Source organism: Rossellomorea sp. y25, from assembly GCF_038049935.1.
In the GTDB taxonomy this organism is placed as follows: domain Bacteria; phylum Bacillota; class Bacilli; order Bacillales; family Bacillaceae_B; genus Rossellomorea.
In genome coordinates this window covers 2,063,451-2,178,793 of the sequence record NZ_CP145886.1, presented here as the reverse complement: position 1 = coordinate 2,178,793, position 115,343 = coordinate 2,063,451, and the positions used below count along the sequence as shown (strand labels likewise).

At 39.8% G+C, this 115,343-nt stretch carries 107 protein-coding genes, 1 tRNA gene, 1 riboswitch and 2 other annotated features (2 of these 111 cut by a window edge); of the genes, 16 read left to right on the top strand and 92 right to left on the bottom strand.

Going from position 1 to position 115,343, the window contains the following annotated elements; translation table 11 throughout:
* Positions 1-598, top strand: the 3' portion of a protein-coding gene (locus AAEM60_RS10825; protein ID WP_341357904.1) for an aromatic amino acid hydroxylase. 1,130 nt of this gene lie to the left of the window's left edge; 598 of the gene's 1,728 nt are visible here — the last part of the coding sequence; the start codon falls outside the window, past its left edge; the stop codon is at positions 596-598.
* Complete coding sequence (locus AAEM60_RS10820) at positions 595-888, top strand: 4a-hydroxytetrahydrobiopterin dehydratase (RefSeq protein WP_299741183.1); 294 nt, start codon at positions 595-597, stop codon at positions 886-888. The genes AAEM60_RS10825 and AAEM60_RS10820 overlap by 4 nt, the downstream gene beginning before the upstream one ends.
* Positions 889-933: 45 nt before the next feature.
* Here the strand turns inward: AAEM60_RS10820 and AAEM60_RS10815 are convergent, their stop codons facing one another.
* The 6 genes from AAEM60_RS10815 to AAEM60_RS10790 all read right to left on the bottom strand — a co-directional run bounded on the left by AAEM60_RS10815 (position 934) and on the right by AAEM60_RS10790 (position 6,449).
* Positions 934-1,353: a GNAT family N-acetyltransferase gene (locus AAEM60_RS10815; protein WP_299741181.1), complete on the bottom strand. Its 420-nt coding sequence runs from the start codon at positions 1,351-1,353 to the stop codon at positions 934-936.
* A gap of 63 nt (positions 1,354-1,416) precedes the next feature.
* Entirely contained in the window at positions 1,417-2,145 is a 729-nt protein-coding gene (gene pyrH, locus AAEM60_RS10810) for a UMP kinase (RefSeq protein WP_341357903.1), read from the bottom strand.
* Between the two features lie 194 nt (positions 2,146-2,339).
* Positions 2,340-3,563, bottom strand: a complete 1,224-nt coding sequence (thrS, locus tag AAEM60_RS10805) for a threonine--tRNA ligase (protein WP_299741177.1) — start codon at positions 3,561-3,563, stop codon at positions 2,340-2,342.
* A 50-nt stretch (positions 3,564-3,613) separates the two neighbouring features.
* Positions 3,614-3,837 (bottom strand) — a binding site (T-box leader).
* 328 nt (positions 3,838-4,165) lie between these two features.
* The gene (locus AAEM60_RS10800) at positions 4,166-4,987 is read right to left on the bottom strand and encodes an undecaprenyl-diphosphate phosphatase (protein ID WP_341357902.1); all 822 of its coding nucleotides are present in this window, start codon (positions 4,985-4,987) and stop codon (positions 4,166-4,168) included.
* Between the two features lie 45 nt (positions 4,988-5,032).
* On the bottom strand, positions 5,033-5,344 hold the full coding sequence (locus tag AAEM60_RS10795; RefSeq protein WP_299741175.1) for a hypothetical protein: 312 nt from the start codon (positions 5,342-5,344) through the stop codon (positions 5,033-5,035).
* A gap of 202 nt (positions 5,345-5,546) precedes the next feature.
* Positions 5,547-6,449, bottom strand: coding sequence for a YitT family protein (locus AAEM60_RS10790; protein WP_187443370.1), 903 nt, complete (start codon positions 6,447-6,449; stop codon positions 5,547-5,549).
* A 408-nt stretch (positions 6,450-6,857) separates the two neighbouring features.
* Between AAEM60_RS10790 and AAEM60_RS10785 the strand changes: the two genes are divergently transcribed.
* The gene (locus AAEM60_RS10785) at positions 6,858-8,111 is read left to right on the top strand and encodes an ATP-binding protein (protein WP_341357901.1); all 1,254 of its coding nucleotides are present in this window, start codon (positions 6,858-6,860) and stop codon (positions 8,109-8,111) included.
* A 131-nt stretch (positions 8,112-8,242) separates the two neighbouring features.
* Positions 8,243-8,620, top strand: coding sequence for a hypothetical protein (locus AAEM60_RS10780; protein ID WP_341357900.1), 378 nt, complete (start codon positions 8,243-8,245; stop codon positions 8,618-8,620).
* A 95-nt stretch (positions 8,621-8,715) separates the two neighbouring features.
* On the opposite strand, the gene AAEM60_RS10775 is transcribed toward AAEM60_RS10780, so the two are convergent.
* The 8 genes from AAEM60_RS10775 to AAEM60_RS10740 all read right to left on the bottom strand — a co-directional run bounded on the left by AAEM60_RS10775 (position 8,716) and on the right by AAEM60_RS10740 (position 16,113).
* The gene (locus AAEM60_RS10775) at positions 8,716-10,569 is read right to left on the bottom strand and encodes an LTA synthase family protein (RefSeq protein ID WP_341357899.1); all 1,854 of its coding nucleotides are present in this window, start codon (positions 10,567-10,569) and stop codon (positions 8,716-8,718) included.
* Positions 10,566-12,176, bottom strand: coding sequence for an aminotransferase class V-fold PLP-dependent enzyme (locus AAEM60_RS10770; protein WP_341357898.1), 1,611 nt, complete (start codon positions 12,174-12,176; stop codon positions 10,566-10,568). Before AAEM60_RS10770 ends, AAEM60_RS10775 begins: the two co-directional genes overlap by 4 nt.
* A gap of 34 nt (positions 12,177-12,210) precedes the next feature.
* Entirely contained in the window at positions 12,211-12,765 is a 555-nt protein-coding gene (locus tag AAEM60_RS10765; RefSeq protein ID WP_341357897.1) for a glycerol-3-phosphate acyltransferase, read from the bottom strand.
* Positions 12,766-12,828: 63 nt separating this feature from the next.
* Positions 12,829-13,557, bottom strand: coding sequence for a TIGR02206 family membrane protein (locus AAEM60_RS10760; RefSeq protein WP_341357989.1), 729 nt, complete (start codon positions 13,555-13,557; stop codon positions 12,829-12,831).
* A gap of 310 nt (positions 13,558-13,867) precedes the next feature.
* Positions 13,868-14,665, bottom strand: coding sequence for an alpha/beta hydrolase (locus AAEM60_RS10755; protein ID WP_299741164.1), 798 nt, complete (start codon positions 14,663-14,665; stop codon positions 13,868-13,870).
* A 315-nt stretch (positions 14,666-14,980) separates the two neighbouring features.
* Positions 14,981-15,313 (bottom strand): hypothetical protein, encoded by a 333-nt coding sequence (locus AAEM60_RS10750; protein ID WP_341357896.1) that lies wholly within the window; start codon positions 15,311-15,313, stop codon positions 14,981-14,983.
* A gap of 264 nt (positions 15,314-15,577) precedes the next feature.
* Positions 15,578-15,871 (bottom strand): TIGR04104 family putative zinc finger protein, encoded by a 294-nt coding sequence (locus AAEM60_RS10745; RefSeq protein ID WP_299741160.1) that lies wholly within the window; start codon positions 15,869-15,871, stop codon positions 15,578-15,580.
* A 65-nt stretch (positions 15,872-15,936) separates the two neighbouring features.
* Positions 15,937-16,113, bottom strand: a complete 177-nt coding sequence (locus AAEM60_RS10740; protein WP_299741158.1) for a hypothetical protein — start codon at positions 16,111-16,113, stop codon at positions 15,937-15,939.
* Positions 16,114-16,289: 176 nt separating this feature from the next.
* Here AAEM60_RS10740 and AAEM60_RS10735 point away from each other — a divergent pair, with 176 nt between their 5' ends.
* Complete coding sequence (locus AAEM60_RS10735; RefSeq protein WP_299741156.1) at positions 16,290-17,066, top strand: MBL fold metallo-hydrolase; 777 nt, start codon at positions 16,290-16,292, stop codon at positions 17,064-17,066.
* 46 nt (positions 17,067-17,112) lie between these two features.
* On the opposite strand, the gene AAEM60_RS10730 is transcribed toward AAEM60_RS10735, so the two are convergent.
* The 3 genes from AAEM60_RS10730 to AAEM60_RS10720 all read right to left on the bottom strand — a co-directional run bounded on the left by AAEM60_RS10730 (position 17,113) and on the right by AAEM60_RS10720 (position 19,742).
* Positions 17,113-17,718: a YitT family protein gene (locus AAEM60_RS10730; RefSeq protein ID WP_341357895.1), complete on the bottom strand. Its 606-nt coding sequence runs from the start codon at positions 17,716-17,718 to the stop codon at positions 17,113-17,115.
* Positions 17,719-17,919: 201 nt separating this feature from the next.
* Positions 17,920-18,627: a DNA alkylation repair protein gene (locus AAEM60_RS10725; RefSeq protein ID WP_299741152.1), complete on the bottom strand. Its 708-nt coding sequence runs from the start codon at positions 18,625-18,627 to the stop codon at positions 17,920-17,922.
* 56 nt (positions 18,628-18,683) lie between these two features.
* Positions 18,684-19,742, bottom strand: a complete 1,059-nt coding sequence (locus tag AAEM60_RS10720; RefSeq protein ID WP_341357894.1) for a trifunctional transcriptional activator/DNA repair protein Ada/methylated-DNA--[protein]-cysteine S-methyltransferase — start codon at positions 19,740-19,742, stop codon at positions 18,684-18,686.
* Positions 19,743-19,988: 246 nt separating this feature from the next.
* On the opposite strand from AAEM60_RS10720, the gene AAEM60_RS10715 reads away from it, so the two are divergent.
* Complete coding sequence (locus AAEM60_RS10715; RefSeq protein ID WP_341357893.1) at positions 19,989-20,903, top strand: hypothetical protein; 915 nt, start codon at positions 19,989-19,991, stop codon at positions 20,901-20,903.
* 45 nt (positions 20,904-20,948) lie between these two features.
* On the opposite strand, the gene AAEM60_RS10710 is transcribed toward AAEM60_RS10715, so the two are convergent.
* The 3 genes from AAEM60_RS10710 to AAEM60_RS10700 all read right to left on the bottom strand — a co-directional run bounded on the left by AAEM60_RS10710 (position 20,949) and on the right by AAEM60_RS10700 (position 23,631).
* On the bottom strand, positions 20,949-21,554 hold the full coding sequence (locus tag AAEM60_RS10710; RefSeq protein WP_341357892.1) for an alpha/beta hydrolase: 606 nt from the start codon (positions 21,552-21,554) through the stop codon (positions 20,949-20,951).
* A 14-nt stretch (positions 21,555-21,568) separates the two neighbouring features.
* A complete protein-coding gene (locus AAEM60_RS10705; RefSeq protein ID WP_299741145.1) occupies positions 21,569-22,549 on the bottom strand; it encodes a ring-cleaving dioxygenase in 981 nt (326 codons plus the stop codon).
* 236 nt (positions 22,550-22,785) lie between these two features.
* Entirely contained in the window at positions 22,786-23,631 is an 846-nt protein-coding gene (locus AAEM60_RS10700; protein WP_341357891.1) for an STAS domain-containing protein, read from the bottom strand.
* Positions 23,632-24,145: 514 nt separating this feature from the next.
* Between AAEM60_RS10700 and AAEM60_RS10695 the strand changes: the two genes are divergently transcribed.
* Complete coding sequence (locus tag AAEM60_RS10695; RefSeq protein ID WP_299741141.1) at positions 24,146-24,343, top strand: hypothetical protein; 198 nt, start codon at positions 24,146-24,148, stop codon at positions 24,341-24,343.
* A gap of 216 nt (positions 24,344-24,559) precedes the next feature.
* Here the strand turns inward: AAEM60_RS10695 and metH are convergent, their stop codons facing one another.
* From metH to AAEM60_RS10580, 23 genes are all read right to left on the bottom strand, one after another.
* Positions 24,560-28,006, bottom strand: coding sequence for a methionine synthase (gene metH / locus AAEM60_RS10690; protein WP_341357890.1), 3,447 nt, complete (start codon positions 28,004-28,006; stop codon positions 24,560-24,562).
* Positions 27,987-29,837: a bifunctional homocysteine S-methyltransferase/methylenetetrahydrofolate reductase gene (locus AAEM60_RS10685; protein WP_341357889.1), complete on the bottom strand. Its 1,851-nt coding sequence runs from the start codon at positions 29,835-29,837 to the stop codon at positions 27,987-27,989. The genes metH and AAEM60_RS10685 overlap by 20 nt, the downstream gene beginning before the upstream one ends.
* 15 nt (positions 29,838-29,852) lie before the next feature.
* Complete coding sequence (gene metC / locus AAEM60_RS10680) at positions 29,853-31,037, bottom strand: cystathionine beta-lyase (RefSeq protein WP_299741135.1); 1,185 nt, start codon at positions 31,035-31,037, stop codon at positions 29,853-29,855.
* Positions 31,030-32,151: a methionine biosynthesis PLP-dependent protein gene (locus AAEM60_RS10675; protein ID WP_299741133.1), complete on the bottom strand. Its 1,122-nt coding sequence runs from the start codon at positions 32,149-32,151 to the stop codon at positions 31,030-31,032. Before AAEM60_RS10675 ends, metC begins: the two co-directional genes overlap by 8 nt.
* A 95-nt stretch (positions 32,152-32,246) precedes the next feature.
* Positions 32,247-32,356: riboswitch (SAM riboswitch) on the bottom strand.
* Positions 32,357-32,576: 220 nt separating this feature from the next.
* Positions 32,577-33,575: a tryptophan--tRNA ligase gene (locus tag AAEM60_RS10670; RefSeq protein WP_299741131.1), complete on the bottom strand. Its 999-nt coding sequence runs from the start codon at positions 33,573-33,575 to the stop codon at positions 32,577-32,579.
* Between the two features lie 58 nt (positions 33,576-33,633).
* Positions 33,634-33,876 (bottom strand) — a binding site (T-box leader).
* 65 nt (positions 33,877-33,941) lie between these two features.
* Positions 33,942-34,568 carry a metal-dependent hydrolase gene (locus tag AAEM60_RS10665; protein WP_299741130.1) on the bottom strand — a complete coding sequence of 209 codons (627 nt, stop codon included), beginning with the start codon at positions 34,566-34,568 and terminating at the stop codon, positions 33,942-33,944.
* 96 nt (positions 34,569-34,664) lie between these two features.
* Positions 34,665-35,291, bottom strand: coding sequence for an NUDIX domain-containing protein (locus tag AAEM60_RS10660; protein ID WP_299741129.1), 627 nt, complete (start codon positions 35,289-35,291; stop codon positions 34,665-34,667).
* A 13-nt stretch (positions 35,292-35,304) separates the two neighbouring features.
* Positions 35,305-35,961, bottom strand: coding sequence for an HAD hydrolase-like protein (locus AAEM60_RS10655; protein ID WP_299741127.1), 657 nt, complete (start codon positions 35,959-35,961; stop codon positions 35,305-35,307).
* Positions 35,962-36,217: 256 nt separating this feature from the next.
* Entirely contained in the window at positions 36,218-36,397 is a 180-nt protein-coding gene (locus tag AAEM60_RS10650) for a hypothetical protein (protein ID WP_299741125.1), read from the bottom strand.
* An 88-nt stretch (positions 36,398-36,485) separates the two neighbouring features.
* Positions 36,486-37,700, bottom strand: coding sequence for a cardiolipin synthase (cls, locus tag AAEM60_RS10645; RefSeq protein ID WP_341357888.1), 1,215 nt, complete (start codon positions 37,698-37,700; stop codon positions 36,486-36,488).
* A gap of 150 nt (positions 37,701-37,850) precedes the next feature.
* Positions 37,851-38,408, bottom strand: coding sequence for a VanZ family protein (locus tag AAEM60_RS10640; RefSeq protein WP_299741121.1), 558 nt, complete (start codon positions 38,406-38,408; stop codon positions 37,851-37,853).
* Between the two features lie 78 nt (positions 38,409-38,486).
* Entirely contained in the window at positions 38,487-38,960 is a 474-nt protein-coding gene (locus AAEM60_RS10635) for an 8-oxo-dGTP diphosphatase (RefSeq protein WP_299741119.1), read from the bottom strand.
* A gap of 7 nt (positions 38,961-38,967) precedes the next feature.
* Positions 38,968-40,854, bottom strand: coding sequence for a selenocysteine-specific translation elongation factor (gene selB, locus AAEM60_RS10630; RefSeq protein ID WP_341357887.1), 1,887 nt, complete (start codon positions 40,852-40,854; stop codon positions 38,968-38,970).
* 401 nt (positions 40,855-41,255) lie between these two features.
* On the bottom strand, positions 41,256-41,852 hold the full coding sequence (locus AAEM60_RS10625; RefSeq protein ID WP_341357886.1) for an SCO family protein: 597 nt from the start codon (positions 41,850-41,852) through the stop codon (positions 41,256-41,258).
* A gap of 82 nt (positions 41,853-41,934) precedes the next feature.
* Positions 41,935-42,756, bottom strand: coding sequence for a type II pantothenate kinase (gene coaW, locus AAEM60_RS10620; protein ID WP_299741113.1), 822 nt, complete (start codon positions 42,754-42,756; stop codon positions 41,935-41,937).
* The gene (locus AAEM60_RS10615; protein ID WP_299741111.1) at positions 42,753-43,049 is read right to left on the bottom strand and encodes a hypothetical protein; all 297 of its coding nucleotides are present in this window, start codon (positions 43,047-43,049) and stop codon (positions 42,753-42,755) included. The genes coaW and AAEM60_RS10615 overlap by 4 nt, the downstream gene beginning before the upstream one ends.
* Positions 43,050-43,162: 113 nt before the next feature.
* Positions 43,163-44,323 carry a Ger(x)C family spore germination protein gene (locus tag AAEM60_RS10610; protein WP_299741109.1) on the bottom strand — a complete coding sequence of 387 codons (1,161 nt, stop codon included), beginning with the start codon at positions 44,321-44,323 and terminating at the stop codon, positions 43,163-43,165.
* 6 nt (positions 44,324-44,329) lie between these two features.
* Positions 44,330-45,778: a spore germination protein gene (locus AAEM60_RS10605; protein ID WP_341357885.1), complete on the bottom strand. Its 1,449-nt coding sequence runs from the start codon at positions 45,776-45,778 to the stop codon at positions 44,330-44,332.
* Positions 45,779-45,790: 12 nt separating this feature from the next.
* Positions 45,791-46,870 carry an endospore germination permease gene (locus AAEM60_RS10600; RefSeq protein WP_299741105.1) on the bottom strand — a complete coding sequence of 360 codons (1,080 nt, stop codon included), beginning with the start codon at positions 46,868-46,870 and terminating at the stop codon, positions 45,791-45,793.
* 183 nt (positions 46,871-47,053) lie between these two features.
* Positions 47,054-50,188 (bottom strand): SMC family ATPase, encoded by a 3,135-nt coding sequence (locus AAEM60_RS10595; protein ID WP_341357884.1) that lies wholly within the window; start codon positions 50,186-50,188, stop codon positions 47,054-47,056.
* Positions 50,185-51,330 carry an exonuclease SbcCD subunit D gene (locus AAEM60_RS10590; protein WP_299741297.1) on the bottom strand — a complete coding sequence of 382 codons (1,146 nt, stop codon included), beginning with the start codon at positions 51,328-51,330 and terminating at the stop codon, positions 50,185-50,187. Before AAEM60_RS10590 ends, AAEM60_RS10595 begins: the two co-directional genes overlap by 4 nt.
* Before the next feature lie 183 nt (positions 51,331-51,513).
* On the bottom strand, positions 51,514-51,651 hold the full coding sequence (locus AAEM60_RS10585; RefSeq protein WP_299741101.1) for a YvrJ family protein: 138 nt from the start codon (positions 51,649-51,651) through the stop codon (positions 51,514-51,516).
* A gap of 107 nt (positions 51,652-51,758) precedes the next feature.
* The gene (locus tag AAEM60_RS10580) at positions 51,759-52,286 is read right to left on the bottom strand and encodes a hypothetical protein (protein ID WP_341357883.1); all 528 of its coding nucleotides are present in this window, start codon (positions 52,284-52,286) and stop codon (positions 51,759-51,761) included.
* Between the two features lie 302 nt (positions 52,287-52,588).
* Here AAEM60_RS10580 and AAEM60_RS10575 point away from each other — a divergent pair.
* Positions 52,589-52,685: transfer RNA gene (locus tag AAEM60_RS10575), tRNA-Sec, on the top strand.
* 65 nt (positions 52,686-52,750) lie between these two features.
* On the opposite strand, the gene AAEM60_RS10570 is transcribed toward AAEM60_RS10575, so the two are convergent.
* The gene (locus AAEM60_RS10570; protein ID WP_299741097.1) at positions 52,751-54,076 is read right to left on the bottom strand and encodes an ATP-binding protein; all 1,326 of its coding nucleotides are present in this window, start codon (positions 54,074-54,076) and stop codon (positions 52,751-52,753) included.
* A 201-nt stretch (positions 54,077-54,277) separates the two neighbouring features.
* Here AAEM60_RS10570 and AAEM60_RS10565 point away from each other — a divergent pair, with 201 nt between their 5' ends.
* Positions 54,278-54,703 (top strand): DUF2621 domain-containing protein, encoded by a 426-nt coding sequence (locus AAEM60_RS10565; protein ID WP_299741095.1) that lies wholly within the window; start codon positions 54,278-54,280, stop codon positions 54,701-54,703.
* Between the two features lie 158 nt (positions 54,704-54,861).
* Here AAEM60_RS10565 and AAEM60_RS10560 read toward each other — a convergent pair whose 3' ends face one another.
* The 4 genes from AAEM60_RS10560 to AAEM60_RS10545 all read right to left on the bottom strand — a co-directional run bounded on the left by AAEM60_RS10560 (position 54,862) and on the right by AAEM60_RS10545 (position 57,314).
* Positions 54,862-55,341, bottom strand: coding sequence for a site-2 protease family protein (locus tag AAEM60_RS10560; protein WP_299741093.1), 480 nt, complete (start codon positions 55,339-55,341; stop codon positions 54,862-54,864).
* A 172-nt stretch (positions 55,342-55,513) separates the two neighbouring features.
* Complete coding sequence (locus tag AAEM60_RS10555; protein ID WP_299741091.1) at positions 55,514-55,993, bottom strand: cytochrome c biogenesis protein CcdC; 480 nt, start codon at positions 55,991-55,993, stop codon at positions 55,514-55,516.
* Between the two features lie 122 nt (positions 55,994-56,115).
* Positions 56,116-56,475 (bottom strand): response regulator, encoded by a 360-nt coding sequence (locus AAEM60_RS10550; RefSeq protein WP_299741089.1) that lies wholly within the window; start codon positions 56,473-56,475, stop codon positions 56,116-56,118.
* A gap of 131 nt (positions 56,476-56,606) precedes the next feature.
* Positions 56,607-57,314, bottom strand: a complete 708-nt coding sequence (locus AAEM60_RS10545; RefSeq protein ID WP_341357882.1) for a cytochrome c biogenesis protein CcdA — start codon at positions 57,312-57,314, stop codon at positions 56,607-56,609.
* A gap of 266 nt (positions 57,315-57,580) precedes the next feature.
* Between AAEM60_RS10545 and AAEM60_RS10540 the strand changes: the two genes are divergently transcribed.
* A complete protein-coding gene (locus AAEM60_RS10540; RefSeq protein WP_082051130.1) occupies positions 57,581-57,757 on the top strand; it encodes an aspartyl-phosphate phosphatase Spo0E family protein in 177 nt (58 codons plus the stop codon).
* A gap of 91 nt (positions 57,758-57,848) precedes the next feature.
* Here the strand turns inward: AAEM60_RS10540 and AAEM60_RS10535 are convergent, their stop codons facing one another.
* The 9 genes from AAEM60_RS10535 to AAEM60_RS10495 form a co-directional block, all read right to left on the bottom strand.
* Positions 57,849-59,654 carry an ABC transporter transmembrane domain-containing protein gene (locus AAEM60_RS10535; protein ID WP_299741084.1) on the bottom strand — a complete coding sequence of 602 codons (1,806 nt, stop codon included), beginning with the start codon at positions 59,652-59,654 and terminating at the stop codon, positions 57,849-57,851.
* Positions 59,655-59,657: 3 nt separating this feature from the next.
* Entirely contained in the window at positions 59,658-61,406 is a 1,749-nt protein-coding gene (locus tag AAEM60_RS10530; RefSeq protein ID WP_299741082.1) for an ABC transporter transmembrane domain-containing protein, read from the bottom strand.
* 141 nt (positions 61,407-61,547) lie between these two features.
* On the bottom strand, positions 61,548-62,669 hold the full coding sequence (locus AAEM60_RS10525) for a CamS family sex pheromone protein (protein ID WP_299741080.1): 1,122 nt from the start codon (positions 62,667-62,669) through the stop codon (positions 61,548-61,550).
* A 191-nt stretch (positions 62,670-62,860) separates the two neighbouring features.
* A complete protein-coding gene (locus tag AAEM60_RS10520; protein WP_044337285.1) occupies positions 62,861-63,082 on the bottom strand; it encodes a YneF family protein in 222 nt (73 codons plus the stop codon).
* Between the two features lie 84 nt (positions 63,083-63,166).
* Positions 63,167-63,604 carry a sporulation inhibitor of replication protein SirA gene (gene sirA, locus AAEM60_RS10515; RefSeq protein ID WP_299741078.1) on the bottom strand — a complete coding sequence of 146 codons (438 nt, stop codon included), beginning with the start codon at positions 63,602-63,604 and terminating at the stop codon, positions 63,167-63,169.
* Between the two features lie 271 nt (positions 63,605-63,875).
* Positions 63,876-65,882: a transketolase gene (gene tkt, locus AAEM60_RS10510; RefSeq protein ID WP_299741076.1), complete on the bottom strand. Its 2,007-nt coding sequence runs from the start codon at positions 65,880-65,882 to the stop codon at positions 63,876-63,878.
* Between the two features lie 302 nt (positions 65,883-66,184).
* Entirely contained in the window at positions 66,185-66,418 is a 234-nt protein-coding gene (locus AAEM60_RS10505) for a DUF896 domain-containing protein (protein ID WP_341357881.1), read from the bottom strand.
* A gap of 105 nt (positions 66,419-66,523) precedes the next feature.
* Positions 66,524-67,174, bottom strand: a complete 651-nt coding sequence (locus AAEM60_RS10500) for a recombinase family protein (RefSeq protein WP_299741072.1) — start codon at positions 67,172-67,174, stop codon at positions 66,524-66,526.
* An 11-nt stretch (positions 67,175-67,185) separates the two neighbouring features.
* Positions 67,186-67,512 (bottom strand): LysM peptidoglycan-binding domain-containing protein, encoded by a 327-nt coding sequence (locus AAEM60_RS10495; RefSeq protein WP_299741070.1) that lies wholly within the window; start codon positions 67,510-67,512, stop codon positions 67,186-67,188.
* Between the two features lie 156 nt (positions 67,513-67,668).
* Between AAEM60_RS10495 and lexA the strand changes: the two genes are divergently transcribed.
* Positions 67,669-68,289 (top strand): transcriptional repressor LexA, encoded by a 621-nt coding sequence (lexA, locus tag AAEM60_RS10490; protein WP_044337292.1) that lies wholly within the window; start codon positions 67,669-67,671, stop codon positions 68,287-68,289.
* A 116-nt stretch (positions 68,290-68,405) separates the two neighbouring features.
* Here lexA and glnA read toward each other — a convergent pair whose 3' ends face one another.
* From glnA to hflX, 4 genes are all read right to left on the bottom strand, one after another.
* A complete protein-coding gene (glnA, locus tag AAEM60_RS10485; RefSeq protein ID WP_148969244.1) occupies positions 68,406-69,740 on the bottom strand; it encodes a type I glutamate--ammonia ligase in 1,335 nt (444 codons plus the stop codon).
* 37 nt (positions 69,741-69,777) lie between these two features.
* Entirely contained in the window at positions 69,778-70,194 is a 417-nt protein-coding gene (locus AAEM60_RS10480) for a MerR family transcriptional regulator (protein WP_299741061.1), read from the bottom strand.
* A 138-nt stretch (positions 70,195-70,332) separates the two neighbouring features.
* Positions 70,333-71,610, bottom strand: coding sequence for a methionine gamma-lyase family protein (locus AAEM60_RS10475; protein WP_299741059.1), 1,278 nt, complete (start codon positions 71,608-71,610; stop codon positions 70,333-70,335).
* Between the two features lie 18 nt (positions 71,611-71,628).
* On the bottom strand, positions 71,629-72,882 hold the full coding sequence (gene hflX / locus AAEM60_RS10470; RefSeq protein ID WP_299741058.1) for a GTPase HflX: 1,254 nt from the start codon (positions 72,880-72,882) through the stop codon (positions 71,629-71,631).
* A 200-nt stretch (positions 72,883-73,082) separates the two neighbouring features.
* Here hflX and AAEM60_RS10465 point away from each other — a divergent pair, with 200 nt between their 5' ends.
* Entirely contained in the window at positions 73,083-73,691 is a 609-nt protein-coding gene (locus AAEM60_RS10465) for a trimeric intracellular cation channel family protein (protein ID WP_299741056.1), read from the top strand.
* Between the two features lie 72 nt (positions 73,692-73,763).
* On the opposite strand, the gene spoVK is transcribed toward AAEM60_RS10465, so the two are convergent.
* The 4 genes from spoVK to AAEM60_RS10445 all read right to left on the bottom strand — a co-directional run bounded on the left by spoVK (position 73,764) and on the right by AAEM60_RS10445 (position 78,913).
* Complete coding sequence (gene spoVK / locus AAEM60_RS10460; RefSeq protein ID WP_299741054.1) at positions 73,764-74,717, bottom strand: stage V sporulation protein K; 954 nt, start codon at positions 74,715-74,717, stop codon at positions 73,764-73,766.
* A 386-nt stretch (positions 74,718-75,103) separates the two neighbouring features.
* Positions 75,104-75,340 (bottom strand): RNA chaperone Hfq, encoded by a 237-nt coding sequence (gene hfq / locus AAEM60_RS10455; protein ID WP_299741051.1) that lies wholly within the window; start codon positions 75,338-75,340, stop codon positions 75,104-75,106.
* A gap of 27 nt (positions 75,341-75,367) precedes the next feature.
* Positions 75,368-76,327 (bottom strand): tRNA (adenosine(37)-N6)-dimethylallyltransferase MiaA, encoded by a 960-nt coding sequence (gene miaA, locus AAEM60_RS10450; RefSeq protein WP_299741049.1) that lies wholly within the window; start codon positions 76,325-76,327, stop codon positions 75,368-75,370.
* 213 nt (positions 76,328-76,540) lie between these two features.
* Complete coding sequence (locus tag AAEM60_RS10445; RefSeq protein WP_341357988.1) at positions 76,541-78,913, bottom strand: penicillin acylase family protein; 2,373 nt, start codon at positions 78,911-78,913, stop codon at positions 76,541-76,543.
* Between the two features lie 255 nt (positions 78,914-79,168).
* On the opposite strand from AAEM60_RS10445, the gene AAEM60_RS10440 reads away from it, so the two are divergent.
* Positions 79,169-79,615 carry a DUF4385 domain-containing protein gene (locus AAEM60_RS10440; protein ID WP_299741047.1) on the top strand — a complete coding sequence of 149 codons (447 nt, stop codon included), beginning with the start codon at positions 79,169-79,171 and terminating at the stop codon, positions 79,613-79,615.
* A 52-nt stretch (positions 79,616-79,667) separates the two neighbouring features.
* Here AAEM60_RS10440 and mutL read toward each other — a convergent pair whose 3' ends face one another.
* The 4 genes from mutL to AAEM60_RS10420 all read right to left on the bottom strand — a co-directional run bounded on the left by mutL (position 79,668) and on the right by AAEM60_RS10420 (position 85,938).
* Complete coding sequence (gene mutL, locus AAEM60_RS10435; RefSeq protein WP_341357880.1) at positions 79,668-81,557, bottom strand: DNA mismatch repair endonuclease MutL; 1,890 nt, start codon at positions 81,555-81,557, stop codon at positions 79,668-79,670.
* Between the two features lie 13 nt (positions 81,558-81,570).
* The gene (mutS, locus tag AAEM60_RS10430; RefSeq protein WP_341357879.1) at positions 81,571-84,192 is read right to left on the bottom strand and encodes a DNA mismatch repair protein MutS; all 2,622 of its coding nucleotides are present in this window, start codon (positions 84,190-84,192) and stop codon (positions 81,571-81,573) included.
* 189 nt (positions 84,193-84,381) lie between these two features.
* Entirely contained in the window at positions 84,382-85,002 is a 621-nt protein-coding gene (locus AAEM60_RS10425) for a VTT domain-containing protein (RefSeq protein ID WP_341357878.1), read from the bottom strand.
* A gap of 117 nt (positions 85,003-85,119) precedes the next feature.
* Positions 85,120-85,938: a hypothetical protein gene (locus tag AAEM60_RS10420; RefSeq protein ID WP_299741039.1), complete on the bottom strand. Its 819-nt coding sequence runs from the start codon at positions 85,936-85,938 to the stop codon at positions 85,120-85,122.
* Between the two features lie 130 nt (positions 85,939-86,068).
* On the opposite strand from AAEM60_RS10420, the gene AAEM60_RS10415 reads away from it, so the two are divergent.
* The gene (locus AAEM60_RS10415) at positions 86,069-86,995 is read left to right on the top strand and encodes a VanW family protein (protein ID WP_299741037.1); all 927 of its coding nucleotides are present in this window, start codon (positions 86,069-86,071) and stop codon (positions 86,993-86,995) included.
* Between the two features lie 49 nt (positions 86,996-87,044).
* On the opposite strand, the gene AAEM60_RS10410 is transcribed toward AAEM60_RS10415, so the two are convergent.
* The 14 genes from AAEM60_RS10410 to AAEM60_RS10345 form a co-directional block, all read right to left on the bottom strand.
* Complete coding sequence (locus tag AAEM60_RS10410) at positions 87,045-87,413, bottom strand: VOC family protein (protein ID WP_299741035.1); 369 nt, start codon at positions 87,411-87,413, stop codon at positions 87,045-87,047.
* 107 nt (positions 87,414-87,520) lie between these two features.
* Positions 87,521-88,876, bottom strand: coding sequence for an aspartate aminotransferase family protein (locus AAEM60_RS10405; protein ID WP_299741033.1), 1,356 nt, complete (start codon positions 88,874-88,876; stop codon positions 87,521-87,523).
* A gap of 21 nt (positions 88,877-88,897) precedes the next feature.
* Positions 88,898-90,364, bottom strand: coding sequence for a CoA-acylating methylmalonate-semialdehyde dehydrogenase (locus tag AAEM60_RS10400; protein ID WP_299741030.1), 1,467 nt, complete (start codon positions 90,362-90,364; stop codon positions 88,898-88,900).
* Positions 90,365-90,512: 148 nt separating this feature from the next.
* Complete coding sequence (locus AAEM60_RS10395) at positions 90,513-92,114, bottom strand: PucR family transcriptional regulator ligand-binding domain-containing protein (protein WP_341357877.1); 1,602 nt, start codon at positions 92,112-92,114, stop codon at positions 90,513-90,515.
* Between the two features lie 72 nt (positions 92,115-92,186).
* Positions 92,187-92,372: a hypothetical protein gene (locus AAEM60_RS10390; RefSeq protein WP_299741026.1), complete on the bottom strand. Its 186-nt coding sequence runs from the start codon at positions 92,370-92,372 to the stop codon at positions 92,187-92,189.
* Positions 92,373-92,393: 21 nt separating this feature from the next.
* Positions 92,394-92,597, bottom strand: coding sequence for a hypothetical protein (locus tag AAEM60_RS10385; RefSeq protein WP_113968125.1), 204 nt, complete (start codon positions 92,595-92,597; stop codon positions 92,394-92,396).
* Between the two features lie 63 nt (positions 92,598-92,660).
* Positions 92,661-94,133 carry an NCS1 family transporter gene (locus AAEM60_RS10380; protein ID WP_299741024.1) on the bottom strand — a complete coding sequence of 491 codons (1,473 nt, stop codon included), beginning with the start codon at positions 94,131-94,133 and terminating at the stop codon, positions 92,661-92,663.
* Between the two features lie 131 nt (positions 94,134-94,264).
* On the bottom strand, positions 94,265-95,692 hold the full coding sequence (gene hydA, locus AAEM60_RS10375; protein ID WP_299741022.1) for a dihydropyrimidinase: 1,428 nt from the start codon (positions 95,690-95,692) through the stop codon (positions 94,265-94,267).
* Between the two features lie 16 nt (positions 95,693-95,708).
* Positions 95,709-96,995: an NAD-dependent dihydropyrimidine dehydrogenase subunit PreA gene (preA, locus tag AAEM60_RS10370; RefSeq protein ID WP_299741020.1), complete on the bottom strand. Its 1,287-nt coding sequence runs from the start codon at positions 96,993-96,995 to the stop codon at positions 95,709-95,711.
* A gap of 23 nt (positions 96,996-97,018) precedes the next feature.
* Positions 97,019-98,374 carry an NAD(P)-dependent oxidoreductase gene (locus AAEM60_RS10365; RefSeq protein WP_299741018.1) on the bottom strand — a complete coding sequence of 452 codons (1,356 nt, stop codon included), beginning with the start codon at positions 98,372-98,374 and terminating at the stop codon, positions 97,019-97,021.
* 92 nt (positions 98,375-98,466) lie between these two features.
* On the bottom strand, positions 98,467-99,357 hold the full coding sequence (locus tag AAEM60_RS10360) for a nitrilase-related carbon-nitrogen hydrolase (RefSeq protein ID WP_299741016.1): 891 nt from the start codon (positions 99,355-99,357) through the stop codon (positions 98,467-98,469).
* Positions 99,358-99,808: 451 nt separating this feature from the next.
* On the bottom strand, positions 99,809-101,257 hold the full coding sequence (locus AAEM60_RS10355) for a carbon starvation protein A (RefSeq protein WP_299741015.1): 1,449 nt from the start codon (positions 101,255-101,257) through the stop codon (positions 99,809-99,811).
* A gap of 297 nt (positions 101,258-101,554) precedes the next feature.
* Entirely contained in the window at positions 101,555-102,076 is a 522-nt protein-coding gene (locus tag AAEM60_RS10350) for an ankyrin repeat domain-containing protein (protein ID WP_299741013.1), read from the bottom strand.
* Between the two features lie 100 nt (positions 102,077-102,176).
* Positions 102,177-104,345: a DNA topoisomerase III gene (locus AAEM60_RS10345; protein ID WP_341357876.1), complete on the bottom strand. Its 2,169-nt coding sequence runs from the start codon at positions 104,343-104,345 to the stop codon at positions 102,177-102,179.
* 143 nt (positions 104,346-104,488) lie between these two features.
* Between AAEM60_RS10345 and AAEM60_RS10340 the strand changes: the two genes are divergently transcribed.
* A complete protein-coding gene (locus tag AAEM60_RS10340) occupies positions 104,489-105,478 on the top strand; it encodes a YeiH family protein (RefSeq protein ID WP_341357875.1) in 990 nt (329 codons plus the stop codon).
* A 150-nt stretch (positions 105,479-105,628) separates the two neighbouring features.
* Here the strand turns inward: AAEM60_RS10340 and AAEM60_RS10335 are convergent, their stop codons facing one another.
* From AAEM60_RS10335 to miaB, 3 genes are all read right to left on the bottom strand, one after another.
* The gene (locus tag AAEM60_RS10335) at positions 105,629-106,165 is read right to left on the bottom strand and encodes an outer spore coat protein CotE (RefSeq protein ID WP_113968133.1); all 537 of its coding nucleotides are present in this window, start codon (positions 106,163-106,165) and stop codon (positions 105,629-105,631) included.
* Positions 106,166-106,452: 287 nt separating this feature from the next.
* Positions 106,453-106,884 (bottom strand): RicAFT regulatory complex protein RicA family protein, encoded by a 432-nt coding sequence (locus AAEM60_RS10330; protein ID WP_044337324.1) that lies wholly within the window; start codon positions 106,882-106,884, stop codon positions 106,453-106,455.
* Position 106,885: 1 nt separating this feature from the next.
* Positions 106,886-108,451, bottom strand: a complete 1,566-nt coding sequence (gene miaB, locus AAEM60_RS10325; protein WP_299741006.1) for a tRNA (N6-isopentenyl adenosine(37)-C2)-methylthiotransferase MiaB — start codon at positions 108,449-108,451, stop codon at positions 106,886-106,888.
* 264 nt (positions 108,452-108,715) lie between these two features.
* Here miaB and AAEM60_RS10320 point away from each other — a divergent pair, with 264 nt between their 5' ends.
* Positions 108,716-109,828, top strand: coding sequence for a hypothetical protein (locus tag AAEM60_RS10320; RefSeq protein WP_341357874.1), 1,113 nt, complete (start codon positions 108,716-108,718; stop codon positions 109,826-109,828).
* A 75-nt stretch (positions 109,829-109,903) separates the two neighbouring features.
* On the opposite strand, the gene AAEM60_RS10315 is transcribed toward AAEM60_RS10320, so the two are convergent.
* From AAEM60_RS10315 to rny, 6 genes are all read right to left on the bottom strand, one after another.
* Positions 109,904-110,770, bottom strand: coding sequence for a 2-oxoacid:ferredoxin oxidoreductase subunit beta (locus AAEM60_RS10315; protein WP_299741003.1), 867 nt, complete (start codon positions 110,768-110,770; stop codon positions 109,904-109,906).
* Between the two features lie 3 nt (positions 110,771-110,773).
* On the bottom strand, positions 110,774-112,516 hold the full coding sequence (locus tag AAEM60_RS10310) for a 2-oxoacid:acceptor oxidoreductase subunit alpha (RefSeq protein WP_299741001.1): 1,743 nt from the start codon (positions 112,514-112,516) through the stop codon (positions 110,774-110,776).
* Between the two features lie 233 nt (positions 112,517-112,749).
* Positions 112,750-113,676 (bottom strand): dipeptidase, encoded by a 927-nt coding sequence (locus AAEM60_RS10305; protein WP_299741295.1) that lies wholly within the window; start codon positions 113,674-113,676, stop codon positions 112,750-112,752.
* Between the two features lie 98 nt (positions 113,677-113,774).
* The gene (spoVS, locus tag AAEM60_RS10300; protein ID WP_034760060.1) at positions 113,775-114,035 is read right to left on the bottom strand and encodes a stage V sporulation protein SpoVS; all 261 of its coding nucleotides are present in this window, start codon (positions 114,033-114,035) and stop codon (positions 113,775-113,777) included.
* Positions 114,036-114,172: 137 nt separating this feature from the next.
* The gene (locus AAEM60_RS10295) at positions 114,173-114,976 is read right to left on the bottom strand and encodes a TIGR00282 family metallophosphoesterase (RefSeq protein WP_299740994.1); all 804 of its coding nucleotides are present in this window, start codon (positions 114,974-114,976) and stop codon (positions 114,173-114,175) included.
* A 166-nt stretch (positions 114,977-115,142) separates the two neighbouring features.
* Positions 115,143-115,343, bottom strand: partial view of a ribonuclease Y gene (gene rny, locus AAEM60_RS10290; protein WP_341357873.1) — the 3' end only. Its footprint extends 1,359 nt past the window's final position; 201 of the gene's 1,560 nt are visible here — the last part of the coding sequence; the start codon falls outside the window, past its right edge; the stop codon is at positions 115,143-115,145.

The following is a 115,343-nucleotide window of genomic DNA, read 5'->3' as shown; positions in this document are numbered from 1 at the left end:
GAATCAGACCGAAGCGGTTTTAAGGAAGCTTGGCATTGAGATGAATAAAATAATGCAAATCACATTTGATGGTGGAATTGAAGTCTCTGGACATGTGACGAATCTCGTCTTTCACCATCATCATCTTGTTCTCATATCAATTGATGAATGTATGGTGACTTTGGGTGAACACGTTTTATTCCATCCTTCATGGGGAACATACGATTTGGCAGTAGGCAGTGAAATTGTTTCAGCACGGCCACATGCGGCAGATTATGATGCTTTCTTCGGAGAAGACCCTCTTATCAAAGAAGAGGATGGCAGATGTCATGATCTTACACCATTGGACAGTCTCTTCAGAGAGGTCAGAGAACTGAGAGAGGTAGCCTTTTCCAGAGATCTTATTCATAGTATAGTAGGAAGGCTGAAAGAGGATTTCCCTGAAGAGTGGCTGCTTAGACTTGAAGTTATCGAACTACTGCAGATTCACGAGCCGGGGTCTCAGTTAAAGGAAGAGCTTCTGAAAGACTTATATGCTTTAAGTAAGCAGGATCGGTTTGCACGTCTCATTCAAAATGGCCTAGATGTCATGTATGGAAGGAAAGGAGTTATGGTATGAAGAAGTTAAGTGAAGCTGCCATTTCTCATAAACTTGAAACTCTTGAGAAATGGCGCATTAAAGAAGAGAAATGGATTGAACGGCGCTATCGGTTCAAAGATTACCTTGAAGGAATACGGTTCGTCAACAAACTGGCAGAGGCAGCCGAGCAAGTGAATCACCATCCTTTTATAACGATTCAATACAAATTGGTTATTGTAGAGTTGACTTCCTGGAGTGAAAATGGTCTGACAGATTTGGACTTCGATGTGGCCACTCAGTTTGAAAAGCTCTATAAGGAAATGGTGTAAACAAAGAGACAGTCACACGTGGCTGTCTCTTTTCTTCAATGCCCCCTAATCCAAATACTCACCCGTCAAACTTGAATTCAAATATCTAGCCATACCCGTTTTCAGTTTCTTCATTCCATGTTTTCTATAAAACTCTTCATTACCGGTTGTTGAGATTAATTGAACGCAAGAAACATCTTTTAACTGCTCTAATAGGTCACTCATTATGAGACTTCCGATTCCGATTTTTTGATACTCTAGATGAACGACCACATCATATATTGCGGCATTGAATACGCCATCCGTAAGGGCTCTTCCAACTCCAATGATCCTACCATCACTTATAGCGAAAGATACTATATCACTTCTTTGAAAAACCTTGGTAATTACTTCATTTGAGTGCTTCAACCATCCTGCTGACTGGTACACTTCACATATCTCATCCAGCTTATTCGAATCAAATTTGTGATAAATATTGATCTCCATTATTTTTCACCTTACCTATCCCAATCCGATCATTTTCATAAAATCATAGTTATCTTCATCTTCTCAAAGTCTTGTCTCTTCATGATTAATAAGTGTTCCCCGCTTCTGACCTGAGCATATTTTCTCCATGATTCCTGCCTGGTCGAAATTAAAAATGTGTACAGGGAGTTTATAGTCCCTTGCTAAAAGCAGAGCTGATTGATCCATGATTTTAATATTATTCGTTACAACGTCATCATAATTTAAATTATGGTACATCTTCGCCTTTTTATCCCGTTTTGGGTCACTTGTGAAAACACCATCTACTCCCTGCTTTGCTACCAGGATGGCCTCACTATTCGTTTCGATTGCTCGCTGAACGCTGGGGTAATCCGTCGTTACGAAAGGTTGACCGTTTCCTCCACCGAATATGACAATGTATCCTTTGTCAAGATGGTGAACGGCACGAAGGCGAATATAAGGTTCGGCAACCGTTGATACTGGGATAGAGGTCATCACTCGAACTTCTTTGTCGGTCTTACTTTTCAGCACACCTCTAAGCATTAAACTGTTGATGATCGTTCCAAGAGTACCAATGCTATCAGCTTCTACCCGCTCAATCCCCCAAGTATCTGCCAGACTTCCTCGAAATATATTGCCCCCGCCCACAACTATGGAAACTTCAATCCCCATATTGACGATCGACATGATTTCGCCTGCAATGTGATCAAGCTCTTCAGTGCCAAAATTATTTCCTTCCTTATCCGCCAACGCTCCACCACTTAATTTAATTAACACACGCTTGTATCTCATCACTATTCCTCCCCTGGACATAAAAAAAGAACTAAAAAGGGAATGAATACCCTTTTAGTTCTTTTTATAGGAGAAGAAATGCTGAAATATGATTGATGATTGATTAACATTCCTTCTCCCCCTCTCGCACTATTCAGAATTTTCCTTCTCTCATTGTATAGAAAATACAGGAAATGTTCAAGTGGATTTTTGAATTAGTTGGCCTTACTACCCAAGCCATTTACCTCTTCTTGTAATTTCACCATAACCTCATTTAACTCCAACACACCTACGTTTCCTTCCTTTCTCTTACGTAACGAAATAGTATCACTTTCGACCTCCTTATCCCCTATTATCATCATATATGGAACTTTTTGCATCTCTGCTTCTCTGATTTTCATACCGACTTTTTCTACACGATCATCGATTTCTACCCTAAACCCTTCTCTTTCTAATTGAGACTTCACACTTTGAGCATATTGGAGATGTGCGTCGGAGATCGGAAGGATTTTGACCTGGTGGGGAGCTAACCAAAGGGGAAAATCTCCTCCGAAATGTTCAATGATGATTGCCATAAAGCGTTCGATTGAACCGTAAATGGCTCGGTGAATCATAATCGGTCTGACTGCTCCATTGTCTTCGCCAATATATTCACACTCGAATTTTTCAGGCATTTGGAAATCAAGTTGGACCGTACCACATTGCCAGCTTCGCCCAAGAACGTCCAGTATATGAAAGTCTATTTTAGGCCCGTAGAAAGCACCGTCTCCTTTATTGATCTGATAATTGACTCCTCTCTCTTTCAATACAGCTTCCAGATCTCCTTCGGCTTGATCCCATAATTCGACGGAGCCCATAAAATCTTCCGGCCGAGTCGAAAGCTCGACCTTATAGTCAAACCCGAATTTACTATAGAAAAGATCGATAAGATCCAATACTTTATGAAGCTCCGACCGAATTTGATCTTCCCTAACAAATAGATGAGCATCATCCTGAGTGAAGGAACGGACTCTCAATAATCCGCTTAATGAACCCGATAGCTCATGTCGATGAACTAATCCCAGCTCAGCGTAACGAAGGGGTAATTCACGATAACTTCTTCTCTTGCTTTTATAGATCAAGACTGCCCCTGGGCAACTCATTGGCTTGATTGCATATTTCTGATCATCTACCTCTGAGAAATACATATTCTCATGGTAATGATCCCAGTGCCCCGACTTTTCCCATAGCTCCTGCTTCATCATAATGGGAGTCCTAATCTCCTGGTATGCTGCTTTCCGATGTTCCCTCTTCCAAAAGTCTTCTAACTCATTACGTAGTAGCATCCCTTTCGGTAAATAAAAGGGCATCCCTGGTGCTTCCTCCATCGATACAAACAGCTCCAGCTCCTGACCTAATTTCCTGTGATTTCGCTTTTCCACTTCAGATTGAATTGACATTTTGTCTCCTCCTAATCATTTTTTCATATAAAAAACCGCATTCATCCCTGTCAAGGGACGAATGCGGTCGTGGTACCACCCTAATTCCGAAGTGCTGAACAAAAGCCCTCCGCTCAAAGTTGATAACGGTTTTCCCGATTATGGATACTGACATTTCACCATAATAGCTCCAAGGTGGTAAATCATTTCCTTTTCTTCAGGGCTCTCAGCCATGTGACCCTGTTCTCTGGTAAGAAAAGCAGTAAATGATTCGTGTCCTCTTCATCACTTTTTATTCAATTAATAAAAAAACCGCACCCATCCCTAACCAAGGGACGAGTGCGGTCGTGGTTCCACCCTAATTCCGAAGTGTAAAATAGTACTCTTCGCTTAAGTAAGATAACGGTTTTCCCGATTATGGATACTGACATTTCACCATAATAGCTCCGAGGTGGTAAGTCATTCCTTTCTCTTCAGGGCTCTCAGCCGGTGACCCTGCTCTCTGATCAAGAAAAAACAGAATGAATCATGTCCTCATCTTTGCTTTCGTATAGTATATTCAATTTAGAATAAAATTGTTATTGAAATTATATGGTAGTATTTTCTAACTGTCAAGAGTGATTTTAGTAAAAAACAAGAAATATTATCGCGACCAGAACCAGTCGATAAATGGCAAAAGGAATTAACCTGATCTTATTGATTACTTTAAGAAAAAAGTGTATTGACAGATAAGCGAATAGAAATGCACTTAGAAATCCAACCAATAAAAACGGTAGAAATTCAGGGGTGAAGTACATCCAGTTCTTCATTAGAGAAAGGGAACTTGCTCCCAACATGATCGGAACCGCCATAATAAATGTGAAATCTGATGCTGCCCGGTAGCTTAACCCAAGTAAAACCCCTCCGGAAATGGTCGAACCCGACCGAGAAAAACCTGGCCATAATGATAAGCATTGAATAAGCCCAATCATCAGCGCTTTTTTATGGGTTATCTGATCGACATTCTCCACTGTGACAATCTTGGGACGAAACAAATCCGCTGCAATCATGAGGAAAGCACCGATTGTTAAACCAGCCAGAACTGTATTAAGCGAAAAAAGATGCTCATCGATATAATCCTCAAATAACAAGCCCAGGATCACTGCAGGAATTAATCCAGCCAGAATATGGGTTAATTTTAAATTGGATGATTTATTTGCGGTACGGTGTTTAAATCCGAGCAAATCTTTAAATCTTTCTCTAAATACAATGACAACTGCTAAAATTGATCCTAATTGAATCACAACTTTAAACGTATTTGCCGGATATTTACCCAATATCTCTTTTGATTTGATCCATAAATCGTCTACTACAATCATATGACCAGTAGAAGATACAGGGGCAAACTCCGTTAACCCCTCAACCAAACCTAAGATGAATGCTTTTATTAACATGATGACGTCCATTTATCAATTCTCCTCTATCTTTTATTCATTCTGTTTATAGGACAGTCACGAAAGATAGTTGGAGTGATATTTCACGATGACCTCAAAGCCGGTTGAATCCCCACGGTAATGGGAATAGAGTCGGTCATTGGAATGAATGGGAGAAGTTAGAGGTAGAATTCTTTTAAAAGGAATTCTACTTTTATCTTCTATTTTCTTCGTCACTAGAGGAGGAGTTAATGAGAAAGAATCATCGTCAAGAAAGGCCATCTGCGCTTGATCCTGAATGACTTCTTCTCCACTATGAGCCTGTATGGCGTCTATCTGCTGAAAAATTCCACAACAGCAAAATAGCACAAGCAACATGATTTTCTTCACACTTTTCCCCTCCCCTCCCGTGATAATCTAGCTTATCATACTATAACCGACAGGGGACGACAATAAGGAAATGTACGCTATTGATCAGAGCACTTCCAATGAATCATCAGCCAAAATGTTCACGAAAGGAGTCTAAAATCAATTTTCTGAGTCAAATCAACAAAAAGCACAGTAAAGGGCTTCCCTATACTGTGCTTCTGACCTAATGAATATCTTTCTTTTTGAACCTCCCCCCCCTTACCTCTGCTATATCAGCAATAGCTAGAAAAGCGGATGGATCATGTTCAGCGACGATGTCTTTAAGTTTGGCTTCCTCCAGACGTGTGATGACGCAGAATATCACTTTTTTGTCATCTCCTGAGAAGGCTCCTTCCCCCTTCAAATAGGTCACTCCTCTCCCCAGTCTGTGTAAGAGAGCATCACCGATTTCCTTATAATTTTCACTTATGATCCAAACCGATTTGGATTCGTCCAACCCTTTAATGGTAATATCAATCATTTTAAAAGCTACGTAATAGGCCAGAAGTGAATACATGGCTCTATCCCAGCTAAATACAAATCCGGCGGAAGCCAAAATGAATAGATTGACAAACATAATAATTTCACCTACAGAGAAGGGCAGCTTTTTACTTGATAAGATAGCAAGAATTTCCGTACCATCCAGGGATCCACCGTAACGAATGACCATACCCACTCCTATTCCAAGAACGATTCCTCCGAATAAAGAAGCCAGTAGAATGTCTTGTGTGAAGGCAGCTACCGGATGAAGAAAAGTAGTTGAAATCGACAGTATAATAATGCCGTAAAGTGTAGAGAATGCGAAGGTTTTTCCGATTTGTTTATAACCGATGAAGAAAAAGGGGATGTTGAGAATAAAGATGAAAAGACCAAGTTTAACGCCTGTAATATGGGAGAGCATAATGGAGACGCCAACGATTCCTCCATCAATGACCTGATTCGGGACTAGAAATATTTCAAGACCAACTGCCATAATCATCGCCCCGATGGTAATGAGGACAGCTCTTTTCACTACCTCTTTAAGGGGAATCTTTTTATGCTTTACTTTCACTTGCTGCAATTGATTTATTACCTGTCCTTCAATCATCTTCATTCCTCCTCCAAAGATAAACATCACGCGACAACTACTGAACTCATCTCACTGGAATCAAAATGATCTATGTAACAAACAGAAAACCAATACCCTTAAGTTCCCTAAAACAAGCTTGTATAACTTATATATTCTATTATCCCCTCCAAAATACCTGCTTATAGTAAGGGACGGACCTCTAAATGAGCACAGTCCAACTTCCATTGGCTTAACGAATACTTTGTTTTAATCCTTCTAATCAAGTTATCCAGCCATTCTCTATTTAACATTTCAAGGTCCGTCCCTCTGCCATTAAATTTGACTCGAAGGGGAAAATGAAGTATTTTTAATACTTGTATATTCATATTTTGGATAAGCTGGAACTGTTTTCTGTTTCCAGGTAAATTAGGTTTTGGAGGCTTTTCTTTGATTACATTAATCAAAACTTTGTTGGTCAATATTACAATATTGTTTTCATTTACGTATAATGCTAACGTATTATTTCCATTTAAAGAGAAACAAGTTCCACATTTTAAACATAAAATCACTTATGGTCTTATCGCATCCTTTGGGGCTTTACTGTGTATGCTCTATCCGATTGAAACCCTTGGAGAAACTCACTTTGACTTACGCATGATCGCCATTTTAATTGCGACAATCTATGCCGGTTTATTATCAGGATCGATCGTTTTAGGATGCGTGATCATCTTCCGCTATTTAATAGGCGGTCCATATGTCATGGTTGGAATAGCGGTCTCAGTTCTGGCATTTGTAATAGGCATTCTCTTTCGTAGGCTGTTATTAGATACACAATATAAATTATTGGGGAGTACAATCATCTTCCTGGTTCATTCATTGTTTTACATCACGATTATAAACAACTATATTCCTATTCTTCATTTGCCGTTTTATTTTATTTATTTCTCTGTTTTCTATTTTACTTTTCTAGCTCTGGTGTTCATTATTGAACATTTGATTCGAACGAACAAACAGATCGAAGAAATGGTGTATCTCGATAAATTGAATATGGTGGGCCAGATGGCAGCTTCTATCGCCCATGAGATTCGAAATCCCCTTGCAACCGTCAGAGGGTTCATCCAGCATCTAAGCGAGGACACTGAGGATGAACAGTTTAAAAGGTACTCTCCTCTTATTCTAAATGAATTAGATCGTACGAATAAAATCATCACAGATTATCTTAGCGTAGCAAGACCTGGTGAATTTCAGCTGTCTACAATCAACCTGGAAAGAGTGATTCAGGACTGTGTCGACTTACTAAGACCATTTGCCTCCTATTCGAATACATCGATACTATTCCATCAAAATGGCACCCATTATATTAAGGGTGATGAGCATCATATGAAGCAAGCGATTATGAACGTCATAAAGAACGGTATTGAATCCATTGATGAAAATGGGGAAATCATCATCTTTTTAAAAGAAGACTCTTCCAGGGACAATGTGGTAATCAATATTTCAGACACGGGAAAAGGAATGACTGGGGATGAGTTGAAAAAGATCGGGTTACCTTTTTACACCACGAAAACAAAGGGCACCGGCCTTGGAAGCATGGTGACGAATAAAATCATTCGTGAAATGGGTGGAATGATTGAGTACGAAAGTGAGTTGAATAATGGCACCGTCGTGAAGATCCGTCTACCTCTCACAACTAAACAATAATTCTCACCAAAAGCTTAGGGTATTTTAACCTAAGCTTTTTTATTAAAAAATCTCATCTCTCTTAATCTATGATACACTTAATTCATCAAGATTTTCCAGTTCTTTCACAACCTGATGGGAGGCTAAATACAATGAGCAAAAGATGGACATTCCTATTTCTAATAGGTCTAATCGTAACACTTTGCAGTATAACCATTCTCAATAAGCCGACAGAAAAAGATTTTACCCTTTGGCTGCAAGAAGAATACACTATTGATTGCAATAAAGACTGCTCTATCATTGAATTGGAAAGTGGTAATGGCAACATCACAGAGAGGATTAAGCTTGCAAATGGAAACGGAGCCTTTTCTCCTGGACTATTTACATTACATATAAATAGACACTACATAAGCCTGAATGACCCGAACCGCATATTTAGTCTAGAAGTCATCGGATTTAATGGAAGATTCTACAAAATGAATTCCGAAAATCGGATTGAGAAATACGGTCTGTTAGAAAATCGGGAATGAATAAAGAACGCAATACGGTTTACATAATTATATTATTGATAAGTGTATACCCATTACAAACCCCGACTCTACAATAGAGCCGGGGTTTCTGCTTGCTATTCCAAAAACCTCAACAAATCTCCATAAATGATATCATCCGACATCCCCAACTCTTTTCTTACCGTTTCTTTGAACGGCTCGCATAATGATTCAGTAGCGGATGTTTCACTATTCTTGTCATAGCAAACATTGTCTTTAAAGACGTACTTTTCTGTAACAAAATCTCCATCCCTGAAAATGACTGGATGATCTTCCTTTCTAGTGAACAGGTTATGACCAAATGAAAGATTATCTTTCATCTTAATCCCCAATAAGTGAAGAATGGTTGGACGAATATCGATTTCTCCCCCTATGGTCTCAATCGTTTTCCCTTTTTCTCCCGGGACATGGATAATGAGGGGTACCTGCTGAAGCTTCACATGATTCACCGGGGTATCTTCCTGCCCCAAAAGCTCGAACACTCCATTTTCATATTTTTCTGAGATGCCATAATGGTCTCCATAAAGTACAAATACAGTGTTCTCATACATTCCGTTTGCTTTAAGCTTGTTAAATAATGTCTTTATCGCTTCATCCTCGTAACGTACCGTGGTGACATAACGGTTAACAACATCCTCCCCTGTGGAAGCCTCTGGAATAAGTTTATCTTCTTCTTCTAATAAAAAGGGAAAGTGATTCGTCAGCATTATGAGACGCGTATAAAATGGTTGCGGCAATTTTTCAAGATATGAAATAGATTGTTGGAAGAACGGAATATCCTTTATTCCATAATTGACTGAGTTATCTTCAGATACATTGAAGTCTCTTTTCGAAAAGTAGCGATCATATCCTAACGATTCGTACATCACATCACGATTCCAAAACGAACGATCATTCCCATGAAAAACAGCGGCATAATAATCTTCTTTCTGTTTCAAAATATGGGGCATGCTTTTATAACGGTTATCAGGTTTACGAACAAAAGCTGATCCACTAGCTAAGGGATATAATCCTGTATCAATCATAAACTCAGAGTCTGACGTCTTTCCTTGTGCAGTCTGGTCATAAATTTGATTGAAATAAAAACTATCCTTAATTAAAGAATTCAAGAACGGTGTGATTTCTTCTCCGTTGACTTTTTGATTGATGACAAAATTCTGTGTAGATTCCATACTGATTAATACGACATTTTTTCCTTCTGCAACTCCAAATAAGTCTGACTCATTACGCTTCTTGGATTGTGTATATTTAAGGGATGCTTTTGTATCTGATTTACTGGCAAGCATCTTAGTGAATGGAACCGTAGATTCGACCCCAATATCATATAAATGATAATTATAAGGTCCCACTGATTTGACCATTTGCTCTCTGTCGTAGGATTCAGCAAATAAATACGGTGATTTCACTAGCCCTAATCCAACTGTAACGAGTAGTAACAGGAGGCTTAATCCGATATATGAAAGCTTCCACCTTTTTGACACATTAACGGGATGAGTCCACTTTTTCTTTAATAACCATCCGAGCAGAAGGAAATCTGTAATTAAGAGAAGGTCCCAAGGACTCATCAGTTCAAATGTACTTGGCCCGATGCCCCCTACATTTTTAAACTGAAATAGAATCGGAACGGTTACAAAATCGGAGTAAAACCTAAAATACAATAGATCACCGTATAGTAGACCAGTTGCAATCCCCATGGCAAGGACGACAACAGAGGGTTTTATCTTTTTTGAGAAATAAAAACTGAACCCGACTAATATCATTAACGAACCAATGGAATTGAATAAGATAAGTAATAAGTCCAAGAAGGATTCTATATGCAAATTAAATCCAATAAGGGAAACTAAAGCGGTCTTTAACCATAGGGTTACAAGGGCAAACCCTACTAGTTTATATGTTTTAAAACGGGAGAAAAAAAGGGTTATCCGACTCATTTAACAGCCCTTGAATCGACATTGCTTTGATATTCTTTGTTGAGTATGTTCATTGCTTTCAAAACCTTTCGTTCGTTTTGTGTTCCCATGAGTGCCACCTGCACCCAGTTCCTCTTAACCAAATAGTCACTTTCGTAGCTTAATAAAATACCTCTATCTTTACAAACATCTCCAAACTGTCTACTACACTGTTCCCTCTCTAGTGCAATTGTAATCACTCCTGGGGAATAGTTTTTATCACCTAGTATATGAAATCCTCCTAGTGTTAACACACACCGTACTTTATGAGCTAATTTTTCATGCATTTCATACTCAATAAAATGCAGTGCCTCCTTTAGTGCCCTTACTAGGTTAGATGAGTGGGTAAATGGGATGCTTCCATTCACCTCGTACATTCCCATATCCAAGTACCTTGGAATTGATGTGCTGGATTGTATATCGTCCCTATGAAATACAATAGCGAGGCCGGGATAAGAGCCTAACCCCTTCCCACTGACTGTTGTGGCAAAGTACACTTCCTTGAAGTTCACTGGAATGGTCCCAACAGAACTACAGGCATCGACGCATAGCTCTACTCCATACGTTTTACACAAAGAAAGTAGCCCGTCCAAGTCATACAAATAGCCTGTCGACGTTTCACAATGAACCGTCCAAAGCCATTTTATGTTCTGATTTTTCTGGAGTAGGCTTTCCACTTCGACCAATGAAATGGGTTCATTCCAATCCTTTTCAAACGTTTGAAAATGTAAATCAAACCGGTATGCGTGATCAATCAACCGGTACCCAAATTCTCCGTTTGCCAGGATAAGGCCGCTGCCTGACAAACATTTCAGCTGAGCTGCAACCATGTCATTAGATAGGGTACCCGTTCCCACTGCAACTTCTGCATAGTTTGCGTTTGTTATCTCGCATAATGATCTTTTTACTTCTTCCATTTCATGAATAAACATCGTGCTTCTATGAGAAACGGGTTCTCTTTTGAAAGCTTCTTCTACCTTTCCATGAAGTGGAACCGGCCCTGGAAGGAAAGAAAGCGGAACTGATTTTTCTGTTTTGCGAATCATTAATCGCTGAAAGGCTTTCGTCGAATTTTCGAAGCTATGACGGGTTAAATACATTGGCTGGAATTTTGCCCCTTCCTCCCCTACTAGATCGGCAAAGGGCTGGAAACCTATTCGTTTATACAATTTCAGCTGACGAACCGTCCCTGAAATGAGAGCCATCGTATATCCTTTCTCCAAACAATAAGATACTAAACGCTCACATAATTGATAAAAAACCCTCGTACTTCTATACGCTTCCTTTACAGATAATAAGCGAATTTCACAAGGGACAGCATCAGTCGGCAAATATTCATTAAGATTTCTCAGTTTTAAATCCAATGAGAAGGGACGCTTGGCACGAACTGCAATCATGCCCACCACTTCACCTTGATCTTTAGCAATCACATATGTATTTTCATCGTGAAACTTATCAATCAGTTTGCGTTCTTGATTTCCTTCGTGCTGAGGTATTTCTTCTACAAAGGTCTCATAATTCAATGTATAAATTTGTTGAAACTCATATGATTCACTTGCTATTTTATACTGAAGAGAAAGGTTGTCCATTCTCGTACCTCCTATGTATCGACAGATTGCTGCTTCATCGTTTATGAGCCCATAGTACAAAAACAAATAGTGACAATAATCCGATTGAAATGGTGAATGAACCCTCAAGCACATACGCCGTAATCGGAATGCTTGCCATTGAAAGAAAACCGGCCATGGGGTATCTTCTCAAAATTAGATATAAGATTCCCATAGTGATGGCGAAAATCCCAATGGTAAGGGGACTAAGAAATAAGGCAGATGCTAAATAAGCAACTACTCCCTTTCCCCCGTGAAATCCAAGCTGGATTGGAAACAAATGTCCGATCATGGCAAATATCGAACTGAGAACTAAGTAACTCTCGCCTTCTGCCAGTTGTGCCGTGATCATGATTGCAAGAATCACTTTCCCGGCATCAATCAGGAGCGTCAGAAGAAATCCTTTTTTCCCTATTGCTCTACCTGCGTTCGTCGCACCGACATTTCCGCTTCCCAGTTTACGGATATCTTCACCGGTAAACATTTTCACTATATAATAAGCACCTGTTATACTTCCCAGTCCATAAGAAACCAAAATGATAATACTTATGATCATACTATTACTCATCATACCTACACCTGTCTTTTCTTATATGTTAATAGACGGATTGATACCCGAGAAAGTTTCATATATTTACAATTCCCCTACACTCTTCCTTTTTCTTAAGAGATAGAACGGTAAATAAAGGAGGATGAATAATATAAGGGCGACACCTTCAAGAGCAAGGAGGTACCAGGGATACTCGCCTAAATAATCTATGGGACTTGCATTATACGGTTTATGAGAAAGAAACATATAATTTGCTCCAACCAGTCTGTTCAACAAAAACACGAAAACAGCGATCAGATTTAAAGCGATGAATGCCCTAACCATAGATCGGAACGTTATTGTGAAGCCTTCTATCCATACCATGTACAAACAGGATATAACGATCGTCAGATGTGCTAAGAAAAATTGAAAATAACGAAAATGAGGAAAACCAAAAAACAACTCAGGTGTCACGATGGCAATAAAAGCACCCGTCATACTGGCAAAAAAACTGATTTCAAAGATTCTATAGCTTTTCGTTATGAGCATGATCGTGCACAGATACAATGAGATGGAACATAATTGAAACGGCAAATTAATGGCTACATCCCAATGATCATTGATAAAGTACCAAATCTGAAATAATGCTTCACTCAAAACCATAAGCACCACCAGAAGCCATTTAAACACACTCTTACCCCTGCCGTTTAGTTGATTTCTGAACACATACAAACCGATCATACATCCAAACGAGACAATCATTGCTACCACATGGGATACCGAAAACAACTCAAAAGGATACTCCTCATATCTAAAATTCATCATCTCTTTCACCAAACCCCTCAACTCCCCTTCGAACACCCATCTATACTATATTCTCTTAATCCTTCCTCAATTCCTTTAAGGGACGGACCTCCCCAAAGATATCTAGCAATCATCGCCCTTAACACAATCGAAATATTCCATCCCTCCCCATTCCCTTGCTCTAAGTATTTAACCCCATGACAAAAAAATCCCCGTTAAGAATCAATCAGATTACTTAACAGAGATTTCTCCACTCTATAACTATATAAATCAAGTTTGCAACTAACATACATCTATAAAAAAACTCCCATCTCAATAAGGAAATGGGAAATTTTTTGCTTTATTGAACCTTACGCAATGGAACGTCTTGGTTCTTATAAATGAAATCAAGAGCCAGTCGATTAAATTCACTTGGCTTCTCTACATTGCACACATGTCCACAATCCTCAATGAACACTTTCGTAGCTGAGGGATCTCCCTTTGTATCCTGATCAAGTGACTGAACAAATAGATGATCTTCTTTCCCGGAAATATAAAGCTTAGGAACATGAGAAGCCCTTTCCTGCACAGAAGCGTACGTTGATTTCACAAAGGGTGTCAGACGATACCATCCGAGAAAATCATTACGATTCATTTTCTTTGCTTCGCGAATGAATAACTTTCTCGAAATTCTGTGATTGCTTTTAGGCATCATGATGTAGGCGAAAATTTTATACAACCACATGAATGGGATCATGTTTTTCACTGCATCACCAATTTTAAGTAGTGTATTGGATAATAAATTGAATCTAGTGATACATCCCCCTAAGACGGCACTTTTTACTCTGTTTGGAGCAGCTTGTAATAAAGCGTGAATTAGAACCGATCCTAAAGAAATTCCAATAAAATGAGCACGTTCCACTTTAAGATGATCTAATACCTTAAGAACTTCACGCACATTTAAATCAATTGTAAACTTTTCATTATATGATTCTACGCTTGGGGACTCCCCATGCCCGGGCAAATGAATCGTTATTACATTATAATATTTTTTGAATATATCGAGCTGCTTACCGAAAATTCTCGAGTTTCCTCCAATTCCATGAAGAAACACCACATATTCTTTGCCGACTCCTTGATGAACATTGTATTCTAGCATCAATTCTCTCCTTAAAACAGCATAACCTACCAAAAGAATGAATGAATCAGCCAATTATTCGAGAACCGTTTTACTTCTATTAACTATTCTTTAATGTAAAAATCGATTTTCAATACAATTGCTTGATGCACTCTAAACTCTTGAAGCCTTACCTTAATTATCTATCATTCTAAACTATATGAAGTCGCTTTGTCATATAATAGCTGAAGAAATTCCGAACATTTTGTGATGAATGGGAGAATACCTGCCATTTTTAGAAATCCCTTACATTTATCGACATGTGGCCATCTAATTTTCAGCTCGGTAACAAGAAGCCTATACTTCCTTCACCATCATGACATCTTTCGTGAGCTCACTTAAACCCAATTCCTTTTGGATATCCTTTTCAGGAATATCTGACGCATGAAACGTAATGGTTTCGGCTCCCCTTGACCTTGCCTCGTTCATCAACACACAAATCATTTTACCCTTATGAGTCTTGAATTCTTGTAAAACCCCAAATGACAATACTTCACTATACTTTGTATCTTCACGTAACGTTATGCCCATGACGCCAATCATCTGTTCCTCGTAAAAAAACGCAATGGAAAAGTCAAAGTCAACGGATGAATAGTATTCTTCCATCATTTTGATTTGGGCTTCATTCACTTCAACCTTTTCCTCAATTATGGAACGCCAATCTTCAAATTTTACTTTGCACACAATTCCCATATTAACAGTGTAACTTATGAATAAATTCCCTCTCAAGAATGTACTAAAACAAAATGTAGATCCAAACCTAATTATGAGATTGGGATACATTTTCTTTCATATGCCTTACTACCGCACTAAAGAAGTGTTAGAAGAATTAAATAACGGACATTAATCAATTTCCAAAAAAAGAGCTACCCAGGTCGGCAGCTCTCTTTACTATTATTTTTTATACTCGTATTTAACGAACAACGGTAGAATCAACGAGATCACAAACGCCAAACCTACGATCACACCAAAAGTCATCGGTTTTGATAACCCTTGTTCAGGTGCAATCAATAATCCGAATACAACTGCTGGAACGATGATTAGAAATGAAACAAAAAATTTTGAGGCAAAATTTATTGTATGCTTTTTACCACATTGACTGCACTCAATAGGTTTATAAGATCTCCAAATGGAGAATAATAACTCTTTCCATTGAAACTGATTCTTACATACATTACACTTCTGCAAAGCATTTCCCCCTATGTAAAACATCTACTCTACTCTCTAGTGTACCATTTTTAACACTTGAGGAGTTACTTTTCTTCACATGAAACATTCCAAGAAAGGATCCCTTCTTCCACCTCTGCTAAACCCTCGTTGCTCTCACACGCTTCAATTGCCTTTTTTAAACCCATTTTATCTAGCATTACGATGGTAATCACCATCAGAATCGTAAGGATTACAAGTAAAGACTTCTGTTTCACCTTCATACATTGAAAACCCCTTTAAAAAACGCCTGATATTCCACTTATAGGGAATTATACCATATCTACCCTCCGAATTGACCTATACAAGGAAATTCGCACTTAAATATATATTCATGCAGGAATTTAAAACTTTCATTCGAATTATGTACTATAACACTTATACATAAGGGGTAACTGCATTGATACAATCATTTAAATTAAACGTTCAAACATTAGGTCAGAAGATGCCCGTTTATATTTTTAAAGTCGATGATGTTCTTGTTGATACGGGACCATACAGTATGAAAAATGAAGTACGTACTATTTTTAAAGAGCTCCAGATTAAAGAAGTCATTCACACTCATCACCACGAGGATCATACTGGTAATAGTTCTTGGATTGAAAGGTTTTACTCCATTCCTCAATGGATTCATCCTTTAGGGGTGGAAAAGTGCAATGACAATACTAAACTTCCTTTTTACAGAGCTATGTTCTGGCATAATCGTCCAGCGTTTCACCCTTTACCACTTCAGAAGGAAGTATTTAAAACGTCGAAACACTCCTTTAGAATTGTTCATACACCTGGACACGCTGAGGATCACATTGTTCTCATTGATGAAGAGAAGGGCATTTGCTTTTCTGGGGATTTATATTTATTCCATTCTCCTACTTCTAATTTTTCATTCGAGTCTGTACCAGAACTCATTCGATCAATAGACAAAACACTGCAGTATTCCTTTCAAGAAGTGTATTGTTCACATCAGGGGTACTTGAAGCATGGGAGAAAGCTTTTAGAGAAAAAACGAGACTATCTTATCAACCTTCAAGAAGCCGTCACCAAAGCCCACCTGGAGGGAAAATCGCCTAAAGAAATTCGTAATCACCTGCTGCCAAAAAACAAACTCTTTCAATACATCTCACTCTTTGAAAACTCGCCTACACACACAGTCAAATCAATCATCAAAGAAATATCCTAAAAAGGAAGGTCCGTCCCTCTTCACGTACGAGGGACGGACCTTCCTTTTAATGATCTTCGATGCTGGTGAAGTTTCGTTTGAGTTCAAGCTGACAAATGATATCCAAGATTCTTGTTCCGATGAATTGGCAGGCAATAGCAAATAGGATGATTTTCAAATCTACCACGATTCCTGTCAGAAGTAACAGATTACCATTAATGACAAACAGTGTTTTTCCAGGGGTGTATCCTCTAAGCTTTGAAATGATTAGGGCTAAAATATCCATCCCACCTGAGGATGCTCCCATTCTGAAAAGGATGCCTATTCCTATTCCGAAAAGGATGCTGCCAATGAGGAGATCAAAGAAAACAATTGAAACTGTACTCGTGATTAAGGACGATGTGAGATTCACCACACCCGATGTGACTGTCACACAATACATGGTCCATATGGTATTTTCTTTTCCTAACCATTTAACTGCCGCTAATAATAAACCTGCATTTAATACCCACAGCGTAATGGCAAATGGAACATTCATCAAATAGTTTAGTAGTACACTTACACTTGCGGCTCCACCTGAGGGAATGAAGTGAGGAAACAAAAAAACCGACATGGCCAATCCTTGAATGCTTGCTGCTACACCTAAAATAGTACCTTTTCTTACAACATTCATATGTACATTGCTCCCGATTCTGTATAGGACTCTATTTCATAGTCTAGTAGCTCTTTACCCACTGTGCAACAGAGAAATGAAAATGGATAGATGGACCACTTAATATCCTTCACAAATTACAGGCATATTTTCAGGTAAAGCAATGGTTTAGTACTATTAACTCGGACAATTAAATCTTTTCCAACCCACTTTATCTTTCATTTAACAAATGCATGTCTTCCTTTTCACACCGACCCTGCCTTTATCTTCTATCTTCTTTATGTAGCTTGTAGCTACCGGTACTTTACATGCTGTATCTCCAACATCGACATGTACCCTCCCAATTTTTTTCGCCACTTGTTTTGCCTCATCTAACAAAGGAGCTACATGTGCTCCAACAGAAATGACAAATCCATTCATTACGTAACGTACTCTATTTCTCTCTTCATGAATCGTATTTTCAATATGTTTCAGATACTGTTTGATTTCGTCTATATTGATTTCTTGATCTGAGGTTATACTAATATACCCTGCATAGGCACTCCAACCAGCCGTTGCCACCATTTCATATTCCGATTTGATCCACTCGTTTGCTAATTCAATAGCGTAGGCGCTCTCCGCGGTTACATTAGCGACAGTGTATTCAGCCAGCATATACCAATCTGCTTTATCGACCCAATCCTGTAGCATTTCCTTATTCATATTTTTGGGATTTACAGATAGCCCCGCCAGGTACATGGCATCGAAGTTGCCCGATTCGTACAGGCTTAGTACAAGCCCTTGATCATTTTTCACATGTTTAACCAGTTTTTTTAAGTCACCAATTTTCACTCCGAATAATGGTTCATGTGCGCCATGACGTAAATATGTATTCTTGGTCTGCTCGTTCCCCATTTCTTCAAGTGCTGCCATCACTTCATCAAAATTCATGTTTAACCACCTCTTCAACATTAATTGTTCACTTGTTTCTTCCTATACATGAATAGTTACTTCTTTCCTTCATTCATCTTCCTTTCATGTTCGATCAACCATTTTTTCCGGGTAAGACCTCCTGCATAGCCGGCAAGATCTCCATTTGTTCTGATCACTCGATGACAAGGAATGATGATGGCAAGCTGATTACACCCATTTGCCCTTGCAACTGCTCGAACAGCTGCTGGGCTGCAAATATTTTCAGCGATTTCAGTATAGGATCTGGTTTGTCCACAAGGTATCCTTTGCAATTCTCTCCAAACGTTTTCTTGAAAAGGCGTTCCGGTGATTTTCAAAGGGGTTTGGAAGATTGATAAAGCGCCTTCAAAATAGGCATTTAATTCCTTTTCAATGGAACGAAGTGGCTCTGTAGTACCGGGAATGATTGCTGCCTTTGTTTTCTCCCGCATTCTTTCCACTTCTTTTTCTAGACCGCGTCGGTCAACAAACTCCAACAGGTAAAGTGCCTCTTCGTCGGAAATTCCAATCATCGGTCCAAGTTTCGTATCAACCCAAGCTGCTTTAAGTATTTGATGTTGATGTGACATAGCGGGTGCTGTTCCCATAATTCTCGAAAAAGCATCTCTAAATCCACTGCTTGATTCATATCCCGTTGTAAGTTGAGCATCTATGACCATCGCCCCTGACCTGATGTGCTTCATGGCAAGCCCCATCCTGCGGGCTCTGGCATATTCCACAAAGGTCATACCGAACCGCTTCTTAAATTGACGCCGAGCAGTTGATGCATCAATGGATAGCTCCTGAAAATCCTTATCCTTCCAACGTTTTTCAGGATTTGATTCAACAGCCTCTACCAGCTTTTTCACGACATCCGAAATACTATTTGGGTACGTTAACGGTTGGCATCTTTTACATGGTCGAAACGACGCCAGAAGGGCTTGTTGAGCTGTTTCATAGAATTCACAGTTCTCAAATTTAGGTTTTCTTGCAGGACAAGTCGGGCGGCAAAATACACCTGTCGTTTTAACCCCTACATAAAAAACCCCATCATATTCCGTTCTTTTTTCAATTAAAGCTTGATAATACTCCCTTTGTAATTCGACTGAAATCATCCTCATTCCTCCATTTTATCATCCTAGTCTTATTATAGCTCCAATCAAAAAACGCTGCCGCCGAAAATCAGGCATCGTTTTTTTAGAATTATTGAAGTTCCATTCATCTCTACGAATACTGAGGGACGGACCTATGTATTCCAACAAAATATTGTAACAAGCAGGGATTCTATAACCCAATAGATAAAGTATTAAAGTAGCGAATATTTATCATTCAACCTAAATTACTATAAAGGAGAATCCCTTATGAAACTGACAACACAACAATGGAATACTGCAGCTACCTATATCAAAACCCATGCAAGACCAATTGATCAAAAGATATTCAGCTATTTTTTTGAAGAAGGAAGTAAAGAGGAAGCAATCATAGAATTATCTCGTTTCCAAAATGCTGACGGAGGATTCGGCCGCTCTTTAGAGCCAGATTTCCGCTTGGATAGTTCATCTCCAATGGCAACAACCGTTGGATTACAGTTTGCCAAAGACTTAAAGCTTTCAGCCAGCCATCCTATCGTTCAAAAAGCGATGAGCTATCTACATGACACATACGATGAGCAAATCAACGGCTGGCATGCTGTGCCTGAAGAAGTTAATTCTATTCCCCACGCTCCCTGGTGGCATTTTGATTCTGATAAGGGATATTGCCGCGTTCAAACGACTTGGGCGAACCCTAACGCTGAAATAGTAGGTTATTTCCACTTGTTCCACCCAGAACATCCACGCTTACAAGAGTGGACTGAAAGAGCGGTCACAGAATTAAAGAATCTTCCACATCCGATAGAAATGCATGATTTTCTCTGTTATCAACGACTCCTTTTTGAGGTGAAAGAAGAAACGGAATCCAATCTCTATAGAATTCTTTCTTCTTCCGTACGAAAGACGGTTTGTACCGATCCATCACGCTGGAATGAATATGTAGCCAAACCATTGCAGATAGCCAGTCATCCTGCTTCCCCGTTTTATGAAGCGTTAAAAGCGGAGGTACATATGCAATTGAATGTCGAAATTGAAGCACAACACCAGAAAGGTTATTGGCATCCCAGTTGGTCCTGGTTCGGTCAATTTGACGAGACATGGCCAGTTGCTGAAAAGGAATGGAGAGGAATATTGACCCTTGGTATGCTACGGATTTTAAAGACCTATGGTAGGGTAGAATGTTAATTAATAATAAAAAATCCGGAAGACTTCCCTTCCGGATTCTAAAAATTATTTAAAGTTGTCTTCAAACCATCTTTTTGCTTCATCTACTTCGTCACGACGAAGCTCGTGACCGCCTTCAGTCCAGAACTCTTTCACCTGTGTTCCGGCATCATGAAGATTTTTCACAAGTTCTTTTGTCTCTTGTAGGGGAATGAGTGGATCTCGCTTACCAGCCCCAATGAATACATTAACATCACTTAAATCGGGAAGCTCGACATTTCGTCTTGGAACCATGGCATGAAACAGGATTCCACCTTTTAATGCATCCTTGTAATGATACATTAAACTAGCCGCGATATTCGCTCCATTGGAGTAGCCTAACGCAACGATATTGTGACGATCGAATCCATAGTTATTAGCGCTCTCGTCGATGAATTCATTTAATTCCTTCGTTCGGAATACTAAATCCTCTTCATCAAACACTCCTTCCCGTAAGCGGGCAAAGAAGCGGGCCATTCCATTTTCATCCACATTCCCTTTTACGCTTAATACCGAAGCATCGGGCTCAATCATCTCAGCCAGCGGTAATAGGTCCCGCTCATCTCCACCTGTTCCATGAAGGAGTAGAAGTATGGGTAAGTCTTTATTTCCTTGTTTAAAAAGATGTTTCATGCTGCCTTCCTCCTTTATTCTTTTGTATCTAAGGGTTTTAATTTAGCTTCTATGGAATCTCTTTGTGCTTCAAAATATGGTGGAAGTGATAAATTTTCACCTAAAGTATCAAAATCTTCATCGGTCTCAAAGCCAGGTCCGTCTGTAGCCAGCTCGAAAAGAATGCCATTTGGTTCACGGAAGTAGAGGGAACGGAAATAGTATCTTTCAACAAAGCCTGAATTCGGCAGGCGGTTTTGAGTGATCCACTCTACCCACTTTCGCAATTCATTTTCATCTTCAACACGGAAAGCGACGTGGTGAACACTTCCTCTTCCCGGTCTTTCTTGCGGAATATCGCTCCGTTCTTCTATATATACCTCTCCACCAGTACCGCCATCCCCTGTTTCAAACACGCGGATATCGGGTTGTCCATCTACATCTGAAGGAAAAGTCCTTGTTTCTCTAAAACCTAATACGTCTCTCAATACCATTGCCGTGTTTTCCCCACGGGCGACCGTCAGCGTAACAGGACCCAGGCCTACAATGCCATGCTCAACTGGTACAGGGCTCTTGTCCCAAGGCTTGCCGCCAGGAACTCCTTCGTTCTTTTCATCTGACACAAGCATGAGACGCTGTCCTTCAAAATCACGGAAGCTCAGTGTTGCCCTCCCACTATTGTGAGAAATCCCGTCATGCTCGACACCTTTCTCTTCAAAGCGGTTTTGCCAAAAAGCAAGAGACTCATCCGTGTTCACTCGCAGTGCCGTTAATGAAATACTATTCGTCCCTTTATACGTATGCCCCGCATGTGGAATTTCGAAAAATGTCAGGTCCGTCCCTGGATTTCCTCTTTCATCTGCATAGAAAAGATGGTAGACGGATGTATCGTCTTGGTTGATCGATTTTTTCACGAGTCGAAGCCCTAGTATTTTTGTATAGAATTCGTAATTTTTCTTTGCATTTGCTGTAATCGCAGAAACGTGATGCTGCCCTTTAAGTGGTTTTAAGTTCATAGCAGATTCACTCCTTTGTGATATGCTTGCTTACTTACTATCTACATCATACACAAAAATTATCTTTAATTCAAGATATTTTATTTCAAAGTGTTAGCTATTGCTTTTTCTATTCTCTTTTCTTGTGTACGCTGTTTCAATAAGCCTGTTTTTCGTAAACCTTGTCACTATTCGAAGGAAATCCACCAAAAAAAAGCATCCGTACACCTTGTACGAATGCTTTTCATTCTATTCAATTATACGACTTCATTATTCTTAATGGTCAGAGCCTGTGACAGAGTTGAGGTAATCGTAAGGTTTTCAAAATTCACTCCAAGCTGAACGGCTGTTTGTGCTATCTCTGGGCGCAGCCCAGATAGAATCGGCTTAACACCGATCAACTGAAGTGCATCTATTAGCTGAAAGATTTGATGGGCAACCATCGTATCTATTAATACAACTCCAGATAAGTCGATGAACAATTGAGAAACTTCCTTGTTAACACATTGTTCTAACGCATTCTCTAATATTAATTCCGCTCGTGAAGGATCAATATTACCAACAAGGGGTAAAAGTGCTGTATGTCCATTTAAGGATATGACAGGTGAACTTAATTCATTGATCACTTCCTGCTGGGATTGAATCTGCTCTTCCACCACTTTCGTTTGCAGCTCAACAAATCGCAACATAGCCCGGTCAAATGCTTCAATGATTACTTGATTCCAACGGCTGAATTGTTCGAATATGTTTTCTTCCATATGAGTTTCCGCATATTCTTTCAAGAATTCCAGGTATTGATGTCTAACCCTCATGAATTCTTTAAGAATATAGTGATTTGGCGTTTCTAGATGTTCTTTGTCCTCTGCAATGGTCAAGACCCATTCATCGATCCTCTGGTTAAACGTTTCTTTATCCTCAGCAAACACACTACAAAGAATGCCGTGAAACTCAAAGTTTTGTTTTTTTAAAGTTTCTATCACCTTGGGATCTGAGGAAGTATAAACACCACTTGTTGTGTTTTTATCCAGGGAGTTATACCAATCTTCCGTTAATTGACGAGCCTTACTTAATAAAAATGTATGTAGTTCCCGATTTCTGTGCATGTATGATTCCTCCTATGATATTATTCTTCTTCCCTGTCTGACGCAATGAGTAGTTGGGAAATCATACTCTTTTCTCATGTAACTTCGTATAAAAAATTTGACTTTTCGTACAGGTTCAAGTTGATCAATTCACTGTAATTCTCGACATTTTCTTATACTATCCCTCATTCTATATCACATTCATACCAAATTTCCATTCAGACACACTTATCTGTGAGCATTCCAGGTCCGGCCCCAAGTAATACCATTTACTACACTATTCAAATTTAATAAAAATCCAGATCAATTATGAGTATATTCTAAAAACATTACATTATTTTGTAAAATCAACTCTACAATTCACAATATAAAGTGTATAATGGGGGTATTAACTGAGAAACAGACAGCAGGTATGTCTCGATATACTATTTCGATGTATATGAATCTCCTACTAGAAACCAACCGCAAATCTTAATATGATGTCGTAATCCTACTACTTAGTCATTTGTCAAAATAGTTGGGAGCTGATGAGAGAATGAAAAACAATTTGACAAGAAGGTGTATTGAATCACTTGCTATCCAAAGTGCCTATCATTTCTGTGAGACTATAGGAATCAAACCCAGTTTAGTCAATCTGACGATGATTACAGGATTCTCAGAAGAAAGAATACTGGAAATACTCGAAACGAAGTTTAGTAATCAAAGTGTTAAAACAGAAGATCACTCTTTCTAACTCTGTGTTTCCCCTTTATTACTCTACAAGCCGATTGTCCTTCATCCCCTAACCTTTAACTTTAAGTTCTTTCATCACCAAAAAATTCCATTTTTATTTTGAAACAGTGGGTCCTTGCCGATCTTACCAGCAGCTTAATAAGAATAGACTTTTGAACTTATCGCCATAAGTAAATAAGGCAACTCCACTTTGGAAGTTGCCTTTTTAATATGAATTTTATAATACATTAAAATACCTTGCTTCAGGGTGAGCGAAGACCATCGCTGTTACCGATGCTTCTGGTTCCATCATACATCCGTCTGTTAAATGGATTCCAATTCTTTCAGGTTGAATTAGCTTAAACAGCTTTTTCTGATCCTCAAGTTCGGGACAGGCGGGATAACCAAATGAAAAACGCTGTCCTTGATAGAGAGTCCGGAACCGGTCCTGCATCGTAAAATCAACGGGATCAGGGAACCCCCATCTGCTTCTCATCATTTCATGCACTCTTTCAGCCAGTCCTTCTGCTGTTTCTAAGGCAAGAGCCTGCAGGGCGTGACTTTCAAGGAATCGGCCATCTTCCTTCATCTCACTTGCCCACTGCCTGATTTTCACACCGGCCGTTACCGCAAAGAAACCGACATAATCCATTTCTCCACTTTCTACCGGCCGCAAGTAATCTGCTAAACATAAATGCTGATTTCCTGCTTGTCTTGGAAAATGAAATCGTTCTATTTCTGTGGAAGAATCATCCGGGTGATAAATAACAACATCTTCTCCATCTGATTGAGCAGGGAAAAATTGATATCTTGCAGCTGCCTGAATCATCCCTTCCCTATTTGCTTTTTGGAACAATTCATCTGTTACTGCTTTTAGACCGACCGTCCGCTCGTCTCCCTCTTCCAGTAATCTTGAAATTTTCCCTTTAATCCCCAGATGATGCCCAAGCAGCATTTGCTGATTAATGTAGGGATGAATTTGATCAAGTGAAAATTCTTTTATGGTATGTGGAATCAAGTCAGAAGGGACATGAACCTTTACATCTTTTGCAACTGTTGAACGTACTTTCACCGCAACAGAAGCTGTATTTCGATTCGGTGAATCTTCATTCGAAACGACCTTACTTAACTTATCGCGACACTCTTCTTCCAACTGCAATCTTGTTTCTTCATTTTGAATCTTATTCATGATGCCAAGTCCATCCATTGCATCCTTCGCATAAAGAACCAGCCCATCGTATTCCCGGCCAATTTTATTCGTAGTGAATTTTCGGGTGAGTGCCGCACCACCTACTACAAGAGGAACTGAAATATCAGACTGTTTTAAATCTTGAGCAGTAATGACCATTTGTTGGGCAGACTTCACAAGGAGCCCGGACAAACCTACGATATCCGGCTTTTCTTCCCGTATAACTTCTATCAGTTCCTGAGGGGTCACTTTAATGCCTAAATCAATCACTTTATATCCATTATTACTGAGAATAATATCAACGAGATTCTTACCGATATCATGAACATCCCCCTTAACCGTAGCTAAGATCACTTTGCCTTTCGAAGATGAACTTTCCGTTTGTTCCATATGTGGTTCCAAATGAGCAACGGATGCTTTCATGACTTCGGCACTCTGTAATACCTCCGCTACAATCAGCTGGTTATCATTAAATAATCTTCCGACTTCACTCATTCCGGCCATAAGGGGGCCATTGATGATATCCAGGGGAGCATCATATTTCTCCAAGGCGATATTTAAATCGGCAATCAGTCCCTCCTTCGTCCCTTCCACCACATAATGAGCCAGTCTCTCCTCTAGATTCATAGTATTGACGGGTACCTTTACTTCTTTCTTTTTCCCTCTATAAAATGCTGTAAATTCAGCCAGGGTTTCATCCGTCGTTTCAAATAAGAGTTTCTCCGCCATTCGAACTTCTTCTTCAGGAATAGAGGCAAAGCGCTCTAGTTTTTCCGTATTGACTATGGCATAATCAAGGCCCGCTTTTGTACAGTGATAAAGATACACAGCATTGAGGACTTCTCTTCCGACAGGAGGCAGTCCAAAAGAAACATTACTAACCCCTAAGATATGAGGGCATTCAGGTAAGGCTTCCTTAATCCGTCTTATCCCTTCAACGGTGGCATTGGCTGAACCGATATATTGCTGATCCCCTGTTCCCACAGGGAATACGAGAGGGTCAAAGATGATGTCTTCTGAGGCAACCCCATATTTCTCTGTTAACAGTTTATGTGAACGAAGGGCAATGTTTACCTTACGTGCGACTGATACACCCATTCCTTTTTCATCAATCGTCCCTACTACAACCGCCGCTCCGTATTCCTTCATCAGCTTTGTAATCTTCTCAAACCGCTCCTCTCCGTCTTCAAGATTAATCGAGTTAATGATTACTTTCCCTTGAGAATATTTTAAAGCGGTCTCTAGCACTTTCTCATCCGTTGAATCAATGACAAGTGGAACTTTTACTTTTTTCACAACCTCCTGGATAAATACATTCATATCATCTACTTCTTCACGATCGGGATCTGCAAGGCAGATATCGATCACCTGAGCTCCATTTTTCACTTGTGCTCTCGCAATCTCTGACGCTTCTTCTATCTTATTTTCTGCAATCAATCGTTTAAATTTACGTGAACCGATGACATTCGTCCGCTCTCCGACCAGAATCGGTCTTCTGTCTGCATCCTCATAGACGAACGCTTCAATTCCCGACACCGCATGAGGGTGAGACTCATTGGGTTTACGAGGAGGTAATCCCTTTACCACATTTGAAAGGGCACGAATATGCTCCGGTGTCGTTCCACAGCACCCTCCAACAAGATTCACCCAGCCTTTCTCAGCAAAACCTTTCATCTTTATACTGAGTGAATCAGCCGTCTCATTGTAATTTCCTTCTTCATCAGGAAGTCCTGCATTCGGATAACAGCTTACATAGGTAGTGGCTAAGCTTGATAAGGAACGGATATGGTCACGCATAAATTCAGGTCCTGTTGCGCAGTTTAGACCAACTACCAAAGGGTTTAAATGTTCAAGGGATAAATAAAATGCTTCGATGTTCTGGCCGGCGAGTGTAGTGCCCATAGGCTCAATGGTTCCGGATAACAAAATGGGGATCACTTTCCCTCTTGATTCAAAAGCAGTTCGAATTCCGAGGTTTGCTGCTTTTACATTTAACGCATCCTGACTCGTTTCAAGTAACAGGACATCGACTCCTCCATCGAGAAGACCTTCTGCTTGAACCCGGTAGTTGTCTACTAAGTCATCGAAGCTTACCCCTCCTGTAACAGATAAGGTTTTGGTAGTGGGACCGAGAGATCCTGCAACAAACCTGGGCCACTCGGAAGTTGAGACATCTTCTACTGCTTTTTTGGCGATTTCAGCTGCTACTTTATTGATTTCGTATGCTTTAGATCCTATATCATATTCGTCCAACACAATGGGGGTTGCCCCAAACGTATTCGTTTCAATCACATCAGCCCCTGCTTTCAAATATTCCAGGTGAATCTGATAGATGACCTCCGGCGCTGTTAAAACCAGATTTTCATTACATCCTTCAAGCTCTTCTCCACCAAAATCCTCTGGGGATAAATTCGCTTGTTGAAGCATCGTTCCCATTGCTCCATCGAGTACGAGTATTTTTTTCCTAAGCTGTTCTTCAAACAAAGTGATGGCCATAGGGAACCTCTCTTTCTGTGCTGGTTTTCTCTTGTATATGATGAATCAGTTCAATGCTCATATCGTACCTGACAAAAGGCGTGATAAGATAAATCCCATTAAAAAGATCTATTGCTGTATCAAGTAAGTCTTTTGCAATATCCATTCCAACTGCTCTTGCAACTACAGGATCACTTCCCGCTTCCTTCATTCTTTTTCTTGTTTCTTCTGGAACATTGATTCCCGGTACTTCATGATGGAGAAACTCAGCATTTCTCGAACTGATTAATGGCATGATTCCGATAAAGATCGGAACATCTAAATGCTTCGTAGCTTCATGTACTTGAATCAGCTGTTCTTTCCCAAAGATCGGTTGAGAAATGAAATAGTCAGCTCCGGCTTTCTTTTTCTTTTCAAGCCTTTTTACAGAAGCGTCTAAATGACGGAAATTTGGATTAAAGGCCGCTCCTACTGAAAATTGAGTACGTTCCCGGAGTGACTTACCGGAAAAGGATATCCCCTCATTGTTTTGTTTGATGAGTTCAATAAGTTCAAGGGAAGATAAATCATAAACGGATGCTGCCCCAGGAAAGTCTCCAATCTTCGCCGGGTCACCCGTAATCGCTAAAATATTGTGAATGCCCAACGTGTGCAATCCCATAAGATGGGATTGAAGTCCTATCAGGTTACGGTCCCTGCAAGTGATGTGAACTAAAGGTGTAAGATCAAATTTGGACCTGACCAGACTCCCAATGGCGTCATTACTAATACGAGGAGATGCTAACGGATTATCAGCAAGCGTGAGTGCGTCAATTCCAGCTTTCTTTAATGCCTCAGCCCCTTGGAAGAACAGCTTCGTGTCGAGATGTTTAGGTGGATCGAGTTCAACAATGAGTGTTTTCTTTTCTCTTACATGCTCATGCAGCAAGTTTCCCCTGATTGAAGGTGATGATAACTGAACAACCTTTTTTGCTTTCACCACTTTCTCTTTAACAGGCTCACGGCTTTTTAATCTGCTTGCTACAGAACGAATGTGATCAGGTGTGGTTCCACAGCAGCCTCCAATGATTCTTGCACCTTGCAGTCGCAACTCATTGCTTATATCCCCAAAGTAATCAGGCTCAGCAGAGTAATAGAATCGACCTTCTTCATAGTTTGGCAGACTGGCGTTTGGATAGACGGAAAGAAATGCCCTTTTAGGTAATGGAACTTCCTCTAATGAGTTCACCATATGAAATGGCCCCATGCGGCAATTGATACCGACAACATCGGCCCCTAATAATTCTAATTGCTGAAGTGCGTCTTTTATCTCCATTCCATTTTGAAGAACTCCTGTTTCATGTAGAGAAACTTGAGCAATGACAGGAATGTCCGTTTCACGTTTGACAATGTTTAAAACCGTGGTTAATTCCTCGAAATCATAATAGGTCTCAAGCAGGATGCCATCTACACCTTCTAATAATAAACAGTAAAGCTGTTCCCGAAAGCTTCTTTTGATTTCTTCCAGCGACACATTTTGTTTAATGCCCCTGATTCCCCCGATGGTCCCCAGAATATAGGTGTTAACACCAGCGGCTTTTCTTGCTAGACGCACTGCAGCTGTATTTATTTCCTTAACCGAATCCTCCAATCCGTATCTGGAAAGCTTTTGATAATTGGCTCCATACGTATTGGTCTGAATGATATCTGCTCCTGCATCAATATACTCCTTATGGACTTTCAACACTTCATTTGGGTGGGAAAGATTCAATTCTTCAAAGCATCTGTCCACTCCATATGAATACAACAACGTTCCAATGGCCCCATCTGCAATCAAGATTCTCTCTTTCAGTGCTTCTAGCAACGGCTTCATGACATTCCCTCCTTTTTATAAATTTATAACGTTGTTTCGGTTGGTCTTTTGTATACTATCTAAACCTTTTTGAAGATCGTTAATCAATTCATCCACGTTTTCAAGTCCTACTGATAATCGTAATAAACCATCAGTAATCCCTCTCCTTTCCCGTTCAGCTTTCGGCATAGAAGCATGTGACATCCTTGATGGATAGGATAGAATTGATTCAACAGCTCCTAAACTTACGGCGAATACGGGAATGTTTACATTTTGTATGAGTTGCTTCACTTCCTCTGCACCCTTTAACCGGAAGGAAAGAACCGCTCCAGGACCCTCTGCTTGTCGGACTTGAATTTCACGACCGGGATGATAGCTCAAGCCTGGATAATACACTTCTTCTACTTCCTTTCTCTTTTCTAAGAAGCTCGCAATCTTATAAGCCGATTCTGATGATTCCTTCAATCGTACATGCAGTGTTTTCAGCCCTCTTAAGAGCAGCCAGCAATCCTGGACACCGAGGACCGCACCGAAAGAATTCTGCAAGAAAGCAAGCTTCCTGGCAATCTCTTCATTTCCCGTTACCGCGAGCCCCGCCAAGACGTCACTATGTCCGGCAAGAAACTTAGTGGCACTGTGAAGAACAACATCAACACCTAAGCTGATCGGTCTTTGCAGCAGGGGAGTCATGAAGGTATTATCCAGAAACGTTAAACATCCATTCGCCTTGGCAAGCTTCACGACTCCTTCAATATCGGTGATGTTCAGAAGCGGATTGGAAGGTGTCTCCATATAAATCACTTTCGTATTGTGTTTAATTGAACAAGCCACTTCATGAAGATCCTTCATGTTCACAAATGAATATTCAATCCCAAATTTAGTGAGGACCTCTGTAATCATTCTGTATGTCCCACCGTACACTTCTTCTGATACTAGAACGTGGTCGCCACTCGATAATAATAAAAAGCTTGTGGAGATTGCCGCCATCCCTGATGAAAAGGCAAAGCCTCTTACTCCACCTTCCAATTCAGCTATCGTTTCTTCAACAGTTTCCCTCGTCGGATTTCCCGAACGGCTGTAGTCATATGTTCCATATTGATCAAAATCCTGTTGGTGAAAGGTTGTAGCATGATGTAACGGTGTAGAGACCGCTCCTGTTTCTTTATCAAATCCGTGAGAATGAATGAGTGACGTCTGAAGTGAAAATGGTTTTTTACTCATACGTAAGCACCTCTTTTTCCAATTGTTGAAATACATTCTCCAGGTCTTCAATCAGGTCATCAATAAATTCAATTCCTACAGAGAACCGCAGGAGCCTGTTGCAGATACCCAACCTATTTCTTTCTTCTTCGGGAATGTCTGCATGTGTTTGGGTTGCGGGGTAGGTGATAAAGCTTTCAACCCCTCCTAAACTTTCAGCAAACGTAATAACTTTTAAGTGTTTGAGAAAGGGATCCACCCATTCTTCCTTTGCGATTCGAAAGGAAAGCATGCCGCCTTTTCCCGGATATAAAACGTCCGTTACACATTCGTGCCCTTCAAGATATTTTGCTAGTTTTCTTGCGTTTTTTTCATGTTGAGCCATTCGGAGACTAAGGGTTTTCATCCCTCTTAATAAAAGCCAACAATCAAATGGTGAGAGAACCGCGCCGATGGAATTTTGAATGGTGCAGATTTTTTCCGCCAGCTCCTCTGTGTTTACAACCACAACACCTGCCAGCACGTCATTATGGCCCCCTAAGTATTTCGTGGCGCTGTGAATAACTATGTCTGCTCCTTCAGTGAGTGGCTTTTGAAGAACAGGTGTGTAGAAGGTATTATCGACAATTAAAAGCAACCCGTTACACTTTGCGATTCCAGCAACCTCAGAAATGCTTGCTTCATTCATTAATGGATTGGTTGGCGTTTCAAGAAAGATGGCCTTTGTTCTCTTAGAAATTTGTTCTTCTATGGAGCCGGCATCACTTGTATCGACGAAATGAAATTTGATACTATATTGTGCTTCATACTGTACGAATAAACGGTAGCTCCCGCCGTATAGGTCTTTCGAAACAATCAATTCATCCCCGCTGGAAAATAAGCTAAGGATTGCCTGAATCGCTGCCATCCCCGAGCTGAAGGCAAACCCTCTGTGCCCTTCTTCCAATTGAGTGAGGGTGTCTTCTAAGGTTGCGCGGGTTGGATTTCCTGTTCTTGTGTAATCATAGCCTGTCGATTGCCCAATCCCCTTATGTTCATAAGCAGTCGATAAATGAATGGGTAGGCTCACAGCACCCGTTGCAGGATCTTTCCGGTTTCCCGCCTGGACAAGCAAAGTATCAATATGTTTTTTCAATATTCTTCTCTCCTTTTCTTTCCCTGTAAACGAAAAGGGAAAAAACAAAAAAACCTTCTTAATGAAAATAAGAAGGTTTTGTACGTTCGTTCTCCCTCTTATCGTCCAAGTTGACATCAACTTGCTGGAATTAGCACCATACCTAAAACTGTGGCTGGTTGCTGAGGTGTCTTCGGGCCAGTCCCTCTACCTCTCTTGATAAGAAACTATATGATTTTGTGAAAAATAACTTTCCCATAACTTATAACAAAGAAGAACAAATGTCAATGAGAATTATGAATTATCCGAAAATGAAGCATACATAGTGACGCAACTTTTTGAGCCGTTTTTCGTCTGCTTCTATATTCTTGCAGAGGTCCGCACATTCCCTCCAATCAACTCCAGATGAATGGCTGAATTCAAAAAAATAGAGCGATTCATTTTATTTAATGAAAGATACCCATTTTCCTTTTAATTTCTTTCATAAATGGAATCGTCTTTTCTCTTGCTTTATCGGCTCCTTCTTTTAAAATGGCATCCAGCCTCTTGGGGTTGGCTATTAGTTCTTCATATTTGGATCGAGGTTCCTCGATAAATGAATTCATGACTTGGAATAGCTCTTTTTTCGCTTCTCCCCACCCTATTCCGCCTTGAAATCTCCTTCTCATTTCTTCAACTTGATCGGATGTTGCAAATTCCTTATAAAGCGAAAATATGACGGACGATTCAGGATCCTTAGGCTCCTCAGGGGGTGAAGAATCTGTTTTGATTTTATTGATTAGTTTTTGAAGCTTTTTTGATTCTTCAAATAATGGGATGGTATTGTTATAGCTTTTACTCATTTTTCGTCCATCAAGTCCCGGTAGAACAGATGTTTCTTCCTGTATCACATAATCGGGAAGAACAAATGTTTCGCCATATTGCTTATTAAAGTTTTCTGCAATGTCCCTTGCAATTTCGACATGCTGAATTTGATCTTTACCGACAGGAACCAGTTCCGTTTGGAATAGAAGGATATCCGCCGCCATCAATATCGGGTAGGTGAATAAGCCCATGTTGACCCCTGCATCTACTTCTCTGCCCCTTTTTTGATTATCTTCAACTACTGATTTATATGCATGGGCCCGGTTCATTAATCCTTTCGGTGCAAAGCAAGCGAGGATCCAGCTTAATTCAAAAATCTCAGGTACATCAGATTGACGGTAAAAAATCGCTCGATCAGGATCCAACCCTAATGCTAACCAAGCTGCCGCCACTCCATAAGATAGTTCTTTCATTTCATGCTGATCATGTATCTTCGTTAACCCATGATAATCCGCAACAAAATAAGCGGTGTTGTAGGATTGATTCTCTGCCAATCGTAATGCCGGTTTAATGGCGCCAATATAATTCCCTAAATGAATCCTGCCTGTTGGTTTGATACCAGTCAGAACTTGTTTTTTCATAACAATCCCCCCGTCTAAAATAATAAAACCAAACACAAAAAGGGCTTCTCATCCCCTAAAAAAGGACGAGAAACCCGTGGTGCCACCTTCATTCGCTTACACTTTAGTAAACGCACTCATATGTACAGAAGTCGCCTTCGATACATCGTCTCTTTTATCGGTGAGACCCTCCGCCATAACCTACTTCATTTCAGCCTGGATGCTCAAAAGCCCATTCAACGATTTCACCATACTGATTCTCACCATCCATCAGCTCTCTGAAATGTTTCGTTCGTCTACTCTTCTTCCTCATCGCATTTAACTATTTTAGTGTTTCCATTATTTTAATGTATCAGGAAATAATGGTCAAGTAGGCGAAAACACATTTTAGATTTCTTTAGATGAAAGAGGAAGGAAAAGTTTTATGCCTCTCTTATTAAAAGGGAGAAATTTCATATCCGCGATCAGATGACTTGCATATCCGATTACACACGCTTCAAAAACTCCATCAATCATTATTGATGACTCCAGATAATGGGCAATCATGCCATAATATACAATTCCAAGAACAGAGTGAGTATAACTGCGATGTGAAACGAATGAGGCAACGAAAATATAAATGCCCAACAACCATAACCACGTTTCATTCAACTGCCAACCGCATGCTGTCACACCGATGCCGGTAATCATCAGCATCCTTCTCTGGGTAATGAAACTCGAGAGAATCATCATTCCTGCACCATATCCAATCCCGAGCCATTGTTCTTTCCCAATTCCTTCAAGATAGCTGTACACCATCATTAAAAAACCAATGATTTGTGCCACTGCTCTGATCATTTTGGGTGAAAAAGTAACCTTGTTACTAAGCTTTCCGTCAATATCCATATCAGGCATGAGTCCGGATACCCCGCCTATTGCCACAAGTGTGGCGGTTATGTCAGGACCAGATCCAAATGAGTTCGCCACAATAAATCCCGTTGCTGCTCCAATAGCCATATGTGCTGTGCCGTTCAAGTGTGTCCTCCTACTTTCGTATCTCATTATGTATGTACCAGATTACTATGATAGCCTTTATTATCCATATTGACTATGGGAAGTACGAATTAATTTCTAAAGATGAGCCGATATGCGCGCAATTATTTCAAGAAGGTAGGACCTTTCATGAGGAACATAGTGATGGTAACTCACCCTTTGCTTAATGAAGTCCGTTTTTCCTGTTTCATTAATATGAAATCCTTCTACTTCTATTTCCGCTTTCGTTTGTTGAACGAGGGCTTTAAAGTCTTGAAGAGTCGTACGGAAAATACCGGACACTTCTTCTAACTGAAGTTGAAACTCGTCATATGCAACCGGCTTGGAATACAGGAATACGTGAGTTAGTTCCCGATCGATCATATCCCGTTGATCTAATTCCCCTTTTACAATTCCTAATGATTGCAGTTCATCTATCTTAATAAGAAGTCCAAGCTCTTCATGAACTTCTCTTACGCCGTCTTCAATCTTCTCTTCTGACAAGATATGTCCAGCGGCGGTAATATCAAGCAAGCCAGGGAAATCCTTTTTCTTATCACTTCTCAGTTGGAAGTAAATATAGGTCTCTCCACTACTCTCATCATAATGCGCAAGCCAACAGTGAAAAGTTTCATGCCAATATCCCTTTAAATGAACCTCGGAACGACTTGCTACTCCAATCCTATTACCGTATTCATCAAAGACGGCTAGTTGTTCTTCCTCCACCCGTATCCCTCCTTTATTTCATTTCCTCCAGATAATCTTTAACCTCCAAGAGATCTTCAACCACAATATCCGCTTCACGCAATTCATTTTCCTGAGAAAAATCAAAAGCACAACCTATCGAAAGAAAGTGATTTGCCTCTGCTCCTTTGAAGTCAGACAATCTATCACCAATCACAATCCCATGTGTAAGATTATGATCCTCTTTGATTTTTCGAATCAACTCCCCTTTGTCATCTGAATGTATTTCCTGAATGCTGTAGCACTCTAAAATCCATTGATCCAAATGAAAGTACTCCACGACCGTCTTTAAATAATGAGGATAGCCGTTGCTTGCCACAAAGATCGGAAAACCTCTCCCTGATAAGTAAGCTAATATTTCCTCCGTATGTGGATAGAGAGATCCATTTCCCTTCTGAATATTTTCAATCAGTTTTTCATGAAATAGATCATTCACTTTCCCATGTATATGTAAGGGATGATGAGGTAAAAGTGTTTTCCACACAACAGAAAGAGGGACACCCATAATTTCTCTGTATATTTCAAGAGGTGTATCCTCTTTCCACGTTCCTTCATCTCTTAGTCGTTGAAACGTATCATGAAGTGAAGCTTCAAGAATACGATCCGTTTGAAATAACGTTCCATCCATGTCAAAAATCATTGCAGCTTTCATCTATATTCTCCTTTATTGCCCTTCGTACATTTATATGTTCGACGATTTAAGCTTAAATTACAATCTTGCTTACATGAAATAACCTTCTACAATCATATCAAATCTACGGTCGAAAGAAAGCAGCTACGTTTAGATGAACAACTTCTTACTGAGTATAGCTGTCCATTTGTGACCACCAATCTTTTTTAACAAAAAAACACACAAGAACGCTTCTCTCGTGTGTTAAGTCCTTAAATCGGTGTATAACTTGCTTTCTTTAAGATGCATTTGGAAGATAAAAGAGGACCGTCAACATCATGCCGATAACAGAAAAGATCACGATACTAACTGCTACAGACTTATGAGACTTTGACACATGTTTCTTCTTTAACACGTTAATAAACTTAAAAGCCAATAACGAAAGAATGAACAAAGATACAAACAAGAGCTCGCTCATGGACAATCCCTTTCTTCAGTAAGGTGTATTCTTTTTAAGATATGAAATCACTTTACCATATTTTCTTATTCAGTAAAAATATTTATTCTTAGAAATAAAAATATATCCAATCAGGCGTTTTGCGAAGCGCTTTTTCCCAGGCAGGGAGTTCATTAAAAGCCTTCATGGTCAGCTTTTTACTATGCTTAATGTCATTATGGATGAGTGATTCTAATTCGGCGGCAACTTTTGCATCGCTTATGATGCAGTTGCTTTCATCATTTAAGTAGAAGCTGCGTGGATCCCAATTGGCTGTACCTATATCAGCCCATTTATGATCGATGACCAGCACTTTACCGTGGAAAAATCCTTTTTCATATAAATAGAGATCCACTCCGCTCTCTAACAAAGTTTTCTCTATCCTGTAACTTGGCGGCTTCGTAAACCATGCATCTGTATTGTCCGGGATGAGTATTTTCACTTTTACCCCACGCTTCACTGCTTTCTTTAAAGCTGATACCAGTTTCCCATTTGGTAAAAAGTATGGCGTTGTAATTGTGATACTCTCTTCCGAACTGTTAATCCAGTTTACTGTCTTATCTACAATACTGTCTCCTGTAGAAAACAAGAAATGAACGTTGCTCCCCTCATTTTCACTTGAAGTACGAGTAGGATGCACGCTCTCCATACTTTCTGCTCCATCCTCGACCCAGTCCCTTTTAAACTGCTGTGCCACCTCTTTTCCTGCCTCACCCTCCAACCGTATGTGATAGTCCCTCCAGTACCCAAGCTTCGGGTCTTTCCCTAAATATTCATCCCCCATATTGAAGCCTCCAATATAGGCAATTCTTTGATCAATGGAAACGAGCCTGCGATGGTTCCGATGATGAAGGGAATAGAAAATGTTCTTCAGGGATAGAGACCTGCTTTTGACAATTTTCACCCCTCCTTCTCCCATCCTATTTATACTTTCCTTCTTAATGTCTGAACCAAGGAAGTCGACAGACAATCGAACATCTATACCTTCCTTAGCCTTTTCAATCAGCAAATCAAAAAACTCGTTGGAAATCTGATCATCCCTGATAATAAAAAAATGAATCCAAACCAGCTCATCTGCTGTTTTAATATCCGCAAACAATTTTTTATATAAGTCCTTCCCTGTATTATAGACGTTGATTTCAGCTTTACGAGAAAGGGTTTCCGTCATTGGGTGAGTTCTCGCATAGTTTTTTACACCTTGTTTCACATCCCAGTGCATGATGAGAAACAAAATCACGATGAATGCAGCCGTTATCAGGATTCCTTTAAGTCCTTTTTTCAGCAAGAGAACTCACCTCCTTTTTATGTAGTGTTAGCTTTTGTTTAAGGAGAAGGACTATACATTTCCATTCAAAATATATCAAAGTTCCAGGCATCTTTTGTTCCTATTTTACAATTTACCGAAAAAAAGAGCATTAACATAACGTTAATACTCTCAGTTGATTTTTTTATTGATTCTCAACAGATTATAGATTAAGCGTGCGAACACAAAAAGGAGGCCACCAATAAATGAACCCAATGTATTCATTATCCAATCATCAATATCCGTTGCTCTTCCTAATGGAAGATAGTATTGAGCAAACTCTATTCCAAAGGAGAAAAGTGCTCCGATAAATGTCACCATCAGAATAATCTGCTTTGACTGCCTCATCCACCAAGCAATAAAAAAGGCTAATGGAATGAACAATAATATATTGGCCATCAAGTTTCGAATGGGCACATCTAAATGATTCCGGTAAATTAAATTCAACTTCAAATTAGAAAATGGATCAAAATTCACAGATCCCTCTGAAACATTTCCACCCGTCAATGGGGTCATTGTGATTAAACAGATTGCTCCAATCGTTATACACGTAAACAGAACAGGCAGTAAATTCATCCATCTGCCCTTCCCCTTTCTCTTCTTCCAAAAGGAGACCGCAAAGATAAGGGAAATCGTCACAACCACAATAATTGGAAGAACCCAACCAAATGCGCTCCATAATTCTTTCATGATTCCTTTTCCTACTTTCCTCTAGGCTACAACGATGATTTAGTTTATTTACGATGATATATGTTTGAAAGAGAAGCATTATGACAACTGGCGAATCGTCACCTCAGCAGTCTCTTTATCGATTCCATTCCAGGAGGTGTGGATTTCAAAAGTTCCTTCTTCAAAAAACAAAGGGAATTTTCGTTTAAAAAAGGGCTGCATCGGTAAATTTAAGGCTGCTGACTTTAAGACCCAAACCAATTCACCTTCAGGAGGGTTTTCAAGGAGCTCACCTGTGGTTTCATAGGCAAGGTAATTATACACGATATATCGAAATCCCTTTCCAGGTACAACGTATTCATCTAACCCTTTATACCTTAATTTTTCCACCTGTAAACCTGTCTCTTCTCTTACCTCTCGGATTGCACCTGCTGCCGGGCTTTCGGGGAAGTCAATTTTACCTCCCGGGGCAATATAACCGGGATAATCTTTCCGCTCCGGCCTATTTAATAACAGCACTTTGTCCCCACGCTGTATCATTACTAACGAATACATCACTGTATCTACTTTCATTCATTCCTCATTCCTTCATACTTGTTCCAATCCACTTACGATGCCCCTGAATCCTTAAAGTCAGACCATCCTTATCCAGCTTTTCTAGAAACGGTATCATATATTTTCTGGATAATCCCAGAGCAGCTTTGGCATCAGCTATATCGAATGTTTCGCCGGTCTTTTCTTTTAAGCCTTCAACAGCTTTCATAAAAACTTGATAAGAATAGGCTTTTTTATTATCCAATTGCACGATTTTCTTTTCCTGGATAAAAAAGTGATAAAAATCAGACTGCCATTTTTGAGGAATACCTACTTGATGAAAATACTCTTCCATGTCTTTTACGTGTGTCCCATCAGCCTCTAATAAGATAATGAGCTGTTTGCATCGTTTCTCCCATTCAGTAGGTAAGTGAGGAATGAATCCCTCTAAACAAAGAAAGCCACTGTTTCGCTTCCAATGTTTTTGTTCAATCACATAGTCCACTAAATCTCCTGTGTACCTTTTTAAAGTTTGTTTCAACTCACCACTATTGATCCCTCGCAATAACGGAAACTCCTCGTGAAACTCTCGAAGAATCTGTTCGATCGATTTCACACATTCTTCAACTATTTTCATATGAGAGATCTTGGATTCTGAAAGTACAACCCATTGATCATCACCCTGTAGCAAATCATGCAGTTCTCTATGCGATAAAGAGGCTTCACTTAAGATGAAATCTTCATCTACACATTTATATTGTTCAAGTAGCCTTAGAACTCTTTCCTGAGGCGTCCCGTGCCGTTCAGACTGAAGAAGGGCCATCGTTTCCTCTCCGAACTTGTATTTCCCACCATTCGGCTGAATAATCCAGCCTCCTCCGATGGTTTCCATTGGAGAGGGTCTTCTTAGTATAAAACGATCGCCTCTTTTGACAACAATCGATTCATCAAGCCGGATCTGGCATAAAATAAGCTCGGTTTCCGACTCCACTTTATTTCGATCAAAAAATACGAGCTTCCCCATCACTTCGGAAGTTCCTACATGGAGCACAACAGGCATTCTTTGTTTTATAGGATGGTTTACTGCATGTATTACTTCGAGACACACATCAATCGTGTTGGTCACGGTAAGATGAGTGGATGTGACGAGTACATTTCCTCTTTTCAATTCTTTGTAGTCCACTCCAGAAAGGTTTATCGCTGCACGTTGACCGGCAAAAGCACGACTCTCTTTCCTATGATGGGCTTGAATTTGTTTCGCTTTTGTATGTATTCCTTGAGGTAATATGATTATTTCCTCTCCAGTGTCCAAGGTTCCTTCAAAAACGGTCCCTCTTACGACTGTCCCTTGACCCTTTAAAGTAAAAACTTGATCAATCGGTAAACGAAAATCGCCTCTGATACTTCTTGAAGCCATGCCTCTTAATGTAGTAATGATTTTCTGTTTTAACTCTTCGACACCCTCCCCTGAAATACTATCTGCCACCAAGACACTGGCCCTTTCAAATACCGTTCCTTTCAACTCATCTATCACTTCTTCAAGAGCAATATCCCGTAGTTCTTCATCAACTTTCGAAATTTTCGTCAGCACGACAATACCGTGAGTAACTCCTAGTAACGACAGGATATCAAGATGTTCCTTCGTTTGCGGCATCACACCTTCGTCTGCAGCTACCACTAACACAACGAGATCGATCCCGGCCACACCTGCGATCATCTGGCGAATAAACCGCTCATGACCAGGAACATCCACTACGGAAATCTCCATTTCTTCATCATTATATAATGGGGCAAACCCGGGTTCAATCGAGATGCTGCGATCCTTTTCCTCCTTTAATCGATCAGTATCAACAGAAGTAAGGGCTTTTGTGAGAGTGGTTTTTCCATGATCAATATGTCCGGCCATTCCAATCGTATAATATTGTTTCCCCATCCTCTCACCTTCCCTTTACCTTTTCTTTTGGAAGCGGAAAAATAGGACGCCTGCCATTATGGCAAAACAAATGGCGAATAGGATTCCCTTCCATACATCTCCATCTGAAATAGATTTCAATACCCATAATAATATAAATAAAGTTATGGCTATATCAATCATCAACATACCTTTTGAGTTTCGAATGTTAATTCACCTGCTACCCTCTAATTTAGTTGCGCTACTTTCACTTTATCATAATCCCGGTTTACCGTTCCATTAGGTATAAACCTTGGCATACAATATTCCCAATCATAGCGGTTCCCCTTTTTATCATTATAATCCTTAAAACCCTGATTTTGGAATGGATTTCAATAATAAAAAAGAGAATCACCTGACATTCTGTGATTCTCCTTCCTAGTCTATTTCGATCCTTCTTTAATCAATGTTTTCATATCTTGGACAATTTCATCGTATGGGACATCACTATTGCCACTATACGTTTTTACTACAGTACCTTTTTGATTCACCAAGTAGAAGCTGGTACCATGAATCATCTGATCGGAATTAGGATCGTCGGCTACGATCGAGCGGAAGGAATGTTCGGCCAAATTCTTTACCTCGTCAAATTCATAGCCTGTAAGCAGTTCCCATTTACTCGTGTCTGCTTCAAAGTTTGAAATATATTCTTTTAATGCGTCCGGTGTATCATTTTCAGGATCTACGCTGAAGGAGACGATTTTGTATTCCTCTACTCCTTCTTCTTTCAGCTTTTCTTGAAGCTTCGTTAAATTAAATGTCATAGGTGGACAAACTGTTTCACAATTAGTGAATATGAAATCTGCGATCCAGACTTGTCCTTTCAAATCATTCAAACCGACTTCTTGATTATTTTGATTGGTATAAGAAAATTCTTTCACTTCATAATCTGTTTCTGCTTGAAAGTCACTATTACTGCAACCTGCAAGGAGAATACCGATGATGGTCATCACCACAATGAATGGTTTGGTTTTTGACATCTTTATCTCCTCCGACTTTATCTATCTCTCCCATTCTATGTTAGTAAAAAGAGGATAAAAAAACAATCAGCAGAGGCAATATTCATTGTCTATTTTGTGAAAGCTCTGCTTCCCTTCCAATATCAAACGCTCCCAGACTTCCAGCGTATGCACCTTTCTCTGGAAAAATAGGGGTGTAGGATAACATATCTTGAAATTGTGTAAGGTCCTCTTTTAAAGCAGGATTTGATTTCAACGTACTTCCAATAAATACGAAATGCTCTAACTTAAGAACTTGAGATGCTTGAGATGTAAGCAGAATAATGGTTTCTGCTATCATATTTGTTAGAGCCCGCAGTTTGTCTGCTTTCTTAGAAGATGCATCCCCTTTAGCAAAATTTGCAGCTGTCAAATGTTCAGGAACTGGAGAATTCATTGCCTCATAAACGTCTCTTACTGTTAAATCAACTTGCTCTCGTTTGCCTACTTTTGATAACCGTACCAGCTCGTAATAGTCAGACTCTCCAGTTAGCAGACCTCCCAATCCCATAAAGGTTCCGCCACCTAACCCACTACCGAGTAATCTCTCACATCCGTTTTCATCAACCTTAAAAATAGACGTCCCTGTACCTATATTTATGAGGATGAACTGTTTCAGGTCACTATTTTCCTCTTTAAGGAGCAGTTTAGCTCCACTGCAAACTGCTTCGAATTCACCAACAATATGTGCATGTGGAAAGATCTCTCCCCACTTCTCTGCTTTTCCTCCCGTAATGAAGAGTTTATGATTTTGGGCCAAGAGTGTAAGCCACTGCTGCACATTCTCTTGCTGCTCACTGGTAAATGTTTTAAAATGCATTCTGCCAGTTTCTTCATACACGATCTTGGTTAACGTGCCGCCAGCATCTACCCCGACTACACTCATTCTTCCCGTTCCTCCATTTTTTTCTTGGAAAATAAATAGTGCAGCGTAAATCCATGAACGACCATTATCGTAAGGAAAGCAAGAAAATAATAGAAAACACCTATGACCCCATCTGAAGTATCCTCTGTTATGAGCCACCATACGGATGCAAAGAGAAGAAAAAGAAATTGAAGTGCGACTCCCTCCAAGAATGGTTTTTTATAGGTATTAAAATCCAAAAGCCTTTTCCAGCTCCATCCAATCGCCACTACGGCAGATACTAACAATAGTAATATGTAGATACTTATTTTCATCAGTGATGCCTCCATTCAAATTCATACTATTTCCATGTTATTCAAATGACCTGGAAAATGAAAGAGAAAAAGGGAAAAACACCAATTTATTTTGGTGTTTTTCTACACTGATCCTATTCCATGCTTTTGTGATCGTAACGATAGGCGTTGAAATGTGTAATATCCACTTTTACTTTCACTTCGTCTAATGAATGGTCTGTTAAATAGAATGAAGGCTGTTCTTCAAGCTTTCTAAACTTTAGTGGATGGTATCTATACCATTTTTCACCTACATTCAGTAAATCCACTTGCTTTTCCAACCCAATATTATACACTTTTTTAATTTCATTTTCCAAAGACTTTTCCAATGTACTTTTCACATCTTTATATGGAGAATCCACTAATTTTTCAATTAGCTCAGCTTTCACGCTGACTTCAAGTGAAAAGGTGGAGAAATCACCTCTTTCTTCCTTGTACTTTATTTTAGGCTCTTTCGTCAATAGTTTAAATGTAGATACCAATTCATCATCAATATATAGAGGATAATCGATTTGATTCTTTTTGGTAAGCAACCAATCAACGATGATGGAGGGTTTAGAAGGGAGGTCTCCTTTGAATTGTGATTGTTGAAACAGACTATAACCGCTCAGATAAAGTACAGGGTATGGTTGATCGGTTTGCCAGGATTTTTTATCGATACTGATATTTGGGATGAACGCTGTCCCCATCGGTTCATAGTACTCCCGAAGAAAATGCATTAAACTTGTTGCACTAATATCATCTTGTAAAGCCTCTACGGTTTCTTCTGTCAAAAGGACTGTATAAACGGGAGGATATTGAAATAAACCATTCAACTTAAAGATTTCCTCCATGCTCTCGTCAGTTGTAAACAATAGAAGATTGGGCCTTAATGATCGATTTCTGCCCACATCCTCCAGAACTTCTTTGAATTTAAACTTGATCAAATTTTTTGAGACGACGAGAGTTTTTGTATGTCCAAAAAACAATGACGGCCTCGATGCTTTATATAGGTTTCTTACAGCCATATTCAGGGTTTTACCGGAAGCAGAACCGACAAAAGTCGGAACAGGCTCTGTCGGCTTACTCCCCTCCTGCTTGGCTACATTGGCAAAATTCAAGCCTTGAAGATATGCAGTATATAACTCGTTCTCTTCATTATAATCCAATCCGATCGAGACGATATAAGTTAGGTCCTGAATGTTTTTTGACCCCGTGCATCCTGTTAATAAAAGTGCTGCAGCAACTAAGATGAGCTTACTTATCATATTGATCATAATGATCTATCCCTTCCTTGTATCATCATCCGGGCTCGTTGTAGGGGTGCGCTTCTTATAAAACTGAATAGGCAACCGGAAAAATGACCGAATGAATTCATTCCAACTGATTGGAGCTACAGAACCAAGGAATGGAGTACCATAGGAAGATTTCGTCGCTAAATAGAGAACCGTCAGAATAAAGCTCATCACAACACCGAATAATCCAAAAAAAGTGCTAATGAGCAATACAATGAACCTTAATATCGTTGTTCCATATTTCAATGTTTGATTGACGAGTGTAAACGACGAAATATATGTAATGGCACCAATGACAAGCATGGTTGGCGATGTCAACCCGGCACGTATGGCGGCATCTCCCACAATCAGCCCCCCAAGTACAGAAACCGTCTGTCCAATTGCCCTGGGTAGCCTGACACCCGCTTCATTAAAAAACTCAAACAAAAATAGGACGATAAACATCTCAACAGGAGCGGAAAGGGGCAAGCCGAACCTGGACATGGAAATCGTAGCCACGAGCAGATAGGGAATTTGTTCAATATTATAAGCCGAAAATGCCACCCATAATCCTGGTAAATAAGCTGAAATCAAGATCCCGGCTACTCGCAGGATCCTTTCCAAAGATACATATACGTAATTGATACTAGAGTCTTCTGGTGATTTCGTTTGTAACAGAAGATTTATTGGCGCAATTGAAACAGTTGGGTACCCATCCACCAAGAGGGCAAATCTTCCCTGAACTAATGAATCAATGATAAAATCGGGGCGACCTGTATAATCGAAATTAGTGAAAATTGAATTAGGGTTGTCATCCAGCATTGATTCCAGCTGTTGATTGCTGGTTAGAACATCTATATCCACTTTTTCTAACCTGGTATATAGCTCATTGAGAATACGCTCATCGATTACATCACTCAGGTACATGATGGCGATTTCTGTATGACTGCGGGTCCCTATCTTATATTTTTCCACGGAGAGCGTTGGAGTGAAAAGCCTTCTCCTAATTAAAGATATATTTGTATTTAAGTCTTCAACAAATCCATCTTTTGGCCCGCGGATGGATGTTTCAAGCGATGATTCTTCCGGCAGCCGTTTAGGAAAATTGCCTGCATGTAAGGAGATAATTTTTTCATCGATGAAAAACAAAATATACCCATTGAATAGAGCAGTAGAGAGCTTATCCAGGGACTTTCCCGTTTCATCTACTGCTTGGAAATTCCCCTCCATCTTTTTTGCATAGGACTTTTCAGGAGACTCTTCTAATTTTGGGAGAATGAATTGATCGAGATAATGTCGATCGACCAAACTCTCAAAATACACCAGGGTGACGACTTCATCGTGAAAAAAATGTTCTCGAATAAGTAAATCATGACTCTTTGAAAATAATTGCGTTAACACTTTCAAAGTGTCCTCTTTTTCTTCCACTATCCGCTTTTCTTTCGAAGACTTCTTCATTTTGAACATCCTTTACTTTATAAATCGGAGGATCACTGCTGACGTAATAATTTGTACGATGAAAAGGACAACGGTTGCAGGGAAAAAGTAGATATATAAGAACTTATAAAAAAAATAAGAATCAACATCAATGAAAATAAGTACTAACAGCACTAGAAAAATTGGCACCAACACTTTTAGTGACATTCGATAACGAGCCTTCTTTTTCGTAAAAAACACGGCTAGCAGAAACATGAATAAACTAATCCTGATAAGTGCCCCACATAACCACTGATAGAGAGCAAAGAAATCTAAATGGGTAATAAATTCCCCAATGGCTAATATTCTCCATTGTTCATAAGCTGGATATCTCATATTCGCTGATTCTACATGTCCAAATTCCATGATAGAAGCGGTTAATGGCCCGAACATCAAGCCCATAAGTATTAGCCCAAGAACGATTAAATGATGAAATTTAATCTTCCCTTCACTATAAGGCTGTATTAATACAATCAAATATAATTCAAGTAAACCAGATAATACATAAATCATTCCTTTTAAGACAGGCTCATATCCTTGACTGAAAATTGGCAATAATAAACTGGGATCTTTCATATTTGTGTTTGTAAAAGCAATGAAAAAACCAAATAACATAACTAATGGCAATAATATCCCACTCGCGATGGCCATATGTTTGATCCCTGACCAACTGATTAAGAAGCAAATAATGTAGATGCTTCCTACCACTAATAATGATGGAACATCTGCTAAAAAATATGCGCTTAACCATATTATTAAGTCAACAAAGGTTATATATGCACCTGATAACAAAAATAAACATATAGGTAGTGAGAATAGGAAAACAAGCCATTTGTTCCACTTTTGATTAAGTAGATGATAGAACCCTTCCGGTGGAGAATTCTTTACTATGTAATAAATGAGGAATGTGACGATAAAAAATATTGGATAGGTTAAGATAATACTGATCCATCCATCTCGTCCGGCTGCTTTTAGGATACTTGGTATAAGCATGACATGATTTAATAAACCGGTTGAAAGGATGAGCAATAATATAAGCTGTCGAGGAATTAAAATAGGACGAATGCTTTTCATAGTTTATCTCCAAAGTTAGGTAGTTTTATCTCTATTTATGTCCTACATATAAGAAATCAAACCTCCTTTCCCAATTAAGGATAGAGTACGACCGTTTCTTTTCCTTATAGAAATAAAAAGGTCAAAGAGCTATTCTCTTTGACCTTTTTAAATGAATTGTGATGATCCAAAGTGCTAATAGGACTATGCAAGAAATTGAAATTCTGTCCTGCTTCCGCTTTGAGAGGATATGACTTCTAATCGTGCGTCGATTCTCTCTTTTAACTCTGGAACATGTGAAATTAACCCTACAAGTCGGCCACTGCTTTGAATATCCATCAATGCTTCAATTGCATGGTCCAGAGATTCTGGATCCAGCGTTCCAAATCCTTCATCGATAAACATCGTTTCAAGTGAGACGCCACCTGCGTACTGCTGAACGACATCAGCAAGTCCGAGGGCCAATGCCAACGATGCTTTGAAACTCTCCCCTCCGGATAACGTTTTAACGTGTCGTTCCTGACCCGTGTATTGATCAAATATGAGAAGCTCTAAACCGCTCTGGACGTTTCCTTTGCTTTTATCTGTTTTTCGAATCAGCTGATACCTCCCCGACGTCATTTTGATTAATCGTTCATTTGCCACTTGAAGAATATCTTCAAGGAATGATGCCAGCACATATCTTTCAAATGTAATTCGATTTGCATTTTGACCACGGGCCACTTCTGCCAGATGTCCCACCATTTGATATCTGGATTCTAAATGCTTTATGCCGTCGTTTATGCTTGTCACCCGTGAAAGGATAAGCTTATTCTCTTTCGTATTTGTCATGATTTTATTAAGTTCATCATTTACAAGTCTAAGTTCACCGGTAACCCGTGATATGTTATCTTCAATGCTTTTCACATCAGGCTTATGTTTATCCTCTAAGTGCTTATCGATGTCATTAAGACGATCGGAAACGGAACGCAAGTCTTCACCATATTTCTTGATCTTCTCTTGAAGACCCAACACTTCTGCTTCAGACTTTTTCGCTTCCTGAAATGCTTTATAGTGGGGAAAACCCTGTTCTGTAAGAAGCTTAAGGAATGCTTCACGTTCTGTTTTCATCTCGGCATCTACTTTTTGTATCTGCGTATCTTTGTCACCCACTTGTGAATCTTTTACGCTGTACATGTTCTCAAGCTCATAGTATTGCTTCTGGGCGCGCTCGTATGCCGTCTTCAACTCTTCTTTTCTTTGCTTCTGCTCCTTTAACACTTTGTTAAATTGATCTTTTGATCTGAGCTCATAAGGAATAGCTTCCTTCACCTTTTGAAGGGTAGTATCCTTCGTAAGGAACAGAGTATTCAACTCCTGTAGCTTGTCTAGATTTTTCAACCTTGAGCCGTCCAGTTCTTCTAGCTTTTCCCTTCCTTTTCTTACTTCCTCCCTCATTACCTTTGCTTGTTCGACTTCCCTTTTCTTTTCCGCCATTTTACGTTTTAAGGCTTCAATCTCTGAAGTCATTTGAGAAAGAGTATCATCTATTTCTTCCCGCTTAAAGTCGCTTTTCTTTTCACGAATGTTCCGAACGATATCGTCTATCTGATCCTGAATACCCTGCATTTTGGTTTCCTCTTGAACGATTGCGAGGCCCATCCTTTTCTCTTCCTGGTTGAGTTCCTCCTGCTTTTCCTTCGCCGCTTTCAAATCTTCCTGAGAAGGTAATGACTCGACCCTGGCGGCTGGATGTGGATGATACTCTGAGCCACAAACGGGGCAAGGAGCGTGATCAACCAGGCCTTTTGCAAGGTGTGCAGCTTGAGCAGAGTGCCACTTTTCTTCTAAATGGGCCAGAGTTTCAGACGCATCCAAACTTTGTTTCTGAAGGTGACGATACTGTTCTTTTAATTTTTGCTCTTGCTTATGGACAAGTTGAAATTTTTGATCTATCCTCTCTATCTCATTTACCTGTTCTAAAAAAGCTTGATTCTCTTGCAAAGATTTTTCTAATTGAAATAAATCTGCTTGACCATTTTCCGCTTCTTCAAGTCGTTTCTCCCGGGATTTTATGCCTTCTTGTAAAAATGATATCTGCTCTGTCTGTTTTTTGACAATGTCTTGCTGCTGTTCATATCTTTCTTTCATTTCTTTGGTATCTTCCATCAACACATCCAAAGAATCTATATCTTTTTCCATTTCTTCGAGTTGAGTGATTTTCTTTGAAACGGCGTCCCTGAGATTTTCGTTATTCTTTTCTTCTTTTAGTGTTTCTTTAGCTGCTATAAGCTTTTCCAAGATTGCATTCTTTTCCTCCGTAAGGTGAGCCAATTGACCCTTCAGTTCCTTCAAGTTTCGATTGAGTTTATGGCAATACTCATCTTGTGGAACTAAACGGGAGGCTCGCTGGGCTAATAAAATGTCTCGATCGATTGATTCAATTTCAGGCTTTAATTTTAAAAGGGATTCTTTCTGAACTCTTAGTTTTTCTTGAAGCTCGTACTGATCGGCCAATCCTTCTGCCTCTTGAAGCTGTTTCTGAAGGGCATCTCTTCTTTCCTGCACACTTTCATAGGTAAGCTGCAATTCTTTCTCCCTTATTTCCATGCTCTCTATATGAGCAGGAAGAAGTTGAAGAATACGGTGGTCATTCAATGGATTTTCCAATAGTAGTGATTGAAGCTCTTCATTTTCTTCAAAATGAATTCTAAGTAATTCCCTTGTTCGTTCTTCAATAGAGGTTTCTACTGACTTTTTTAAGTCGTCTGCCTCAGATTTCAGTTTTTCCTGGATGGTCTTATAGAGCTCTGTATGAAATAGGCGTTGCAGGATAAGCTCCTTATCTTTACTGTCTGAAGTTAAGAGCTTTCGAAACTCCCCTTGAGGAATCATAAGAATCTGTCTGAATTGATTGGCATCCAGTTGAATCAACTCTTTGATCTTCTCATCCACGTCTCTGACGTTAGCCCCCAGCAGCTGTTCTTTCCCATCTTCATCGTATACGTATAATTCGGATCGGGCATTGATGGTTGTGTAGCCTTCTCCTCTTGCTTTCTTTTTATCCTGCTGAGGGGAGCGCCAAATACGATACAATCTGCCTCTTAAACTGAATGTAAGCTCTACCTCCGTAATAACATCATTACTAGCAAATTGACTTCTCAGTTCAGTCGGACTGCGATCTTCACCACTTGCCTTTCCGTAGATGGAATAGGATATTCCATCAAAGATAGTCGTTTTGCCTGATCCTGTCTTACCTGATATCACGAACATTGTGCGGTTCCCCAACGAACGAAAATCAATCGTTTCTCTTCCTGCATAGGGTCCGAAGGCTTGCATCACTAATTGAAGAGGCTTCATGCTTGATCGACCTCCTTTCTCGATTTTTCAATAACGTTTTGCAGGACTTGTTCCTTTTCATCGGTAAATTCACCTGTCGTCATATCACCGTAGAATTCTTTAAACAAGTCAAGCTCCGACCTTTTCTTATCCTCTAGTACGCGGAACGTATTTTTCTTTTTTGCATCGGTGAGATCCAATTTTCTCTCCAAATGAAGGACATTCGGATAAATTTGGCGCAGTTGGTTGATGGGATCGATTAACGTTCCTTCATCATGTAACATAATCTTTAAATAGTCATCCACTTTCTGGGATTGATAGAATTGGGGATCCAGAAGTTCTTCCATAAGACCCTCGAGTTCTCTCATATCTTGTTTCGGTTGAAGCACTTTTTCCCGTAAATGGAAGGACCCGTCCCCTTCTATTTCTACTATGCTCACTGATTTTCGCTGATTCGCTTCAGAAAAAGAGTACTTTAATAGAGATCCTGAATAACGAATCGTTTCATGCTTAATAGCATCTGGACTATGAAGGTGCCCCAAGGCTGTGTAATGAAAAGACTTAAACACATCGGCACCTACACAGCCGGATCCTCCAACAGAAAGAGTGCGCTCTGAATCTGTGGTTTTACCCCCCAGTACAAATGCATGGCCCACAAAGACATGTGGTTCATTCGGATCCATGGTTTCTTCAATCCGTTTCACAATCGCTTCCATTGCAGCGTGATGAGAATTGATTGAATCGTCTTCAAGGACTTGTCTGACATTACCAGGCTCAGCATAGGGAACGCAGTGGAAATTAACCCCATTAATCGTGATTGGAGTAAAATCCTTTGTCAGCTTCCCTTTCAAGTAAAAGTGACTATGCTTGTACCATGATGACCCAAATGATAATCGTTCTGCACTATCGTGATTGCCCGAAACAGCTACTATAGGTGTGTTTAACTCTACATTAATCCGGAATAAAACCTCATCCAATAACTCTACAGCTTCAGTAGGAGGAACGGAACGGTCATAAAGATCACCTGCAATCACGACTGCATCGGGCTCCTCCTCTTTCACGAGCTCTATCAATTGCTCTAATATATAGCGTTGTTCTTCTGTCATATAAATGCCATGAACCAGTTTACCTAAGTGCCAATCGGCGGTATGAATGAATTTCACTGCTGTTGTCTCCTCTCCGGTCATTGCGTTTCTCCCTAAATTATATCAAACTAAGAAGTTATAGGTGAAAAGAAATGTCACCTAATAGAACGATTGTTCCTATATCACTTTAATTATTATTGAACGTCGATAATTAGAAAGGAAAAGGAGGCCCCTCATATGAAATGAGGGGCCTCCTTTCTATTATTCTTTTAACTGCTGAGGTAGTGTTTGTATCGACGTTATCACGGCCTCCAGCTTCGTCTCAATACGATATAGGAGATACATCGTGACAACAATCGGAAAGCCTACTTCAGAAACGAATGAAATAATAGTTTCCACCCTTTTCCCTCCTCTCATCTTTTATATAGGTAAAATGAGAGATAAAGGAGACTATATAAAAAGAAAAAGCGAATCCATTATTTTCATGGAATCGCTTTTTAAATTTATCATCCGTTTAAATCACTTATTAAGCTTGAGCTTACTAAACCTGCTTCATCAAGAATTTCTTTGATTTGGTTTTCTGCTTCATTTAATTTCTCATTAGCTGCCGCTAAATCTGTTTCGCCCTTTTTAGAGAGAGCTTCAGCTTTCATATCAAATGATTCTTTCAGAGTGGATTTGAATGATTCCACCGCTTCTTTTTGATCATCAAGACCTTCAGGGATCTCCATGCCTTCTACTGCTTTCGCAGATTCTGTTGCTGATGCTGCAGCGGCTTCCTTCATTTTTTCCAACTCTTCTCCTGCAGGAGGCGCTTCCCCTGCCATTGCTTCTTCATAACCATTAAGATCAATATCAACACCATTGACGGTTGTTGTTAAATTCAAATAAAAATCCATTAAATCTCCAGCAACATTTGTGTTCTCTTCCGTTGCATTTGATGTTTCATCTTTTTTAGCTTCGTCAGTACCTGAATCAGAACACCCAACTAAAGCTAAGGATAGACCCAGACCTAAAAACCATACTTTTTTCATACTTGTTTTCCCCTCTCTGTCTCAATCAACATGTTCAAGTATAGAAGGTAAGCAATTCCTTTAGGAAATCGCTTTCTTCAATTTATGATAAGCCGGCAAAAAGTATCTTATCACGGGGAGAATCGACTGGTAAAGAAGAATTTTCTAATTTCTCCAAAGTTTAAATCTTATAAATATTTAAAATATAAAGCCTATTTTCTATCTGATTATCACACTTTACTCACGGGTCAATGGTACGATTATCTTCTAAACCATTTGAACAAATTTTTCTTCCATGGTATAACTTATCTATACGTAATTCCGGGGCTGATTGTTGAGCTGGTGCTTGCCTAGGTCTTCAAAACCTCCTGGGAGGCGCGTGCCGTCTCCGCTGGGTTCGATTCCCAGGCAGTCCCGCCACTTTAAATTTTTTATATCCTTACACATGAAAGAGCCCTAATGTTCATTCCATAAGGGCTCTTATTTCATTGGTTTTGTAAGGTTTCCCTCCTTCTTCTCTCTGAAGCTTGAACTGAATCAAACATGATATGGAAGGTGGTCCCTTCTCCCTGCTCGCTCTGCACCCTGATATCCGCTCCATGATCACGAAGAATTCTCAGACATATGGTGAGCCCTAAGCCCGTGCCTTTTGTCTTCGTTGTGAAGAAAGGCTCCCCGAGTTTATCCAGCGTTTCTTTTTTCATTCCTACCCCCTCATCTTTAAAGGTTAATTGAACCTTGTTATGAGAGGACAAGTCTGCCCTTATCGTAATCGTTCCTCCATGTGGCATTGCTTCTATGGCGTTTTTAAGTAAGTTAATAAATACTTGTTTTAACTGATTTTCATCTCCACGTATATGAAGCTCCCTTTCATGAAAATCGGTCTGGATTTCAATATTATATAATATGGCATTCGTATTTAACAATTTCGCGACATGATCGAGGGTCTCAATAATATTAATTCGTTTGTATGTAACAGATTGCGGCTTTGCGAGTATCAATAACTCACTCAGCACAAGTTCAATCCTCTTAATTTCAGAAAAGACAATCCCTAAGTATTCCTTCGTCTTCTCATCTGCATCATCTCTTAATAACTGCAGAAAGCCGTTAATCGACGTTAGGGGATTTCGAACCTCATGTGCAATCCCGGCTGCTAATTGCCCTGCCACAGATAGTTTTTGAGATTCGATGGCTAACGTTTCATTCATTTCGATCAATTCTTCTTCATTATGTACTCTTTCGGTAATGTCTGATATGGTTCCTACCGTACCAAGAAGCTCACCATTTACGTTATAATTTAACTTAACATTCACTTCACCCCAACGAAACTGACCCTCCCTCTTTTGATAAGAGAAGTCCATTTTCATTTTCTCCTTTTTCAAGCTTATACTTTGTCTCACCATTCTAAGAATTTCATGACGTTCATGAAGAGATATAAAATGAAGTGCATTCTTATGTAAACTTTCTTTAACCGTATAACCCGTATAGTCTTCCCAGGATTGATTCAGAAATTGAAACTCTCCTTTGGAATTGGTATGAAAGACAACTTCATCGATACTCTGAAGTACATGCTGCATTTCTTCATTGAGACGCTTTACTCTCTCTTCACTCTTTCGTAAGGCAGCTAATGTTTTATGGCTGGTGTCATGATTTTTCCCCATATAGTAGCTGATAAAGAGAATCAATAGAGTGAACACCAAATCCACCTTCAAATCCACTGGATAATGCAGAACAAAGTAATAAATAAAATCCCATGTTAAGACTAGTAAAAGTCCAAACAGCACTGATACTATTCTCCCCCTATATTTCATCCTATGAGCCCCCCTATCCATCCAAACGTAAGAATCGAAATAGAAAGAATTTTCGCGATATTTGTTATTTATTAGTATATCATTTGTAATTGAGAACAGTATAGACTTCTTTTGTAAAAACAGCGATATTCTTGTCACAAGCTTTTCCCTTGTCTATAATGAATACGATACAATCGCTTTTTGAAAAATTGAGGTGAAAGCATGCTTGAAGGTTGGTTCTTATATTTCATACTATTTTGGGTCGTTTTTTTAGTAGCTTCATTTGCTATTGGTGGATTCTTTATGTTTAGGAAATTCTTAAAGAGATTTCCTAAAGAAGATGGAAAATCCGATTTGGATTGGGAAGAACATTATGTGAATGAAACCATCCATTTATGGGGTGATGAGGAAAAGAAAATGCTCAATGAGTTAGTCACACCCGTACCCGAATTATTCAGGGACGTAGCGAAGCAAAAAATTGCAGGTAAAATTGGTGAATTGGCTTTAAAAGACAGAGCCTCTTCCATTACTCAGGAATTAGTCATAAGAGGGTATATCCTGGCGACTCCGAAACGGGATCATAAGTTTCTTCGAAGAAAACTAAACGAAATGCAAATAGATGTAACCCCATACGAACATTTATTCTAGGTGACAGGAAGGAAAGAGAATGGGATCGATACTAATTATTCCGATTGTGCTATATTTAATTTTTATTATAGGTGCGGCATTTCTGTACATTAAATGGAAGAAAGCAAAAAAAGGTAAACAATAGTCGTTTACCTTTTTTTCATTCACTTTTTATATGATTAATCAATGGGATCCTCTGCCTTACCGTATCGAATGACATCGAGTATTGCTTGTCCATCGCTTGGTTTCCCTTCTCCATTTCTAAACGGAAATAATGAAAAGAAAATAAAGTAAACGGAGAAATATACAAATTGATAGAAAAAGATGTGAACAGGAATGACCCCTTCATAAATCAGGAAATTAATAGCTAAAATCGCAATCAGGTTAAATAAACTTCCGGAAATATAAATAAGGACATGAACCCAAACCTTGTTATACTTCAATTCTGTATATTGACACCAGCCTTCCATAAAATACATTCTTCTCACTTCTAATGGACCAATGTTGATTAAATGCTTACCGGTTCCAATGCAGAATTTTATCTTTGCACCAAATATGCGAGCAATGAAGATATGTCCTGCTTCATGGACAATGGTGACCAAAGGCAGTGTTAAAAAAAATGCCAGAAAAAACGTCCAAATATCTGCTAGCGTAAACAATACTTATCCCACCAATATCTCTTGTTATTTTCTTCATCTCTCTCTTTGCCCTAAATAACTATTCTCTAAGCGTATGGGTCTCCTTTGTAAAGAAATCGTAATCTGAGATTAAGAAATTTCTAAAATAGAAATAGCAGGGTGATAGGAATCACCCTGCTATTTACCCAGTGAATTAAATTGAATTCGTTGTTAAATCTTGTTGCTCTTGGTGCAGCTTTCTATATTGAAGATACATGGCGATTCTCCATGGTACAATCATTCCAAAGGCAAGTATCCAGAACATCCCGCTTAGTTCACCATAATCAATCGATGCACTGAGGATAGACTTGGCTACAATCCGTATTAACAAAAGCCCAATCAAAATAAATGCGAACGCCTTAGATCGTTTTAAATAAATATCATTCTCACGAATTTCGAATTTGGAGGTCTTGATCAACAATATAGAAAAAATCATTCCTACCGTAATCGCTTCTAGAAATTCTCCTAAAGTAACTCGAAAGACAGGGAATAAGAACATTAAGGCACCAGTACTCATAAACAAAGGTGGTAAAATAATCTTCTTACCACTTACAGGCCTTTTCTGAGCCTTCATTCTAATAAATATCACCATAAACCCCATAAAAATCGCCACAATGGATGAAGCAATCATCATAAACCATCATCATCCTTTTAATTTCTACTTTCATACCTACCCTATTATAGCCTAAATGAAAGAAAAACGAAAACACAAAAAAGAGAGAATGAATCTAGTCTTCACTCTCCCGTTCCATTCGATCATCCTAAAACTCTTTTGATGGCTTCCTCCACACGCACATCGTCAAAAGGTTTCACTATAAAGTCCTTTGCTCCCGCTTCAATGGCTTCCACCACGACCTTTTGTTGTCCCATGGCCGAACACATGATAACTTTTGCTTGAGGAAACTCCGATAATATTCTTCTAACCGCTTCAATTCCGTCCAGCTCAGGCATCGTGATGTCCATCGTCACTAAATCCGGCTGAAGCTCACGAAACTTTTTTACGGCTGTGAGTCCATTCTCAGCTTCCCCTACAACTTCGTGACCGCTGGAGGAAAGCATGCTTCCAAGAGTCATTCTCATAAATTTCGCATCATCCACTACAAGTATCGTTGCCACAGATGTTTCCTCCTCATATACGCTACCCGATGTCTATCGAACCATATTTCCTAATTCATCCAATTAAACTATACCATAAAACGTAATGATCGTTCAATTTAATCTGTATGTTCTATACTCATATTATAGGGTTAAAATCCCGTGAATCCTCCAAATATGGAAGTAAGATAGGCAAGGATGACTGTCATCCAATCAAAGAATAGCATGATCCCTACTGCAATCATCACATATCCTCCTACCTTTACGATCTTTCCACTGTTTTTTCTGATCCATTGCATTCTTCCAATAAAGAATGACAGAATGAAAAACGGAATGGCAAACCCTAACACGTAAGCTGTCATATATATAACACCTGAACCTGGATTAGAGGCGGCAAGGGCCAGAACGGAAGCAAGAATCGGTCCGGTACAAGGAGTCCAGCCTGCAGCGAATGCCATTCCGATTAACACGGAACCAAAATATCCTGCCGGTCTATTCTTGAACTCAAAACGACGGTCCTTCATCAATGTTTCCGGGGTAAACACGCCAATGACTACCAAGCCAAATAAGACAATGAAGATAGCTCCAAGCTGACGAATGAGATCCTTATAATCCAAAAAGAAGTTTCCGATAAGGGAAGTTCCAAAACCGATGGCGATAAAGATTGCCGAGAAGCCCACTAAGAAAAATAACGTATGTAATAAACTTCTCCTTTGGAGCATTGCATTATCCGTTTTGAGCTCATTGACACTCATTCCTGTTATGTAAGAAAGAAAAGCGGGATATAATGGCAGGCAGCATGGAGATATAAAGCTTAGGAAACCCGCTCCAAATGCTAAGAAAATATTAATATCAGACATTTTTACAACTCCTACATTTTTGTATATATCTCTATTCTATCAAACAAATCCCGATTCTATGAGGAATGATTGTGTGAAAGATTTGTGACCATTATATTACATGAACATTTTACTTTTTCAAATGTATTAAACTCTCTTTTCTTTTTTAAAAAACCAATAATTTTGCTTTGAAAAACAGTTCCATTTTCGTTATACTAATAAAAAGTTACAGTTATTACTAGTTTTGTATTCCATCTGTAAGGACATACAAAAGAAAGGAAACAGCCGTGTCTAAAAAAGAGCTTCTCGAACGAATTGAAAAACAGCGTGCTCAATTAATCGATATTGTTGCTGAAAATGGACTCACGTCACCTCAAGCTATTCAATTTAGTCAGGAACTTGATCGTCTGTTAAATAGCTACAACTCCTTATACATAAAAAAACGCTCCCCTCAAATGAGCTAAGACCTTAATGAATACAATTATACTATTCTCATATAAATAACAACGACCAAAAGGCAGGCTCTTTCATCTATAGAGTCTGCCTTTCATACATTCAAGAGCCCGATATGGCATCTTCCATACCATCTACCAGACCATTTTGAAGAAGATACATTTTATGATAAATGCCTTTTTGAACAAGTAATTCCTGATGACTTCCTCTCTCTACAATCTCCCCTTGATGAAGGACCAGGATCAGGTCTGCATCTTGAATGGTAGAAAGCCTGTGGGCAATGGCAATCGTTGTTCTTCCCTTTCTCATCCTTGATAATGCTCCTTGAATGGCTTCCTCCGTTTCCGTATCAATATTGGCGGTTGCTTCATCCAGTACTAGAATTTTAGGTCTGGTCGCAATGGTACGCGCAAAAGCGATTAATTGTCTTTGTCCACTCGAAAGCGTCGACCCCCTCTCAACCACTGGATGCCCATATGCTCCCGGTAGTTTTCCAATAAAGGTATTGGCTTGAACGAATGTGGCAGCTTCCTCCACTTCTTTATCCGACATCGCTTCACAGTGAAGCTTAATATTATCCCTGATCGTTCCGAAGAAGAGAAATGGATCCTGTAGGACAAGCCCCATTTTTCCACGAAGCTCTTCTAATGAATAAGATTTAATGTTTTGACCGTCTATGAGAATATTGCCACGTTCGAATTCATAGAACCTCATGAGTAAATTGATGATTGAGCTCTTCCCGCTTCCTGTATGTCCGACCAGAGCGACCGTTTCACCAGGTCTTGCAGTAAATGAAATATTCTTAAGAACCTCTCTCTGCCCATCATAAGAGAATGAAACATTGTCAAATGTTATTTCCCCTTCACTGATTGTTTCTTTTGAACGATTCTTCAAATTCTGTACAGGGGAAAGCTCTTCCTCATCCAGCAGCGTAAAAACACGGGAAGACGCAATGATTGCCTGTTGAAACATGGAAAGCCTCATCATGATTTGATTGACTGGCTCAAAAAATCTGTCCAGATAATTAACAAAGGCATATAAAACCCCTATTTCGATAGGCTGATTCAATGAGGTTACGCCAAAATAACTTAGCACAACAATCAAGGCAGCCACATAAACCAGATCAATGGCGGGCCTTAATAATAATCCATCCACTTTAATATTCTTCATGCCTGCCAAATAATGTTTTTTATTAATATCTCCGAATTCTTCTCTTAGTCTTTTTTCCTGCCTGAACACTTGAATGATGGACATCCCCTGGAGTGACTCACTAAGCTTTGCATTAAGCTGACTTAATCTCTCACGCATATCCTGATAGAAGATGGCACTAAATTTGCGATATAGCTTCATTATCATAAAAATGACTGGCAAGATGAATAAACAGAAGATGGCCAACTGGCTATTGAGTGCAAACATGGCAATAAAGATACCCGTTAATAAGAATGCTCCTTGAATGAAGGATACTAACACGCTCACAAACATATCTTTAATCGCTTCCGTATCATTCGTAACACGGGAGACAATACTTCCCGCCGGGGTCTTATCAAAATACTTCATACCTAAACCTTGAACCTTCGAAAAAACATCCACACGCAGTTGCTGAATGATCTTCAGGGCTATTTCCTGAAACTTCAGTAATTGAAAGTAGGAGATCAACACATTTCCAATCTGAATGAATAAATAAGTTGCTGAGAGCCCTATAAGCGGTCCATATGGAAACTCTCTTGGAGTTAAATAATCGTCTATAAACACCTTAATAATGATCGGTCCAAAGACATCACCGATCGTGGTCAACAACAGTAATGAAAATGCATAAAATATTGTTTTTTTGTGAGGCTTTGTATATTTCAATAGACGAAAAAATATGTTCCTCTGCTCCTTGGCTGTTAAAGTCGGTATAGTATCCATATCTCACCCTCCATACTCCACTAATTCTTCTAACTGTTGACGCAGATACATTTCCCGATACCATCCCTTTTTCTTCATCAATTCACTATGAGTGCCTCTCTCCATGATCTTCCCTTCTTCGAGAACGATGATCAGGTCTGCATGTTGAATGGCGCTTAATCGATGAGAAGTAATCATGGTCGTTTTTCCTGCCCGATTTTCCTTCAAGGAAGTCAAGATGGATTCCTCCGTCCTCGCATCAACGGCTGACAAGGAATCATCAAGAATAAGTACCTCCGAATTCATTAGAAGAGCTCTTGCAATCGATATCCTTTGCTTTTGTCCACCAGACAAGGAAACCCCTCTTTCACCGACCACAGTATTGTATCCGTCGCTGAAATGGACAATATCATCATGGATATGCGCAAGTGCTGCCGCCTCCTCCACTTTTTCTTTCGGGGTAAGTGGATAAGTGAAAGCTATATTCTCAAGAATCGTGGCAGAAAAAAGAAAATGATCTTGAGGCACATATCCAATACTTTCACGCAGGCGGGTTAATTTATAATCTTGGATCATATGCCCCCCAAACGTTATCTCTCCCTTATACCCTTCGAATTCCCTTAGCAATAGTTTTAAGAGGGTTGTTTTACCTGCTCCCGTTTTCCCTACAATTCCAATCGTTTGACCTTTCTTTAAGGAAAATTGAATATCTTCTAAAGCATGGACTTCTTCATCCGGATAAGAAAATGACTCAATCTTATACTCAATATCTCCTGAGGGGCATACATCCAGTGCTCTTTCATGATCTTCAATGTCCACCCTTTCATTCAAGAGTTGAGATACACGTTCGTAAGAAGCACGTCCTCTCTCCACAATGTTGAATAACCATCCGAATGCGAGCATTGGCCAAATGAGAAGTCCCAGATAGGTAGTAAAAGAGATCAGTTCTCCAATCGTCAGTTCTCCACTCACGACAAACCGTGAACCAAATACAATCGATAAAAAGAAAGAAATGCCTACTATTATGGAAATGGTGGGATCAAATAAGGAATCCACTTTTGCAACGGATATATTCTTTTGCACCACATCTTCAGATTGCTTTCTAAATGATTCGATATCCTCTTTTTCTTGCCCAAACGTTTTAAGAACCTTAATCCCCGTTACACTTTCCTGCGTTTTATCATTTAAGGATGAGAAGGCTTCTTGAGCTTTATGAAATCGTTTATGTAGAAGAGTTCCATAATAACTTGTCAGGATTGCCATGAATGGCATGGGGATCAAAGCAATAAGGGTAAGCTTCCAACTGATTGTAAAAGCCATGGCCAGTATCACAAAACCTCCTGTAGATATGGAATCCACGAACGTTAATACTCCTACTCCGGCCGTTTGTTGTATCGCCTGAAGATCATTTGTTGCATGCGCCATCAAATCACCGACTCGCCTTTTTTGGTAAAAGGATGGCGACATCTTGGTAAAATGATGATATAACCGATTCCGAAGCAAGCGGGAAAGCTTGGTTGCCGAACCAAAAATCATGATCCTCCACACAAATCTCAGTCCATACATCGATAGAGCTGTGATGATCAGAATAAGAATCCATTTCATCATGTCTTCCCGAGTTAATGAATTTTCTTTCATACTATCTACAATTATTCCAACAACCTTTGGTGGAATCAATTGAAGGAATGCTACAAATAAAAGTAGAATGGTTCCTGTGATATAAGACTTTTTCTCTTGCAGAAAAAACCATTTTAAATCTAAAAAGACTTTCATACTCTCTCCCCCGTATCCTAATACATCGACTCTTTATTTTACCAAATTTCAAAAAAATGAGAAATCTTTTTTATAAGATAAATAAACCAAAAAAAAACACCTCTTAATGTCTTAAGAGATGTTCTAATAGTTGGTGTTATACTAATGGATTTGAACAAATGGTTCTTGGTCCACTTCTTTTACGATGGTTGCTTTAAGACCCTTTGGTGTCTTCACATAAAGGTAAACGGGGGTATGAGGGAAGTAATCGACGATCTCGGGGCCAATCGCCTGAGAAAAACCAATTAGTTCTGTTTCTTTCACCATACCTGTATGTACATCGATCACAAGTTTATTCAACGTGTCCTTTTTGTATAAGCCTTTCCCAACAAACTCAATATCTTGATGAGAGAAATATTTCGAAACATAATCTTCTAGATCACGAATCCGATTATGTAGATCACGGTCTTTCTCTTCCCCTTCGTCACTAGGAAAATAATAGTATTTATCAGTAACATCAGTCCATTTTTTTACACTTTTGTCATTACCGTCTACATATCCAGCTGAAATATAGTTTCCTGACACGACACTATTTAATGGTTGAAGTTTATATAAGGAAATCATTATAGGAACATCTTTCAGTTCTTTATTGGCTCTCACTCGACTGACAACGGTGTTAGCTATTTTCTGTCCGTATTCCTTTAACTGTTTGTCATCAATCTTCGCCTCATCAAAGTGCATGAGCTTATTTTCATCTTCGACTCGAATATAATCTACCGTATTCATAGCAAGACCCAGGGAGATCCCTTTAATTTTCCCTTTTGAATCAACGTAGTTCTGCTCATGGATATATGCGAGATACATGGGATTCTTTTTTTCCAGCTCCATCTGCTGTTCCCAGCCCATATCATCCGTAATCTCCAGAACAGGATTAAGTCCCAATTTATTAGATTCTGACTTTCTTCGCAACCATGTATTTAGACCTTTAAGGTATTGGCCTTCTTCGTATACATAATCCTCAGGGGAAAAATGCTCGGTTGATAAAGACATAAGGCCTGTCTCGATTTCATCCATATCACTGCGATTGTTAATCATCATCGTAATTAGTCCACGATTGACCGACTTCTTCTCTTTGTTCACTTTATAATTTAAATATTCGCGAGCGTCTCCAGCTGCACTATTTTGAATTTCAAGTGTTTCTTCATCCATCACTTCTTGAGGCTTATTGCTGCATCCTGCAACAAGAATCAAGAGAGACAGTGAAACAATCATCCATTTTTTCATATGACTCCCTCCGGACTATATTCTATCATAAATTCAATTTCAAACTGAATGATAATTCTCAAGTTTTTATGAATACATGAAAATAATCAATTTATCCTGCATTACTAAAGGAATGCAATCTTTAAACCCATCTCTCCAAATATATATATTACAAATAGAAAAAGCACTCATCATCTGAGTGCTTCTACCTATTACTTCATGTTCTTATTCATTGCATTCATCATTTGATTGATTTTCTTTTGGGATGGTTTTTGGCCCATTTGCATCATCATCATGCGTAACATTTGCTCGTTAATTGGTGGATTTTTCTTAAGATAGCTCATCATATATTTACGAGCAATGAAAAATCCTAGTGCAACTCCAGCAAGTAATGCTAGAACTCCAACTAGAATAAGTAACCCAGTCGTTGACATACTCTTACTTCCTCCTTCATGTTGTCCTTATAAAAGTGTACTAAACCATGAAACATTATACAATATTTCAGTCATAATTTCTTATTAATATATAAATTTTCTTTGTTTTATTGGCTTTAACCAACCAAAACGTTCATTTTGTATATCGATTGCCAGTAATTGACCCATATTCTTTCGCAAAATTTCAAAGAAAATATATTCTGATTCATCTTGCCCCCAGGTGTTCAGCGTCATCCATTTTTCATTTAGAACAAGGGTAGCCCCTGAGGCCCCTCTTTCGATTGTCGCTACAGAGTCAACCCAGGCCGCTCCTTCAACCTTCATTAATTCATGCTGGAGGAGTCTTTGAGTAGGAAGGTAAGGGATAGGTTTAGTAATATATTCTACTTGCTTAGAGATGATATCATGAAGATCTCCTGAACTTGCTTCCCAATCGGAAAACAATTGATAGAACATTCTTTCTCGACCATAATAGTGCTGAACAAACGTTTCTTCAATCCAATAGATTTGATAGTTTCGCACCTTTTCTCCCTCCTGCCTTTCTTTCATATAGTATAAATCAACTAGAAGGGAGTCATTGTCAGAAATTGTTGAAAATCTACACTAGTTTTGTCGAAGTTTATTTTAACTCATACACTCTACTGAATTCTCCTGAGTTACTATATGAAACTGACTATCATCACTTTACCCATTATCTACCATACATACTCCCTTTAACAATCATTCATTTTTCCGTTCTAAAAAAGGTCAACTCCTTAAAGAGTATTAAGGAGTTGACCTATCAAATCTTTATTTATTTCTGAAGCAATGCCTTGATTCTTGACACTACATTGTCTGAAGTGAATCCATATTCTTCCATAACCCTTGCCCCAGGAGCTGATGCGCCATATCCATCAATCGCTAAGATATCGCCTTCGTCTCCAACATAGCGATCCCAGCCCATTGGAGATCCCATCTCAATAGCAAGGCGTTTTTTCACACTCTTAGGTAAGATCGATTCTTTATACTCTTTTGACTGTTTCTCGAAGCGATCCCAAGACGGCATACTTACGACAGATACGCTGATTCCGTCTTTTTCCAGTACATTTTGAGCTTCTACCGCTAAATGCACTTCAGAACCAGTCGCAATCAGTAGTGCATCAGGCTGATCTTTGCCGGAAGCTGATACCACATATGCTCCTTTATCTACTCCGTTATATGCTTTATCTGCAGTACCTTTAAGAGTTGGAAGATCCTGACGAGATAGAACTAACATCGTTGGCTGATCCTTGGACTCCAAAGATAACTTCCATGCTGCAGCTACTTCATTTCCATCACCAGGTCTGATGACACAAAGGTTAGGCATTGCACGTAGTGAAGCAAGCTGTTCTACAGGTTCATGTGTCGGTCCATCTTCTCCGACAGCGATACTATCATGAGTGAAAACATACGTTACCGGTAAGCCCATTAATGCAGCTAAACGGATAGCCGGTCTTAAATAATCACTGAATACGAAGAATGTTCCCCCGAATACGTGCAGTCCACCATGGAGAGCCATACCATTCATGGCAGCACCCATACCAAATTCACGAACTCCGAACCAGATATTGCGTCCTTCATACGATTCAGGCATAAAATCTGCTTCATCTTTGATCATCGTTTTATTGGATCCCGCTAAGTCTGCTGATCCCCCGATGAATGAAGGAAGATTCTTAGCAATCGCATTCAAGACTTCACCGGAAGAAGCTCTGCTTGCTAATGCTTTACCTTCTTCATAGACAGGAATGTCACGATCCCATCCTTGTGGAAGATCGCCTTTAATGGCAGCTTCTAATTGAGTAGCAAGTTCTGGATGTTCTTCTTGGTATTTAATGAAAAGGTTAGCCCACTCTTCTTCTTTTTGAGAACCGGTTTGTTGGATTTTTTCCTCGAAGCGGCTGTACACTTCATCAGGAACATGGAAATCTTGTTCAAATGTCCATTGGTAAGCTTCTTTCGTAAGCTTCATTTCGTCTTCACCCAGTGGAGCACCGTGAACATCTGATTTCCCTGATTTATTAGGCGCACCATATCCGATGACCGTCTTCACTTCGATCATTGTAGGACGAGTTGTATCACCTTGAGCTTCTTCGATTGCTTTAGAAATTTCCTCAAGATCATTACCGTCTTCAACGCGGATATATTGCCAACCATAAGCTTCAAAGCGACCTTTCACACTTTCAGAGAAAGATTTATCTAAATCCCCATCAAGTGAAATATCATTTGAATCATAAAGAACGACTAGACGGCCTAATTTTAAATGTGCTGCTAATGAAGCTGCTTCAGAGGATACACCCTCCATCAAGTCTCCATCTCCACAGATAGAATATGTAAAATGATCCACAATATCGTATTGATCTTTATTGTATGTAGAAGCTAAATGTCTTTCAGCTAATGCCATACCAACTGCCATACCAATTCCTTGACCAAGCGGCCCAGTCGTAGCTTCTACTCCTGGAGTATGTTTGTATTCAGGGTGTCCTGGAGTTTTACTTCCCCATTGACGGAAGTCTTTAAGATCATCCATTGAAACATCATAACCTGATAAATGGAGCAGGCTATACAAGAGCATGGATCCATGACCCGCAGATAAAACGAAGCGATCGCGGTTGAACCACTCAGGATTTTTCGGATTATGATTCATGAATTTTGTCCAAAGAGCATACGCCATCGGAGCTGCTCCCATAGGCATTCCAGGGTGTCCGGAACCCGCTTTTTCAATTGCATCGATAGATAATGTACGGATTGTATTAATTGCTAATTGATCTGTGTTATCAAACATATGTCAGACATCCTTCCTTTTAATGTACCTTATTAATATTAATCTTCTTTGATAGTTTATACAACTATCTTGAATGATAACATGACTTTATAGAGGTTGAAAATAAAAACCCTTAAATTTCAGGAACGGAGACGGCTTTATCAGACACGACAAGAATGCAGCATGACGAGGGGGTAGAGGCCGTAGCAGAATGATACTTAAGGAAATGGCAAGTACTTTATCGCTCTACTTTTAAGTTTTGTCCTCACCCCGCAAACAAAAAACGCCAGGTCCATTTATATCAGACCTGACAGCTCGTTAACTTAATGCATTTTCTTTTTACTTTGGATATCCTGAATCTTCTTAGGGGTCACCTCATTACCTTCCGGATCAAATATTCTTGTATTTTCAATGGTCCCTTTCATCGATTGACGAAACGTTTCCAGGTATTCTTTTCTCAGCTTGGACTGCTCTTTTGCTTCTTGTTCTGTAAGTCCAGTGCTTTTGGACTTTTTCGCAAGTTCATTGATTCGATTCATTTTCGTTTTTGAAAGCATATATAAAAACTCCTTTATTGCATAGTCGGCAAAATCTAAAACACAACTGAAAGTTAAGCGTCATACTATCGTCATGTTACTAGATTAAAGGAGATAAAACAAGAGTTACGCATTTTCCAATGAAGCCATATATTCTTTAAAACGCCTATGTACGGTAGCTTTGGAGACGTCATACCCAAACCCTCTTAGTGTAGCTGCAATTTCAGCAAAAGTCAGTTCATTCTTTCTTAACCTGACAATTTCCTCAACGGGTACTTCAATCCGCTCTCTTCCATCTAGATTCCCTTTATTCTTTAGATTTTTATGAGGTTGAAAACCATTTTCCACTGCCCTTTTCATTCCTCGTCTGATTTTCAAATTATGGAGTTTCCTTTGGTATTCTTCAACCATGCTCACGATATTAATCACCATGGAATCTGATTCAGATAAGTGAAGCTCGCCACTATGTGTTTGACTAATAATCTTAACTTCCTCTTTTAATAGACAATGAATGAGGGCAATTTTTGCATTTCCCCTGCCAATCCTTGTTTCGTCCTGTATGAGAACAGCCGCAATCGACTCACCTTTAATCAAATCAAGAAGTTCCAGAACACCAGGACGATCTAATTCAAAACCGCTTGCTTGATCTTTTATGATAGCAGCCACTTCGTATTGGTGTTCTTGTGCTAATTTCACTAATTCCTCTTCTTGACGTTCCAAAGATGTTTCCTGTGTGTCTTTCTTTGTACTTACTCTGCAGTAAATTACTGCCTTCATCTTCTATCCCTCTATTCTTCGTTCATAACCAATTCATAATCTGAATGGGTGGATAATGTCGGATTTTCTATAGGTAACACAAGTGATTCACCGGGCTTGATCGAGAATGATGTGAGATTATTTTCCTCTCCTACCCAAGCGATAAATTCTTCCACTGTCATAGAGTATTCTTCATTATATTGTTTGGCAATAGTCCAGAGCGTGTCTCCATCCTGAACGGTGATACTTTGATAAGACGGTTGATCTGCCATGACAAATAGTAAATAGGCTGCAGAAAAAAGCGCTAAAACAAATAATATAATAATGTAAGAGAAACGATTCCAAATGTGTGATAACATAAAAAATACCTCCATACGAATGTTTGTTCTGTTTTGTTATTTTTATTGTAATACGAACATTCGTTTGGTGTCAACAGAAATTCGAACTTATGTTTGTATCAGCTGGAAAGACATGCTATAATGGGAACATAAGATCTATAATAGAGGTGCGTGAACATGACAAAATTGTCTAAAAGACAGCAAGACATACTAGAATATATTAAAATTGCAGTAAGAGAAAAAGGATATCCACCTTCCGTCCGGGAAATCGGGGAAGCCGTTGGTCTTGCTTCTAGTTCCACCGTACACGGACATCTGGCCAGGTTAGAGAGTAAAGGCCTCATTCGCCGGGATCCCACCAAACCAAGAGCCATCGAAATTTTAAATCTTGAAGAGGATACGATTCCACGCCAGCGAGTTGTGAACGTTCCTTTAATCGGTAAGGTTACAGCAGGTCAACCCATCACTGCTGTCGAGAATGTAGAAGAATTCTTTCCACTGCCTGAGCGTATGGCACCTTCTGATGAACAGGTCTTCATGCTGGAAATCATGGGTGATAGTATGATAGAAGCCGGGATCTTGGATGGGGATTTCGTTATCGTGCGTCAGCAGCAAACAGCGAACAATGGAGATATCGTCGTAGCGATGACCGAGGAAGATGAAGCGACTGTAAAACGTTTCTTTAAAGAAAAGGATTATGTTCGATTACAACCAGAGAATTCAACAATGGATCCGATCATTTTACGAAATGTATCCATTTTAGGAAAAGTTGTCGGAGTTTATCGTCAAGTACATTAATAGGTTTAAGCCGCTATGTTTAATAGCGGCTTAATTTTTTATGTAATTTGGAAGACTATTAAAGAATAAAAAAGCAGTGGGTCGTAGCGTTTTTGCTACGACCCACTGTTTAAGGATTAATACATTTGAATGTATTGCTCGCGCTCCCATGGGTGTACTTGTGTACGGAACATATCCCATTCGATTTCTTTCGCTTCAACGAAGTGTTCGAAGATGTGTTCTCCAAGGGATTTAACGATTACTTCATTTGTTTTAAGGTTTTCTAATGCAGCGTGTAATGTTGCTGGAAGATCTACGATTCCTGCTTCTTCACGCTCTTTTTTGTCCATGACATAAATGTTGCGGTCGATTGGCTTAGGAGCTGGAAGATTATTTTTGATTCCATCTAATCCAGCTGCCAGTAATACAGCCATCGCCAGGTATGGGTTAGCCGCCGGGTCAACACTACGAACTTCTACACGTGTGCTTAATCCACGAGAAGCAGGGATACGGATTAATGGGCTGCGGTTACGAGCAGACCATGCAACATAACAAGGAGCTTCATATCCAGGTACTAAACGTTTGTATGAGTTTACAGTCGGGTTCGTGATCGCTGTAAAGTCAGTGGCATGTTTAATGATACCTGCAAGGAATTGACGAGCTGTATCGCTTAATTGCAAATCTCCCTTTTCATCAAAGAAAGAGTTTTCCCCATTTTTGAATAGGGACATGTTACAGTGCATTCCTGATCCATTTACACCAAATAGTGGTTTTGGCATGAATGTAGCGTGCAAACCATGCTTACGTGCAATCGTTTTAACTACTAGTTTAAATGTTTGGATATCATCACATGCTCTTAATGCACTTGCATATTTAAAGTCGATCTCATGTTGACCAGGAGCAACTTCGTGGTGAGATGCTTCGATTTCAAAGCCCATTTCTTCTAGTTCTAATGCGATATCACGACGGCAGTTCTCCCCTAAATCTGTAGGAGCTAAATCGAAATAACCACCGTTATCGTTTAATTCTAATGTCGGCTCACCGTTTACGTCTAATTTAAAGAGGAAGAATTCTGGCTCAGGTCCTAGATTGAAGTCAGTAAACCCCAGCTCTTCCATTTGGCTTAAGATGCGCTTTAAGTTGTTACGCGGATCTCCTTCGAATGGAGTGCCATCTGGATTGTAGATATCACAGATTAGACGGGCTACTTTTCCTTTTTCAGCTGTCCATGGGAATACTAACCAAGTATCTAAATCAGGGAATAGGTACATATCTGATTCTTCGATACGAACGAATCCTTCAATTGAAGATCCGTCAAACATCATCTTGTTATCTAATGCCTTTTCAAGTTGACTCAGAGGGATTTCTACGTTCTTAATCGTCCCCAGAATGTCAGTGAATTGCAGTCGAATGAACTTTACACCTTCTTCATTCGCTAATCTTAGAACATCTTCTCTAGTATACTTTGCCATTTACGTATTTCCTCCTCAAGATTATTAAAGGTTTTATTTAATGAAAAAAGCGAGACATGTCACCTTGACGCAAAGATGCTTTAGTAAATCGACCAGAATGCATCAATTCATTTCGGAGTAATTTACGCAGCTCGTCATCAGATAGATCTTGTCGTGCTTTTTCTTCCTTTTCATTACTTACGTCAGATACCACTTTACTTTCATTATGACTGGATACAGCAAATATCTTCTTAATCCCAGCCATGTTGATGCCTTGATCTAACAGATCCTTTACTTCCAATAACTTATCAATGTCATTCAAGGAAAAGAGCCTGCGATTCCCCTCAGTACGTGCAGGGTTGATCAGCTGATGCTCTTCATAGTAGCGAATCTGACGAGCCGTTAAGTCCGTGAGCTGCATGACAATACTAATAGGAAATAATGCCATCGTTCGACGAATTTCACTTCCGCTCATCTTGATTCCTCCTTTTCTTTCCTTCTTGACCTTATTATATGTAATGTAAGGAGATCTGTCAATCATATGTTAGATTTTCTTACATAAGAAATCAAAAGAAAGGGATAGTCAAAATTAGACTATCCAATTACTACTTTATTATCCGTTCGCAACAGTGATTAAACCTTTTTCAATCAAATTATCTACTGCTATGCAAACGGCGATTTTTACATGGGCGTAAGTTAACCCCCCTTGGACATACGCTACGTAAGGTGGTCTTATCGGTCCGTCTGCAGATAATTCAATGCTGGAACCTTGTATGAATGTTCCTGCGGCCATAATGACGTCATCTTCATAGCCAGGCATATAGTTGGGATATGGAGTGAAATGAGAATTTATAGGGGATGCAAACTGGATTGCCTGACAAAATGCAACCATCTTATCTCTGTCATTGAATTGTACCGACTGGATTAAATCTGTTCGTTGTGCATAAGGACTTGGATTTGTATCCATGCCAAGCTCCGTTAAGAAAGCGGATGTGAAGACGGCACCCTTTAATGACTGTGCCACCACATGTGGCGCCAAAAAGAAGCCTTGATACATTTCTTGCAAACTGTAAAGAGATGCCCCGGCCTCGGCCCCTATGCCAGGTGAGGTCATTCGATATGAACATGCATCTACGTATCCTTTTTTCCCAACGATATATCCTCCTGTTTTAGCAAGGCCGCCACCAGGATTTTTAATAAGGGAACCGGCCATTAAGTCTGCACCTACGTGACAAGGCTCTCTTTCTTCAACAAATTCTCCGTAGCAATTATCTACAAAGACGACGATTTCAGGGTTAATTTCTTTAACGAAATCAATCATTTCTTTGATTTCATCTAGAGTAAATGAAGGTCTATTGGCATATCCTTTAGACCGCTGTATCCCTACCATTTTTGTCTTGGAAGAAATCGTTTTAGCCACTTTTTCAAAATCGATTTTTCCTGATTCGAGTAAATCAACACTTTGATAGCCAATCTGAAAGTCTTTCAGAGAACCGGTCCCTTCTCCGCGAATACCAACAATTTCTTCTAACGTATCATATGGTTTTCCCGTTATATACACCAGTTCGTCCCCAGGTCGAAGTACACCAAATAAGGCGATTGAGATTGCATGAGTGCCTGATATGATCTGAGGTCTCACCAGTCCCGCTTCTCCCCCAAATACATCTGCATAAATACTTTCTAATGTGTCTCTCCCTGCATCATCATACCCATATCCTGTGGAAGGAATAAAATGAGAATCACTTACACGATGCTTTTGAAAAGATCTAAGTACATTAAACTGGTTTTTTTCCGCTCTTTCTTCTATTTGTTTATGAATTTCTTTAATGCTTGCTTCAACTTTTGTTACCAGTGGCTTTAGAATGGTTCCGTGCACTAATTGTTCATACATGAGATTTTTGTTTCCCTTCTACCTTTGAAATTTCTTGATGTTTCCTGCGATTGGATGATCTTCCAAGTGATAGCCCGTCAATTCATAAACCTGGCTTTCCTCTATAAATTCCAGTTTTCTTAAGATGGTTTCATTCTTTAATTGTGAAAGGGCCTTCCCTTCACTCGCTGGAATGAATACATGATAAGATGTCATATGTTTTTTCACGATTTCTTCTATTTTTAATAAAAGCTGCCCGCGATCGTGTTCGTTTAAGGCACTGATCATTATATGATCCCATTCACTACTCGGAACAAAGTCAGGGTCCATTACATCTTTCTTATTGTATACCGTTAGCTGAGGCAGTCCATTCATGTCCAAGTCTTCTAATAAAGCTTGAACGGTCTTTTCGTGCTGACTGTAATCCGGATTTGAACTATCCACAACATGGAGAAGAAGATCCGCTTCCTTTACCTCTTCCAGCGTAGAGCGAAACGCCGCTACTAATGTAGTCGGGAGATCTTGGATAAATCCGACAGTATCCGTAAGTAATGCCGTGTATCCGCTGGGCAAGGGCATCTTCCTTGTCATCGGGTCCAATGTAGCAAAGAGTTGATTCTCTTCATAAGAATCTGCTAATGAGATTCTATTAAACAAAGTCGATTTGCCTGCGTTTGTATAGCCGACCAATGCTATTTGAAAGGCTTTGTTACGCTTTCTCCGTTCACGATACCTTTCTCTGTGTTCAACTATGATCTGCAGTTGTTTCTTAATGTCATCAATTCTGCGATGAATATGACGACGGTCACTTTCCAGCTTTGTTTCACCCGGCCCTCTTGTACCAATTCCTCCTCCCAACCTTGAGAGAGACGCCCCTTGACCGATTAATCGAGGAAGAAGGTATTGAAGTTGAGCAAGTTCTACTTGTAATTTCCCTTCTCTTGAACGGGCGCGCCCAGCGAAAATATCCAGGATCAGCTGAGTACGATCAATCACCCTTGCATTTAAATCTTTTGATAAATTCCTGATTTGACTCGGAGATAGTTCACCATTAAAAATGATAATATCCGGTTCTAATTGTTCTTCTAAAAGGGCCAGCTCTTCCACTTTACCTTTTCCTATATATGTACCAGGATGAACGCGATCCCGCTTTTGAGTTAATATAGCCACAACCTGACCTTGAGCCGTTTCCGTCAACTCTTCAAGCTCGTCTAGACTATACTGAAAACGCAAGTCTTCTTCCTCCAGTTGACACCCAACAAGAATGACTTTTTCCTTCACTTCATTCTTCAATAAACATCCTTCTTTCTGTACGTTTCATTATCATTTTCATCATACCAAATTCGTCTCGTAAACTCTATGTAAAAGGTAATGAAAAATGGTTGCAATTAAGTGCAAACGTGTTAAAATCAGTATGTTTGAATAAACAAAACATCGCTCACATTCTACATACTGGCATGTAGCATATTGTAATAGGGTTAGGAGGAATGTGTATGACATGGGAAGTATTGAGCATTATTGGTACCATTGCTTTTGCTATTTCAGGAGCTATCATTGCCATGGAAGAGGAATACGATATACTTGGTGTTTATATATTAGGAATTGTCACAGCATTTGGTGGAGGTGCCATTCGGAACTTATTGATCGGCGTCCCTGTTTCCGCTCTGTGGGAACAAGGCATGTTATTTCAGATAGCCCTTCTATCTATAACAGCCGTTTTTCTTTTCCCTAATAATCTCCTTAAGCATTGGAGAAAATGGGGGAATTTCTTTGATGCAATAGGTCTATCAGCCTTCGCCATCCAAGGAGCACTATACGCTTCTGAAATGAATCACCCGATAAGTGCTGTCATTGTGGCAGCCGTATTGACGGGAAGCGGCGGTGGAATCATTCGCGATCTTCTTGCCGGCCGGAAACCGTTAGTGCTTCGATCAGAGATTTATGCTGTGTGGGCGGTTCTTTGTGGAGCGGCCATTGGACTGGGAATTGTCCATTCAGCCTTTGAACTGTACTCTTTATTCATCATTACCACGACGTTGCGAGTACTTTCCTACTTATATAAATGGAGGTTGCCGAATAGGAGCTTAAGAGCACATGTTTAATGAAAAAATGCATTCTTTTATGAATGCATTTTTTTCATAGATTCTTAGATTCTTATTGTTTACTAAGTATGGTCATTCAGAAGAAGCTTTGTTAAACACCAGATCATTGCTGCGAATGGTTAATAAATCATGTCGATCATAGCAATTTTCCATTAGGAGGCGCATTGCCTGAGCACGGATTGACTTTTCTAATACATTCCGTACATATCTTCCATTTGAAAATGCCATGGGAGATAGTGTATTTTTAGCTGAATGAAGATGCTCCCTTATCTTTCTTTCTGCATCGTGACTTAATAAATACTCCTTCTCTTCTAACATCCTTCTGCCAATTTCCATCAGCTGATCAACTGAATAATCAGGAAAATGAAATACGAGAGGAAATCGTGATTGCAGTCCTGGATTCAAGGTGAGAAAGTGATCCATTTCCCTCGAATATCCTGCCAGAATCAAGATAAATTCATGCTGCTTATCTTCCATATGTTTGACAAGTGTATCAATCGCTTCTTTCCCGAAATCCTTTTCTCCGCCTCTGCCGAGAGAATACGCTTCATCAATAAATAAAATGCCTCCTAGGGCTTTTTTGACAAGGTCTCTTGTTTTTTGAGCTGTGTGTCCAATATATTCACCGACCAGATCAGCTCTCTCTGCTTCTATTAAATGTCCTTTAGAAAGTACATTCATTTTCAAGAACAGTTTTCCAATGATTCTTGCTACGGTCGTCTTACCTGTACCGGGGTTTCCTTTGAACATCATATGAAGTGCTTGTTTTCCTGCTTTCAACCCCATTGCTTCACGTTTCTTATTGACATATATCCATGCATAAATTTCTTTCACCATTTTTTTCATTTCTTCCATTCCCACAAGAGATCCGAGTTCTTCTTCTATTTCTTTTAAAGCGACATGCTCTTGAGGGAGAGACTGAGGAAGAGATTCATGCCTCAACGTATCTCGTACTGAACTCCGTTTTTGAGAATTCAATACAATGCTGATTTGACCATTATTTTTCATTCTCATTGGTTGATCCAAAGGTTTCACCTCACTATTCTAAAGACAGTATACGCTCCTGAGGATTTTAGGGTGACAAACGCCTATACTTCACCTATTTTTTCGACAAATATGAAGAATTCTGTCTATTCCTGCGCTTTCCCGAGAAATAAAAAGAAATACGGAGTGTTTTGCTTCGTTTATGTTACAACAGGTTCATCATTATATAGCTGTTAAAAACTAGTTTGTAGCATTGTAAGTGAGGGACGTAAAAAAAGCCTCTCTTATCATCCTATTCAATTACATTTCTTTTCATTAACTAATTCTGTTAATCCTTACTCAGATTCATGGCGTTTATGAGAAAAGGATCCGATAATAACTACAAAAAAAGCTGCCCCTAGAGGCAGCTTTCGAAAGCTTTTTCACAATTAATTGGTTGTCTCTTCAAAATTTATTTGGACATTACGCTGTGGAGCGAATGTTGAAATGGCATGTTTATATACAAGCTGCTGTTTTCCATCGCATTCAAACAGCACGGTAAAGTTATCAAAACCTTTCACTTGACCACGGATTTGGAAGCCATTTAATAAAAATACCGTACATAGTGAGCTTTCTTTTCTCAATTGATTAAGGAATTGATCTTGGATATTAATGGATTGTTTCATGGTTAGTCCTCCTCTTCTATCTCTACATTACTTATTCGACTTTAATTGAAGCTTTCCTGCAATAAATTCTGAAATATCCTCGATAATTTCGGCGTGCTGATTCTCATCTGTCATATCGAACCAGGCCACATCCATTTTATTTCTGAACCATGTCAGTTGACGCTTTGCATACCTTCTGGAATTTTGCTTTAGGTTTTCTGTTGCTCGTTCCAAGCTGACTTCACCATCGAAATAATCATAAAGCTCCTTGTATCCGATGGCCTGAACAGACTGAACATCCCTTATACCTTCATCGTATAACCCTTTAACTTCTTCTAATAGACCCTGTTTCATCATTAAGTCAACACGAAGGTTGATTCTTTTATAAAGTTTATCCCGATCCATGGTTAATCCAATTAAAGCAACATCGTACTGCAGCTCCTGGGATTGCGCTTCTTGATACTCAGACATTGTCTTGCCAGTACAATGATAGATTTCCAATGCTCGAATAACACGGCGGGTATTATTCCGGTGAATATTCCCTGCTGATACGGGATCCACGGATAATAACTGATCGTGAAGCCACCCGGAACCATTCTTCTCTAGGCTTGCTTCCAGCCCCTCGCGATAGTGTTCATCACCTGGAGTTTCAGTGAATTGATAATCGTATAGAACAGACTGAATATAAAGTCCTGTCCCCCCTACTATAAGAGGGATATTCCCATGAGAGTGTATTTCCGATATTTTTTTTCGGACAAGCTGCTGAAATTCAGCTACAGAAAAGGATTCATCAGGATCTTTAATATCAAGTAAATGATGCTGGACGCCTTCCATTTCTTCGGGGGTGATTTTAGCGGTACCGATATCCATTCTTTTATAGATTTGCATGGAGTCACCACTGATGATTTCCCCTTTAAACCTCTTTGCAAGTTCTATACTTGTATTGGTTTTCCCTACAGCAGTCGGACCAATAAGAACAATCACTTTCTCTTTCTCATATCTTGTCATACGTTCACTGCTTTCTATGTAAATGATTCTTTACATATTATCGTACCATAATGATAGATGTTGTGAAATCACATCTTGCTAGTTTGTCCATTTCTTTTATTATTATTCTCAGAGATTAAACTTTTTCTGCCTCCCTTCTTTATTGATGTCAATGTACCCGTTTATGGAACAGGTAAAACTGCTTGAAGGAATCCTTCAAGCAGTTTTAGTTAGTTATTCTGCTTTTAATTTTAACGTGTCTCCACTTGGGTTGGAGATTGAGGTTCCATGATAGTCACCATTAATCCATGCATTAATTTGATTATGATACCATTCACTCTTATAATGACCCGCTTGTCCAGGGCCTACAATATGAAAGCCATTGTTCATGTTCTCTGTATCGATAACAAATCTCCATGAAGCACCATGATTGACGATTCCACTCTCATTATAGCTTGCAGCTCCCACCGTCACTCTACTTCCTCCCACTGCCACAGGATCTCTGTCATTTAAGAACCATTTCAAAACTGAAGATGCTCCCGATAAAGGATGTTCAAAGTATACTCTATGATACATTCCCCACTCCCACTCGTTCATTGAAAAACCATATTCTTCTTCCAGCTCGTCTAATGCTTGGGTAAGTGAAGCTGTCAGGAAAGTCTTGTATCCTCCCCTGTCCACAAACCACTGAGATTCCTCTCCGTTATGAGCCTTCCGAATGAGTTCATCCACGACACTTTGACGGCCTTCAAACAGTTTCATCATATCTTTTGGAATTTCCTTTTTAAATAGACCAGTGGAAATTTCGTTCATCCATTGGTGAAAAACAAGTGGAGCAGCTAGTTTTTTATCATCTTTATTGTTCCAGGACTTCAGCAACTCAACAGCTTCTTTTTCTTTAGCTGTTAATGAGCCGCTTTCCATATCTTCAATCAGAATATGAACCATTTCACGTGCATGTAAATTCATCTGATCCATTTGAAGGTCTTTCATATCGGAAAGAGCGATATCCTTTTTTGCTTCTAAATACTCAGATATTCTCATGTACCGATATGGCTGAGCCCAGTGATGACTAATGTGATATGGATATTCTTCGGAAACCACTTTATTATTTGCTGTTGCAATGAAACCCGATTCTGGATTGATGACTTTGGGAAGCTCTTCGAATGGTATAAATCCTTCCCATTCATAATCAGGATCCCACCCGGGAACAGGGAGAAGTCCGTCCCCTTTTTTCCTGATTGGAATTTTCCCATTTGCCTTATACGCAATCGTCCCATCCTCTGAGGCAAATACGAAATTTTGGGTAGGAACATGGAAGTCCTTTAAGGCTTCTTCAAATTCATCCCAATCCTTTGCCTTATTGATGTTAAGGATTGCGAGAAGTTCCAGACTTGGATCAAGTGCTGTCCATCTCATTGAAAGCACCTTTCCACTCTCATTTTGATGAGAAAACTCTGAAATCACCGGTCCATGTCTTGTGATTGTGACTTTATAAGGAATGGTGTCACCATCTTTTACTTTAATGGGCTCTTCTATGATCGTTGCCCTTTCCCACTTTTCATCATATAAAAACAGAGAAGGATCTTCATCATTTTGTTTTTCTACATATAAGTCCTGAACATCAGGTCCCGTATTTGTTACCCCCCACGCAATTTGCTCATTATGACCAAGGATGATCCCTGGAATACCGGCAAAAATCACTCCACTCACATTGACTTGTGGTGATTCCAGGTGCATCTGATACCATATGGAAGGAGTTCCCAATGAGAGGTGGGGATCGTCTGCTAGAAAGGGCTTACCACTGGCTGTTTTCTCTCCGCTTACCACCCAGTTGTTGCTCCCATTAAACTCCGGTGGAATGACAGCACTGGCAAATGATTGCTCCATATCAACCTGAACTTCTCCTATTTCTGATAGGATGGTAGGAGCGTCTTCAGGGTATGAAGGGAACAAATCATACGCTTTATCTTTTGGCAGGTTTTCTAATGCCCAGTACCGGAAAGCCTGTCCTTGCCAGTGGCCCCCTAAATCAAATGCCATATACTTACCGATGGTTAATGAATCGATGGGAGTCCATCTTTCAGGTTTATAGCCAAGCAGAGTGAATTCAATAGGGAGCCTTCCTTCATCTGTGGCTTCTTGCATAAAAGCGTTTACCCCATCGGCATACCATTCGAGAAGCTGCTTGGCTTCATCCGGATATGCGGCAAATGAAACCTCCGCTGCCCTCCGCAAACCAAATGTCCGGAAGAACTTGTCCCGATCAATTGCTTTCTCACCGACCACTTCACTCAATCGCCCCGAAGCCTGTCTTCTGCTTAGGTCCATTTGAAATAGACGATCCTGCGCCTGTACATAACCCTGTGCCATATAAAGGTCTTTTTCATTTTGAGCAAGAATATGGGGCACGCCGTCTTTATCCCTGATCACTTCTACATCTTGGGATAAACCTTTTAATGAAATAGCACCCGATGTAACAGGCAGCGATCTGTCAATGTAATAATTTGCAAAAATAAGGACTCCAAGCATGATAAACAGAATGGTTCCCGCTGTCCATAATATAATTTTAAGGCGTTTATTCTTTTTCTCCCTTAGAAGCTCTATGCCTCCATTCATTCCATTTCCCCCTATTTCATATATTGAATTTTCTGAATATAACTATATCTTAGTATTAGCTTTTTGTGAGAAGAATTCCTTCTACTAAAATGCATTCTGAAAAATTCTATATGTAAAAAACGAAAGGGCTATTAAATAAGAAATTAGTTACCATAACATTATTACTGGTAACTTTTTTTCTGCACACAACTTCGTTTAGACGATGGATCATGGGGGGTAAAAGATATTCAGGAGGTGAAGAACATGGCATTTGATTATGATCTTGATTTCGAGACGATTGATTTTCGGGAGCAGCCTGAAAAATATCGGGTGGGACGAGGGGAACAGGGTGTATTACTTGTCGAACCATATAAGAGTGAAATCCTTCCCCACTGGCGCTTTAAAAACACCGATATTGCCAAAGAATCTTCAAATAAGATATATGAGTTGTTTATCCAATACAAACTGGAAAATGATTTTGTAGGAATGGACATGGCCAGAAAGTTTCTTCAAATGGGGTATACAAGAGCTCGACGTTACGCCAACTATCCAGGAGGGAAAAAGTATAATAAAGAAGGAGATTTAAAGAAGAGAAAGATAGACGAAGAGAAAGCTGCATCTGCAGCAGTATTCGAAACAAAGTGGAAGCTTGCCAGAGAAGATGAAGAGTATCTTCATCTTAAAAAAGAACACCAAAGCAACTTTGGTTAAAGACAAAAAGAACAGGGGTGAACTACTGCTGGTTCATCCCCCTGTTCTGATCCTACATTATACGTTTAAACATCTTTTCCATTTCATACGTTGAATAGTGGATAAGTATCGGTCGACCGTGGGGACAGGTATATGGATCACTGGTCCTTCTAAGTTCATCCAGTAAAGCTTGCATGTCCTCATTTCGCAAATGATGGTTTGCCTTGATCGAACCTTTGCAACTCATCATAATCGCTGCTTCTTCCCTGAGCTTTTTGATATCCACCCGGTTCATTTTTAACACCTGTTCGATCATATCTTCGATGGTTTGCTGTTCTTCCCCTTTTGGAAACCATTGAGGATGAGCCCTGACAATAAAGCTATTGTAGCCGAACTCTTCCAGAAACACACCAACGTCTTCCAGAAGATGGCGGTATTCATTAATTTTAATATACTCGTCTGTAGAAAATTCAAGAGTAAGTGGGACCAGGAGTTCTTGGAGCTCTTTCGCAACCTCTCCCACTTTTTCTTTAAAGAACTCATATTTTATTCGTTCTTGAGCTGCATGTTGGTCAATAATATATAGGCCACGATCATTTTGGGCGAAGATATACGTACCATGCATTTGGCCGACAGGATAAAGCGGGGGAACTCCAGGAGAGCGGCCTTCCTTTTCAAGTACTTCTTCCACATTTGTATCCTGGAATCCCACTGCTTCCTCAAGGGAATCCATTAAGTCCGGAACTGCTGGTTCACCGGATACAGGAATTTTTGCCTCATGGGATTCGTCCCTTGGTGGTTCTGGTTCATAAAGCTTTTCCAACTCTTCCTTAGGAAGCAATCGTTCACGGACCTCACCTCTGAATCCCGTACTTTCTTCTTTCGGTTGAGGTTTATGCGAATGGTCTAGGCTCATAAACGTTTGCTCTGATTTCGGTTGTACAACCCTTGGTGCCACGGACCCTGAAGGAATCAATTCTCTTCTTTTAAACACCTTTTTGATTCCTTCAGTAACTAATGTATTTAATTCACTTTCTTTACTTATGCGGACTTCCATTTTGGAAGGATGTACATTCACATCTACCAGTATCGGATCCATTTCTATGCTAAGAAGGACGATAGGGTGACGCCCAATCGGAAGAAGTGTGTGATACCCCTCCCCGATCGCTTTCGCCAAAGCATAGTTCTTTATAAACCTCCCATTGATCATCGTTGAAATATAATTTCTGGAGGCACGTGTAACCTCCGGCAGGGAGATATAGCCCTTTACCTTGAAATCAAGTGAGCTCACTTGGATTGGCACCATCTTCTTGGCTATTCCGATCCCATAGATAGCGGCCAGAACTTGCAGGACATCCCCATTACCATTGGTGTGTAACAAAGATTTACCGTTATGCAGAAGCTTGATTGAAACGTTAGGATGCGCCAGGGCAATCCGGTTCACTACATCCGTAATGTTTCCCAGTTCAGTATGAATGGTTTTCATATATTTCAATCGTGCAGGTGTATTGAAAAACAGTTGGGAAACTGTGATATCCGTCCCTTTTCTTGACGACGTTTTCTCAAGGGAATGAATTTCTCCACCTTCAAGCTCGATACATGTACCCGGACCATCTCCCGTGCTCGTTTTCAGGACAAAATGGGAAACGGAAGCAATACTGGGCAGGGCTTCACCTCTAAATCCCAAAGTACGGATACGGAATAAATCATTTTCGTCTTTAATTTTACTCGTTGCATGGCGTTTGAATGCTGTCTTCACATCGTCTGCTTCAATTCCGTCACCATTATCAATGATTCGTATCGAATGTAAACCTGCTTCTTCAATATGAATTTCGATCACAGTTCCGCCTGCATCTATGCTATTTTCAAGGAGCTCTTTCACAACAGAAGCCGGTCTTTCCACTACTTCACCGGCGGCAATTTTATTTGAGAGGGAATCATCAAGCTGAAATATTTTCACCACAGTTTCACCTCCTTTAGTTTTTTAATTTTTTCTGGATTCCGTAAAGGGTGTTCATTGCATCTAATGGAGTCATCTCCAGAATATCCAGCTTTTTAAGCTCATCTAAGCATTTCTTCTCTTTAGAAGTAAAATTTTCTTTTTTCTCCTGTTTCTCTGCGGTAAAGAAGGAAAGCTGGGCAAGTTCTTCTTCATTTGGTTTTTGTTTATCAATAGCTGTTTCCCTAGCTACAGCCACTTCTTTAGAAAAAGATGGCACTTCCTTTCGCTCGAGTTCAAGAAGGATTTCGTTCGCTCTCTCTATCAGGACCTTAGGCAGCTCAGCAAGCTCGGCAACATGAATTCCGTAACTTTTGTCGGCTGCCCCCTCCTTGATTTTATGAAGGAAAACGAGCTTTCCGTTCTGTTCCATGGCACTTACATGCACATTTTTCACTTTTTGTAGTTCTTCTTCAAGAACGGTCAATTCATGATAGTGAGTAGAGAATAAGGTTTTCGCTCCTATATGATCATGAATGTATTCAATAATCGCCTGGGCAAGTGCCATTCCATCATAAGTGGAGGTACCGCGACCAATTTCATCAAATAATATCAAACTTTGCTGAGTCGCGTGGATGATCGCATTTCTCGCCTCTAACATCTCAACCATAAACGTACTTTGACCTGAAATCAGATCATCGGCTGCCCCGATGCGTGTGAATACTTGATCGAAGATTGGCAGGTTTGCCTCACTCGCAGGAACATAACAGCCAATTTGAGCAAGAATACTGGTTAAAGCTACCTGTCTCATATAGGTACTTTTCCCCGACATATTCGGTCCTGTAATAAGAAAGACTTCTCTTTCTTGATCCATATAGCAGTCATTCGGAACATATTCCTGAGCACCCATAACCTTTTCCACAACTGGATGACGTCCATCCCTCAGCAGGATTCTTCTTTCGTCATTAAAAACAGGGCGGGTGTAATGACGCTTTTCACTGACCGTTGCAAAACATTGAAGAACGTCCAATTCACTTACGAGCTTCGCAAGCTTCTGAAGGCGGGGAATGAATTCTTTCACTCTTTCACGAATTCCAATGAACAGTTCATATTCCAAATCAACGCTTTTTTCATCAGCCTGAAGGATAAGCGCTTCTTTCTCCTTTAACTCAGGGGTGATGAATCGCTCCGCATTTGTTAATGTTTGTTTTCTTTCATAGCGGTCTTCTTCCAGGTGTTGAAGGTTTGCTCTCGTTACTTCTATATAATAGCCAAAGACTCGGTTAAATCCTACTTTAAGGGACCTAATTCCCGTTCGTTCCCTCTCGTCCCGTTCGAGTTGAGCAATCCAGGACTTCCCGTTTTTACTTGCATCGCGGAATTGATCAAGCTCCTCATGATACCCATCTCGAATTAAGCTTCCCTCTTTAATGGATAGTGGAGGATTTTCTACAAGCGCTTGTTCGAGGAGGTCTGTTAATTCTTCACACGGATCAAGCTTGCTTACGATGTCATCGGTTGCTTCATTTTCGAGTGATTCCACCAGATGTTTTAAAAGGGGTACTTGCTGAAGCGATTTTTTCAGCTGAATCAGATCCCGTGCATTCACATTACCGAACGCAACCCTTCCTGCCAGTCTCTCAAGATCATACACTTCCTTTAAACGTTCTCTAAGGTCCTGCCTCTCGAAGAATCGCTCCAATAGCACTTCAACAACCGTTTGACGCTTTTCGATGTCCTGTTTATGAATAAGTGGTCGATCAATCCACTGCTTTAGTAATCGGGCTCCCATAGCCGTCATCGTTTCATCTAATAGCCAAAGAAGCGAACCTTTCTTTCCTTTTGATCGGATCGTTTCTGTCAATTCCAGATTTCGTTTTGAGTAGTAATCCATTTTCATAAATTGATGCAGCTGATATGTCTCAACTACTTGTAAATGATCAAGGCTTCTCTTCTGTGTACGGAAGAGGTAGTGAAAAAGGATGGATGAAGCTTCTATTAGTTTATCTTGTTTTAAAGGGGCAACGAGATGAGCGAAATCTTCTCTTGCTTCAGCTTCTTTCTCATAGGATAAGGTAACATCGTTTCGTTCTTTGATCTTGCCTTGTACCGCTTCACTAAGATCCGGGTGAATGACAACTTCCTTCGCACCAATCGTAGATAATTCATTCAACAATGCTTGAAGGCCATCTGTCACTAATGTCACTTTTGATTCCCCTGTTGTTAAGTCACTATAAGACAATCCGTATGTTTGGTCATTAAAATCGGACACAGAAGCAATATAATTGTTCTCTTTATCATTTAAGCCTTTCCCATCCATTACCGTACCGGGTGTAATGAGCTGAACAACTTCTCTCCGTACAACTCCCTTAGCTTGTTTCGGGTCTTCGGTTTGTTCACAAATTGCTACTTTAAAGCCTTTATCGATGAGCTGCTCTATGTAGTTAGGAGCAGAGTGATAAGGAACACCACACATGGGAATACGTTCCTTTCCTCCCCCATCACGACTTGTTAACGTTATTTCAAGTTCTTGAGATGCAGCAATGGCATCATCAAAAAACATTTCATAAAAATCTCCTAAACGAAAAAATAAAAAGGCATCTTGGTATTCTGCCTTTACTTGTAAGTATTGTTTTATCATTGGAGTATATTGTGTCATGGTTTCATTCAAACCTTTCCAAGTAAATCTACTAATCTCTCGACTATTCATTATATCACACGTAAAAGGTTTGGAGCATGTAGTAGATTGAGGAAACCAGATCTGGTAACTTCAAGATTAGTGTGTACCTCCTTTACTCACTCAAAAAATAGATCCGCTTCTAGAATGAGAAGCGGATCTATTTCTTACTTATTTGGCTTGTTTTGCTATGCTTGACTCATCGTCCAAACAGCTGGAGTTTTTTTCCTTAAACTTGAAAAAATATTTATAAGAAAAGAAACCAATCAACAGTATAGCCCCTCCAATGAGAAGGTAGGTTTGTATGTTACTCATCAAAGATTGTACATGTTTGAGATTTCCATTCTTCCCGACTATTAACATCGTGAGGGTGATGGGAAAGATTCCGATAAACGTCAGTCCGCCAAACTTCCATTTGTTCACTTTACTAATACCTGCAACATAAGAGATATAGTTACCAATGCCAAGTGGTCTCGTGATGGCAATACTCCACAAGCCACATTTCCGAAACCATTTCTGACCTTTAGCCATTTTCTTTGAGCTGGTTTTTTCTTTGATTTTATCTTTTAATTTATATCCTATTCCATAAGGGATATAACTAAATAACGTATAAACCAAGCTGCTTGTGAATGCTAATATGATCAGCTTCGTCCATGATGGATCTAAAAGGTAACCATATGTCAGCGTCACGAGAGCTCCTGGAAATGGTAAGGATGACGCTTCAATTGCATTTCCAGCGAATAATCCCCACATCCCAAGCTCCTTAATTAAATTTATTACAAAATCAAACATCGGTGTGTTCCCTCCACGATTCATTTATATACCCTTTTCCCTATTTTGCATATTAAAAACGCTCACAAAGAATAAGAATTCATCCACTGGAGGGAAATAATGTATTCGAATTGACCCTTATTCCATTTCCTCAAGAAATGCATGACCGTCTATTTTCCATTGATCTTCAATCGCATCTTTCCGAATGATGAATTGAACGTCATTTTCGTCCTGAGATTGATCGGAACGTACCCATTTCACTCTAACCTGAATCTTCATCCCCACCAGTGCAGGTAAATCCTCTACAGGAAGTATCGATCTTTGAGTAATATCAATATGTTTCACTTTCTTAAGGGCCTCCTTCACAGACCCATTACTTCCAAACATCACTTGTGAAAGTAACTTTTGATCATGCTGATTGAAAGCAATCTCCATAACGCTGATCAACTCATAGGGGTCTAATTTGTATAGAAACCCATCCAGTTTTCCACCCGCTTTTAAAATCATGATCTTATGGGCCAAATCAGGTGTTGGTGTCTTATGGGTTGTACTGCCATAAAAATGCACGCAGAAATGTCCCGGAAAATTGTTTTGGAGAGCGCCTGCTCCGTGCGGCATTCCGTTCATTGAGGCAGATATTAGTTGATCATGTACTAAAACGAGAATTGCACGACGGTCCCAACTCCATTTTCCTCCATAGATGGATTTCATGATTTTCGTGTCTTTTTTTGTAATTGGTTGTACATCCGCATGTTTGCTTCCTGCTCTTCTTTGTACCTCGAAAGAAAGGCCGGTTTCTACATCAATGATCGTAAAATACGATTGTTTAGGAATGATTTCTTTCACTTGATCCCACGGAAGTATTTCTACAGTAAAACTAGGCATTGCCCCCGCAGGTTTAGCACTGCAGGCAAAAAGTAAAGACACAACCATCATGAACCTGAATAAATAAAGCATGTAAAGACCTCTTTTTTTTCCTTAGTTTCTAATCACAACTGCAAATACATAACCATCAATTTTTGGCAATTAGGATTTAACATGAAAGAAGCCTTTTCCACCGATACTACATACGAAAGGAAGGGTTCATATGCTCTGGATTAAACTTAGTTCAATTGGTCTTTTACTGTTTCCTGTGATGAATGGTCAAGATCAATTACATATTCAATTTCAAAATCATGCGCCAATTTCGATAGAACGAAATTCATTGATTATACCATTGGTGGATGAACCAATAATGGACGAAAAGCAATATGAGGAATTTGTTTCAGAAGTGCAAAATCAGGTCTATACCCCTCCTCAGAATGCTTATATCAATGAAAAAAATCAAATTATTTCAGAAAGAGCCGGTTACAAACTTAATGAACGGCGATTTCGTGATCTGGTTTATTCCTTCTTCTTTTCTAGAGGGTCAATCAATACGGAAGCACCCCTTATGACAATACATCCCAAAGTCGACAGTGAGATCCTTTCTCACATCCGAACACAGCTTATTGGAAGATACGTCACATATTTCAATAAGCATAATGAGGAACGGACTCAAAATATCGTTCTAGCGACAGAGAAGATCAATAATACGGTTGTGTTCCCTGGAGAAGTATTCTCCTTTAACGGTGTGGTAGGAAAAAGAACGAAAGAAAAGGGATATAAAAAAGCCCCCGTGATTGTAAAAGGGGAACTCTCAGAAGATATTGGGGGTGGTATTTGTCAGGTATCATCCACTTTATTTAATGCGGTTGACCAGGCAGGTGTAAAAATATTAGAACGGTATCATCATTCAAAGAGGGTTCCTTACGTGCCTCTGGGAAGAGATGCTACAGTTAGCTGGTATGGACCCGACTTCACTTTTAGAAACGCTTATAACCAGCCACTGCTCATCCGTGCAAAAGTAATTGGTGGGCAAGTTATCACTTCGATTTATTCTTCCGATCTTATCAATGTAGAAAAAAGGAAGGTGCCTAGCGCTTCACAAGAATTATCTTCCGAGAAAGATGTGGATAAATCTATTCAAGAATAGTGTTCTTAGAATGAAAATGCACCTCCTTATTCATGAGGTGCTTTCCTTATTAATTGTATTCTAGAAATTCAATTCGATTACCAAATGGATCAGAGACGAAAAAGCGATCTCTGCCGTTAATCGGAGTATCTTCTTTTATCCTGATACCTTTCTCCATCAGGGTACGCCTAAGTGCATCTAAATCTGTAACAAGTAATCCTGGATGTGCTTTTGTTGCTGGCACAAAATCATTTTGTACCCCTACATGAATTTCTTGTGGTCCATATTGGAACCAACAACCGCCTCTCCCTTGAAGGTTTTCAGGTTTCGGTATTTCTTTCAGACCAAGAATTTCACCAAAGAACTTTCTAGCTTCCCCTTCGCTGCCTTTTGGTGCAGCAAACTGAATATGGTCAATACCTTTGAAAATGATGCTCATTATGTATCTCTCCCCTTTGATTCTTACTCGTTCATTTTACCATAAAATTCAATTTAAGAGAAAAAAGGAAAACATCTGCAAAGCAGATGTTTCCCTGGAATTATAAATTATTGAAGTTGTCGGATTCCATTCATAACGGTTGATACTAACAGATCCAAATCTTCCTCCTCAATGTTTAATGGAGGTGATAATGTTAGCACATTATTGTATCCGGCAACCGTTGCACCATTTTTCCCAATGATTACCCCTTTTTGCTTACAGTACCCAATCACTCCATTGACCATAGAAATATCTAAAGGTTCTTTTGTATCCTTATTACTTACCATTTCAATTCCAATTAGCAGACCTTTCCCTCTGACATCTCCAACATATTGATGATCTTGCAAATGATTTTTCAACGTGTTCAAAGCCTTTTCACCGAGATCAGCGGAGCGTTCAAAAAGCTTCTCACTCTCCATGATTTCAATGTTTTTCAAGGCAAGAGCACATGCTGCCGGATTTCCGCCAAATGTATTAATATGACGGAAGTAATCATATTCCTCAGATCCTTTAAACGCTTCATATATCTCTCGCTTCACGGCTGTTGCAGACAGTGGAAGGTACGCACTGGTAATCCCCTTAGCCATCGTAATGATATCCGGCTTCACATCATAATTCATGAAACCAAAAGGCTTGCCTGTACGTCCAAACCCACAAATCACTTCATCGACAATCATGAGTGCACCATGCTTCTCACAGACTTCTTTCGCCGCTTTCATATATTCATCTTGTGGAACGAGTATCCCACCCCCTGTGATGATCGGTTCCATGATTAACGCAGCCACTGTTTCACTTAATTCCCAGGTCATTGCTTGATCAATTGCCTTCACTCCAGGAAGTTCATGTGGACTTCCCCCCGATGTTTCATCGCGATAGCTATCGGGTGGAGCGATATGGATAAATCCGGGAGCTAACGGCTCATACTTATATTTCCGCTGAGCCTGACCTGTTGCGGCCAGGGCCCCCATGGAATTCCCGTGATACCCTCTATATCTGGAGAAGATTTTATACCGTCCGTGTTCCCCTTTTTGCTGATGATACTGCCTTGCTATCTTAAAGGCGGTTTCATTGGCTTCTGAGCCACTGTTGGAAAAGAAAATGACATAGTCATCCCCTAGTAAATGATTTAATTTCTCAGCAAGCTCAATAGCCGGCTGATGACTTTGTGTTAGTGGAAAGTAAGCCATTTTTTTAAGCTGAAGATAAGCTGCCTCTGCTAATTCCTGTCGACCATATCCTACGTTTACACACCATAGCCCTGCCATGCCATCCAGAAATTTTTGACCATCTTTATCTGTAATCCAAGACCCGGCAGACTCTGTAACGACCATTGTTCCATCAGGATTGTATGGTTTCATGGAATGCCAAATGAGCTTTTCATCATTCCTTAACCATACATCTTGAGATTGACCTGCTTTCACCATGAAAGTTCCCCCTAACTCAGATTAAAAATCAAATCGAGAAGTGATCATTTTCTTCCTAGTATAGAAATTTACTCCGTCCTTACCGTTTACATGCATATCCCCATAGAAAGAATCCTTCCACCCTGAAAATGGGAAGAACGCCATTGTCGCAGGAACACCAACGTTGATACCCAGCATTCCAGCGTCTGCTTCTTCTCTGAACTGTCGGACAGCCTTTGCATCTTTTGTGTAAATCGTAGCACCATTTCCATATCTTGATTGACGAATATAATCAAGTCCTTCATCCAAATCCTTGGCTCTCAGCAAACTGAGGATAGGGGCAAACATTTCTTCTTTTGCAATGGTCATATCCGGTGAAACATGGTCAAAGATCGTTGCACCCAAGAAGTTTCCTTCCTTGAAGTCATCCATTTCTTTACGCCCATCTCGTATGAGGGAAGCGCCTTCCTGCAGGCCTTTGTCAATATACCCCAGTGTCTTCTCTCGATGTTCTTTTCGAATGACGGGAGTGAGAAGCACTTCTTCGTCCATTCCGTTACCAATACATAATTCATCTGCTTTTTTACTTAAAGCTTTAACAAACGGTTCATTATCCCCTACAACCACTACGGCACTGCACGCCATACATCGCTGGCCAGCGCTGCCAAACGCTGAACTGATAATATGCTCAGCCGCTTTATTCATATCTGCATCAGGCATGACAACATGATGATTCTTCGCACCGGATAATGCCTGCACCCTTTTCCCATGAGAGGCAGCCTGTTGGTATACATATTTAGCCACCGGCTGAGACCCGACGAAGGATATGGCTGCGACATCTTTATGCTCGATCAATCCATTTACGACATCATGTGCACCATGCACGACATTTAGTACACCATCGGGCATTCCCGCATCTGTTAATAACTCTGCAAGCCTATTGGCTAAAATCGGGGTTCTTTCAGATGGCTTCAACACGAAAGTATTTCCACACGCAATTGCAAGCGGGAACATCCATAGGGGTACCATCATAGGAAAGTTAAAAGGCGTGATCCCCCCCACTACACCAAGTGGATAGCGGAACATTTCTGAATCTATATCCTCTGCAATACCACTAAGCGTTTCACCCATCATTAAAGTCGGTGCACCACAAGCGAATTCCACACACTCAAGCCCCCGCTGCACTTCACCATACGCCTCTTTAAATGATTTACCATTTTCCTGTACAACCAGTTTGGCCAACTCCTCATGATTGTCAGAAAGTAAGGAATGGTATTTATATAGAATACGGGCACGTTTTGGAACCGGCGTCTTCTTCCACGTTTGAGAGGCTTGCTTAGCAGCCTTCACAGCCATAGCGACGTCTTCTTTAGTAGAAATCGGAACTCTTGCAATCTCTTCATTTGTAGCAGGATTCACTACTTGTAAGGTCTGCGAGCTAAGAGAATCAACCCATTCACCTCCAATGTAATTCTTTAACACAGCTACGTCTTTTTTTATGATCGTCATATTCAGTTCCTCCTTATTTTTTCATCGGAATTTTCTGATTGGTGTAGAACCTGTCGTATAGCTTATAGTTTTATTATGAAAGAAATTGTAAGTGGTTTCATTAGACATTGTGTAAAATAACCTGATATCTCAATTTGACATTTTACAATTAATTAATCTTCGACTTTTTCAAAGAGCTAAGTGGTTGCAAATAGTCATGGGCAGCAAGGAGAAACTCGATGGCCACACGTTTATCAGAGGTCATGAAATCATCTCCAAGTAAATCTTCAATTTTTTTGAGGCGATGGTAGAGTGTTTGTCTTACAATAAATAGTTGTTTGGATGTTTCCTGTTTTGATCCCTGACATGCAAGGAAAACCTTCAACGTCTTCAATAGACTGCCATCATGTTTACGATCATAATCCAGGAGCGGAGTGAGGTACTCTTCGATCATTTCCCACAGATTAACATTGTTGTTAACAATTGAAATCAGCCTGTATAAATGCAAATCATCAAAGAAAAAATACGCTTTTGATGCATCCACCTTTGACTGAAACATGAGACTATCTTTAGCTGTTTCATAGCTCTTGTGAATTTCCATCGTCTCCATTTGGTACTTGCCAGTTGCAAATACTGTTTGTGAAGAATCTTTAAAGAAATCAGACTGAAGAATCTTTTCGTAGGCAGTGGTGACTCTCGATTTCCAATCTCCAGTCCTCCTGGTGTCCAGAAGAATGAAAATGAGATCATTTCCTATTCTTTCGGGTAACACACGAAAACCCTGTTGTTCAAAAATGCTTCTGGTGACAAGGTTAAAAAAGGTTAAATCAATCGGCTCTTGTTGATTCAGCCTATTCGTCTGGCAAATACAGACGACACCACCATTGACCTGTACATTTAAGTCTCCTAAAAATGCGGATAGTCTCTCATAGGACTGTTCTCCTTTTAGCCAACAGGTAATCCATTTAGAGTCTTCTAAACGTTTTTGCTCGTTAAAATACAATTCTCTCATTAAATACTGTGCTAACGCCGTTGAAGTTCTGTCCAATATGAGGAGCTCGTATTCGCTAAAAGGATGATCGCTTCTGTATATACATAACTCTGCGTATTCCTGGTCAAATAGAATAACTTTAGTGGAGGCAAAATGATGATTACGGGAATCTTTATGACTGTGATAACATTTTCGTATTCTCTCTTCATCAGGTGAGCACATGAGAGGATAGATTTCCACCTCTTGCTCTTTTAGCTGAAATAGTACAGGGACAGCAAGCTCCTTATGTAAAACCTGAAGGATCTCTCTGAAGTGATTTACGCCGAGGAGCCTCCTGTTTAACTCCTGTGCATATGAATCCAGTTTTTTTATCATGTCGTATTGCTGATTGATGAGTACGGAGTGAATATCCTGAGTTATACTAACAAACGGAACTTCCCTTTGAAACACGATAATAGGAAAATCAAATGCATCTGCACACTTTAATACAGAAATTGGAATCGTAGAAATATTTGTATCAAGTTCAATGCAAATGGCCGCTGCTTCACTCTCAATTAACTGATGAAGGAGTGAAAGAAAGGTCTCCTCCTCTTGTAAAGCGATTCCTGTAGAAAGGATCAGTTCATTTCCGTTAAGAAGATTCTTTATCGATGTTACTTCGACTACATGGACCCACTTAACTTGACGGCTGAGACCATTGTGCCCAGCAATCACTTTAGCATGTTCAAAGTACCTTCTTACTAGAATATCTTCTACTGAGAAATAGTAATTACTTTTCATTTTTCTCTCCTCTTGTTCTGCCTTAGGAAAATGGAGAAAAAGGATTGGCGGAACCAATCCTTCATTTTGCTTCTATTCTTCTATATAGGGGATTGCAAACTGGATCTCTTCACTCCACCATTTCATTATTTCTTCATCTGATAGCTTTTGTGAAGATAAAACGGCTAACACCCAATCGATTAGCTCATCAGACGTTTGCATATTTCCAGGAAAGAGTGTCAGTTCCTTTCCTTCATGAGGTCCCATAACGTCACTCATCCAAGTTTCCCCCTTCAACTTTTAGTTTTGAAGTAATAGATTTGAGAAATATTTTCGTGCATTTGCCGTTTTCACATGAAGAGTGGCACTTCTTTTATTTTCAGTATGCTTAAACAGAACAAATGCCCCACTTAGGTTCTCTGTTATTTTCTCAATTTTAAAGCCTTTTTGAATGAGAAAATCAATTTTATCCCGTTCACTTAAAAACTCTTGATAATCAGACATGACGACACCCTTTCTATCGTATCTTCAGATAAGAACTACCTTAACTACCTTGCTTCCATGATTCTAAGAAAAACTTGTGCCTGTTGGCGATTCGTCTGATACAATGACTTCTTCGTCGACTTGAATTTCCCAATCGCGGCCGACAGACAAGCCAAGATATTTCTCATCACTCGGATCAATCAGTTCTGCCTGCGCGTATTTCTTAAACCACCAGAATTTAGCCAATACATAATAGCAAATAGCTCCAACCCCGAAGCCGACTAAAAATGAGAAGTTTGGAACGTAATAGGAGGCAATCCCTCCAATAATCCATGAAATGAACCCTGCAAGATTCACTCCTTTCATATACTTGAATTGTCCTTTGTCTTCATATAATGCAGGTACATTGACTCTTCGTTTCCTGATAAAGTAATAGTCTGAAATCAAAATTCCAACGATTGCTGACAGAATTCCCCCTACAAAAAGGAGAACCGGAATGATGACACCAAATAAATTCCATGGCTGTACAAGTGTCCCAACGATACCTGCTGTAATAACCCCTGCCCAGAACGGAAATCTCGGTCCCCCGACATTAGAGAATATGGTTGCAGCCGGAACGATATTCGCAGCAATATTCGTTGACCATTGAGCCAGGACGATCATCAGGAGAAGGACCCCTAAAACGAATCCGCTCGCTGCTTCTTGAAGAGCTACAACGGGATCATAATTTAGTACGGCAATATATGAAATCCCACCAATTAACACCATAAATGATTGAGTGATAGGAAGAGCTACAAGGTTACCAATTAACGAGCTTTTATTTCTCTTAAACCAATTCCGCTCATTTTTTGGAGCTTTCATGAATCGGGAAATGGACGGAATGTCAGCAGATAGAGTTGCCCAAAATCCCATATTACTGAATATGACAACCAGGAAAGCCGTAAACGTGGCAGCACCTGTTACCGGACTTTCAACCCAGCTCCAAATGTCTCTCCCTTGAGAAGCAGCTGAATCAGACAAGGAAGAATACATCCATACAGAAATAAGAATGATGACAGGTGCAGCAAGGTCGGCAAATCTTTCTACCGCTTTGATCCCCAGAGCAGTATTTACTAATTGAAGGACAGCAAAAATCAAGAAACATACAAACCAATTATCAAAACCAAATAAAATATTTAAAATACCATTCATTGCTGTTGCACCAAAGTAAGTGTTTATTCCAAACCACATTGATGCAGCCAGACCTCGCACTACAGAAGGAATATGGGTACCAAGGGTTCCAAAAGGTGCTCTCATATAAACTGGAAATGACACCCCATGCTCAATCCCGATATCCCCGGTCAATGTAATAAATAGACCGATCGCAAGTGACCCAATAATGGTGGCAAGCACAACAAGAGGCAGAGGCAGGGATACGACCCCGGCTCCTCCAATGGCGAAGGTTGCAAGGACCACAACCATTCCTACCCACATAAATGAATAGCCAAGCTTGGTGATTTTTCTTTCGCTCTCTTTAATCGGTAATAAATCAGGAGACTTTAAATAACTTTTCTTCATCTTGAACACCCCTTATTTGTTTGCATCGAATGGCAAAACCAAATCTTTGACAAGAGAGGCCAGAGGGAGGCAGTCTCCCCTCCCCCGGCAGGAGTTGTTCTACAGTTAAGGTGCATTGTTTTCTAAAGTTTTTAAGACTTAGAGGATTGGAGTGCTTCACTCTCTTCACTTGCAAGAAGCTTACCGTATTTCGCTCTCTTAATATACTTTCCGGTTCCCAGCTTACCGACGAACTGTTTATCTTTAATGACATATTCACCTCTGGACAATACAGAAACAGGTTCACCTTTTATATTCATGCCTTCAAACGGGTTATAATCTGCTGCCATATGATGAGTTTCAGCGCTTATCACTCTCTCAGCACTTGGATCGAAAATGACCACATCTGCATCAGAACCCACTGCAATGGTTCCTTTCTGAGGATAAAGACCAAACAGCTTTGCACTTCGAGTAGACATGATATCAACAAACTGGTTTAAGCTTATCCGCCCTTTCTCAACTCCTTCTGAGAATAATATGGATACTCGGTCCTCAACAATCGGTCCGCCATTCGGGATTTTAGTGAAATCATCTTTCCCAAGATCCTTCTGCCCTTGGAAATCAAATGAGCATTGATCAGACCCTAACGTTTGCAGCTGGCCACTTTTCAAGGCATTCCAGAGAACATCTTGGTGCCACTTCTCACGAAGGGGCGGAGACCAAACGTATTTAGCTCCCTCAAAATTCGGACGCTCTAAATAGGTTTGATCAAGCACAAGATACTGAGGACATGTTTCTCCCCAAACATTCAATCCTTTACTTCGTGCTGCTGAAATCTGTTCAACGGCATCAGAGCAGGATACATGTACAACATATAATTGGGAATCTGCCAATCCGGTTAGTTTAGCTGCGCGGCCAGTCGCTTCACCCTCCAGTTCAGGAGGTCTCGTCAACGCGTGATAAATTGGTTCCGTTTTCCCTTCCTCTAAAGCCTTTTCGGTTAAATACTCAATAACGTCGCCATTCTCAGCATGTACCATTACCAGTGCCCCTAATTCCTTCGCGGCTATTAAGGTTCTAAATAGCGTTTCATCGTCTGCCTGGAACACATTCTTATATGCCATAAAGACTTTGAATGATGTAATCCCCTCTTTATCCATCACCTCAGGAAGCTGTGATAGAACATCTTGATTGATTTCCCCGATCATTAAATGGAAACTATAATCGATGACTGCTTTATCCTTAGACTTCGCATGCCAAGTATCAATTGCATTTTGAAGAGGTTCTCCCTTATTGGTCAAACAGAAATCAATGAGTGTCGTCGTTCCTCCAAACGCTGCTGCAATGGTTCCACTCTCGAAATCATCCTTTGATACCGTCCCACCGAAGGGCATTTCCAGATGAGTATGGGGGTCGATCCCACCGGGAAAAATGTACTTTCCCTTCGCGTCAATTACTTCTGCACTGCTAGTATCGAATCCTTTACCTATAGCTGCGATCTTCCCATTTTGTATAAGCACATCCGCTTTATATGTGTCTGTTGCCGTAACAATGGTTCCATTTTGAATTATTTTATTCATTTTCATACCTCCAGAATTATTTCGCCGTGTTTGCTCTAGCTTCGGATAGGTTCCCTACCACCGCTTGACGTTCATTCCATGTCATTGGCATATGTCCGCTTGGAACCTCTATCATGTCAATAGCTCCATCAACCGGACATACAATCGAACATAAATTACAACCGACACAATCTTCTTCCCGCACTTTTAAATAGCTGTTTCCTTTAGGGTCTTTCAGCATGTCAATGCATTGATGAGATGTATCTTCACAGGCAATATGACATTTATTACAGTTAATACATACATCCGTGTTGATTTTTGCCACAACACTATAATTTAGATCAAGATTTCCCCAATCAGAAAATCTCGGTACTGATTTCCCGACGATATCCTGGACTGAAGCAATCCCTTTTTCATCCAAATAATTATTTAAGCCATCAAGCATATCTTCGACAATTCTAAAACCGTGATGCATAGCAGCAGTGCATACCTGAACACCCGATGCTCCCATTAGCATAAATTCGACGGCATCCTGCCAATTTGAGACTCCTCCCATCCCTGAAATCGGAACGTTGATACGTGGATTTCTGGCGCATTCGGCAACCATATTCAATGAAATCGGCTTCACTGCAGGTCCGCAATAACCTCCATGAGCACCTTTTCCGGCTACATGAGGAATGGTGTTCCAGGAATCCAGATCAACCCCCGCTAAACTGTTGATTGTATTGATCATACTTACTGCATCCGCTCCACCGCGGACAGCCGCTTCAGCTGTGACTGTAATGTCGGTAATGTTTGGTGTAAGCTTTACAATTACAGGTGTCCTGGCTACCTCTTTCGCCCAATGGGTTTGTTTCTCAACAAGTTCAGGTACCTGACCGGACGCAGATCCCATCCCCCGTTCAGCCATTCCGTGTGGACATCCGAAATTCAGTTCCAGTCCATCAACACCGACATCTTCAACCTTCTTTACGATCTCATGCCACTTTTCTTGTTTAGGCTCTACCATTAATGATGCAATGATTGCATGATTCGGAAACCGTTTCTTTGTTTCATAGATTTCCTTCAAATTCACTTCTAATGGACGATCTGTAATAAGCTCTATATTATTAAATCCAGCTACCCTTTGACCGTTAAAGCTTACCGCTGCAAACCTTGAAGATACATTTATAATAGGCTCCCCTAATGTTTTCCACACAGCTCCACCCCAACCGGCTTCGAATGCTCTCTGAACCTGGTAGCCTGAATTTGTTGGCGGCGCGGACGCCAGCCAAAATGGATTAGGTGATTTTATTCCAGCTAAATCAATGTTTAAATTTGCCATGAGTTCCCCCCCCTAGGACAATCTTAATTCACGTGGACTTTCTCCAATTGTGCATGTAAATGATAGGCGGCAAGTTTCCCTTGCTCTGCAGCCGTAACGACCATCGCCTCTCCTACTCCCTTACCAAAAACAACGTCTCCACAGGCGAAAATCTTTGGATTAGAGGTTTGGAAGGTTTCCCGATTAACCTGTACAACCCCGTCTGAATGCTCCAGTCCGAACTGTTCAATAAGCGATAGATGACGAGTTTGCCCAATCGCTTTAATGACTGCGTCAACAGGAAGCACAAACAGTGAGTCTTTTACAGGAATCGGACGTCTTCTTCCATCTTCCCCGGGCTCTCCTAACTCCATCTTGATGCATTCGATTCCCGTTACTTCTCCCGCATCATTTCCTATAATTCGCTTAGGTGCCGTTAGCCAGCGGAATTCTACTCCATCCTGCTTTGCAAATTCGTACTCAAAATCATAAGCCGTCATCTCTTCTTGTGTACGTCGGTATAAGATTTTTACATTGTCTGCTCCTAAGCGGACAGAACAGGTAGCTCCATCGATAGCTGTATTTCCCGCCCCAATCACCACCACTTTTTTGCCCACATAGTCTTGCGTCAGCTTGCCACTTTTCGTTGCCTTAACAAATTCAATGGCGTCATGAACTCCTTTTAAGTTTTCCCCTTCAATTTTCAAATCTGGAACATGGGACATTCCTGCTGCCAGGATGACAAAATCATGGCTCTCTACGATTTCATCTGCAGATATGTCTTGACCAACTTTTACATTGGTTCGAATATCGACATTCAATTTCTTTACCTGGTCCACTTCCCAAAAGGATACGCTCTGGGGTAGGCGGAAAGATACGATACCATAAGTATTCAAGCCTCCCGCTTCTTTTTCAGCTTCATAAATGGTCACTTCATAACCGAAACGTGCAAGTTCCCTTGCAGCAGATAGACCGGCTGGTCCCCCTCCGATAATCCCAACTCTAATCCCGTTTGGTTCTCCTGCTTGAAATAGCACAGTGTCGTTATGTCTCGCCCAATCTGTTGCATATCGCTGCAGGTCACCAATCATGATTGGCTTGGTAGAATGATTCAGTACACAAGCCCCTTCACACAGCTCTTCTGTCGGACAGACACGTGAGCAGCTCGCTCCCACGGGATTTGCAGTCATGATTGTTTTGGCCGATCCTTTCAAGTTTCCTGATGCGATTTTTTTAATAAAAGAAGGTATATCTATGCTTGTGGGACAAGCTTGTATGCACGGAGCATCATAACAATACAAACAGCGATTCGCTTCCTCCAATGCTTCCCTATTGGTCAATCCTTCATGGGCTTCGAGAAAATTCTTCTCAAGATTGAGTAACGAAAGTGTGTTAGACAAACTGACTTCCCCCTCTTTATTTCCAATTGATTTTCATTACCTATTAAACACACCACGGCTGACAATGATGGTTCACCGTCAGCCTCAATTTATCAAGGAAGTAAAGCCGTCATATCGTTATAGGTTTCAGGCCTGCGATCACGATAGAACTGCCATGTATCCCGGACTTCTCGTAATAATTTCTTATTCATTTCACCTATGATAACCTCATCACTATCTCTGCCTCCAATGGAAACAAAGCTGCCTCTCGGATCGACTAAATAAGACTGTCCGTAAAATTCACCCATATTCCAGGGACCCTCAAAACCAACACGATTAATAGCTCCTAAGTAGTAGCCGTTTGCCACCGCATGGGCAGGCTGCTCAAGCTTCCATAAGTATTCAGATAAACCAGCTACGGTTGCAGATGGATTGAACACAATTTCTGCCCCTTTTAATCCTAATAAGCGGGCTCCTTCAGGGAAATGACGGTCATAACAAATATAAACTCCCACTTTTGCATAAGCAGTATCGAATACCGGGTACCCAAGGTTACCAGGTTTAAAATAATATTTCTCCCAGAATCCGTAACCTTCCTCTCCAACTCCCACATGTGGAATATGCTGTTTCCGATATTTTCCGAGATAGGATCCATCTGCATCGATGACCGCTGCTGTATTATAGTAAGTGGCTATTCCTTCTCTCTCATAGATTGGTAGAACGATGACGACACTAAGCTCTTTGGCTAACGCCTGAAACTGTTTTGTGGTTGGACCATTGGGTATTTCTTCGGCAGAGTCATACCACTTTGGATTTTGTTCGGAGCAAAAATAAGGACCATAGAAAATTTCCTGTAAACAAATGATTTGAGCTCCCTTTTTTGCTGCGTCTCGGACCAGTTCCACATGTTTCTTGATCGCTTGCTCCTTATGGACGTCTACTCCTTCACTGCCATCCACATCATGAGAAGCTTGAATAAGTCCAATTTTCACCAAGTCTGACATTTCATTACCCCCTACACAAATAGATTTTATAAAATAGTAAGCGCTTTCATTGTTTTTTGCTCCATTGTTTCACACTTACTAGATTTCACTGGCTGAAATTAAAGTCTGAATTTTAAGTATTTTCACTTTATTTTAACTCGTACATTTACAGAATGCACTATACATTCTGTAACACTAACTTCCTATCTTATTTGTCACTATGTACATTCTTGAAACATTCTGATCATCTTGATCGTTTCTCTTAAGGTAGCATACTTATTTTACGAAATTTGTAGAATGATTTGTTATAATCTTTTAAAAATTCAGTTTTCATTCGACAATAAAATCTGCCTATTCTCTGGATTCATTTATTTTCATTCCTAAGAGTCTGTGCAACTGCACTTGAACCATTTGAACTTTCCAAATAAAAAACAGCCTTCTCTATTGAAAAGGCTGTTTTTGTCGATAATCGTTATGAATTTACTGAGTTCATCTCTAGTAATTTTTGTCTGCGGGGTTTGTATTTTACTACTTGTCCTACAAACCAAATCAAGACAGCCAACCAAATGACGGATCCAATTATCATCGCTGTTGAATAAGGTAGACCAAAACCTTCTGGAGCGTAAAAAATATACGAACTCACAACTCCTGTCATAAACAATGCAGGGATGCTGCAAATCCAGTGGAACCTTGCCTGCTGTAATAAATAAATGGCAGCGGTCCACAACATGACGGTTGCTACTACCTGGTTGGACCAGCCTACATATCTCCACAGGAAGGTATAGTCGATTTGAGTAAGTAAAAATGTCGGGATTGCCACAGGAATGACCAACAAGACCGGCAACCATTTCCCTTCTACATCTTTCTTCCGCAGATCTTTCAGTAAATCTGCAAGCATCATTCTAGAGGATCTTAAAGCGGTATCGCCTGTTGTAACTGGAAGGATGATTACACCAAGGACAGCCAGTATTCCACCTAAAGTTCCTAACGTCGTATTGCTGATCTCATTTACCACTCCAGCAGGTCCGCCTGCGGCCAACGCTTCTTGAAGCCCCGCCGTTCCATTGAAGAATGCCATACCTGCTGCAGCCCAGATCAAGGCAATGATCCCTTCAGCTACCATCGCCCCATAGAATACTTTCCGACCTTCACTTTCTCTTTTTAAGGTTCTGGCTAAGATGGGACTTTGAGTGGAATGGAATCCAGAGATTGCTCCACATGATACAGTAACCATCAGTAAAGGCCATAGAGGCAGTTCATTTGGATGTAAATTTTCAAATGTTAGATTTGGGACTGGATGCTCAAAGAAGAACAAGCCAATTCCGATCGCCACTGCCATAAAGATAAGGATTGCTCCAAAGAACGGATAAACCTTTCCAATAATCTTATTGATCGGTAAGATAGTCGCAATAAGAAAGTATGTAAAAATAAGGATAAGAGACGTCATAAAATTCAGAGGTGTTACCTCAGCCATTAATTGTGCAGGTCCCGACGTAAAAGCAGCGGCTACGAGAACCATCAACACGATCGATAAAATGTTCATAACGGATTGCACGGGCTTTCCTAAGTATTTTCCCACGATAGAAGGAAACTGTGCTCCATTATGCCTAAGTGATAACATTCCTGAAAAGTAATCATGAACCGCTCCTGCAAACAGAGTGCCGATCACGATCCATAGAAATGCTACAGGTCCATATAAAGCACCTAAAATTGCCCCGAAGATCGGACCTAACCCCGCAATGTTTAACAATTGAACCAGGCTCGCTTTCCACCAGCTCATGGGCATATAATCCAAGCCGTCTTTCTTTTTATATGCAGGTGTCACATTGGAATCATCAACACCGAAAATCTTTTCTACCACCTTTGAATAAATGAAATAACCTACTACTAGAATACAGATGGATGCAAGAAATGTTAGCATCACGATGTCCTCCCTTCAGTAAATGAATTTAACGTTTATTTTAATACGATAAACGACAAAAAACAACAGAATTTTCTAAAAATATTATTTTTTTAGAATTAAATGATATATTTCTTATGTACTTAAGTCGTTTAAAACAATGTTGTAAGGGATTTCATTATTTTAAAAAAGTTTTATAACATAATACATATTCAGTGAATCATGTTGACAAAATCAACACTCTTTCAGAAAAGACCCTTTTGAAAAGGCAAAAATAAAAAACACCCCTTATAAGAGGTGCATGACACGCGCTGGAAGCTACTGTATCTTTCCTTTTGCAAATTTTTCATGCGCTTTTAAAAATTCTTTATTATTCCTTTCCTTTGCAATTTCCAATGGAGTACGTTCATTTCCTGAATGTAGCTCTTGCCCTTCTCCGTGAACCAGTAATAGGGACACAATCTCTTCACTTCCGTCGAAAGCAGCGATATGTAAAGGTGTGTGACCAGATGAATCCGGTTGATTTACATTCGCTCCTTGCTTTAGTAAAAATTCCACAAGTTCTTTAGAGGCTTTCCCTGCTATCCCTGCATGCAAAGCTGTGTTGGAAGGTATGTAGGAAACTTTCGAATTCGATAGGGAATTGATATCCGCACCAAAATTCAAAAGAAGTTCGACAATCTCCATATGTCCATAATGTGCAGCCACTCCCAAAGCCGTTAATCCATGTTCATTATCTGCATTACAGAGGTTTGTGTCATTTCTCAATGACTTTTCTACTGTCACTTTATCACCGGTTTCAATTGCTATAAAAAATTCTTCAATTGTAAAGGTTGTCATCACTTTCACCTCATTTTTTCATAATTACAAATATTCTACCAATTCAAATCAAAAAAAGATAGGGAAGACTCCCAAATTAGGGAGTCTTCCCTATAAAAAATTACTGATCCAGTTTTAATTTGGCTAAAGCATCAGCTAATGCGGTATTGACAGGCTCTTCCTTCTGTTGTGTTTTCAAATACTTATTTACATCTCGTTTTGTAGCTTTACTGTTCTTTGCTTTTTTCCTACGATCATTGAACGTTGATAGTTTTTCTCTATGTCCACATACACAGGTGAACATCTGCCCTTCCCCTTCTCCTCTTAAATCCAAGCGCTTATGGCAGTTAGGGCAACGGGCATTCGTCTTTTTACTGATATTTTTCCGATGACCGCATTCACGATCTTGACAGACCAGTTTTTTTCCATGCTTGTTTTTTATCTCCAGCATCAGATTCCCACAGTCTGGACATTTCGTACCCGTTAGATTATCATGAGAGAACTTCTTAGTGGAATTCTTGATTTCACTTACTGATTTCTTCGTGTAGTCTTTAATTTCTTTTAAAAATTCCTGTTTATTAAGGGAACCGTTCGCGATTTTCTCAAGTTTTTGCTCCCACTCTGCTGTGAGTGTCGGGGATTGTAATTCAAGAGGGGCCAAATCCAATAATTGCTTTCCTTTAGAGGTTATAACAATTTCTTTTCCTTTCGGCTCAATCACTCCTGAGTTAAAAAGCTTTTCTATTATATCTGCCCTTGTCGCAACTGTACCCAGTCCCCCCGCTTCATGTATGGTATTGAGAAGATCTTTGTTGCTATCTTTCATGAACTTTTTAGGATTTTCCATAGCAGATAGAAGTGTTCCTTCATTGAAACGGCCGGGAGGGTCCGTTTTTCCTTCTGTTTCTTTCATTGCCAGAACAGTAAACATATCCCCTTCTTCCATTTTTGATAGCAATTGATCTTTTTCGGAATCAAAATCATATACTTCTTTCCAACCGTTTTCTAAAATCCGCTTTCCTTTTGTCTGAAAGGTTTCAGTACCTATCCTTGCTTCTATTGTCGTTTGCTCATACAGGTATGGAGGGTAGAATGCGGCTAAGAAGCGTTTCACGATTAATTCATAGATCTTTCTTTCACGGTCCTGTAACTTTTGGAGGAACGGTGTCTCCTCCGTCGGGATAATGGCATGGTGATCTGTCACCTTTTGGTCATCGACATATGCTTTTGAAAGCTGCATTGAGCTCTGCAACGCTAAATGAGCCATTTTGCGATAAGGTTGGACGCTCACTGCTTTCAATCGGTCCTTCAATGTAGATACCATATCACTGGATAAATGCTTGCTATCTGTTCTAGGATAGGTTACTAATTTATGCTGCTCGTACAATTTCTGCATAATGGATAGTGTTTCTTTAGCTGAGAAGCCAAAAATCTTATGGGCATCCCTTTGGAGTTCAGTTAAATCATATAAAGAAGGAGCGTAATTCTTCTTTAGGGATTTTTTTACTGACTGAATAGTGATTTCCTTTTTGTCTTTCAGTAAATTCATGACGTTTGTTATTTCTTCTTTAGAAAATGTTTTTGTATCTTTATTTTTACGGTTTGTCCAAATGAACGTACCGCATTCCGTTGTGGCTTGTGCCCCATAATAAGTTTGTGGTTTAAAGTTCCTGATTTCTTCTTCCCTTTGAGCAATGATGCTTAACGTAGGTGTTTGTACACGTCCACATGATAACTGTGCATTGTGCTTGGTAGTCAGAGCCCTGGTTGCATTCATTCCCACATACCAATCGGCTTCAGATCTCGCTTGGGCAGCAGCATATAGGTTTTCGTATTTTTGGGCATCTTTCAGTTTATTGAATCCGTCTTTAATCGCTCTGTCGGTGACAGATGAAATCCATAATCGTTTCAGCGGTTTATTTACCCGGGCCTTTTCAATGATCCAGCGGGCAACAAGCTCCCCTTCCCGACCGGCATCAGTGGCAATGACAATCTCTTTTACGTCCGGACGGTTCATTTGCGCTTTGACTGAACTAAATTGCTTCCCTGTCTTCTTAATGACCACGAGGTTGAGGGATGGGGGAAGCATAGGTAAATCCTCAAGGTTCCATGATTTGTAGCGGTCATCGTAGCTTTCAGGTTCTGCTAATGTGACTAAATGCCCCAGGGCCCAGGTAACAATATATTCGTTCCCTTCCAGGAATCCATTTCCTTTTTTCGTACACTGAAGTACTCTGGCAATATCTCTACCGACAGAAGGCTTTTCTGCCAGGACTAAAATCTTTTTCATGTAAAAAATCCTTTCACAGCTAAAGTTTCAATATCTTTTTTATTTTAACATACAATAAAACGATTAGTCCTTTAGAGTTCACGTCTATCAAAGGTTATACTATACTTAGGAATAGTTGATTTACACAAAGGGGTTATAGGACATTGCATCATGACATACTAAAAGATTCCTTTCTTCCCAAAGAAGCTTTGGGCATCTTCATCATTGTTTTAATCAGTTTATTATCTAAAGGTTTAGGAACTCTCTTCCCTCTCATCGGGAGTTTGTTATTTGCGATTGTAATTGGAGTAATTCTTCAGAATACAACCAGGCTTCCTTCATCATTCGATTCAGGTATACAATTTACCCTGAAGACAGTATTGAAAGTGGCCATCGTATTTCTTGGTGTCGGCTTGAGCCTGTACGATATCCTTGATATTGGACAGAGAGCTTTATGGGTTATATTTCTTTCGGTTTCCATTGGTATTACTGTGACATATTTCATTGGCAAATGGCTTCGTATCGACAAACGGTTAAGCTTGTTAATAGGAATCGGTACAAGTATTTGCGGGGCAACGGCCATTTCAGCCGTAAAAGGAATTATCGGCGCGAAAGAAAATGAAACCGCCTATGCTTTATCGACGATTGTATTCTTTAATTTAATTGCTTTTATTACCTATCCTATCATTGGCTACCTCCTTCATATGTCCGAATTATCGTTTGGCATTTGGGCAGGAACCGCTGTACATGACACATCTTCAGCAATTGCTGTGGGATATGCATTTGGGGATGAAGCGGGAGAGGTTGCAACAACAGTAAAGCTTGCCCGTACATTATTCTTGATTCCCGTCATGTTTTGCTTACCTTTTATTTTGAAAAAGAAAAATGAAGGTGAACCTTCATACAATAAGGTATTCCCTTGGTTTGTTTTCTTATTTTTGGGGGTATCTTTACTTCATACATTTGGTTTAATTCCAGTAACCATCGAATCATACCTTGAGATTTCGTCAAAATTCATGATTATCATGGTAATGGCAGCGGTGGGTCTTCAAGTCAGAATAAAGGATATCACCCAATTAGGATTCAAACCCCTCCTTACTGGTTTCATTGCTTCTATTACATGTGCTGTCATCAGTTTATTCCTTATTCTATAACCAATCACTCTTACATGTGATTGGTTTTCTCATGAAAAAAAGAGCATCTAGTGAGATGCCCCCTGTACTGTTTTACCATCCCTTATGCGATAAATTCCTTTAAACTCTGAAGAAGAAAAAACTAGGAAGAGGCCGTCTTCCTAGTAAATGCTATTCTTCGTCTCCTTCTAAGAAGTCTGGATCTAACTCTTCAAATTCTTCATCATCTAAGTCACAATCCCAGTCTTCATCGTCACAACCTTCAGGATTTACAAGGACACATACTTTCGTTTCTCCTATAACTTCCACTAAGAATTCACGTTCGACGTGAACAATGATTTTGTTTCCATTTGGTGAAATAACCGCTTCGCAGCAATTCGGCTGTTGCAGTACTCGAGCACATACTTCAATATCATCTAAGCAATCAGGATCACGGTATTTCAGCTTAATGCAATCTGTATACTGTACTCTCTCTGTTACAACGGATGTCTTTGTGTTGTCACTGTGGGAGTACCATACGTTGATATCGTATGAACCGTGAATTTCAACCTTCTTGCCTACTTTGTGTGCTTCATACTGATGATTAATGATCCAGCAGCCTAAAATGCTCGATGGATTATGCGGCGGGCTAATCGTATGATGAGACTGTGTGAATTTACGTCCCTTCGCTACGACCGCTTTAGTAATAATCTCTCTATATTCTGCCATTCGAGCGAACCTCCTCATTCATTTTCAATTCATCTTATGCGACTATCTAGGTGTTTGTGCGAGTAAATTTAATTACATAATGGGATTGTTGCGAGATAATGTATTGTATGCGAATACCCATTGAATGTTCCGGAATGCACTTTCTCCCTCATAGAAAAAACGATGAACTCAACGAATACGAAAAAGGAAGCATTATCAAAAAGAGCATGCAAAAAAAAACGATCTCTGCATGAAAGGGAAATTCCCTTAAGCAGAGATCGTTTTTTATAATGTCATTGTTTTTTCTATTAAGAACAGCTGCCAGGCGTTGAGTTTTTCACTTGTGATCCAGTTTCTCCACGAAGTAAGTCTCCCCCGGTGGTTTCGATGATATGATCTGTCACATTATTTGAAATAACGGACGCAACAATTTGAAGTAAATCATTTACATCTGTTTGTGACTCTTTGAATTGTTGTACTACTGGAATGGCATCGATTTCCTTTTCCAGGTTTTCGATTTTTGCTTCAACCATTTTTAGAGCTTCTATTTTTCCATAATGCTGAAAGTTCACAGCCTGTTTTTGTAAACTCTTAATACTCGCGATCATTTCTCGTACTTTTTGATTTTCATGAATCTGTGCCTCTGCTCGTTTAAAGAAATCCACTTCTTCTGTTTCAGCAATCATTGTTGCAAGCTCTTCCGCTCGTTTCATGATATCGTCTTTAGTATACTTTGCCATATTAATTCACCTCTACCGGTTCTTGAAATTCTGATCCAATTAGGCCTTCTTCGACCATTTCCCCATCCAGTGACCAAGATTTAGCATCTGTGATCTTAACTTTCACGATTTTTCCAATGGCTGTTTTAGGAGCCTTGAAGTTCACAAGCTTACTGCGTCGAGTATAACCGGCAAGAATGTCAGGATTTTTCTTACTCTCCCCGTCTACCAGCACCTCAACGATCTGTCCTTTATAGTTCTTCATCGCTTCAGCCGAGTACTCTTTCACAACTGCATTTAATCGTTGAAGTCGCTCTTTTTTCACTTCCATCGGTACATTGTCATTCATCTTCGCCGCAGGGGTACCTTCCCTTGGAGAATAGATGTACGTGAAAGCAGATTCAAACCCGACTTCTCTGTATAGTGAAAGTGTTTCTTCAAACTGTTCGTTGGTCTCATTCGGATATCCAACGATGATGTCAGTTGTAAGAGCCACGTCTGGCATCGCTGTTTTTATTTTCCGTACTAATTCTAAGAATTGCTCCCTCGAATATTTACGGGCCATAATCTTCAGAACATCTGTCGAACCGGATTGAACCGGTAAATGAATATGCTCAACCAGATTCCCTTTTTTCGCAAGTACTTCGATTAAATGATCATCAAAATCTCTAGGGTGACTAGTCGTAAAACGAATACGTGGAATGTCCACTTTACGAAGGTCATCCATTAAATCACCTAGGCCATATTCAAGATCCTCAATATCTTTACCATATGCATTTACGTTCTGACCAAGAAGAGTGATCTCTTGGTAACCCTGGGCGGCCAGATGACGTACCTCGTGAATGATTTCTTCAGGACGGCGGCTCCGTTCCTTACCACGTGTGTATGGAACAATACAGTAGGTACAGAACTTGTCACATCCGTACATGATGTTAACCCATGCTTTTATGTTGCCACGACGAACCTTCGGAAGGTTCTCTATGACGTCCCCTTCTTTAGACCAAACTTCTACGACCATCGCTTTAGACATATAAGCATCAGAAAGGATTTTAGGAAGGCGATGGATATTATGCGTTCCAAAAATCATATCAACTTGTTGATATGTTTTCAGGATTTTATTTACAACTGATTCTTCCTGGGACATACATCCGCAGACACCTATTAAAAGCTCTGGCTTTTCACGTTTTAGATGTTTCAAGTGTCCTAATTCGCCGAACACCTTATTCTCAGCATTTTCACGAATGGCACATGTATTTAAAAGGATAACATCTGCGTCATCTGTCGAATTCGTCGCTTCATAGCCTAGTGCCATGAAAATCCCTGCCATTACTTCCGTATCATGTTCATTCATTTGACAACCATACGTACGGATATAGAACTTCTTGCCTTCCCCGAGTCCCCTGTATTGATCATCAATCGTAAAATCGTTATGATATTTAATTTCTTCTTTCCCACGCTTTTTTGCATCTTTCAACGAAGGCGGGATATAGACACTTTCGAAGTATTTACTGTAATCCTTTACGGATTTTTGGTCCGATGGAGTAACAGACTTCGATTGTTGTCCATGTTTTCGTTGTTCTTCGTTCATGAAAAATCCCCTTTCTACCTCTAAAACCAAACCGCTTATCTTCTATAATAAGATCTAACAAGAGATACATTCTTGCACATTATAATAGTATAAAGGTTTTCTGGTCTACATACAATAGAGGCGCTTAAGTGTTGAAAAATGGATACATCTTTCTTTCAGCAGCCTTATAAGTCTAAATGGGTGCTTGTAACAATCGTCGATACTTATACATAGACTAATGTATCAGAAACTGACCAGGAGGAGATTACAATCAATGAGGAAAAAGTGGTTTACCCACTATATAACATTTCTAATCAAGAAAGCTTCTTTTTACTATCGGAGATTAATAACCTAAAACAGACTATAAAAAAGTTAAAAGACGGATACCTTTACGCTGAGAATGAACATTTAAGAGAAGAGATAAGTCATAAGAATCATGAATTAGAGCTTGCGTATGAACAAATTAAAGTAAATGATTTGCACGAAATAGAACTGTTGAAGGATAGAAACACATTAACAGAAGCTAATGAAAAAGTAGAATCCGAGTTAAAAAATGCAAACCAGATAATCATCAATAATGGGGCTCATATTCAAACACTTGAATCTGAAAAAAAAGAATTAGAGCAATCTCTTTTAAAAGAAAAATATAAATTCAATGAAGTTAGAAAACAGCTGGAAGAAATACAAGCAGAAAGAATTTCATTAAAAGAGTCTAATAATGTTTTACTACGCGAAATAGATACTTTACATTCTGGTTTAGTTGAAAGAGATAGGATGATCTATTCCTTTGAAAATGAAATAGCTATTAAGGATACTCATCTACAAGAATTAAACCAAGCACTCTCACAATCGGAAGAAACAAAAAAAGACCTCTTCCAGGAGTTATTGACAAAAGCCGAGAAATTAGAAGGGCTGTCAGTTGAAAGAGATCAATTAATGCTTCGATTTGAAGAATCCAAACAAAAATTAATGGAGTCTGAAAAAATGAAAGTGGATTATTTCGAAAAAATGATTGTAACCGTTCAACAGCAGATCGAGGAGAATGAATGGTGGTTGACAAATCAATTCGCTGACATTGATCGGTCATCTAAGAAGCAGGAAGAAAAAATGGACTCACTTGAATCTGTTATGAATGATTCATTTGAAAGAGTGCTAAGTAAAAAAGACAATATGTTGAACGAACTTGAAAAATTCGATTTCCAGCTTTCACATATTATCCAGCAGATGAACACACTTTATCAAACCGAGTCGTCTATATTCCACGGAATTGATTCTCTAAGAACAATGATCGATTCTAATAAAACTCAAGACTTGAACAAACTTGTGACGACCAAAAAAGGCGTTTATAGAATTGAAGCAAGAGAAAGCACGCCTATAATCAGCGATAAAACAAGATAGAAAATTGCGATGCAAATACAACAAAGATAGAAAGGACTTCCAAATTGGAAGTCCTTTCTACAATCAGAATTACAATTACATGAATTCTTTCACTAATTCATCAAATTTACTTTCATCCAACCTTAAATCATGAGTGCTTAGAGGTTCATCAGAATAACCTGCTACAAGCTCTTGGTACGATGGCTGTTCTTTGTTTTGATAAATCAAACCAGTAACCAGTCCATCCTTTTCCATGAGCATATTCATTGCTTGTTCGCGATTTGATGGATCATAGTCTTCAAGATCTGAAAGCTTTGTCAGGTTCTCTTTAAACCAGTCGTACGTATTAATCTTGTTATATGTTACGCAAGGACTAAATACGTTGATCAATGAGAAGCCTTTATGATTAAGGCCTGCTTCAATTATCGCCGTCAGCTCTTTCAAGTCAGAAGAGAAGCTTTGGGCAACGAATGTTGCACCGGCTGTCAATGCCATTTCCATAGGTGCCAGTGCCGGTTCGATACTTCCCTGAGGCGTAGACTTTGTCTTAAAACCAGATGATGAGCGGGGTGAAGTTTGGCCCTTTGTCAGCCCATAAATCTGGTTATCCATAACGATGTAAGTGACATCAACATTGCGACGGATAGCATGGATCGTATGGCCAAGTCCGATGGCAAATCCATCTCCATCCCCACCTGAAGCGATAACGGTTAAGTCCTTATTCGCCATTTTTAATCCTTGAGCGATAGGAAGGGAACGCCCATGAATGCCATGAAAACCGTATGAGTTAATGTAACCTGAAATACGTCCGGAACAACCGATTCCGGAAACGACAGCTAATTGTTCAGGGTCCAGTCCCACATTCGCCGATGCCCGTTGAATCGCTGCTTGTACAGAGAAGTCGCCACACCCAGGACACCAGTTGGGTTTAACATTATTTCTGAAATCTTTAAAGGTAGCCATGGATCAGATCAACTCCTTACATCTAGAATGAATTTCATTTGGTAAATATGGTGTTCCATCATACTTTGTCATTTTCGTGATTTTATTCCCATACCCTACATTCATTTTTATTATATTTGCCAGTTGTCCAGTAGCATTATGTTCAATCACGACCACTTTCTTCGCTGATTGCATAAGTGGTTCCAGTTCATCTGCCGGGAACGGATGGATTAAGCGAACATGCGCGTGGTTCACTTTCAGCCCATCGGCATCAAGTCGTTCCATTGCTTCTTCAATTACTCCACGCGTCGAGTTAAAACCAATTAATAGTAAATCGGCTTCTTCATGTGGTGCATGAGTGTGGATTGGATTAGTAAAGCGGATACTTTCCACCTTTCGCATACGTTTATCCATCTGCGCCTGCCTGTTTACTGGGGATTCAGAAGGCTTCCCTGTTTCATCATGTTCTACTCCTGTTACATGATGAATCCCATTCTTCATTCCAGGAATGACACGTGGTGATACCCCATCTTCAGTCACTTCAAAACGTTTAAAGTATTTTTTTGGTTCTAATTCATTTAGTTCTGATTCATTTCCAACAAGCTTTCCTCTACGAATTTCCACTTTGCTGTAATCAAGAGGTTCAACAGTTTGTTTCCCTAATGAAAGTTGGAGATCTGAAAGAATGATGACTGGACATTGATACTCTTCGGCCAAGTTAAATGCCTCGACTGTGTCATAGAATGCTTCCTGTACTGTACTTGGAGCCAGGACGATTTTTGGAATCTCACCGTGCGTACCATAAATCATGGCCATTAAATCAGACTGCTCCTGTTTTGTTGGAAGTCCTGTGGACGGCCCTCCACGTTGAGTATCTACTACAACTAATGGCTGTTCAGTCATTCCAGATAAACCGATTGCTTCCATCATAAGTGAAAGACCTGGTCCGGCCGATGCAGTAAATGAACGGATTCCTCCGTAGTTAGCTCCGATTGCCATCGTTGCGGCTGCAATTTCATCCTCTGTTTGAATAACGGTTCCTCCAACCATCGGGAGCTTTTTAATAAGGTATTCCATAATTTCAGAGGCTGGAGTGATTGGGTATGCGGCCATTAAACGAACGCCACCTGCTAGTGCGCCAAGAGCAATTGCGTCATTTCCGATCATAAACATACGTTTATTCCCGTCAGCTTCTTTCAGCTGTAAGGAACCAACATTGCTTCCAAGTTCTTCTTTCATCGTTTGGAATCCCTGTTTAATCGCTTCCATGTTTTTCTCTACTACCGTTTCACCTTTACGGCCGAAGATTTCTTCCACAACTTCCTTAAAAACTTCTGGATCAAGATTAAGAACGGCACATGTGGCACCTACCGCTACCATGTTCTTCATTAACGACGTTCCAAGTTCCGTGGCTAACTGAGTGAATGGAATGATATAGAGAGAAGCATCTGTATCTTCAGGCTTCTCAGGCTTAAACTTCGCATCAGCTATAATGACACCATTGCTATGTAATTCTTTATAATTCACATCAATCGTTTCTTGGTCAAATGCAACTAAAATATCTAAGTCATCAGCAATCGCACGCACTTGTGTAGTGCTTACCCGAATTTTGTTATTTGTATGGCCTCCCTTAATACGAGAGGAGAAATGACGGTAACCGTATAAGTAATATCCAAGGCGATTGAGAGCCATAGAAAAGATTTCACCCGTACTCTCTATTCCTTCACCTTGCTGGCCACCAACCTTCCATGAAAGTTGTTCCTTCATTTATTACACCCCTTCAATCAATTTTTTGTAACATCTATTAGAGAAGCACATTCTCTTCATTTCGTTCAAACAATCTATTATTACATAGGATTGTTGCAACTTGCGTTCACTCTATCAGTTTATCACTTTTCTATTTAATTCACTACTGTATTGAAGAAATTATGAATGTAAACACGTTCATACTAGCCAAAAAAAACCACTAAAGGTTATACCTTTAATGGCTGGTTTAATGATCAATCTGGTAATCTGACAAAAAAGTTTTCATATAAGAATTTCTTCACTTGCTTTTCACTATAGTATCGTTGAAGCGTATTGATTAAGTTATCATATTGTTCGAATGAGGATAATCCTTGTACCGTTTCAGATATACCATCAAAATCGGATCCAAAGCCAATATGACTCTCACCACCCAAACTGCATATATGCTCGATATGTCTTATCACATCTGAAATTACCGCTGATCCTTTTTTATTTAAAAAAGGAGGAACAAAAGTGATTCCCATGACACTATCTCTTTTTATCAGCGCTTCAATTTGATCGTTTTTTAAATTACGGGGGTTGGGACATATAGAATAAGCGTTTGAGTGAGAAGCAATCGGGTGATCAGCCATTTCGATTGTATCCCAGAATGCTTTCTCGCATAGATGGGAGACATCCGTCCAAAGTCTTTTCTCGTTTAAGAATGATACTAGCTCACGTCCAAAATTGGTTAATCCCCCACCCCTCGGCTCCAGTGCACCATCCGCTGCAGCATTGGCCCAATTCCACGTCAATCCTACAGAACGTACCCCAAGCCGGTAAAGAATTTCAAGCTTCGTGATGTCCTCTTCTATAGCCTCAGCACCTTCCAGTGTCAGCATCGCACCAATTTCATCATCGGCCAGTCTTTCTACTTCCTGCTTTGAAGTCACAAATTTAAGTTTTGGGTTGGGTTTTAAAATTTCATTATGAAACAAGTTGACCATTTCTAACGCAGCTTGGAATCTTTGACCAGGTTTCAAGTATGAAGGAATGTAGATCGCAAACAATTGTACCTTACTTCTGCTTTCAAGAAGCTGGGGGTAGGTAATATGCAATGTATGTTTGGATTGAAATGCTCCCTTCCCTGGTTCCAGGTATAACTTCATTAACACATCACAGTGTGCATCAAATAACATAATACTTCATCCTTTCAGGGCATCTATCTTATATGTATTTCGATTAATAGTATAAAGGCTGTCCACTAAAGAATCCTCTTTAATGAACAGCCTATTGATTATTATCTTGGTTCTACGATTAACTTTATCGCCGTACGTTCTTCTCCATCAATCAAAATATCTGTAAATGCCGGGATACATATTAAATCTAAACCACTAGGAGCCACAAAGCCTCTGGCAATGGCTACTGCTTTAACTGCTTGATTTAAAGCTCCTGCACCAATTGCTTGAATCTCAGCTCCTCCTCTCTCACGAAGAACACCGGCGAGTGCACCAGCTACAGAATTAGGATTAGATTTTGCTGAAACTTTTAATATTTCCATTCCTTTTCCTCCTTGTCATTTCCCCCATACCGTATGTCCGTGGTAAAGAACAAACTTGGTATAAATGATTCCACTGATACTATATTCAGGAAATGGACAAATCATTCCGGTAACACCGAAAAAAGGAAAGAAAACATTTAATATTCTGCCATAAATGGATGGTCTTCGTTGATTAAAATACGATCGATTTTTTTCGCTTTACCAGTTCTTTGATCAACTTCAATTAAACAGGCACTCAAAATTTTGCGTCCTGTCTTCGGGACTTCAAAACGAACTGGTAAACTAGTCTGGAATCTCTTGAGAACAGAATCCTTGCTCATTCCCAATACTTCATCATATGGTCCCGTCATACCGACATCGCACATAAATGCGGTTCCATTAGGAAGGATGCGATTATCTGCCGTTTGAACATGTGTATGGGTTCCTATTACGGCAGACACACGGCCATCTAAAAACCAGCCAACCGCCTGCTTTTCACTTGTTGCTTCTGCGTGAAAGTCTACGAAGATAATGGACGTTCTTTTCTTTGCTTCGTATACGAGTTCATCAAGTGCCTTAAACGGATCATCAAGGGGAGGCATAAAGGTTCTTCCTTGAGCATTGATGACGGCAACTTCTTTTCCGTACACTTCAGCGAACACTAGACCGCTTCCCGGCGTCCCTTCCGGGAAATTCGCCGGTCTAACCATTTGTTTAGATGAGTCGATAAAATTGAAGATATCTTTATTATCCCATGTATGATTTCCTAAGGTCACCATATTGGCGCCATCCTGTAAGAATTGTTTATAAATCTTCTCCGTTATCCCTCTGCCTGATGCAGCATTCTCCCCATTAACGATCGTAAAATCCGGTGAATGCTTCTTCTTTAACTTCGGCAGGTATTCTGTGATCATTTCCCGGCCCATTGAACCGACAACGTCTCCAACAAATAATATTTTCATGAAAAATCCCTTCTCTATATGTATTGAGTCCTGTAGTTATTGTATCACAAAATCCTTTGGGTCTATTCATCAATGAGGGTTCTCCCGAATGATTCCATGGCACTGATGGGAGAAATGATAAAAAAAGCTGACTCAAAAAGGGGATATCCCTTTTCGAGTCAACCTCTTATTTAGCGTATTCGACAGCCCTTGTTTCACGGATGACCGTTACTTTAATATGGCCTGGATAATCAAGTTCATCTTCGATTCGTTTACGGATATCTCTAGCCAAACGGTGAGATTCCAAATCGTCAATGGCTTCCGGTCTTACCATAATACGTACTTCACGTCCCGCTTGAATGGCAAAGGATTTCTCAACGCCTTCATA

Coding starts and splice junctions, on each gene's coding strand:
- AAEM60_RS10605 (WP_341357885.1), bottom strand. CDS start 45,778: ATGAAGAAGTCTTCGAAAGAAAAGCGGATAGTGGAAGAAAAAGAGGAC.
- AAEM60_RS10500 (WP_299741072.1), bottom strand. CDS start 67,174: ATGAAGGCAGTAATTTACTGCAGAGTAAGTACAAAGAAAGACACACAG.
- AAEM60_RS10405 (WP_299741033.1), bottom strand. CDS start 88,876: ATGGTGAAAGCAGGTCAATCTCAAGATGTATGGTTAAGGAATGATGAA.
- AAEM60_RS10315 (WP_299741003.1), bottom strand. CDS start 110,770: ATGGCTACCTTTAAAGATTTCAGAAATAATGTTAAACCCAACTGGTGT.
- AAEM60_RS10595 (WP_341357884.1), bottom strand. CDS start 50,188: ATGAAGCCTCTTCAATTAGTGATGCAAGCCTTCGGACCCTATGCAGGA.
- AAEM60_RS10525 (WP_299741080.1), bottom strand. CDS start 62,669: ATGAAAAAATGGATGATTGTTTCACTGTCTCTCTTGATTCTTGTTGCA.
- AAEM60_RS10755 (WP_299741164.1), bottom strand. CDS start 14,665: ATGCTAGAATACAATGTTCATCAAGGAGTCGGCAAAGAATATGTGGTG.
- AAEM60_RS10535 (WP_299741084.1), bottom strand. CDS start 59,654: ATGGATACTATACCGACTTTAACAGCCAAGGAGCAGAGGAACATATTT.
- AAEM60_RS10610 (WP_299741109.1), bottom strand. CDS start 44,323: ATGATCAATATGATAAGTAAGCTCATCTTAGTTGCTGCAGCACTTTTA.
- hfq (WP_299741051.1), bottom strand. CDS start 75,340: ATGAAACAATCCATTAATATCCAAGATCAATTCCTTAATCAATTGAGA.
- AAEM60_RS10380 (WP_299741024.1), bottom strand. CDS start 94,133: ATGAAGAAAAGTTATTTAAAGTCTCCTGATTTATTACCGATTAAAGAG.
- AAEM60_RS10480 (WP_299741061.1), bottom strand. CDS start 70,194: ATGAGCGGAAGTGAAATTCGTCGAACGATGGCATTATTTCCTATTAGT.
- preA (WP_299741020.1), bottom strand. CDS start 96,995: ATGGCAAATTTAAACATTGATTTAGCTGGAATAAAATCACCTAATCCA.
- AAEM60_RS10360 (WP_299741016.1), bottom strand. CDS start 99,357: ATGTCAGACTTGGTGAAAATTGGACTTATTCAAGCTTCTCATGATGTG.
- AAEM60_RS10600 (WP_299741105.1), bottom strand. CDS start 46,870: ATGAAAAGCATTCGTCCTATTTTAATTCCTCGACAGCTTATATTATTG.
- metH (WP_341357890.1), bottom strand. CDS start 28,006: ATGGCCATCACTTTGTTTGAAGAACAGCTTAGGAAAAAAATACTCGTA.
- AAEM60_RS10390 (WP_299741026.1), bottom strand. CDS start 92,372: ATGAGTGACGTTATGGGACCTCATGAAGGAAAGGAACTGACACTCTTT.
- AAEM60_RS10705 (WP_299741145.1), bottom strand. CDS start 22,549: ATGAACTTAAAACCACTTAAAGGGCAGCATCACGTTTCTGCGATTACA.
- AAEM60_RS10790 (WP_187443370.1), bottom strand. CDS start 6,449: ATGATTGAAGGACAGGTAATAAATCAATTGCAGCAAGTGAAAGTAAAG.
- AAEM60_RS10725 (WP_299741152.1), bottom strand. CDS start 18,627: ATGAATTTTGATGAAGTGATGGCAGCACTTGAAGAAATGGGGAACGAG.
- selB (WP_341357887.1), bottom strand. CDS start 40,854: ATGGGGAAACAATATTATACGATTGGAATGGCCGGACATATTGATCAT.
- coaW (WP_299741113.1), bottom strand. CDS start 42,756: ATGAGTGTAGTCGGGGTAGATGCTGGCGGCACGTTAACCAAGATCGTG.
- AAEM60_RS10475 (WP_299741059.1), bottom strand. CDS start 71,610: ATGTATGAACAATTAGTGCACGGAACCATTCTAAAGCCACTGGTAACA.
- AAEM60_RS10545 (WP_341357882.1), bottom strand. CDS start 57,314: ATGTCTGATATTAATATTTTCTTAGCATTTGGAGCGGGTTTCCTAAGC.
- AAEM60_RS10420 (WP_299741039.1), bottom strand. CDS start 85,938: ATGCTTTATTTATTCAGGTTCATGATGGTTGTGTCTTTACTTTTTGCC.
- AAEM60_RS10740 (WP_299741158.1), bottom strand. CDS start 16,113: ATGAAGGTGAAACAGAAGTCTTTACTTGTAATCCTTACGATTCTGATG.
- AAEM60_RS10720 (WP_341357894.1), bottom strand. CDS start 19,742: ATGATTTCAGTCGAATTACAAAGGGAGTATTATCAAGCTTTAATTGAA.
- AAEM60_RS10345 (WP_341357876.1), bottom strand. CDS start 104,345: ATGAAAAAGATTTTAGTCCTGGCAGAAAAGCCTTCTGTCGGTAGAGAT.
- AAEM60_RS10415 (WP_299741037.1), top strand. CDS start 86,069: ATGCTCTGGATTAAACTTAGTTCAATTGGTCTTTTACTGTTTCCTGTG.
- AAEM60_RS10780 (WP_341357900.1), top strand. CDS start 8,243: ATGAGCAAAAGATGGACATTCCTATTTCTAATAGGTCTAATCGTAACA.
- AAEM60_RS10640 (WP_299741121.1), bottom strand. CDS start 38,408: ATGAAAGAATTATGGAGCGCATTTGGTTGGGTTCTTCCAATTATTGTG.
- AAEM60_RS10355 (WP_299741015.1), bottom strand. CDS start 101,257: ATGCTAACATTTCTTGCATCCATCTGTATTCTAGTAGTAGGTTATTTC.
- AAEM60_RS10650 (WP_299741125.1), bottom strand. CDS start 36,397: ATGAGCGAGCTCTTGTTTGTATCTTTGTTCATTCTTTCGTTATTGGCT.
- AAEM60_RS10635 (WP_299741119.1), bottom strand. CDS start 38,960: ATGAAAGTAGATACAGTGATGTATTCGTTAGTAATGATACAGCGTGGG.
- pyrH (WP_341357903.1), bottom strand. CDS start 2,145: ATGAGATACAAGCGTGTGTTAATTAAATTAAGTGGTGGAGCGTTGGCG.
- AAEM60_RS10440 (WP_299741047.1), top strand. CDS start 79,169: ATGGCATTTGATTATGATCTTGATTTCGAGACGATTGATTTTCGGGAG.
- miaB (WP_299741006.1), bottom strand. CDS start 108,451: ATGAACGAAGAACAACGAAAACATGGACAACAATCGAAGTCTGTTACT.
- miaA (WP_299741049.1), bottom strand. CDS start 76,327: ATGACAAGATATGAGAAAGAGAAAGTGATTGTTCTTATTGGTCCGACT.
- AAEM60_RS10310 (WP_299741001.1), bottom strand. CDS start 112,516: ATGAAGGAACAACTTTCATGGAAGGTTGGTGGCCAGCAAGGTGAAGGA.
- thrS (WP_299741177.1), bottom strand. CDS start 3,563: ATGTCAATTCAATCTGAAGTGGAAAAGCGAAATCACAGGAAATTAGGT.
- AAEM60_RS10765 (WP_341357897.1), bottom strand. CDS start 12,765: ATGATGAGTAATAGTATGATCATAAGTATTATCATTTTGGTTTCTTAT.
- AAEM60_RS10530 (WP_299741082.1), bottom strand. CDS start 61,406: ATGAAAGTCTTTTTAGATTTAAAATGGTTTTTTCTGCAAGAGAAAAAG.
- AAEM60_RS10615 (WP_299741111.1), bottom strand. CDS start 43,049: ATGAAAATAAGTATCTACATATTACTATTGTTAGTATCTGCCGTAGTG.
- AAEM60_RS10655 (WP_299741127.1), bottom strand. CDS start 35,961: ATGAAAGCTGCAATGATTTTTGACATGGATGGAACGTTATTTCAAACG.
- AAEM60_RS10700 (WP_341357891.1), bottom strand. CDS start 23,631: ATGCACAGAAATCGGGAACTACATACATTTTTATTAAGTAAGGCTCGT.
- AAEM60_RS10505 (WP_341357881.1), bottom strand. CDS start 66,418: ATGCTTTCAAAAACGAAAATGAATCGAATCAATGAACTTGCGAAAAAG.
- AAEM60_RS10425 (WP_341357878.1), bottom strand. CDS start 85,002: ATGTTTGATTTTGTAATAAATTTAATTAAGGAGCTTGGGATGTGGGGA.
- AAEM60_RS10295 (WP_299740994.1), bottom strand. CDS start 114,976: ATGAAAATATTATTTGTTGGAGACGTTGTCGGTTCAATGGGCCGGGAA.
- AAEM60_RS10580 (WP_341357883.1), bottom strand. CDS start 52,286: ATGAAAAAAGTATGGTTTTTAGGTCTGGGTCTATCCTTAGCTTTAGTT.
- AAEM60_RS10685 (WP_341357889.1), bottom strand. CDS start 29,837: ATGAAGCCGTTGCTAGAAGCACTGAAAGAGAGAATCTTGATTGCAGAT.
- AAEM60_RS10730 (WP_341357895.1), bottom strand. CDS start 17,718: ATGAATGTTGTAAGAAAAGGTACTATTTTAGGTGTAGCAGCAAGCATT.
- AAEM60_RS10555 (WP_299741091.1), bottom strand. CDS start 55,993: ATGATGATTGCTTCATCCATTGTGGCGATTTTTATGGGGTTTATGGTG.
- spoVS (WP_034760060.1), bottom strand. CDS start 114,035: ATGGAAATATTAAAAGTTTCAGCAAAATCTAATCCTAATTCTGTAGCT.
- glnA (WP_148969244.1), bottom strand. CDS start 69,740: ATGGCAAAGTATACTAGAGAAGATGTTCTAAGATTAGCGAATGAAGAA.
- AAEM60_RS10570 (WP_299741097.1), bottom strand. CDS start 54,076: ATGAAATATAGGGGGAGAATAGTATCAGTGCTGTTTGGACTTTTACTA.
- AAEM60_RS10400 (WP_299741030.1), bottom strand. CDS start 90,364: ATGACGATCATAAAAAAAGACGTAGCTGTGTTAAAGAATTACATTGGA.
- AAEM60_RS10385 (WP_113968125.1), bottom strand. CDS start 92,597: ATGTCTGATTATCAAGAGTTTTTAAGTGAACGGGATAAAATTGATTTT.
- AAEM60_RS10815 (WP_299741181.1), bottom strand. CDS start 1,353: ATGGAGATCAATATTTATCACAAATTTGATTCGAATAAGCTGGATGAG.
- AAEM60_RS10495 (WP_299741070.1), bottom strand. CDS start 67,512: ATGTTATCACACATTTGGAATCGTTTCTCTTACATTATTATATTATTT.
- AAEM60_RS10695 (WP_299741141.1), top strand. CDS start 24,146: ATGAAAAACAATTTGACAAGAAGGTGTATTGAATCACTTGCTATCCAA.
- AAEM60_RS10625 (WP_341357886.1), bottom strand. CDS start 41,852: ATGTCAAAAACCAAACCATTCATTGTGGTGATGACCATCATCGGTATT.
- AAEM60_RS10335 (WP_113968133.1), bottom strand. CDS start 106,165: ATGGCAGAATATAGAGAGATTATTACTAAAGCGGTCGTAGCGAAGGGA.
- metC (WP_299741135.1), bottom strand. CDS start 31,037: ATGAGTAAAAAACCATTTTCACTTCAGACGTCACTCATTCATTCTCAC.
- tkt (WP_299741076.1), bottom strand. CDS start 65,882: ATGTTTGATAACACAGATCAATTAGCAATTAATACAATCCGTACATTA.
- AAEM60_RS10715 (WP_341357893.1), top strand. CDS start 19,989: ATGAAACTGACAACACAACAATGGAATACTGCAGCTACCTATATCAAA.
- AAEM60_RS10465 (WP_299741056.1), top strand. CDS start 73,083: ATGACATGGGAAGTATTGAGCATTATTGGTACCATTGCTTTTGCTATT.
- AAEM60_RS10820 (WP_299741183.1), top strand. CDS start 595: ATGAAGAAGTTAAGTGAAGCTGCCATTTCTCATAAACTTGAAACTCTT.
- hydA (WP_299741022.1), bottom strand. CDS start 95,692: ATGAATAAAATAATTCAAAATGGAACCATTGTTACGGCAACAGACACA.
- mutS (WP_341357879.1), bottom strand. CDS start 84,192: ATGACACAATATACTCCAATGATAAAACAATACTTACAAGTAAAGGCA.
- AAEM60_RS10410 (WP_299741035.1), bottom strand. CDS start 87,413: ATGAGCATCATTTTCAAAGGTATTGACCATATTCAGTTTGCTGCACCA.
- AAEM60_RS10395 (WP_341357877.1), bottom strand. CDS start 92,114: ATGAAAAGTAATTACTATTTCTCAGTAGAAGATATTCTAGTAAGAAGG.
- AAEM60_RS10330 (WP_044337324.1), bottom strand. CDS start 106,884: ATGGCAAAGTATACTAAAGACGATATCATGAAACGAGCGGAAGAGCTT.
- AAEM60_RS10565 (WP_299741095.1), top strand. CDS start 54,278: ATGCTTGAAGGTTGGTTCTTATATTTCATACTATTTTGGGTCGTTTTT.
- AAEM60_RS10520 (WP_044337285.1), bottom strand. CDS start 63,082: ATGTCAACGACTGGGTTACTTATTCTAGTTGGAGTTCTAGCATTACTT.
- AAEM60_RS10770 (WP_341357898.1), bottom strand. CDS start 12,176: ATGGACAACCTTTCTCTTCAGTATAAAATAGCAAGTGAATCATATGAG.
- AAEM60_RS10670 (WP_299741131.1), bottom strand. CDS start 33,575: ATGAAAAAACAAGTTCTGACTGGTATCAAACCAACAGGCAGGATTCAT.
- lexA (WP_044337292.1), top strand. CDS start 67,669: ATGACAAAATTGTCTAAAAGACAGCAAGACATACTAGAATATATTAAA.
- AAEM60_RS10800 (WP_341357902.1), bottom strand. CDS start 4,987: ATGGACGTCATCATGTTAATAAAAGCATTCATCTTAGGTTTGGTTGAG.
- AAEM60_RS10775 (WP_341357899.1), bottom strand. CDS start 10,569: ATGAGTCGGATAACCCTTTTTTTCTCCCGTTTTAAAACATATAAACTA.
- AAEM60_RS10350 (WP_299741013.1), bottom strand. CDS start 102,076: ATGACAACCTTTACAATTGAAGAATTTTTTATAGCAATTGAAACCGGT.
- AAEM60_RS10710 (WP_341357892.1), bottom strand. CDS start 21,554: ATGAAACATCTTTTTAAACAAGGAAATAAAGACTTACCCATACTTCTA.